Source organism: Vreelandella neptunia (genome assembly GCF_000712975.1).
Taxonomy (GTDB): Bacteria; Pseudomonadota; Gammaproteobacteria; order Pseudomonadales; family Halomonadaceae; genus Vreelandella; species Vreelandella qaidamensis.
The window spans coordinates 115,036-230,071 of the sequence record NZ_JHQL01000002.1 but is presented as its reverse complement, the minus strand read 5'-3'; the positions used below and the strand labels follow the sequence as shown (position 1 = coordinate 230,071).

Below are 115,036 nucleotides of genomic sequence, written 5' to 3'. Positions count from 1 at the left end.
GACGTTGGTATCGCTGTCAAAATTCATTTGCCACACCCGAGAAGCAATATAGGTGCGTGATAGCACTTCACCTTCTCGGTCGAGAAACAGCTCTAAAAGCGCAAATTCTTTGTTGGTGAGTGCAAGTCGTTCGCCTTGACGGGTAACGCGGCGGCGCAAAACATCCATCTCTAAATCGGCGACGCGAAAGTGCTCTCTTTCGCGAGGCGGGCTGCGGCGTAACAGTGTGCGCACGCGGGCTAGCAGTTCGACAAATGAGAAGGGCTTGACCAAGTAGTCGTCTGCACCTAATTCCAGCCCTTTAACGCGATACTCCACGGCATCGCGGGCGGTCAAAAATAGCACTGGTACTTGGCTGCGGCGGCGGATCAGTGGTAGCAACTGCCAGCCATCAAGGCCGGGCAGCATGACATCAAGAATGATCAGGTCGAATTCGTCCTCTTCAATGTAATGCTGCGCATCGTATCCATCGCGTGCTATCTCAACGGCATAACCTGATTCACCTAGCCCTCTGCTCAGGTAATCAGCGGTTTTTTGTTCGTCTTCTACTACCAGGATACGCATGCCGTGTCCCCGCGAAATCGACACAGAGTAGCCGGATCGGGCGCTTTTTCACATTACAAATCTGTAATGCTGCCGTCAGGTGTTTGACGAGGTCGAGCTGTCAGGATGATGCCATCACTTGATAAGGAGACTTTCATGACATCACGACGTGCTCGCCTGCCCCTGCTTGGTGCTGTCTTGTTGGCCGGTAGCGTGCTTGCCGATACCGGGCCGCTACAGCAGCAGACGCTGTCGCTAGATCTGGCTAATCGCTTAGTGAATGCCACCTTGGAAGCGTGCCATGCCGATGGCCGTACTGCCGTGGTCGCTGCGGTAGACCGTGGTGGCAATCTGGTGGCTTTGCAACGCGATGACAACATCGGCCCCCACAACACGGTGGCCGCCCAACGCAAAGCATTTACGTCTTTGTCGACCGGCAGTACCAGCCGCGCGTTATCTGAGCATTCTCGCCAAGACCCTGAGTCGGCCAACCTAAACACGTTGGATGAATTGCTGCTATTGGGTGGCGGTGTGCCGCTCAGAGTCGAGGGTGAGCTGATTGGTGCCCTTGGCGTTGCCGGAGCAGGTGGTTCTGCCATTGACGAAGGCTGTGCCCTGACGGCTATCGACAGCGTAATACCCCAGTAAATCCCATAAAGATCGCTCTTTACCTATCACCCTAAAAGGATGTTTTTTTATGAAACTATTGTCTGCCCTGTTTGCCGGTATGGTTCTTAGCAGCGTTGCTGCCACTGCACTGGCGGCTGATAACCCGCTAAGCGTTCATGTCCTCAATATCCAGAACGGCCAGCCATCCCCCGGCGTTGATGTTGAGCTTGAACGACATACCGATGGGGGCTGGGAGTCACTGGCAACAGCAACTACCGACGATGCAGGTCGTGTGTCAGCCCTTTATCCCACTGATGAGGCATTCTTGCCAGGTACTTACCGTGTGACGTTTGAAACCGGTGAATGGTTTGAAGCACACGACACCGCTACGTTCTTCCCCAATGTACCAGTGCCTTTCGAAGTAGAAGATGCTGACCAGCATTACCACATTCCACTGCTGCTTAGCCCTTACGGCTACTCAACGTACCGCGGTAACTAATTAAGCATCGATGAACCCCCCGGTTTATTCGTGAGCACATCTTTTTAGATGTTCCATTTATTTGTTGCTTAAGTAAAACGAGAGAGAATGAATCATGAAAGTACTTAACATCGTCGCTGCCATCGCTCTTGCACTGGTCTCTGGTGTTGCGTTAGCAGAGCGGGGTTCTGGTGAAGATAATCAGATCGCCTATCCTGAATCGACGTCTCAACAGCAAAGCGGTGCTGATGGGCATAACGCATTTGTTGATCTGTCAGCCAGAAATCGTTAAGCGTTAGCGTAGCTTGAATAACTGTCTGCGTTAGTTCATTAGCATAGCGGCCTCTTTTATAGTGGCCGCTATGCGGCCATTCAGTCACCGCCTTTTCTTTAGCTGTCTCCTCATTCCTTGCTCTCCTCGTCCCTCATCCCTCGCTATTCTCGGTTTTTTTGTCTTTCTGCGCGGCTTTGTTTTTTAGTTTATGTTTCTCTCTTTGCGTGTAAGCAACAAAAAATAACCATTTTGGCCATTTCTATATGGCGGTCGCGTTGTGCCGAAACAAAGCTCGGCAGTAAGCTCCAAACCCAGGCTTGTATGGCCTGCAGGCTAAAAACAATTACTAAAAAAACGTCAGGAGAAACGCAATGTTCAAGAAAACCGCTATTGCCGCATCTGTCATTATGATGTCGATCACGACGGCGCAAGCTGAAAGCACCTATCGCATTGGTATTACCCAAAACAACGTCGGTGTTGATAGTTACCAAACTACCTATGAGAGTGCCTTTGAAGCTGCTGCAGAGAGCGCTGGCAATGTAGATATTGTTGTGCTGGATGCTGGCGGCGATGTCGCGCGTCAGATTGGCCAGATGCAGGATCTTATTCAGCAGCGTGTCGACGCCATTATTATTTGGCCAACCAATGGACAGGCTGTTATCCCTGCCATTCGCCAAGCGCATAACGCAGGTATTCCGGTGGTCGTCACCAACTCTAAAATTGCTGAAGCGGGACTTGAGTTCATCGCTGCCTTCTCTGGCCCAGACAATGTCCAGCAAGGTATTTCCTCTGCTGAGATGATGTGTGATGCCTTGGGTGGAGAAGGACAAATCGTACAGATTGCCGGCCAACCCGGTTATACCACGGCCATGGAGCGTGCGGCCGGTTTTGAAGAGCGCCTCGCTGAAGCGTGTCCAGGTGTTGAGTTAATGGAGACCCAGCCAGGCAACTGGAACCGCGAGCGCGCCCAGCGGGTGATGGAAGATTTCTTGACCAAGTATGATCGTATTGATGGTGTTTATTCCGGCGATGACAATATGGGCGTTGGCGCTTTAAATGCTGCTAAAGGCGCCGATCGTGCAGATGACATTATCTTCATTGGCGCCACCAACTTTGCGGTTGGCTACGACGCTATTGAGCGTGGCGAGTATTACGGTTCTATTTATCAGTCTCCTGTTGATGATGCGGAAGCAGCTTTGCAAACAGCCCTAGATGTACTGGCTGGAGAAGAAGTGCCGAAAATGAACTTCTTCGAAACACCAAAAATCACCGCTGAAAACCTCGAAGCGTTTGACCGTCCGGTTTTCTAAAGGCAGAGCGTACTGCTGCCTGGTGTTATAGGTGTGTATCGCCTACTAACACCGGCACGGCGTGACCCTAAAGGCAGGTTTCCTGCGTCGGGGGGTACGGTTAGCGTGGCGGGATAGCCCCCGTGCTAACCGGTGCTTTCCGAGGTGATTTTATACAGGTGAATAGCATGGCTTCCGCAGAGCAATCAAAACCTAGGCTGCTGCCGGGAAAACTTAGCAAGGCTGGTGTGCTGAGTTTTCTATCGGCTCAGGGAATACTTATTTTTTTCCTGCTCAGTATGTTCGTTTTTTCGTTCTTCTCTGAGCAGTTTCTCTCCCAGTCCAACATCATGACCGTGGTGCGTCAGGCATCCATCATTGGCATCATCGCAGTCGGTGTCAGCGTGGTGATTATCGGTGGCAACCTGGATCTTTCCGTAGGCTCGATGCTGTCGTTTTCTACCGTTCTAGTAGTCGATTTACACGACAAAATAGGCCCCACTAATGCCATTTTGTTGATGTTCGCGCTGACCCTGATGATTGGTGCTGTGAACGGGTTTTTGATTGGCTTTCTGCGTCTCAATTCACTGATTGTGACCTTGGCGATGCTATCGGCCATTCAAGGCTTTGTGCTGATCTACAGCGGCGGTCAAAACGTCGATATCGCCGATCAGGAAGGCACCTGGTTTGCGTTCTTTGGACGCGGCTTTGTCGGTGGTATTGCGGTCCCTATTCTTATGTTTGGCCTGCTGGCTATCGTGATGCAGGTGGTGATGTCCTATACCGGATACGGCCGACGCATTTTTGCGGTGGGCGGTAACCCGATGGCCGCCGTTTACTCTGGTATTCGCAAGAACTGGTGCGTGTTTAGCACCTATCTGATTTCAGCTTTCTGTGTGGCCTGTGCCGCTCTAGTACTTGGCTCACGGGTAATGGGCTCGCAAAACAACGTAGGCCAGGGCTACGAGCTGCTGGTATTGGCGGGGATCATTCTGGGCGGCACCAGCCTGCTGGGCGGTGCGGGCAGTATTTGGAAAACCGTGATTGGCGTGCTGATCCTGGGCTTTATCCAGAATGGCCTGCTGTTGATGGGCTACCCCTATTACATCCAGTGGATTGTGACCTGGGTCATTATCATTCTGGCCGTATGGCTGGATCTCGCTAACAAGCGTAAGAGCTTGTTCACGACCCACTCATAACGCGGAGGAATGCAACATGACATCAATTAAAGGATTCTTCCGTGGCAGGACGAGTATCCAGCCTATCTGGGTGTTTGTTATCGCGCTCTTTATTTTCTTCAGCTTCATGTCGGAGTACTTCCTATCGTTTGGCAACATCACCAATATTCTGGTGCAGACCTCAACGATTGGCCTGATCGCCCTAGGCATGACCTTCGTGATGATCAACGGCAACATCGATTTGTCAGTGGGAGCGATACTAGGGCTAGCCGCTTCCCTAGCGGTGGGTTTGCAGGAAGTTAGCATGACGCTGGCAATTCTAGCGGCCTTGGGTTCAGGAATCTTGCTGGGTGCCCTGAATGGGTTTGTGGTGTGGAAAACCGGTGTTAACGCTTTCATCGTTACGCTCGGCGCCATGCTAGGCGTACGCGGCCTGATTTTCCTGTACACCGGTGAGCAGTCCTTCTTTGCTATGAACTTTGCGTTTGCAGACTTTGGTACCAGCACGATTGGGCCGGTACCGGTGTTGGCCATCATCTTTCTAGTTTGCGCGTTGATCATGCATCTGGTGCTAACCCGTACCGGCCATGGCCGTAATACCTTTGCCGTTGGCGGCAACCCTGAAGCCTCCATCGATGCGGGCATCCGCCTGGGCCGCCATATGATGATCAACTTTATTATTGTGGGCTTCTTTGCTGCCCTGGCAGGTGTATTGCTAGCCAGTCAGATGGGAGCGGCGACGCCGAATTTGGGGCGTGACTATGAGCTTTGGGTGATTACCGCGGTTGTGCTGGGTGGCACCAAACTGACCGGTGGCTACGGCAGCATTGTAGGCACCCTGGGCGGCGTGTTGGCAATCGGCATTCTGCGTAATGGCATGAACCTGATGCAGGTGCCAGCCTTCTACGTGCTGGTGATCCTCGGTGCGATCCTCATTTCAGTACTTATTATTGATAAGAAACTCAATGCGCCCTCGACCAAGGAGGTGCGGATATGAATCCCTCCCCAACCCAATCACGCCAGCCGGTTGACGCCGCGCCGATACTTGAACTCAAAGGTATTACCAAGCGATTCCCTGGTGTTGTGGCACTCAACAATGTCGATTTCGATGTCCGTCCCGGCGAGGTACACGCCTTGCTTGGGGAGAATGGCGCGGGTAAATCAACCCTGATGAAGGTGCTGGCCGGTAAGCATCAAGCCAATGAGGGCAAGATTATTCTGGGCGGCCAAGAGATGGCCTTTGAAAACCCCAAACATGCCAAGCGTGCAGGCGTAGTGCTGATCCACCAGGAGCAGTCGCTGGTACCGGAGATGACGGTCGCCGAAAACATTTTTCTGGGTAGCTTGCCAAGAAAACCGTTCAACCGCGTTGACTGGCGGAAGCTGCGCGAGGATACCAATAAGATTCTTGAGACGCTCAAGTGCGGTTTTCAGCACGATGACCTGGTGGGTTCGCTGTCGATTGCCAAGAAACAGATGGTGGAAATTGGTCGGGCACTGGCCTTCACCCCCCGAGTCGTGGTGTTTGATGAACCGACAGCGTCGCTCACCGACCACGAAAAGCCGGTGCTTTACGATGTGATCAATTCGCTGTGTGAGCAGGGCGTGGGGATTGTGTATATCTCCCACCGTATGGACGAGATCTTTCACCTTTCTCACCGCATTTCGGTGCTGCGAGACGGCGAATACACCGGCACCGTCAATACCGTAGATACCAACGAAGACGAGATCACCCGGATGATGATCGGCCGCAGTCTGGAGCTTGATCATGCCAGCAAGCCAACGGAGTTCGGCGACAACCTGCTGGAAGTGCGCAACCTCTCGGTGAAGCGGGTGTTCGAGAACGTCAGCTTTAACGTGCGCAAGGGCGAGATTGTTGGCATGTATGGCCTAGTAGGGGCAGGGCGCTCTGAAGTAGCAGAAACCATCTTTGGATTGCGCACGCCTTCCGCTGGGGAAGTGGTATTGGATGGTGACGTTGTCAACTTTCGCAGCGCCCACGATGCGGTTGCCAGTGGCGTTGCGTTAGTCCCTGAAGACCGCAAAGACCAAGGGCTGATTCTGGGCATGAACTGCCGAGACAACATGACCCTGGCAAGTCTTTCTAGCGTGTCGTCACTGGGCTTTATGACGAGTTCGAAAGAGCGTGAAGTCTATGACAAATATCATCAGGCAATGAAGATCAAGACGCCTAGCTGGCGACAGAAGGTGGGCAACCTCAGCGGTGGTAACCAGCAGAAGATTGTTATCGGCAAATGGCTGCATACCCATCCGAAGCTATTGATTCTTGATGAGCCCACCCGAGGCATTGATGTAGGTTCCAAGTCGGAAATTCACACCCTGGTGAAAGACTTGGCCAAGTCCGGCTATGCGGTGCTGGTGATCTCTTCCGAGATGCCGGAAGTGCTGGGGTTGAGTAACCGCATTATCGCTATGTACGACGGCCGTGTGACCGCTGAATTTGATGGCGATAACGTCAGTGAGGACGAACTGGTTCAGGCGATTACCGGCATGGGCAAGCAGGCACAGGCGAGCTAGCTCGCTGTGTTGCGACTGATGTGCACTGCAAAGAGCACATACAGACCACTTCAAACGTATAAGGAATGTTCCATGCAACCCTTTGTTTATAATGGCTTACCATCCCGAGTGGTGTTTGGCCGAGGAACCCTGTCACGTCTAAGTGAAGAGCTTGCTCATCTCGGCTGTTCACGTGCCTTGGTACTGGCCACGCCCCAGCAGCAGCAACAGGCCGAGGATGTCTTGCAGCAGTTGGGCAACAAGGGCGTCGGTGTCTATGCCCAGGCTGCGATGCACACCCCGGTGGATATCACGGATGATGCCATGCGGGTCGTCAAGGAACTGGACGTGGACTGCACCATCGCGATTGGCGGTGGCTCTACCATTGGCCTGGGCAAGGCGATTGCGCTGCGCACGGGGTTAGCCCAGATCGCTATTCCTACCACCTATGCCGGGTCGGAAATGACGCCGATCCTGGGTGAAACCCGTGACGGTGAGAAAACTACCCAGCGCACTCTGGACGTGCTGCCGGAAACGGTGATTTACGACGTTGACCTGACCCTGACGCTGCCAGCTGGCATGTCGGGCACCAGTGGTATTAACGCCATCGCCCATGCGGTGGAAGCGCTTTATGCCCGCGATGGCAACCCAGTGATTGCACTGATGGCCGAAGAAGGCATTGCTGCTCTGGCGCGAAGCCTGCCGGTTATCGCCAATGATCTGTCCAACGTCGACGCACGTGCCGATGCACTTTACGGCGCTTGGCTGTGTGGCGCTTGCCTGGGCTCGGTGGGCATGTCGCTGCACCACAAGCTGTGCCATACCCTGGGCGGCTCTTTCAATCTTCCCCATGCAGAAACGCACACCATCGTGTTGCCGTATGCGGTGGCCTACAACGCCCCGGCCGCGCCGCAGGCGATGATGCGTATCCAACGCGCCTTGGGGTGCGACGATGCGGCCACTGGTCTGTATGACCTGGGGCGTGCGGTTGGCGCTCCCAGCGCACTATCGGAACTAGGCTTCGGCATCAATGATGTGGACAAAGCCACGGCGATGGCCACCCGCAACCCTTACTGGAACCCGAGAGAGATCACCGTTGACGGGATTGCGCGCCTGCTGGGCAATGCCCAGGCAGGCTTGCGGCCACAATCTGAACGCGGGGAGGCGCTATGAAAACCCTGTTTATTAACGCCACCGTAATCACCATGGACCCAGCGCTGGGTGAGTTAAGCAAGGGCCAGGTGCTGGTTGAGGATGAGCGGATTGCGGCCGTGGGCCATGATCTGTCGGCAGGTGCGGATGCCGAGGTGATTGACTGTGGCGGCGGCATCCTGATTCCCGGGCTGGTGAATGCGCATATGCATACCTGGCAGACCGGCCTGCGCGGCGTGGCGGCCAACTGGACGCTGCTGGAGTATTTCCGCCACGTACACCGTGGCCTGGCAGCGCTGTTCACACCGGATGATATTTATATTGCCACCCGCATGGGTGCGATCAACCAGCTTAATTGCGGTACAACGACGCTGGGGGACTGGTGCCACAATAACCCGACGCCCGAACATACCGATGCCGCCGTGCGTGGGCTGAAAGAATCGGGGATTCGCGCCCTGTTCATGCACGGCTCGCCCAAGCCGGACCCCAAACCCGGTCAGCCGCACTTTAGTGAAATTCCCCATCCGCGCCATGAAATTGAGCGCTTGCTGGCAGGGGAGCTGTCTGCCCCTGCTGGCCTGGTCACTCTAGGGATGGCGATTCTGGGGCCGCATTACTCCACCCTGGAGGTCACCCTGCAGGACTTTGCCCTGGCCAAAGAATTCGGTCTGGTCGCGTCCATGCACCAGGGCGGTGGCGAAGCCGTGGCCCCCGGCGCCTGGGACGAAGTAGAAGCCCGTGGCCTGCTAGGCCCGGATATCAATATTGTCCATGGCCAGAGCCTGGATGATGGTCAGATGTCCCGGTTCTGTGCCAGCGGCGTGACCTTTTCAGTGGCCCCGGAAAACGAGATGACCCAGGGCCACGGCTTTCCGGTCACTGGCCTGGTACGCCAGCACGGCGGCGTAGTTTCACTGGGAGTGGATCTTGAATCGGTGCTTTCTGGCGATATGTTCAGCGTGGCCCGTGCGGCCCTGGGCATGCAGCGTTCCCTGGATAACGATGCCTCTCGCCGGGAGCAAGGCAAGATCCCCGATACCTCGACCATTACCACCCGGGAAGCGCTGGGCTGGATCACGCTGGATGGCGCGAAAGCCCTGGGGCTTGATGACCGCATTGGCAGCCTGACCCCAGGCAAGCAGGCGGATCTGGTACTGCTGGACAGCAATCAACTCAATATGCAGCCGGTCAACGACCCGATTTCCAGCGTTGTCATGCAGACAAGCTTAGCCAACGTCGACAGCGTCATGGTGGCCGGGCAGTTCAAGAAACGTGGCGGTCGCCTGTTGATGAACACTCAACAGGGCATTGCCGAGCTTGCCGCGTCAGGCCATCGCATTCACGCCGAACTGCTGGCGCGTGAAGTGCAATCCACACAGGAGGCACACTAATGTCCCATTCATCCTCCAAGGTCGCCTGGGTTGGCCTGGGCAAGTTGGGCTTGCCAATGGCCAACCGGATTATTCAGGCCGGGACTGCCGTTCAAGGCTTTGATCTTTCAGCACAGCGTCTGGCGCTCGCCGAAGACATAGGCATTACCCCGCATCAGTCGCTTGCCAGCGCCGTGGCGGAGTGTGGCCTGGTATTTGTCTCGATTCCCGATGACCGGGCACTGCTCAGCCTGTGTCTTGAACCGGGTGAGCTTATTCGTCACATGACGTCTGGCAGCATCCTGATCGAAACCAGCACGGTGAGTGTGGAAGCCTCAGCACGGGTAGCTGAAGCAGCCAAAGCCCAAGGCATTGCCTATCTGCGCAGCCCGGTGTCAGGCAACCCGGTGGCAGCAGAGGCTGGCACGCTGTCGGCGATGGTGTCTGGCCCACGCGATGCATTGGAAGCGGCGAAACCCGTGTTTGACGCTTTTACCAAGGCGCAGTATTGGCTAGGCGATGAAGAGCAGGCTCGGGTCGCCAAGCTGGCCATCAATCTGATGATTGCGGTGAGTGCCGGCATGCTGAGCGAAGCCCTGACCCTGGCACGTAAAGGCAACATTGAATGGGACGCCATGTTGGAGCTGATTTCTGACAGCGCAGTGGGCTCACCCATGGTGAAGTACAAGGTGCCGCCGCTTTCACAGCGCGATTTCACCTCGACGTTTTCCGCCGCCCAGATGGCCAAGGATCTTGACCTGATCCTGAACTGTGCCCATGGCTCAGGGGTGTCGACGCCACTGGCAGCGCAAATGCGTGAAGCCTATACCGCGCTGATCGCCACCGGACATGGCGATGATGACTATATCGCTACCGTACATCACACCGAACGCCTTTCCGGGCTGGGTGAGCCAACGCCTGCACAGCAGGGAGGGCAATAAGATGCGTAACCTGACCACCGACAATATTACCCAGGCAGTGATTGATGAATTTTCAAGCTGTGAGGACGAACGGCTTAAAACCTTGCTCAATGGTTTGGTAAAACATCTGCATGCGTATTTGCGCGAGGTGCAGCCCACTGAACAAGAGTGGACCCAGGCGATTGAGTTTCTGACCCGTACCGGGCAGATATGCGATGACGAGCGCCAGGAGTTCATCCTGCTGTCCGACACCCTCGGCGTGACCATGCTGGTGGATGCCATTAACCACCCAAGCAGTGACCCCAAGATCACCGAAAGCACCGTGCTGGGGCCTTTTTACGTCGCTGATCCTCCCCAGGCGAACCAGGGCGACGCCATCAACTGGGGCGTTGAAGGTGAGCCGTTATTTGTTGAGGGCCATGTTCACGATGATCAGGGCAAGCCGTTGGCGAATGTCACCATTGATGTCTGGCAGTCAGACAGTGAAGGCTTTTATGACGTCCAGAAGCCTGAGCTTGAAAGCGCCTCGTTACGCGCGCGCTTTCACACCGACGACCAGGGGCGTTATGCCTTCTGGACGGTTACGCCATCGCCTTACCCGATTCCGACCGACGGGCCGGTAGGCAAGATGCTCGAAATCACCGGACGCCATCCGTATCGCCCTGCCCACGTGCATTTCATGCTGATGGCGCCAGGGTACGAAACTCTGGTGACTCAGATTTTTGCTGAAGACGATCCTTATCTCGATTCGGATGCGGTCTTTGGTGTGAAAGATTCACTGGTCAAAGAGTTTGCGCAGCAGCCAGCGGGACAGGCACCCGATGGCCGGCAGATGGAAACCCCTTACCGCTACTTCCATTACGACTTCGGCTTAAAGACGGCCTGAGCGTCTCACCCTGAACGCCCGGCTCGTACTGAGCTGGTTAAACCGAAAGAGGAAATGACATGACAACGATTGATCAAAAAGCTATCGCCACGCTATTTACTGAAGCACGTACGCATAACGTTTGGCAGGACCGTGAGGTAAGTGAAGACACCCTGCGCGAACTGTATAACTTGATGCACTTTGGCCCTACGTCGATGAACTGTCAGCCGTCGCGGATTATTTTCCTGACTACTGACGAAGCTAAAGAACGCTTGAAGCCAGCGCTGCTGCCAGGTAACCAGGAGAAGACCATGAAAGCCCCAGTGGTGGCTGTGATTGGTTTTGATACCGAGTTTTATGAGCATTTGCCGCGCATGTTTGCCCACAACAAAGATGCTAAATCACTGTTCGAAGGCAAACCGGACTTCATTCACTCCACCGCCTTCCGCAACAGCTCGATTCAGGGCGGCTATCTGATCATGGCTGCTCGCGCACTCGGTCTGGATGCTGGCCCGATGTCCGGCTTCAACAACGCTGCCGTCGATGAAGAGTTCTTCCCTGATGGCAAGGTGAAAAGCAACTTCCTGTGCAACCTGGGCTATGGCGATCCAGAAGCGCTGTTCCCGCGTGGCGACCGCTTCGCCTTTGAGGAAGTCTGCCAGATTCTGTGAATCGGGATTCATTCCGATTAACGTGTGACAGAATCAAGTATCCGAAAAGGGGCCGTGACGATCATGGCCTCTTTTTTTATCCGCAGACTTTTTATCTACAGGCTTTTTTCTACAGACTGCGGCGCATAAAAGAGGCGTGTCATGACAATTGATTGGTTATTTGTTCTGCTGATGGTCGTCGCTGTGCTGCTGACCGGTATTTCCAAATCAGGTTTTGCCGGTGGCGTGGGCGTTGTGGCCGTGCCGTTGATCTCGCTCAAGGCAAGCCCAACATTTGCCGTGGCGGTGATGCTGCCGCTGCTGATCGTGATGGATATCTTTAGCCTAAAAGCGTGGTGGCGCCAGCGGGTTGATCGTTTATTGTGGCTGATGTTTCCACCTGCGATATTAGGTGTTGGAGTAGGTTATTTCACCTATGGCTGGTTTGATGAAGCACTGCTGAAACTACTGTTGGGTATTTTCTCGGTACTGTTTGGCTTGTGGGGGCTGTTTAAACCGTTACGTGGCAAGTTGATGCCTCGCTGGGTGGGGCGGCTGTGCGGCGGGATAGCAGGCTTCACCAGCTTTATTGCCCATGCGGGCGGCCCGCCGCTGAATTTTTACCTGTTGCAGTGCCAGCTGACCAAGCAGCAGTTTCTGGGCACTGCCGTGGTGTTTCTAGCGATTACCAACCTGGTCAAGCTGGTGCCTTACACACTGCTGGGCCTAGTGAATATTGATAATCTGACCATCGCTTTGTTGTTGATGCCGGTGGCGTGGTTAGGCGTGCGGTTGGGGCTGGTGATTCAGAAACGCATTGATGGCGAGCTGTTTTTCCGGGTCATTCTTTGCCTGCTGATTCTGTTAGGGATTCGACTTATCATGGATGGCATACATTAAATAATGCAAAACAGGCCTTTGTCGGCACAATAATTAAGTGAGGCCGTGATGAGAAATACGCCGATGGCTGGTCAAGCCGGGTTAGATGACGTCAATCCTGAAGGGCCTTACGACAAACTATCGCAAATGCCGGTATCGAAAATATCCAATACTGAGCTGGCCCGCTTTATTGATTTTATTGAAAAGCTGGAAGATGAAACCGAAAGCACCTTGACCATGTCGCCGGGCTATCGCGAAATGCGCATGCTGCTACATCTGATGCGTAATCACCTGGCAGGCAGGCTGACGACGCCCACCTCGCTGGCGGATGCTTCTGGGCTGTCGTATGGAACGGCCAAACGAGGCATCGAAAGTATTCGTCAGCGTGGGCTGATTATCTCACGGCCCAGAACCAAAACCGGCAAAACCGTTTCTCTGCACCCATCGCCTGAAATGATTGAAGAGTGGGAGCGCTATGCCGAGCGTATCAAGGGAATCCTCGGGCCGCTGTTCGGGATAGACCCTGCCTCTGAGTCAGCCAGCAAGATATTTTTAGGGGCGTCAGCGTCACAGCCGGTGATATCAACGCCAGCGGTACTTTCTGCGCGACTTGAATTGAAGGGCGGTCTGCGGGTGCTAGCCCATGCCGACCCCACATTCATGGCGATGCACAACCTGAAGCGCCAGCTGGAATCGATCTTTGGCCTAGAAATTCGCAACAAGGCGCGTTCGATCGATAACCTGCTGGAAGATATCCACGATAATGCGCGCCTGACAAAATCACGCTATGACATTGTCGCCTGCGATTTACCCTGGTTTGGTGATCTGGCGGCCAGTGGTATCCTGATGCCACTGGATTCCTTGATTCAGCGCGATGGCCATGACTTGTCTGACTTCCACCCTATGGCGATCCAGAGCTCAGGCTATGCGGGCAGCCAGTATGGGATACCGGTGCAGACTACGCCTGAACTGCTCTGCTACCGCCAGGATATTTTCGCTGCCGCCCAGTTAGCGCCACCCACCACCACGGAAGCGCTGGTCAAGGTGGCCAGGCAACTGCACGACCCTGCCAAGGGGCGCTATGGCATTGCCTGGAATGCGGCCAGAGGTACACCGCTGGGGCATACCTTCAGCTTTCTGATGGCCAAGTTCGGCCAGCCGATTATTGATCTGCCGAGATGCCTGGGGGGCTATGATTTTCAGCACGCCAAAGGCCAGCAGCTGCGGCCCATGTTTCAGTCGGATGCCGCTTACCGTGCCTGTGAGTACATGCTGGATCTGTTGAAATACTCCCCGCCGAATATCCTGACTATGTCCTGGTATGAGCGTGCGCAGTCCTACGCCTCGGGGGGAGCCAGCATGGCCTACTGCTACACCTTATTGGCACCGCTGATTGAGTTTGATAAAACGTCACCGGCTCATGGTAATACCGGCTATCTGTCGCATCCGGTGGGCAATCATGGGCGGGCCATCACACCGATTGGTGGCTATGCGCTGGTGATTCCTGCCAACCTGGCGCCGGAGCGAGTTGAAGCAGTCTGGACGGCGCTAAAGCATCTGACATCGCCTAATATGTCCAAGCTTTACATCATGAACGGTAGCCTGGTGACACCGCGCTTCAGCGTCAGCCAGGACCCGGAAGTCGCGGCGCTCTCACCGCTGATTGAGATTGTCGATGACATGGCAAAGAAGGATATTTTACAGGCCTGGCCGCGCCCACCCGTGCCGGGTATTACCGAGCTGATCAGCATTGCAGGTAATGAGATCTTCGAAGTGCTGGATGGCCGCCGCTCAATCAAGAAGGCGCTTTCCATAGCTCAGGAACGCGCCGATAAGGTGATGCGCGAAAAGGGGCATTACTAAGGCCGGCCACGGACACTCACGGATGACACGGACAAAAACCAGCATGGATTCCCGCTAAGGGCATGCGGGAATGACGGTTTGGCGGACCATTCCCGAATCAACCACTCCTCGTCATTCCCGAGCGGGGTTATCGGGAATCCACCTTGATCTTTCCCGCTGAAGTCTCAATACTAGGTCAACATGGATTCCCGCTAAAAGCATGCGGGAATGACGGTTTGGCGGACCATTCCCGAATCAACCACTCCTCGTCATTCCCGAGCGGGGTTATCGGGAATCCACCTTGATCTTTCCCGCTGAAGTCTGAGTACTAGGTCAACATGGATTCCCGCTAAGGGCATGCGGGAATGACAGTTTGGCGGGGCCGTCCCCGTCACTCCGCCGTGAGCCACCACTGCGTCATTCCCGAAGGAGTCCCTCGTCATTCCCGAGTGGGGTTATCGGGAATCCACCTTGACCTTTCCCGCTGAAGTCTCAGTACTAAAATCAACATGGATTCCCGCTAAGGGCATGCGGGAATGACGGTTTGGCGGGGCCATTCCCGTCATTCCCTAGTGAGCCACTACCTCGTCATTCCCGAATCAACCACCGGCCCTCGTCATTCCCGAGTGGGGTTATCGGGAATCCACCTTGACCTTTCCCGCTGAAATCTGAGTACTAAAACCAACATGGATTCCTGCTAAGGGCATGCGGGAATGACGGTTTGGCGGGGCCATTCCCTCATTCCCGAATGATAGTTACTGCATGATCATGCCGCCATCAATCATCAGTAGCTGGCCGGTCATGTAATCAGATTCAGCGCTGGCTAGGAAAGAGGCGGTGCCGACCACGTCTTCCGGGTAGGAGTAGCGCTTCATTAGAATCATCTTCTCAGCAAGCTCGTCCATCGACTGACCCTGTTTTTCAAACTTACCGATGCTGACCAAGTCTTTATCAAGCTGTTCCCACAGTTCGGTGCGCACCACACCAGGGCCATAGCCGTTAACGGTAATATTGTGGTCGACCAGCGCCTTGGCGCCGCCGTTAATCATTGCCAGTACCGCATGTTTGCTGCATGAGTAGGGCACCACGTCGTCAAACGCCTGACGAGACAGAATCGAGCCTACGTTAATAATTTTATAGGGGCCGTTTTCCTTGCCCTGATCAATCATCTGCTTGGCCGCTTCCTGCATACCGAGCAGACAGCCCAGCGCATTAACATCCATGATTTGGTGCCAGTTTTCTTCGGTAATATCCAGGAACATTAATGGCTTGTTGATACCCGCATTATTGACCATCACGTTCAGGCTACCAAAGGCGTCAACGGTGGCTTTAACTGCGGCTTGAACATCGGCCCGATCAGTAACGTTAAGTTTGACCGCAATGGCTTCACCGCCGTTAGCCTTGATACGTGCAGCCACTTCCTCGCACCCTTCAAGATTGATATCCGCCACACATACCTTTGCACCTTGGGCAGCATAGTGTTCGGCAACGGCAGCGCCCATGCCGCGAGCTGCGCCAGTAATCAGGCAGTGTTTACCTTTGAGTCGAGTGTTGTCCATGAGGTCACCTTAGAAATCTTGTTGTGTTGTGGGTATCTCCACGCCACCACGCTAAATAGTCGGTGTTGTTGGGCGTAGTGAGTCTGCGTTAACAAGGGCACCCGTCGTTTACTCGGCAGTGCAAATGACAGATTTTGTTTCCTTGTGTGGGCATATTCTCGGCAGGTCTCACGGGCAATGACAGGTTGCCCCAGCGCTAATATGACCAGATTGGATTTTTTTCATTGCTGGCTTGGACAGGCAACCACTGGGTGATAGGTAAGAACTACCCACTAAGCCAGGGCTCGGTTAGGCTTACGTTGCAGAAGGAGATTGAAAGCGAGATTGCAAAACTGAATGAGCAGGTGGGTGGCTACATAAAGGAGCTTGGTTATGGTGCCTGAAAAAGACAAGGAATCGCAGGCGGATCTCAGCCCCCGGCTGGTGTCTGAGATCCGCGAGCTGGTTGCCACTGCCCGCCAGCAGGTGGTGCAGGCGGTCAACAGCACCATGGTGCAGACCTACTGGCAGATAGGCCGCCTGATTGTGGAAGACGAGCAGCAAGGCGACTCCCGCGCTGCCTATGGCAAACAGCAGCTTCAGCGACTCTCCGGCGAACTGACCCGTGAGTTTGGCAAGGGCTTTGATGTTAGAAACCTGCGCAATATGCGTGCGTTTTATCTGGCGTTTCCAAATCGGAACGCACTGCGTACCGATTTGAGCTGGACGCATTATCGTATTCTGCTGCGGATTGATAACCTTCAGGCCAGAGAGTGGTACATGGCAGAAGCGGCAAGCCAGCATTGGAGCAGTCGAGCATTGGAGCGCCAGATCAGTACGCTGTATTACGAGCGGCTGCTGAGCAGTCAGGATCGTACAGCGGTCGAGCAGGAGGCCGAGACGCTTACGCGCCCGTTAGCCCAACAGGACGCCCGACACTACCTGCGTGACCCTTATATTCTGGACTTTCTCGACCTGCCTGCCGAGCGCTATCTGGAAGCGGATCTTGAACGCGGTCTGATTGATAACCTACAAGCTTTTTTGCTCGAACTAGGCAAAGGCTTTGCCTTTGTCGCCCGCCAGCAGCGCCTCACCACTGAAGACCAGGACTTTTATATCGACCTGGTGTTCTATAACTTCAAACTCAAATGCTTTCTTCTGGTGGATCTCAAGCTAGGCAAGCTTACCCATCAGGATGTGGGGCAGATGGATAGCTATATCCGCATCTACGATCAGCATTACAAAGAGCAAGACGACAATCCCACCATTGGTCTTATCTTGTGCAGCCAGAAAAGCGAAGCGGTGGTGAAATACTCGGTACTAACCGACAGCGCACAGATGTTTGCCGCTAAATACCATCCTTATCTACCGACGGAAGAAGAACTGCGCCGTGAACTGGAGCGTGAGCGGGATCTGGTACAGCAGCAGATTGCACAGGCGAAGGCCTCTGGAATGGAGCTCACACACTCACCGACTGGCGGATGAGCTGTGCTTTTTCCATCAATAGCGGTCGATACGTTTCCAGCAGTGTCGACAACTCCACACGGGCTGCATTGGTACTGATGTTAATCGCGCCAATCAGCTTTTCGTGGGTATCAAATACCGGTACTGCTATTGAGCGCAGGCCGGAATCCAGTTCCTGATCGGTGATCGCGTAGCCCTGTTCTCGTGCTTGTTGTATCGCTGCTTTCAGTGCTGCGGGATCGGTAATGGTTTTGTCGGTATGGCGCGTTAAGGTGAGCTGGCTCAGGTAGTTATCCAACTCACTATCCGACAACTGGGCAAGTAGCACTCTGCCCATGGAGGTATAAGCCGCCGGTAGGCGAGTGCCTACTGAAAGGGTGATTGCCATTAAACGGTGTGGGGCGGCTGAGCGGGCCAAGTAGATAACGTCGTCACCGTCGAGTACCCCCAGCGATGAGGATTCGCCGCACTGGCGGGTAATCTCCTCCAGATACTGCTGTATGACCCCCCGGTAATTATTAGACGCTAAATACGAGTACCCCAGCTGCAGTACCTTAGGGGTTAGCTCGAAGTAGCGCTGCTGCTTACGCACATAGCCAAGGGCGTGGAGCGTCAGTAAAAACCGCCGAGCTTTGGCTCGATTCATCCCTGTGCGCTCGGCGACTTCGCTGAGCGTCATTCGCGTGTGCGTCTCATCAAACGCCATCACGACCTCCAGCCCGCTGGCCAGCGCCGCAACAAAATCACGATCCGTTGGTTTTAAAACATCTTCTGGTAAGGCATTGCTCATCAGGGTCTCTGCTGCGTCGATGGGGAAATGAGGCGTGAAAATAACACTTTGTTCGAATGGCGAACAATAAGTGACAACGCTCGTTAATAAAACCCAGCGACAAATCGGAGTTGACTTGTGGGCGCTTGAGGATTAATTTGTTCGCAAAGAGAATATATGTTCGTTATGCGAATAAAGGCCTTTAAAAAGGCAATTATCAACGAAGAGGCACCTATCATGGCCGAGTTTCTCAGCTTGCATGACGCGGTAGCACGCTACGTCGACGACGGCGCTACCGTTGCCATGGAAGGCTTTACCCACCTGATTCCGTTTGCCGCGGGTCACGAAGTTATTCGCCAGAAAAAGCGCGACCTAACGCTGATCCGCATGACCCCCGATATCATTTATGACCAGTTGATCGGCGCGGGCTGCGCTAAGAAAGTGATTTTTTCCTGGGGTGGTAACCCAGGGGTTGGCTCACTTCACCGCCTGCGTGATGCGGTTGAGAAAGGCTGGCCGCAAAAAATTGAAATTTTAGAGCACAGCCATGCGGCGATGGCCTGCGCGTTTGAAGCCGGGGCCGCTGGCCTGCCCCTGGCTGTGCTGCGTGGCTATGTGGGTAGCGAGCTGCCGAGCGTGAACGATCAAATCAAATTTATTGAGTGCCCGTTTACCGGCGAACGCCTAGCGGCAGTGCCCTCGGTGCGGCCAGATGTGTCGATCATTCACGCCCAGCGGGCAGATCGTCAGGGTAATGTGCTGGTGGAAGGTATTGTGGGCGTACAGAAAGAGGCGGTGCTGGCTGCTAAGCACAGCGTTGTCACCGTGGAAGAGATTGTCGATGACCTGAACGCCCACCCCAATGCCTGCGTGATTCCTGGCTGGGCGATTAGTGCCGTTGCCGTGGCAGAAAAGGGCGCGCTGCCTTCGTATACCCATGGCTACTACGGTCGCAGTAACCGCTTCTATAAAGAGTGGGATGCCATTGCGCGTGACCGCGATACGTTCACCCAGTGGCTCGACGACAACGTATACCGCGTTGACAACAACCCTGCGGGAGGCCAAGCCTGATGAGTTACACCTCTTCTGAAATGATGACCGTGACGGCAGCCCGTGCGTTGGAAAATGGCATGACCTGCTTTGTGGGTATTGGACTACCTTCTGAAGCCGCTAACCTGGCGCGCTTAACGCATGCGCCTGAGGTAGTGCTGATTTATGAGTCTGGCACCCTGCAAACCAAGCCTGACATTCTGCCGCTCTCGATTGGTGACGGCGAGCTGTGTGAGTCAGCGCTAACCACGGTGGCCGTGCCGGAAATGTTCCGCTATTGGCTGCAGGGTGGGAAAGTCAATGTGGGCTTTTTAGGCACCGCGCAAATTGATCGTTTTGCCAACCTCAACACTACGCTGATTGGCGATTACAAAGCGCCCAAGGTTCGCCTGCCAGGCGGTGGCGGTGCGCCTGAAATTGCCACTAATGCCGGTGAAGTCTTTATTACTCTCAAGCACTCCAAGCGTGCTTTTGTGAAAGATGTCGACTTCGTCACCACACTCGGGTTTGGCCGTGACGGCAAGGGGCGCGACAACGTTCCTAATATTGGTAAAGGCCCCACACGGGTCATTACCGACCTGTGCGTGATGAAGCCCGACCCAGATACCAAAGAGCTGGTGGTGGTGTCGCTGCATCCTGGCGTCACTCGTGAACAAGTGATCGATGCGACCGGCTGGGATATTCGCTTTGCTGAACAGCTGGAAAGCACGCCGGAACCGAACGCCAACGAGCTTGACATATTGCGCGAACTGAAAGCACGCACCGAGCGGGCCCACGCGGGCGAATAAGGAGCTTTGTATGAGTGATGTCTATTTATGCCACCCGCGCCGCACCGCCATTGGCCGCTTCGGTGGCACCTTGGCCAGCATGCGGCCCGATGATGTGGCCGCGACGATCTTTAAAGCGGTGTTGGCACAAGCGCCGGATCTCGATCCTGCTGCCATTGATGAAGTATTTATGGGCTGTGCCAATCAGGCGGGGGAGGATAATCGCAACGTGGCACGCATGTCGTCGCTGCTGGCGGGCATCCCGACCTCCGTACCTGGCACGACCATAAACCGCCTGTGTGGCTCAGGCATGGATGCCGTTGGTACGGCGTTTCGCGCCATTAAAGCGGGCGAAATGGAGCTGGCCTTGGCCGGTGGCGTCGAGTCTATGTCTCGGGCTCCTTACGTGATGGGCAAGGCCGACAGCGCTTTCGCGCGCGGCCAAAAAATTGAAGACACCACCATTGGCTGGCGCTTTATAAACCCGCTAATGAAAAAATCCTACGGCGTTGATTCAATGCCAGAAACGGCGGAAAACGTCGCCGAGCAATTCAGTATCTCGCGGAAAGACCAGGATATTTTCGCGCTGCGTTCCCAGCAGAAAGCGGCGAGTGCCCAGCAAGCGGGCCGTTTCGCCCAAGAGATCACCGCCATTGACATTCCCCGCCGCAAGCAGGCACCGCTGATCTTCGATCAGGATGAGCACCTGCGCGAAACTACCTTGGCAAAATTGGCGGCTTTACCGACGCCCTTTCGTGATGGCGGCAGCGTGACCGCAGGCAATGCCTCCGGCGTTAACGACGGCGCATCGGCGATGCTGGTGGCAAGCCAAGCGGCGGTAAAACAGCACGGCCTGACGCCGATGGCAAAAATTATCGGTATGGCCACAGCAGGGGTTGAACCGCGGATTATGGGTTACGGCCCAGTGCCCGCCGTACAGAAGTTGCTCAAGCGTACGGGAATCACGATAGACGAGATCGATGTGTTCGAGTTTAACGAGGCGTTTGCCGCTCAGGCACTTGCTTGCATGCGCGATCTTGGGCTTAACGACGATGACCCGCGGGTGAATCCAAACGGCGGTGCCATTGCATTGGGCCACCCTTTGGGAATGTCGGGCGCTCGGCTACTAATGACCGCCGCCCACGAGCTTCAAAATACAGGTAAACGCTATGCGCTGTGCACCATGTGTGTGGGTGTTGGGCAAGGTATTGCCACGTTGATTGAGCGCGTTTAACGGAGGCCGTATGGCATTTCAAATGATGAATGATCGCAGCGTCGCCTATCGGCTGCTTGGCGATGAAATGAAGCCACTGGTGGTATTGGCACATCCGTTAGGCATGAGCCAAGCCGTGTGGGACGACATTATCCCCGCACTGCTGCCGCGCTACCGTGTTTTAACCTGGGATTTACCCGGCCATGGGGCCAGCCAGGCGGTCAGCGGTAAGCAACTTTCGCCCGCTGATCTCGCCGCTGAGGCGCTGGCGTTGGTGGCATTGGCAGGCGCTGAGCAGTTCCACTTTGTTGGCACGTCTATTGGTGGCGTGGTGGGTCAACAGCTAATCGCTGAACACAGCGATCGTTTGTTGACCATCACGCTGACCAATACTGGCGCAGTGATTGGCAACACAGATTTGTGGAACACCCGCGCGGATAGGGTTCGTCATGAGGGCCTGGCGGCGATGGCTCAAGAAATTGTGCCGCGTTGGTTTGCCCCCGCGGCGTTTGAGGCAAGCCCGGCGCTGAAAGCAGGATGGTGCGTACAAATGGGCCGTGGCGACGATGAGTCCTACGCACAGCTGTGTGAAATGCTGGGCCGCGATACCTTCTGCGGAAAGCTGACCGGCAAAAAAACCGGCAAGAGCGTGAAGGTGCAGTTACTTGGCGGCAGCGAAGATATGGCCACGCCGCCATCAACGCTGGAAGCACTATCGGCCGAACTCGATGGTGCAGCGCTAACCCTTCTTGAGGGCGTCGGTCACGTGCCCTCAGTCGAGGCACCGGCGCTGCTGGCGGAAAAGCTGCTGGCACTGTTTGCTACGCCCGATCACGCTGTTTCTCACTAACCTTTCCGGTTTAACGAGCGGCGTCAGCGCTCAGCTACCGATTCAGCAAGGAGGGGCTCATGTCTAACCCCTGTATTATCTGCGTCGCCATCACCGGCAGCTTACCTCGTAAAGAGGATAACCCGGCAGTGCCGATCACCGTTGCAGAGCAGATTGAAAGCACTCAGGCAGCCTTCGAGGCTGGCGCAAGCATTGCCCACTGCCATGTGCGTAACGATGATCAAACACCCTCCTCAGACCCTGAGAAATTTGGCCGCCTGATGGAAGGGCTTAAACAGCATTGCCCTGGCATGATTATTCAGCTTTCCACTGGTGGGCGCTCTGGCGCAGGAGAAGCCCGTGGTGGCATGCTGCCATTGGCACCGGATATGGCCAGTCTCTCAGTGGGGTCGAATAACTTCCCTACACGTGTCTATGAAAACCCACCACAGCTGGTGCAGTGGCTCGCTGACGAGATGCGCACCTACGCAGTTAAGCCGGAAATCGAGGCGTTCGATTTATCCCATATTCATCAGGCGGTGGCACTTGCAGAGCAAGGCAGCATTACGTCTCCGCTCTATGTTCAGTTTGTAATGGGGGTTAAAAACTCCATGCCAGCGGACAAGCCTACGTTTGATTTTTATATTGAAACGCTCAAACGCTTAGCACCGGATGCCCAGTGGTGTGGGGCAGGTATCGGCGCTAATCAATACGTCGTTAATGAGTGGGCGATTGCTGCCGGTGGGCACACTCGCACAGGCCTTGAAGACAATGTGCGTCTTGATCGCGATACGCTAGCCCCCTCTAATGCAGCGTTGGTCGAACGGACTGTCGCGTTGTGTGAAAAGTATCAGCGCCCAGTGGCCACTTGGCAGCAGGCGCGCGATATTCTTGGATTGAAACAATCGTATTAAAAAATCGTCTTAGCTGCTTGTCTCAAGCGTCCATCGCGGTAGTGGCATTGCCACTACCGCGACGACGTTTAGGAAAATAGCTCTAGGACAACTAGCTCTAGGACAAATAAGCCAGCGCGCCGGTTGTCATCGCTTCAATGCCGGTGCGTAGCGTTACGTCATTGCCAGGAAAGTAGTAGGGGGAGTGTGGCATCTCAAGATGGCGCATTTTCTGTGAGACATTTTCGCCTGGCGTGTTGGCCCAGCGCTCCGCAGGCGTGGCACCGATAAACCAATACACATAGGGAATGTCATCGCCGCTAAAGCCGCCTGCTTGTGCGTTGCCGAACAGCGGGAAATCTTCACTGCCATTAAGGCGTGGCATAGCGTAAAGATTAGCAACACCAAAATGCTCAGCGTGGGCGTGGCGCACATGCTCAACGGCCATCGGGTCGTTGTGCAGAGCGATGGTCTCGTTGAGCACTTGGAAGGTTGGCGGTTTAGGCGTGCGGCCTGCCTCACACTCAGCGCGGATAATACGCTCAATAGACGCCACTACCTGACGGTGCAGTGCGTTATCAAAGCTTCTAATATTGATCTCAAGCTCAGCAATGTGCGGGATGATATTGGCCTGAGTGCCTGCATGGAGCTTACCAACGGTGACCACCACGGTTTCTTCCGGTGGCACTTCTCGGGAGACAATACTCTGTAGGCGAGTAACGACATGGGCTGCAATCACCACAGGGTCTACCGTTTGGGCGGGCATGGAACCATGTCCGCCTGCGCCGTGAATAGTAACCGCTAAGTTGGTACACGCCGCCATGGCGCTACCAGAGATATGGCCAACGGTGCCCGCAAGGGCGGGCATATTGTGCTGGCCTAGAATGATATCTGGCCGGGGGAAGCGCGTATAAAGCCCATCTTCAAGCATCGCTTTAGCGCCGCCAAAAATTTCCTCGGCAGGCTGGCAAATCAGCATCAACGTACCTGACCAGTGCTCCTTCAGACCTGCCATTACAGCGGCTGTGCCGACAATGCAGCTGCTGTGTAGATCGTGTCCGCAGGCATGCATTAGCGGCACTTCTGCGCCATTTTCCGTAACGGCGGTGACCTGGCTGGCAAACGCCAGCCCGGTTTCTTCTTTGATTGGAAGCGCGTCCATATCACCGCGCAGCATGACCGTTGGGCCTTCGCCATTCCTGAGCAGTGCCACCACGCCAGTACCGCCAACATTACGAGTCACGTGATAGCCAAGGCTTTCCAAAGATTGCGCGAGTTGCGCACTGGTGTTGTGCTCCTGGAAAGGCAGTTCTGGGTGTTGGTGCAGCTGTCGATAAAGCGTTTTAACATCCTCTATGGTTGCTGCTAGCTGGGTATGGATAGCGCTTTTGAACGTAAAACAGTCAAGCTGAATGGTCATGCTGTTCTCCAGGCACTTAATGGGCATTAGTTGAGGTTGTTGAAGCACTAGGCTGGGCGGCAATTACCGGTGGTACGGCTGGTTTAATGAGCCACTGGCATACCCCAACAACGGCGATATTAAGCAACATTGCCCAAACGCCCGCGTGCCAATTGAGGGGGGAGCTCCAAACAAAATCCATCAGCAGGTAAGCAATACTGCCCACTAGCGCGCCTGCCATGACACTGTTGCGACGTAGCTGTGGTAAAAACAGCGCGCCAAGCACCATAGGGAAAAGCTGCACGATAAGGCCATAGGCACCCAACAAGAGCAGTACTAACGATGAAGGGTTGGCAAGTGCGCATAGGTAAGCAATGAGCGATAGACCAAGAACGCTCCAACGAGTAGCGCTGACCATCGCTTTTTCGCTAGCCCCTTTCATGACGGTCGGGCCGACTACATCACGCACTAACACTACTGCGGCGGTATGCGCTAAGTTGGAACCGGTCGACATGGCTGCAGCCAGCGCGCCAGAAAGCATTAGGCCGATCACCCAAGGTGAGAAGTTGGCTACATCCATCACCATACGCAGCAGTACCGTATCTGAACGCTCTAAAGGTGAGTCGGCGAAGGCCAGAATGCCTGCAAAGCCGATAAATAGCAGAGGTACCAGCAGATAGGCGTAAAGCGGGTAGAAAACGCTGACCTTGCGCAGCGTTCTGCCACTATCAGCAGAGTAGAACTTCATAAACAGGTGTGGCCACATGGCACCGCCAAACGCGCTGACCAATACAGCGGTGCTGAAGTAGCCCCAGTTCATGCCGGTAGCGCCTGGCATCGTCAGATATTCAGGCATGGTCAGCTGGATTTGGCTGAACATTTCGCCTACGCCGCCGTAAATGCGTTCAGAGATGCTAAGCCCCAAGAACCAGGCAATCGCGATCATCATGATGCCCTGGATCAGGTTGGTCCAACCAATACCATTTAGCCCGCTGCAAAAAACATAGGTAGCGACGACCACAAAGGCGAGGAGTGCGCCTAGCCAGAATGGGATCAGCCCGTCGGTTGCTGCCTGAAACAGCAGTCCGGCACCGGCAATCTGAATCGTCAGGTAGGGCACCAAGGCCAATACACCAATCACCCCGGCCAGCAAGCCAAGCGATTTGCTTTTGTAGTGATCGGCAATCATATCGCCCTGGGTGAGATAGCCGCGCTCGCGGCCTAGTTTGGCCACACGTGGCCCCATGGCCCAAATGGTGATGGGCACTAGCGACAGGTAGGCAAGAATATAGAAGCCGGGAGCACCATGCTTGTAAGCCCAGCCCGGTGCGCCAAGAAACGCAAAGGCAGAAAAAATTTCCGCTCCCAAAATAAAGAACAGTATGACCACGCCTACATGACGGCCACCGGCCACATAACCTTCCAAACTAGAGTTTTGTTGGCCTCGGGCACGTAGCCCAACCCAAAGTACCAGGGCAAGATAGGTGAGGGTAATGCCAACCACAATTAGTGAATCATTCATGGCGGCTACCCCCGTGGCGAATCACGAAGGCAATCCACATGCCGATAAACAGCACCAGCATCCATAAAATGTACCAGAAGAACAGAAAGGGCAGGCCGAGCACGGTAGGTTCGATACGGTTGGCGATTAATGCGCCAGGCCAAATCATTGCTAGGGTGCACAGAGTAAAGTGCAGTCCAATAAGAAGGTGGTAGGTTTTGTTCATGGGATATCCTGCTCGTCATACGAGTCTTGTTATGGATTGTCCGTTCACTATGAAATAAGAATACCAATACCAGAAATATAGATTTTAGATACTGGCTATATCATATTGATATGGCTTTTAAGAAGCTATTGGGAAAAGGTTAAGACACGCGGGTCTTGCCTAATTATTCAAAGGGTTAACTGAGGTCTTAGTGCGCCGATGGAGTTTCGTCAGCTGGAGTACTTTATCGCGGTAGTAGAAACGGGTTCGATATCGGCGGCTAGTCGACGTGTGCATATCGCCCAACCGGCGTTAACTCGGCAGATGCGCCTGCTAGAAGAGAGTGTTGGCACACAACTGTTAGATCGCCATGCCCGTGGTATTCACTTAACCGTAGCGGGGAAGGCGCTGTATAGCGAAGCCACGCGGTTACTTGATGAGCGCTCAGATATTAAAGCGCGGCTCTTGGCCCTGGGGAGTGGGCAAACCGGCAAGCTGAGTCTTGGGGTGACCGTTACGCACCTATGGCTGCCGGAAGTTGCCAAGTTAATGGGCGGCTATCGGGAACGTTACCCAAAGGTAGCGCTAGATGTCTTTCCGCTGCTTTCTGGGCCGCAGCTAGATAGGCTGCAGCAGGGCAGCCTCGACGTCGGTATTCTTTATCTTGATGATGACATGCCGTCGGGTATTGATGCGCAGCTGTTGCAGCACGATCATTTGGTTCTGGCGGTGCCCGCCTCATCATCATGGGCAGAGTCGCCGCCCGTAAGCTTAGCCGCGCTTTGTGACGCTGAGTTTGTATGGGGATACCGCAGCATTTCACCGGTTTATTTCGACCGTGTGGTCGCACACTTTGCACGCTTAAACTTTGAGCCTCTCGTAGTGCAATATGGGGCTGATAACCTGACTATTCTTAGTATGGTGGCCGCTGGGCTAGGGTTAGCGATTGTGCCCGCTGCCAGTCGTTGCCACCCGATGTCGGGTATCGTTTTTATTGAGTTAGAGGAACTATCATCCTGTGACATGCCGCTATGGCTTGCATGGCGTTCGGGAGAAGAGCCTCCCGTACTCAAGAATTTTATCGATTTAGCAACAACGCTGTTTATATAAACATTTCTTATATAAAAATTGCCTATATAAACGTTGCCTATATAAACAATTGGCGGGCCTTTTGGCCCGCCAACTGTTTGCGTTCAGTGAATAATGAACCCCTCTACTTACTTCGAATTCCTAATCGGTAATTCAGAGGCAGTGAACGTCGTGGCATCTGTTTGATGCTGTGCTGACGAGTCAGGGTAAGCGATTTGATTGTCTTCACCAGAGCCGCGTTCGGCAAGTGCTGCACCAGAGAATAGAATTAGGGCGGCGGCTGCTACTGTATTGATTAACTTCATAACTTTTAACCTCACGTTAAATAAAACGTCTCTAAATTTGCGATGACTATTCATCGCTGTTGGACGACGAGAGAGATTGTAAGCAGGCTAACATAATAATAAAATTGATTAAAAGTACATAGACCATTCTACTATTTAGAACGGTTGAGAGGAGAGAGTAGCAAGGGAAAGAAGGTGAACTAGAGAAATGGAGAAGCGGAGAAGTAGAAAATGGGTAACTCCCAACGTTTTCGAAGACTGCCCACCATTATGCTTTTGTCGCAAAACAACCGGCTGACAGCAGACAACAGAAGAGACAGGTTCCAGCGTACTGATGACAGCAGCCGGCGTGACTGGCGTTAGTCATAGGATTGTCAGAGGCCAAACACCGACAACGGTGCAGTGCAACGCTGCGCCGTTTTTTATTTTGGCAGGGTTAGCTCGGCGGCACGGTGATAACTCATTGAAAAACGTCTATCTCTGTGGCGCTTTATCACACGCATAGGGCGAGACAGACAGCGTTGAGCAGCACAAAAAGGCGCATTTAGCCGTCTGGTAGCAATACCTTCTCGGTATGGCAAGGCACTCAAACAATATTGGTTTTAACAACTGGCGGCCACCAAACTGCCCCTAGTTAAACAACGCCAGACGCTGGAGCTGCCATGTCAACTGTCATCGAACATATTGAGACGCTGCTAGTCGATTTGCCGACGATTCGTCCGCATAAGCTCTCAATGACCACTATGGCCTGCCAAACCATGGTGATTGTGCGCATGCGCCACTCCGATGGTATCGAAGGAATTGGTGAAGGCACCACCATTGGTGGCCTGGCCTACGGCCCGGAAAGCCCTGAAAGCATTAAGCGCAATATCGATATCTATTTGGCGCCGCTTCTTGTCGGCCAGTCATCTAGCAATATCCACCAGCTGCGCTCCCGCCTGAACCGCCATGCACGCGGCAACATGATTGCTAAGTCAGCGTTGGAAACGGCACTCCTGGATGCACAAGGCAAACGTTTGGGCTTAAGCGTTGCTGAATTGCTTGGCGGCGCTCGGCAGGAACATTTGCCTGTGCTGTGGACATTAGCCAGCGGCGATACCGCCAAGGATATCGATGAAGCGCAGCTGCGTTTAGAGCAGCGACGTCACTGCGATTTTAAATTAAAAATTGGTGCTAATTCACTCGACCAAGACGTAGGTCACGTCGCAGCTATTAAACAAGCATTAGGTGATCGCGCCAGTGTACGCGTTGACGTAAACCAAGCGTGGGACGAATCCACCGCAGTGCGTGGCATTCAAGCGCTACAGGATGCCGGTATCGAGTTAATTGAGCAGCCCATACCTGCCCGTGAACATGCAGGGCTTATTCGCCTAGCGAACCGTTTTAACGTGCCGATGCTGGCAGATGAAGCCGTGCAGGATGCCCGCGACGGACTCGATCTTGTGAGCGGCGGGTTCAGCGGTGCCTTCGCGTTAAAAATTGCCAAGTCTGGTGGAATCCATGGTGTGTTGGAACTGGCGCATGTGGCGCAAGCCGCGGGCGTTGGCTTATACGGCGGCACCTTGCTGGAGGGCACCATTGGAACGGCCGCTTCACTACATGCCTGGGCAACGCTACCAGAAATGACTTGGGGCACTGAAATGTTCGGACCGCTGCTGCTGAAAGACGACATTGTCGTTAAGTCACTTAACTACACCGAGTTTGGGGTGACGTTGCCCCAAGGGCCAGGGTTGGGCATCACCTTGGATGAAGAGAAATTGGCTTACTACTCACGTCAGTAACCCGATTAAAGCCACGCAACTATCCGTCGCAACTACATGCCGCATAAGTAAAAATTTGCCAGTCGATGTTGGCATCTGCGCGCGGCTGAAGAGGAGAAATTTATGCTGTTCCAGGTAGAGATGACCGTCAAGCTGCCGACCGATATGCCAGCAGAGCAGGCAGCGGATATTAAGGCCACTGAAAAGGCGTATGCCCAAAACCTACAGCGCCAAGGCAAATGGCGCCACCTGTGGCGGGTAGCGGGTAGCTACTCAAATATCAGTATTTTTGATGTTGAAGACAACGCCGAGCTGCAAGAACTGATCAGCAATTTGCCGCTGTTTCCTTATATGGAAATTAGCGTCAAGCCGCTGTGTCGTCACCCCTCTTCAGTACGTGAAGACGACCGCTGATTACCCAAGTAATACGCCAGTTCTTATTAATAAAACAATAGCCTATAACAAACTGAGGATGTCACCATGACCGTGAAGATTTTTGACACACCAGACGTACAGAACTTTTTAAAGACCATTGCTGGTTTCGACCAAACGGGTGGCAATGATCGCGCCAAACAGATTGTTCATCGCTTGGTGTCCGATCTGTTCAAGCTGATTGACGATTTTAACGTCACTGAAGAAGAGTACTGGGCTGCTGTTAATCTGCTTAACGCTTTGGGCAACCAAACACAGTTCGGTTTGCTATCGCCTGGGCTAGGATTTGACCACTTCCTTGATATGCGCCAAGACGCCATCGACGCTGAAGCCAAGCGAACTGGAGGTACACCGCGCACTATCGAAGGGCCGCTTTACGTGGCTGGCGCCCCAGAAGAAGAAGGCTTTGCGCGCATGGACGACGGCCAGGATAACGACGGCGAGACCATGTGGTTAACCGGCCAGGTACGTGATGTGGACGGGCAGCCAGTCAAGGGGGCTAAGGTCGAAATCTGGCACGCCAATTCCAAAGGCGGCTACTCCTTCTTTGATGAGGCGCAGAGCGAGTACAACCTGCGCCGTACCATCTATACCGATGCGCAAGGCCGCTACACTGCGCGCAGCATTATCCCTTCTGGTTATGGCGTTCCTGAAGGTGCCCCAACGGATGTCGTGTTGAAGTCACTCGGTCGTCATGGCGAGCGCCCTGCCCATATCCATTACTTTGTCTCTGCACCGGGCCATCAGCACCTGACAACCCAGATTAATCTCGCTGGTGACCCCTACACCTTTGATGATTTCGCTTTTGCCACGCGTGAAGAGCTAGTCGTTCCAGCGAACAAGATCGACGATAAAAACACCATCGCCCAGCGCGAGCTAGACGGCCCGTTCTCAGAAGTTGTGTTCGATATTGAGCTCAACAAGACTGACGCCGCTGAGCTGCAAACACGCCACGCCCGCCCACGCGCTAAAGAAAACGAGGCTGATCAAGCCAGCCAGTTGGCCGGTACTGCCAAGGTATAACCCCCCATCCTGATGAACGCGGGCCAGCCCCTAGGCCCGCTGCGATAAGACCGATAACTACCAGGAGAGAGATCATGACCACGAAGCTTGATCAGCTCGAAGCCCGCGTGCGCGGTGCCGTACAAGACGAACCAGAGAACGGTGTTTTTCGCTGCCATCGCAGTATGTTTACTGACCCTGAGTTCTTTGAACTCGAGCTAAAGCATATCTTTGAAGGCAACTGGCTGTTTTTGGCCCACGAAAGCCAAATCGCTGAGCCGGGCGACTACATGACCGTCACTATGGGCCGCCAGCCGGTGATTATCACCCGTGACAAACAGGGCGAGCTACATGGACTGATTAATGCCTGTGCTCACCGTGGCGCGACGCTGTGTCGCCGCAAGCGCGGCAACAAAGGCACCTTTACCTGCCCGTTCCACGGCTGGACGTTTAAGAACGACGGCAAGTTACTGAAAGCCAAAAACGAGAAGGTCGGTGCCTACCCCGACTCTTTTAAAGAAGATGGCTCCCATGACCTGAAACGCCTGCCTCGCTTTGAAAACTACAAAGGCTTCCTGTTCGGCAGTTTGAGTGCGGATGTTCAGCCTCTTGAGCAACATCTGGGCGAAACCACCAAGATTATCGATAATATCGTTGATCAAGCACCGGAAGGCTTGGAAATTCTGCGTGGCACATCCTCTTACACCTATTCAGGAAACTGGAAACTCCAGGCTGAAAACGGTGCCGATGGCTACCACGTAAGCTCAGTGCACTGGAACTATGCCTCCACCATGGAGCGTCGTAACTACGATGCAGGCGGCACCAAAGCGGTGGACGCTGATGGCTGGTCGAAGAGTAAAGGCGGTTTCTACTCTTACGAAAATGGCCACATGATGCTGTGGACACGTCTGCTTAACCCTGAAGTGCGCCCGGTCTATCAGCAAAAAGAGTGGATTCAGGAGCAGCTGGGCGACGCCCGTGCAGATTCCATCGTTAACCAAACGCGTAACCTGTGTCTCTACCCTAACGTCTACCTGATGGATCAGTTCTCCACGCAAATTCGCGTGTTGCGCCCCATCGACGTTAACAAAACCGAAGTCACCATCTACTGCTTCGCTCCTAAAGGCGAGTCGGCTGAAAACCGCGCCGTGCGTATCCGCCAGTATGAAGACTTCTTTAACGTCTCTGGTATGGGCACCCCAGATGATCTTGAAGAGTTCCGCGCTTGCCAAGAAGGCTACAACGGTGCGTTAGCGGAATGGAATGACCTCTCTCGCGGCGCGAAACAGTGGGTTGAAGGGGCTGACGAAAATGCCCAGGCAATCGATATGAAACCACTGCTGAGTGGCGCTTCCCCCGAAGATGAAGGCCTCTACGTGTTGCACCACAAACACTGGGTCGACGAAATGTTGCGCGCAATTGATAAAGAGCGCAGTCAGTTCATTGCCACCGCATCCGCCTAAGTGTTTAGACACCTAGGCGCCGAGTGACCAGGGGAGAAACCACTATGAGCATTACCTATCACGACCTTCAAGCCTTCCTGTACCGCGAAGCCCGTTTACTGGACGACCGCGAATGGGACGAATGGTTGGCCTGCTACCACAAAGACGCTGAGTTTTGGATGCCCGCTTGGGATGACGACGACCAGTTGACCCGTGACCCGCACAGTGAAATTTCACTGATCTACTACGCCAATCGTGAAGGGCTGGAAGACCGGGTTTATCGGATTAAGACCGAGCGCAGCGGTGCAAGCACACCTGAGCCACGCACCACCCACCAAATTAGCAACCTCGAAATACTTTCCCAAGAGGGCGATAAGGTGGAGCTGCGCTTTAACTGGCACACGCTTAGCCACCGCTACAAAGTCACCGACAGCTTTTTCGGGGCAGCGTTTTACACCCTGGATGTGTCGGGTGAAACACCGCTCATCACAAGAAAAGTCGTACAGCTGAACAACGACTATATCCAGCAGGTCATCGACGTTTACCACATTTGACCTGATGTGGGAGGAGATTCAACCATGAGCTATACCATTGCCCTCAACTTTGAAGACGGCGTGACCCGTTTTATCGGTTGTAAAGAAGGGGAAACCGTTCTTGATGCTGCGTATCGGCAAAAAGTTAACCTGCCGATGGACTGCTCTGACGGGGTATGTGGCACCTGCAAGGGATATTGCGAACAGGGCCAATTTGACATGGGTGACGAGTACCTAGAAGAGGCACTTTCGGACGAGGAGGTGGCTGAAGGACAGGTGCTAACATGCCAAATGGTGCCCTCATCAGACTGCGTTATCCAAGTGCCGGTGGCCTCGACACTGTGTAAAACCCAGGTAGGCAGCGTTGAGGGCACGGTCGCAGCAGTCGAGTCGCTCTCTGAAGATAGCATTGAGCTTGTCGTTGATCTGGATAACGCCGACGGTCTGACCTTCCTACCCGGACAATATATCCATATTGATGTGCCAGGCACTGAGGTGCATCGCTCTTACTCGTTTAGCTCACTGCCTGGCGATAAACGAGCCACTTTCCTTATCCGTAATATCCCTAACGGGGTGATGAGCGGTTACTTAACCGAACGGGCAAAGGTGGGTGATCGGCTTAAGCTGACCGGCCCGCTGGGTAGTTTCTACCTGCGCGAGGTGACCCGGCCGGTGCTGATGTTGGCAGGCGGTACTGGGTTAGCACCGTTCTTATCGATGCTGGCGCAGTTGGTACAAAAAGAGTGCGACGCACCGATCCATATGGTCTACGGCGTCAATAAAGATGATCACCTAGTGAAAACCGATGCGTTAGATGCCTTTAAGGAAGCGCTAGCGAACTTTAGCTACTCAACGGTCGTCGTTGACGACGCCAGCGAGCATCCGCGGAAGGGATATGTCACCCATCACATGGATGCGGGCGTTCTGCACGATGGTGATATTGATGTCTACCTTTGCGGCCCGCCCCCCATGGTGGATGCGGTACTTAACCATTTTGATACCGAAGGTATTACGCCGCAGAGCTTCCACTACGAGAAGTTCACCCCGAATCAAGTGGGAGAGCGCGCATGAGTAGCCAATGTCTTAACCGTTTACGCTTTCAAGATCGCGTCATGGTGATCACTGGCGCAGCCCAAGGGATCGGGCGGCGTCTTGCTGAGCGCGCTGCGGCGGAAGGCGCGCGTTTGGTTCTGGTAGACCGGGCTGACCTCATTCACGAAGTTGTCGACCAGCTAAGCGGGCAGGGGCGTCAGGTCGTTGGTGTGCAAACGGACCTAGAGACATGGGCTGGTGCTGAGCAAACAATGCAGGTGGCATATAAGCAGTTTGGGCGCATCGATATTTTAATCAATAACGTGGGCGGTGCGATTAATTTTAAACCGTTCACTGAATTTACGGACGAGCAAATAGCCGCCGAGATCAATCGCTCGTTAATGCCTACGCTATGGTGCTGTCGGGCGGCGCTTCCCATGATGGTGGCACAGGGTAGCGGCGTGATTGTTAACGTCTCCTCCGCTGCCACCCGTGGTATTCACCGCATTCCTTATTCGGCGGCGAAAGGTGGGGTTAACGCAATGACCGCTTCGCTGGCATTTGAGTACGCCGAGCATGGTATTCGCGTCGTTGCGACAGCCCCTGGCGGCACTGAAGCGCCACCACGGCGTATTTCACGGGGCACACCAGAGCTGACCAGCGAGACAGAAAAAGCTTGGTTTCAAGCGCACATTGATCAAACCAAGCAGAGTTGCCTAATGGGTCGTTATGGCACGTTGGATGAAATGGTCGCCCCCATTTTATTCCTTGCGTCTGACGATGCTAGCTACATCACTGGCAGCGTATTACCCGTTGCAGGTGGTGATCTCGGATAACCCATCTATCGCTATAGTCACTTCAACGCTAATCATAACAATACCCTGGAGTACACCGTGAAACATATAGAGAAAGGCGTTAGCCTCAGGCACGCGCCCCGTGATTTCCTGCGCGACCTAAATGTTGATAATGCCAGTACCGGTTTGGTCGCCGGTATTTTAGGCCTTAGCGTTGGCGTCGTTCATATCAGTGCGGGCACTGCTGCTGGACTAGACTCTTCGTTTATTATGATCTGGGTGATCAGTTACCTGATGATCAACGGGCTATTTGGTTTGGTGATGCCCGCTTATTATCGGCTGCCCATTCCAATGGCTAACTCTATTCCAGGGGCGCTAATGTTCGCCGCCGTTATTCCCGTGGTGGGGTTAGAAGCGGCGTTAGGAGCCAGCCTAATTGCGGGGGCGATTGCGCTGGTGGCGGGCCTAACGGGTGTGATGGGGATTGTGATGCGCTTAATCCCTATGCCAATCGTGATGGGTATGGTGGCAGGTATGCTACTGAGCTTTGGACTCAATATGGTACGCCCGCTGGAGAGCGCGATAGTGCCAGCCTCGATTATGATTCTGGCATTTTTCATTTCCGCACGGCTATTTCGTAAAATTCCCCCTCTGATCGTGGCTATGCTCGCAGGTATTCTTTACCTGATAGCGACAGGCGTTGACCTATCCGGTATCGAAGCGACGATCCGTTTTCCGGAGTTTATTGTTCCCCACTTCACCCTAAGTGCTTTTCTCACTTATGGCCTGCCGTTGGCGATTATTCTAGTCGGTATGGAAACCCCTGCGGGCGTGGGCTTGGTGAAAGGAATGGGCTACAAAGAGGTGCCTGCCAACGGCATTACTGCCGTGGGTGGCTTTGGCACCATGGTATCGGCGTTTTTTAACCTGCACAGTACCTGCATTGCCGCACCAATGACTGGAATCTGCTCGTCCCCCGAGGCAGGTACCCATGATAAGCGCTGGGTCGCGGCAGTGGTGGCGGCGGCTATCTTTGTGGTAGCAGCGCCCTTTTACGGCTATGTCGTCAGCCTGCTGGAAGCGACACCGCGCTATTTTATCGCGATTATTGCTGGGCTTGCGCTGATGCGCGTCATTACCTCCTCAATGTCGATTGCCTTTGCTGGTAAAAAGCATGAAATAGGCGCGCTGTTCGCCTTTCTGATTGCGGCTTCTGGCCTGCAAATTCTGGGCATTGGTGCCACGTTCTGGGCGCTGGTGTTAGGTGTCATTGTTTCAGCGATTTTTGAAACAAAAGACTTTGAATTTATCTTCGCTCGCAACGTGTTGGAAAAGACAGGCTAAAACTCGGTCACTTCTTATTTGTTATTCTTTTTTAGCCCTTTTACTCGATATTCTCCTTGTCCCGTTATTGCTTTCGCAAAGCGGGATTTTTTTACACATTGGGTTTGCAGGGCGAGATTCAATCTATCTCATTTATTTAATGAGGGTTATTTAATGAGGTTTAGTCCGTTAGGGGTAACGCCCTGAGCGGCGATTGTCCACAAGCACCTTTAGAATCGCGTTTGCCTCTTCCATAATCGGCGATGGTTTGTCGCCCCGTCGACGGCTACATACCACAGGCGTCGTGATGCTCTTATCGGCAAGCGTTACGTAGGAAACACCTTCACGTTGAACCCGTTTAACTTGTTCAGGCACCAGGGTAATACCAATCCCCGAAGCCACAAGGCTCAGCGCCGTTTGCAGCTCGTTGGCTTCTTGCACCACATCGATTTTTAGCCGCTGACGACGGAAGATACCCAGCACCACATCTGCCATGCTAGGGCGTGGTTTAGCAGGAAAAATAATCAGTGGATAGCGGGCGAGCTCTTCACAGGTAGGCGATGTGCCCTCTAATGGGTGACCGGTTGGCAGAGCCGCTATTAATGGTTCGTTAAACAGAATCTCTTGCTCAACATCTGGGTCGTCAATGCGCAGTCTTCCAAAGCCAATATCAATACGCCCTGCTTTAAGCGCTTGAATTTGTTGAATGGTGGTCATCTCTGCCAGCGATAGCTCGATATTTTCCCGTTTTCTTAGGTCACGGACTAGCATCGGCAGTTGGCCATAAAAGACAGAAGGAACAAAGCCCACACCGAAGAGTGTTCTTTGGCTGCGCGCCATACGCCGAGTGGCGTCTATAGTAACTTCAACTTTTTCTAATATTTGCAGTGCATGTTGCTGGAAAAAAGTACCGGCGGGCGTTAGGCGTAAGCCCCGAGAGCTGCGTTCAAACAGCACAGTGCCAACTTCTTGTTCCAACTGTTTAATTTGGCGAGATAAAGGAGGTTGCGACATATGCAGGCGTTCAGCGGCACAGGTGAGGTTCAGCTCTTCAGCAACGACGCAAAAGTAGCGTAAGTGGCGCAGTTCCATGATACCTCCTGGGTATGGGCAATAACTTAATCAATAGTCGTTTTGTTGTGGTTTGACGACCAGAATGAGCCTTAGTACCGAAACAGTGGTGGGCAAAATGGGGTGTTGCTATCTCTAGTTGAGCGATATCGGCACGCTGAAAGCAGGGGGCGTTAATGCGGTCTATTAGCCAAATATATTACCACATGATGCGTGGCTTCCCGACAGGCATTGGCTGACCGCTGCTGTTTTAAAACCTGTATCTATTTATAAAAAATAAAGGAGTGTGAGGTCATGTTTGATTCAATTCTAGTGCCGGTCGATGGCTCTGAACATGCCAAGCAAGCGGTTGACGTTGCTTGTCATTTGCTGAAAAAAGAAGGGTTGTCAAAAGTATATTTGCTGCATGTGCCTGAAGTACTCAGCTACACAACTACGATGGTCTGGGGATTAGGCGTGGTGAACCCTGAATCGACCTTAGCAGAGCGTGAACAAGCAGGTGAAACACTGTTAGAAAAAGCCTCTGTCTTTGCCACTCAAGCAGGTGCGTGCCAGGTTGAACGGCTGTTGGTTAGCGGTGATCCCGCCAGAGTAATTTTAGACGTAGCCAAGGCCAATAGCGTTGATGCGATCGTAATGGGCAGTCGAGGGCTTAGTGACCTAGGGAGTGTCATGATCGGCAGTGTTTCACACAAAGTTAGCCATGCCGCCAAGTGCTCAGTGATTACCGTAAGAAATTAACCGTTTGCTTGGCGCCTAAGCGCCACGCATTAACAAGAACGGCTCTGGCGACCCCCAGACTAAACGACATTGGCCTTCGGGGTGTCGCTTGTTTAGGATCAAGGATGATCCTTCATCAACTAGCGAGCTGTTCTTATGAAGCCTGAAACGATTGCCCTTCATCATGGTTATGCACCTGATTCACAAAACGCTGTTGCCGTGCCGATCCACCAGACCACGTCATTCTCATTTGATAACGCCCAGCACGCAGCGGATCTGTTTGATCTAAAAGTGGAAGGGAATATTTATTCGCGCATTATGAACCCAACCTGCGCGGTGCTGGAGCAGCGGGTGGCCGCATTGGAAGGCGGTATTGCAGGCTTGGCAGTGGCCTCTGGGATGGCTGCGATTACCTATGCGATCCAAACCATTGCTGAAGCGGGCGATAATATTGTCTCGATTAGTGAGCTGTATGGCGGCACGTACAACTTGTTTGCCCACACCTTGCCACGCCAAGGCATTCAAGTCAGGTTTGCCGATAAAGATGATATCGACGGCCTTGAAGCGCTGATTGACGAGCGTACCAAAGCAGTATTTTGCGAGAGTATCGGTAACCCATCTGGTGGCGTGGTAGACCTGCAAAAGTTGGCTGACGCAGCCCACCGTCATGGGGTGCCGGTGATTGTGGATAACACCACCGCAACGCCGTTTCTATGTCGCCCCATCGAACACGGAGCAGATATTGTCGTTCACTCGGCCACCAAATATATAGGCGGCCATGGCACCACAGTGGGCGGTGTGATTGTTGATTCAGGCACATTCCCCTGGGCGGAAAATGCCAGCCGTTTCCCGCTACTAAACGAGCCGGATATCTCCTATCACGGCGTTAGTTATACTCGCGATGTGGGCGACGCCGCCTTTATTGCCCGTGCTCGCGTGGTACCGCTACGCAACATGGGCGCGGCGCTTTCGGCTCAAGCGGCCTGGAACCTGCTGCAGGGGCTGGAAACGCTGTCGCTGCGGATTGAACGCATTTGTGCCAACGCGTTAGCCGTTGCCAAGCACTTGGAAAGCCATCCGCTGGTGAATTGGGTGCACTACGCGGGCTTGGAAAACCACCCTGACCATGCATTAGCCAAGCGCTATATGAACGGCCATGCCTCGGGGATTCTTAGCTTTGGCATTGAAGGCGGCCAGGCCGCAGGTGAGCGCTTCTACGATGCTCTGGCGCTGATTCTGCGTTTGGTTAATATCGGCGACGCCAAGAGCTGCTCTTCGATTCCAGCATCTACCACCCACCGCCAATTAAACGAGCAGGAGTTAAAGGCTGCTGGCGTCACGCCGGATATGGTGCGCTTGTCGATTGGCATTGAGCATATCGATGATTTGCTGGCAGACATTGACCAAGCGCTAGCGGCTTCTCAAGGGTAAAGCACCGCTGATGCGGATGTCGTCCGCGTTTCTTAACACTAGGTGCCTAAGTTTTTAAGTGTCTGAGAGAGGTCTGAATAATTACCGATATTCGTCAAATCTCGGGTGAATCGATAAAAAATCGCAGATTTAGGCACTATTTTCCCACTTTTTGTGCATTAACCGCTCATTGAGCGGTTAATGACCGCAGTCGTCCTATTCCTATAGATTTTCACTGATTAACAGGTCGCTTAACGCTGCCAACAAAAGCAAGCGCTGAGTGTTATTGGCTAGTACACGATCGTGAACCTTTCCATAACGAAAAAAACTTACTTGATGTATCAAAAGGGGAGCTCTGTCTTTAAGAGATTTCCTTGCGGCGGTTGTGCTCTCCCCATTTTTGAATTCAGGTAGCCAGCATCACCGAAGATGCGTTGCCCCTTTCCGCAAGGCTGCTTGTCGTCAACACCTATGTGCATTCTATAGCTTTGATGTTGAATTATGCAGTGCAGTAGCTCCGATTAATGGGCTTTCTGCCATATCTTATTAAATAGCCTGACAGCGACTAAAGAGCTTTAGGCGTTCCACTCAAAAAGGACCTATACGAAGGTCTAATTTGCTTATGAAAGCGGTTTCATGATGATGGGCCCACGTCCATTTCCGAATTCATAACAGGAATATTCATGCAGCGAATCGATCTTCCCTCGTCCTCTCGCTTACTCAGTCCAGACTTTACGTTCGGCGTTGCTACGGCGTCTTTTCAGATTGAAGGTGCCACTCAGGCAGATGGTCGTCTGCCGTCCATCTGGGACCAATTCTGCGCGAGGCAGGGTCATGTCAAGAATGGTGATACCGGCCTACCCGCCTGCGATCACTACAACCGTTGGCAGAAAGACGTGGAGATGATTCGAGACTTGGGAGTTGATGCGTACCGTCTTTCAATTGCATGGCCTAGAGTGATGACCCAGGACGGACAGCCCAACACCAAGGGCCTCGATTTTTATAAGCAACTACTGGATCGTCTGCAAGAATTTGATATTCGCTCATTTGTCACTCTCTATCACTGGGATCTACCTCAGCATCTGCAGGATCGAGGCGGATGGCTGAACCGTGATACGGCATACCGTTTTCAGGATTATGCCAGCCTGGTAAGCCGTGAACTGGGGGATCGCGTGGATACCTATGCCACCCTAAATGAGCCTTGGGTTAGTGCCATTCTCGGGCACGAAGTGGGCATCCACGCTCCAGGCATGACCAATGCCCGACTGGCACGGCAAGCAGGCCACCATATGTTACTGGCTCACGGACTGGGTATGCAGACTCTGCGTCAAGAGGCTCCTGAGGCGAATGCCGGTCTTGTACTCAACATGGGACCAAACACCCCTCATAGTCGACGCTATGATGACCGCGCAGCCGCCCTTATTGGCGAAGCCAGTATGAATCACTGGTTTCTGGAACCCGTTCTCGAAGGCAGGTACCCACAACTCTATACTCGGCTCCGTCCTGAACTGACCCCACAAATCCTGCCGGGGGATATGGAGATTATTTCTCAGGATGTCGACTTCATCGGCATCAATTACTACACACGCGGCATTGTTTCTTTCGATCGTGAGAAGTGGGTCAAGGATCATGCTGCGAAGGATGCCGAGGTCACCGACTTTGGCTGGGAAGTGTACCCGCAGGGCCTGACCGATCTCCTTGTCGATCTCAATTCCCAGTACATACTCCCGCCTTTGATGATCACCGAGAACGGCATGGCCGGGGATGACCATCTGGAACAGGACAGGGTTCATGATGAACAGCGCTGCCGATACCTCCAGAGCCACCTGCAGGCAGTGCATGAGGCTATTGAACAAGGTGTCGATGTGCGTGGCTACTTTGCCTGGAGCCTAATGGATAACTTCGAGTGGGCAGAAGGCTACAGCAAGCGCTTCGGCATGGTCTATATCGACTACGAAACCCAGCAGCGCACGCTCAAGGACAGCGCCAGGTTATTTGCCGATTTTCTGAAGCAACGGCCAGCATCACGCTGAGTATCACTAACTTTCACATAGTATCAGCACGCAAACACAACGATAACAAAAGAAGGTATACGTCATGAAAACATTTCACATGCTCGCACTGGCCGTCGCCGTGGCTTCGGCTTCAGCTTCTGTTTATGCGGAGAAAACACCGTTAAAGGGAGGGACACTCACCGTACCCGTTATCACCACGGCATTTACCAAGAGCTTTAACCCCTATGTGGACAAGCTCAATATCGTCGGTGGCATGATGTTTGAACCCCTGGCCTTCACCAATGTCAGGCAGGGTGAAACCAGCTACCGGCTGGCGGAAAGCTTCGAGTACGACGAGGACTACAAGAGCATCACCTATACTCTGCGGGAAGGCCTCGAATGGTCCGACGGCGAACCGTTGACTGCAGATGATGTGGTCTATACCTTCGAGCTGGCCCGAGAAGTGGCTATCTACGACATTGCCGGTGTGATTGCCAGCGGCCTGGTGACCCAAGTCACTAAGGTGTCGGATCGAGCCGTCCGCTTCGACCTGGCCCAGAAAGACAGCACTGCCCACTGGGATATCAACCGCTACATGCCGCTGCCCAGACATGTCTGGTCAGAGGCCGAAGATCTCACCACCTTCGGCAACCCAGAGGGCATTGGCTCTGGCCCGGTCACCGAACTGAGCTATGTCCGCGCCCAGCAGATGGAAGTCTGCCGCAATCCTCATTACTTCTTGGAAGACCGCCCCTATCTGGACTGTGTCAAATACAGGGCCTTCAGTGACAACTCACAAATTCAGCCTGCCCTGATGAGTGGCGAACTTGACTGGGGTTCCAACTTCATCGCTGATGTCGACAAAACCTATGTCGAGACAAATCCGGACAATCATCACTACTGGTATCCGCCCAACGACGCCATCCACCTGTATTTCAACACCAAGCGGGCCCCCTTCGATAATGTGAAATTCCGTCAAGCTGTGTCTGTGGCACTCGACCGGGAGTCCATTGTGGAATTTGCCGCCTACGGCTACCCCACCCCTAACTTCTCTCCCGGCGGTATTGGTGACTACTTCAGCGACTACATGAGTGAGTCGGTCATGGACGACTATGGTTGGCTGACCCAATATGACCCGGACAGGGCCCGCGAACTTCTGGATGAAGCGGGTTACGTGGACGCCGATGGCGATGGACTGCGGGATCTGCCAGACGGCTCGCCCCTCTCCTTCGATATTCAGGTGGTGAATGGCTGGACCGACTGGGTACAGGCGGTGATGATGATCACCGAGTACCTGCAGGAACTGGACATCGATGCCAGCGTCAATGCCGTGGAGTGGGGCGTTTACGACAAGTCTCTCAAGGAAGGCGAGTACGACGCAGCGATCAACTGGTCCCTGCTGTCCACCCACCCGATCCAGACCTTCAAGGAGTACTACCACACCAGCCGTGCCGGCCAGATCTGGCATGCCGGGCATGGGGTGCATTCGGAGGAAGTCGACGAGCTGATTGAGGGCTTCGGAGCCCTGACCGAAGAAAGTGCCAAACAGGAAACCCTGGATGAGCTGCAGCGTTTTACCGCTGAAAAGCTGCCCTTCACTCCCCTGTTCTCGAACGCCACCTGGTTCCAGTACAACACCAGCCGCTTCAAAGGATGGCCAAGTGCCGAAGATCCCTATGTGCACCCGGTATTCTACACGGTGGGCAATAACACTCTGATCTTCAACAATCTTCACCTGAAGTAAGCCCTACGGAGCCGGACCTGGTAAACAGGCTTCGGCTCCCTATACCCCGAGGTCATGCCCATGCGGTATATAACCAGCCGATTAATGTTCTACTTCGTCGCATTCATGGTGGCGATTTCTTTCAATTTCCTGCTACCACGAGTAATGCCCGGCGACCCGGTTGACGCGCTTTTCGCAGGCGCCGCTGGCCAGCTCGACCCGTCGCAGATGGATGCCATCCGTGCCATGTACGGTTTCTCCGAAGGCTCTCTGTGGTCACAGTATGTGCAGTATGTGATGAGCGTTTTCACCGGCGACCTGGGCCCGTCCATCCTGATGTACCCATCAGAGGTCACCACCGTGCTAGGGTTCACTTTCCCCTGGACTCTCTTTCTGATTGGTCTGGGTGTTACCACCGCCATTCTTCTGGGGCTGGTGCTCGGCACCATTGTAGCCTACAAGCGTGGCAACTGGTTTACTTCTGTCTTTCCGCCTCTGACAGCGGTGATTTCCTCAATGCCCGCCGTGGTTGTGGCTCTGCTGGTTTTCTATATCTTCGGTATGCAGCTGCAGTGGTTTCCCATGAGTTATGCCGCCGACCCGGCTCTGGAGCCGAGCTGGAACGCCGAATACCTGTCCAGCGTTGCCCGTCACGCCGTTTTGCCGCTGCTGGTCATTGTTCTGGTGGGCCTATCCCAATGGGTAATGACCATGCGCAATGCCATGATCAATGTGCTGGGTGAAGACATCATCACCATGGCTGAGGCCAAGGGGCTCAGCCAGTCACGAATCATGCTGCGCTATGCCTCCCGCAACGCGGTATTGCCAGTCGTCACATCCGTGGCCATGGGCTTGGGTTTTGCAGTGGCCGGGCAAATCTTTATCGAGATCGTATTCAACTATCCCGGTGTCGGCAATACATTGCTTAAGGCCATCAATGCCCGTGACTACCCGCTGGTGCAGGCGCTGCTGCTGCTGATTGTGGCTTTCGTGCTGATTGGCAACTTCATCGCGGACTTGACCTACCTGTGGCTGGACCCACGTCTGAGAAAATAATAACAGGGCTGACCAATGACTGATCAACTATCGATTCAAAGCGCCAACCGACGGTCCATGGCCGCCCCCGGCAAACGTAAGCGGCTGCGCAATTTTCTGGCATTCTTTCATGGCAATATGTCGGCGAAAATCGGCTTTGGCGTGATGGCTATCGTGATGGTGGCCTGCCTTATGGCCCCCTGGGTGGCGCCTTATGACCCGCAAGAGCGGGTGGCCCGGCCCCATGTTGAACCCAGTGCCGAACACATCTTCGGCACTACCCGCCAGGGGCGGGACATCTTCAGCCAGATACTGTATGGAGGCCAGGCATCGCTAGCCGTGGCCTTTACTGCCGGGGCCATCTCCACAGTCATCTCCATTCTGGTGGGGATTTCAGCTGGCTATTTCGGAGGCCGCATAGACCAGTGGCTCAACTTCGTCATGAACGTGGTACTGGTTTTTCCTCAACTTCCGCTATTAATTGTACTGGCGGCCTTTCTGGGGCAAGTGGGGCCGATTGTGATCGCCATTCTGATCGGCGTGACCAGTTGGCCCTGGGGAGCCAGGGTTCTGCGTTCCCAGACCATGGCCCTGCGCCAGAAGGAATTTGTCCTGTCGGCGGAATGCATGGGTGAAAGCCGTATTCGCATCATTCTGGTGGAAATTCTGCCCAACCTGATTTCCATTGTTGCCGGCAGTTTTGTGGGCGTGGTGATGTATGCCCTGATTAACGAGGCTGGCCTTGAATTCCTGGGCCTGGGCGATCCCACCAGCGTTACCTGGGGCACCATGCTCTACTGGGCCCAATCGTCCGCGGCGCTGTACACCGGCGGTTGGTGGGAAATGATCGTGCCGGCTCTCACCATTGCCCTGGTGGGCGGTGCCCTGGCCCTGATCAACATATCCATCGATCAGGTCAGCAACCCCAAACTCAAGACCGGTGCCCACATTAAGCGTTGGCGTCGGCTTAACCGAGACATTCAGGCCAAGCGTCTTCGAGGAGTTTCCTAATGGCGACCCATGCTTTCCAACCCGCCAAAGACGAAGACACCAGTGAGCTGCTGGAAATTCGCAACCTCTGTGTCGATTATGTCTCGCCCAAAGGCATGATCCGCGCCGTCAATGATATCAGCCTCAACATCCGCCCTGGCGAAACCCTGGGGCTGGCCGGTGAGTCAGGCTGTGGCAAGTCCACCCTGGCATTTTCCATTGCCCGTCTGCACAAGGCTCCGGCGTTGATCTCGGAAGGACAGATCATTTACCGCGGCCGGGATGTACTATCCATGAACAAGCGCATCCTGCGTCAGTTCCGCTGGAACGAGGTGAGCGTGGTCTTCCAGAGTGCCATGAACTCCCTGAACCCGGTGATCACCATTGGTGAGCAGATCATTGACGTGATTCTGGCCCATTGCCGGGTCAGCAAGAAAGAGGCCTGGAGCCAGGGCGAAGAACTGCTGAAAACCGTGGGCCTGCATGCCGCCCGGATGCACAGCTTCCCCCACCAGCTCAGCGGCGGCATGCGCCAGCGGGTGGTGATTGCGATTGCCCTGGCACTACGGCCGAAGCTGATCATCATGGACGAACCCACCACGGCGCTCGACGTGGTGGTGGAGCGGGAAATCATGGACGAGCTGTACCAGCTAAAGGACAAGTTCGGGTTCTCAATCCTGTTTATCAGCCATGACCTGAGTCTGATGGGCGAGATTGCCGACCGCATCGGCATCATGTATGCCGGACAGCTGGTGGAACTGGGCACCGCCGACGAAGTCTTCCATAATCCGCAGCATCCCTATACTCAAGGACTAATCAACTCCTTCCCCACCATTCACGGCCCCCGGGAAAGGCTATATGGGATCCCGGGCAACCCCCTCAACCTGCTTGAAGCGCCAGACGGGTGCTACTTCCAGGAACGCTGCCAACACTGCTTTTCTCCCTGTAAAGATCAGAGTCCGCAGATGCTGGAAGTCAGGCCCGGTCACCAGGCAGCCTGCCATGCGCTAGATACGAGGATGACAGGATGACCATGACTGCAGACAACACTAGCCCCATCGTTTCGGCCCGCAACCTGACCCAGGATTTCAACATGGGCGGGGCGCTGTTCAAAAAAAGCATCCTACGGGCGCTGAACGCCGTGTCTTTCGATCTATTTCCTGGCCAGGCCTTGGCCATTGTCGGTGAGTCAGGCAGCGGCAAAAGCACCAGCGCCCGGATTCTGGCCCAGATCTACCAACCTACCTCCGGCGAAGTCACTTTCAATGGCAAGCCGATGGCCGAAATGGTGGCCGAAAGCGGCAAGCGCGGCTTCGCCAGCCATGTGCAGATGATCTTCCAGGACCCCTTCGGCAGCCTGAATCCGGTACATCGGGTGTTCTACCAGATTGCGCGCCCGCTGCAGCTGCACAACAAGACCGCTGACCCGGAAAAACTCCGAGCCCGTGTCATCGAGCTTCTGGAAACCGTGGGCCTAACGCCTGCTGAGGAAACCGCCGACAAATTTCCCTATGAACTCAGTGGCGGCCAGCGCCAGCGGGTGGCCATTGCCCGCGCCCTGGCGGTGGATCCCCAGGTCATTCTGGCCGATGAACCCATCTCAATGTTGGATGTGTCCATCCGGCTAGGTATTCTCAACCTGATGATTGATCTGAAGGAAAAGCATGGCATTGCCTTCATGTACATCACCCACGACATTGCCACTGCCCGCTATTTTGCCGAGCGCACCGCTGTGATGTACGTGGGCCATATGGTGGAATGGGGTAACAGCGATTCGGTGACCCAGACGCCCCAGCACCCCTACACTCAGTTGCTGCTTGCCGCAGCTCCCCAGCCTGGATCTCAGAAAAACCGAGACATGAGACAATACCAGCACAAAGCTGATATCCCCATGTGGCAACCTGATAGCAAGGGCTGTCCATTTGCTGAGCGTTGCCCGCACGCAAGTCCTGTCTGCAAAACGCAACTTCCTGGCGTCACGCAGATAGCGGAGGATCACTTTGTGCGGTGCTATCTGTATGAATCGGATAACGCTTCCTGAAGACATTCTCTAGTCAAGCTGTGGAAGTACGCCTGCAAGGGGGGCATGAAAGCCATGGGATTTCGCTATATACTATGTTCCCCTTGATCTGGAGGACGCTGAATGATGTGTCGATTGCGCCTCTAGGCCATGCTGGGAAAACACAAGATACATAACTGCGTGAGCGCGTGTTATCCGAGTTTTCCTGGCTTTGACGTTCGCCACACATCAGGAGCAAGCATGCCCACGATCAAAGAGGTCGCTAGCCTGGCTAGGGTCTCTCCTGCCACTGTCTCGCGCGTTATGAATGGCGAAGTTCCCGTAGCGGAGCAGACCCGTCAGCGGGTAGAAGACGCTATGCGCCACCTCGGGTATCGCCCCAACTCTTTCGCACGCTCTTTAGCATCGAATCGTTCTGATTGTATCGGTCTTGTCATCTCGCATCTGGCAGGCCCTTTTATGGGCACCTTGATGACCACCCTCGAGGAACAGCTGCGCCTCAATCATAAGTCACTGCTGGTGGCTTCCGGTCATGACGAGCTGACACGTGAAAAGGAGTCGATTGATTTTCTCATGTCGAGACGCTGCGATGGCTTGCTGATCCAGTCCGACCGCTTGAGTGACGACGCACTCATTAAACTCGCCCAAGAGATCCCGCTAGTGGTTATTAACCGCCGCATAGCGGGGCTGGAAGAACAATGCAGTCACGTTGATAACTGCCAAGGTAGTTACCTTGCAACACGTCATTTGATTAACAACGGACACCGTCATATCGCTTACATCACAGGGCCACTGTGGAAACAGGACGCTGCACAACGGCTGGAAGGCTATCGTTTGGCCATGGAAGAAGCTGGCTTGGTGATTGATGAGGCTGCCATTATCGAAGGGAACTGGCTGGAGTCCAGTGGGCGAAACGCCGTTCTCACCCTGCGGGAGAGTGGTGTTCGCTTTACTGCTCTGGCTGTCGGCAATGACGATATGGCCATCGGTGCCATGCTGCAGATGCAGGAATGGGGATGGCGTATACCTAAGGACGTCTCGTTGGTGGGCTTCGATGATGAAGTCTATGCGCATTTTGTGACTCCAGGGCTCACCTCAGTTCACGTTCCGGTAGATGCCATGGCTCAGTCAGCCAGTGCTCAGCTCCTAGCACTTCTTGATGGCAAGCCTTTAGAAGGCCAGCGCTGCTTCATGACACACTTGGTGGAACGGAAAACAGTGGCACCTCCTCCCTGACCGTCAACCGCAAATCTTAACGCGTCACCAAAAATTAGCGCGGACCAATACATTTCACACTGGAGATAAAAAGAGCCTGTTTGAAAACAGGCTCAAAAGTAGCTAGTAAGGAGTACCTTTCAGGAAATGATTACCACCACATATCAGCCTGGATGCCTACGAGAATATCGCTTTCGGCACGCTGATCACCGTCCAGATACGTCGCGAGGAAACGAATCTCCGGTATTGGTCCAAAGCCGGTATCGACTTTCAGCTTAGGCCCTACTGTCAACTTGTAATCGTAGCTGCTTGATGTTGTGTCTGAGGCATCTTTTTCATGGTTATACTGGTAGCCGACTTCCGTTATAAAATCCAAGTTATCGCTGATAGGGAAGGTAGGACGCACCATCGCCGATGCCCAGCTATCTGTACTGCCATTTTCCTTGTCATTATATTGCCCTTGCAGAGAATGGAATACGCTCACACCATTATCAAAGAAGTATCCTCCCCAAACCAGCGCACGCATGGATATGTCACCACTTTCCACGGCTTTCACACATGATGTTCCACAATCGGTGCCAGTGATCTTGTTCGCAATGACATTACTACCGGGTGCGTAAGTGTTGTAGGTTGTCAACGTGCCCCCTAACAGCTGCCCAGATCCTAACCCCTTACCTACCTGACCGATGTACTTGGTAAAGCCCTTCTCAGACAAGCCATAGACACTCTCCGAATGAACAATAGCACTTAGGTCATATCCACTGGTAGCGTACTCATTGGAAACACCATTTTCTTCAATAATGTTATCGGGCAAATGCTTGCCCATGGCGTGCAGTTCAACACCGCCCAGGTCAATACCAACATGTACTGCGTTCATAACATTGTTGCCGTCTCCCCAGAATCCTGTATCCCCTGAGTCATCACTGGCAATGTAGGCAAAATCCCATTTGTTTCCACCTAACTCTATCCCTTCAACCCCGACACCTGTACCGGACATATCGGTGTAGAAAAAGTCCGTCATAAAGATGTAGTTATCCTTACCATAGAAACGCTTACCGCCCCATACGGTGCCGGTTTCTGTGTAACCGTCGAACTCGACATAAGTCTCAACCATACCAATTTCGCTATTTGTCGCATCGGCATTGGCGCCCAACTGATTAGTGGCATATTGCGAATTATCTGCACCTGCTCGGGTTTTGATACGAACTTGCTGCCCCTTCTCGTTTTCGAAATTCTTCTGTAGCGCCAGCTCGAAGTGATTGTCAGATTCAATACCCAGTCGTCCCAGTCGCTCTTTTGAACCAGGAAACTTTGAACGTTTGAAATCATCATTCGCATCGAGCAGCACACCCGCTCGAAAGTAACCGTGGAATTCAAACCCTTCGGACTTCTCTGCGTAAGTCGGCATGGAGATCATCCCTGTCGATACTGCCATAAAGGCGAGGGTCATTTTTGTTAGTTTCATTGTAACTCCACCATAAAGAAGACATAAGTAAAATGAAATCGGTTTCATTTAGAGGCAGACGTATATCAAGCTGCAGCCCTACTGATGATCTATGAAACCGGTTTCATAGATAAATTAGACATTAGTCTTCTGTATATGCCATCAGTTATGTACTTATAGTAAATAAGTGTTTCTCAATATGTATGAAACAAGTGTGTGGCGATCGTCGCTTCAGTAGAAGTGGTGTCATCGGTGGTTTTGACTCAGCCCACGTGCGCGTGGGCTGAGTCACATTGGAATGCTCAATCGGTACGCCGATCACTGATTAAATAGCTCAAAGGGTGTAAGACTATCAAGGCAACCATAAAGGTTGCGATTGCGGCGCCTGTCAACGCCACCCAGTCAACCACTGTCGCGACGTAATCCAGCGTAGAGTGAGTAAACCAGGGCACCCAAACAAAGGCTGTTAGCCCAACCAGTCCGGCCAATAGTAGAGCAAGCACGCTACGGTGATGGGTGATTTGGTAGCCACGCAGATAAGCGAAAAGGTGTAGGCCAACGATAATCACAGCGGCTGCTAACATTAGCCAAATGAAGGGGGCGAGCGCGTACATTAAAATCGTAATGATGCCGGTAAGGGTCATAATGGTGCTCCTTAAGCTTGGCCTTCAAGAACGGCGTAATAAGCGGGTTGAAGCATGCGATCTTTCATTACCCAGGTAACCCAAGACTCGTCAGTAGGATCAATAAACGGGAAAGACGGCATAAAGGCGAAGTTGTCTTCATAACCAAACTCCACCAGCATAGCCTTGCCAATGCCGGTAATCATGGGGCATGAGGTGTAGCCGGTATGACGGGCGGGTAGCGGGTTTCCTTGCATGACAGCAATCAGGTTGGCTTCTACTACAGGCGCTTGGGCCTTAACGCTAGCAGCCGTTTTATTAATCGGTGCGCCGATGACATCGCCAATACCGAACACTTCGGGGTAGCGGTTGTGCTGCATGGTGTAGATGTCGACATCTAACCATTCGCCTCTGAATGGGCCGTCTTGAGCGATAAGCGCACTCTGCTTGACGAAGTCGTGAGCACTCATCGGCGGCACTACGTGAATAAAATCATAGTCCGCAATCACCGTGGGTTGGTTATCGCGTCTGAACTCAGCTTCGCGAAGCTGGTGATGCGAGGTGAATTCGCTGTCAGGGCCAACAAAGGTGAACTCAGCCTGCTTGGCCTGAGGATCAATGGCGGAAAGGCGATAGTGATGCCGCCTATTGACACCTTGCTCGTCAAAGCGCTGTTTAACGAATTCATTAACCCAAGGCTGAGAAAACAGGGCGTCGCCAGGTGCCATAAAGTCTACCTCAAAGGCATCGCGCCGCCCCGAAGCTTCCAAGCGACTTAATGTCGTAAAGGTCATTTTAAGCGGTGCGCCAGCACACTTAACCGGCGTGGGGGCCGCGGTAAAAATGCCTTTGCCTTGGCCGCTATCTAACCATGTCTGAATAGCCTGATTGGTGCGCGTAGCACCCTCAATGCTGGCGTAGACACTGCCAATCCCATGTTGACCTACTAACGATGGCGACATGCCTTCGATCAGGTGATAGTTGAGTTGAATGCCCGTAGCCACCACTAGGTAGTCGTAGTCTAGTGTTGCACCATTGGCAAGGCCGACTCGTTTATTATCGGCATCAATGCTGGCCGCGTATTCGCGCACCCACTTCACTCCTCGCGGCACAAACTGAGCATTAGGGCGCATGGTTTTATCAGGCTGCCAAACGCCCGAGGCAACCAGTGTCCAGCCTGGTTGATAATGGTGTGTGCTGCGCGGTTCAACCAGTGTAATGGTTCCTCCTTCGAGCCGTGTGGCTAGTCGATTAGCCATTGCCATGCCCGCCGCGCCGCCGCCAAGAATGACGATGTGAGCCTGGGTTTGTAGGGTATTAGCAGAGACTGCGCTAAAAGGAAGAAGGCTGCTGATCCCTAGTCCAGTGCCTACTTTCAGTAGCTCTCGACGGTTCAGCAATAGTGGCTTATGCATGGTTAACTCCTGAAGAGAAGTCTAATATATATTTTTTAGTTATATTGTTATTCTATATATTATGCGCTGCGCAGAAAATCGCCATTATCACTTTGGTCATTAACACTTCGTCGCAAGGCGTAACCAAAATGTTACTCCTTGCTGGGGTAGTTACGTTTTGCTCAGTAGTGGGCGGGTACTTGCAGGGGCTAAAAGGCTATTTAGACGCGGCCAGCGTATATAAAAACTCTAGCCCCAGGGTGGCTGCAGCGAGTGACGTGATATCGCCATGGTCGTAAGCGGGGTTTACTTCAACCACATCCATGCCAATTAACTCCATGCCGACCATGCCGCGGATCACTTTTAGCATCAGGTCGGTAGACATGCCGCCACATACCGGTGTCCCGGTTCCTGGCGCGTAGGCAGGGTCTAAGCCATCAATGTCCAGGCTGATATAAGCCGGATGATAGCCAACACGGGCACGGATGCGTTTCAGGACAGCGGCAGGGCCGTGTTCATTTACCCAGTCGGCATCTAGCACTTCATAAGGGTGGTTATGGCGGTCGTAGCTGGTGCGAATACCAATTTGTAGCGAGTGCTCCGGCACTACCAACCCCTCTTTTAAGGCATGGTGGAAAATAGTGCCATGGTCAAAACGCGTGCCTTGCTCGTAGGTGTCGGTATGGGCATCAAAATGGATCAGTGCCAGTGGGCCATGCACCCGAGCATGAGCGCGTAGCAGGGGTAGGCTGATATAGTGGTCACCACCCAGTGTCAGCATTTTTTTACCGGCCTTTAGCCAACGCAAAGCGTGGGTTTCAAGGTTATCGACTAGGCTTTCCGGCTCGCCGTAGGCGTAGTCCAGGTTGCCCGCGTCGCATACCCCTAGCCGATCTTCCAAGGCGAAGTCCCAGGGCCAGCGTTTGCCCTCCCAGATAAGGTTAGCAGTGCTTTGACGAATGGCGTTTGGCCCCATGCGGGTGCCTGATCGTCCAGAGCACGCCAGATCAAAGGGCACGCCGCTCACCACTACCTCAGCATCGGTCGTTTTAGGATCGGTGGCCTTCGGCACGCCCATAAAGGTAGAAATAACATCACCAAACAGGCTTGGCATGATCTGAGATGGGGTCACCTAGCGTGTACTCCTATGGTGTGCAGTAACAATAAATCGGGGGTATTAGGCGAGAAGAAGCGCGACGATAAGGAATTTTTAGCGATGAATAAAATGAATGTTTAGAATGAAACTATTCGTTAAATAAATAGTGAGGCGCTATGCGTTCGCTTCGTCATTTTGATTTAAATCTTCTGTTGGTATTTGAAGCGCTAATGCGTGAACGCCATGTCACTCGGGCGGCGGAAAAACTGCATTTAAGCCAGCCAGCGCTTAGCCATGCGTTAAAAAGGTTGCGGGATGCGCTGGAAGATCCATTATTAATACGGACAAACACGGGGCTGCAGCCAACGCCTCGTGCGCTGGCGCTATTGCCCGTGGTGCAGCAGGCGCTGGCCATGTTGCAAGAAGGACTCGCCCCGCCGACCAACTTTTTACCAGCCACCAGTGCGCGGCATTTCACCCTGGCCACCACGGATTATTTTGAAGAGGTCATGTACCCGACTTTTCTTAGCCAATTGCTGACTTACGCGCCGGATATCAGCTTTTCCATTGAGCTGATTACTCCCAACGTACTGAGTGAGGGTCTGGAGCAGCGACAAGTGGATATGGTGGTCGGGCTGGATAGCCAAAGCGCGCTGCCCAGTGGGGTCATCCAGCATGCTTGGATGGATGAGGCATTGGTTTGTTTAGCGGCAACGGATAATAACCAGGTAGGCGATGCACTGGAGCTTCACCAGTTTGCCCGTGAACCGCATGTAGCACTGACGGATATCACCGGTTTAAGGCCAAGTAATATCGATAGTTGCTTAGTGCAGCACGGCTTAACACGGCGGGTGATTTCAAAGAACTTAAATTATATTGCGGCAGCGCGGGTCGTTGCGCTCACTAATGCGATCATGACGCTGCCACGCCAAATGGCTAAGCGATTTGTCACGATGCTGCCAGTGCGTATTGTCGTGCCACCTAAAGAGTTACCTGCACTTAATATGACGCTGATTCAACACGGGCTGTATGCCAACGACCCCGCCCTCGTTTGGTTGACTCAATCGCTGATCGAATTCGCTAGCACCTTTAAGCAGAAAGGCGTCGAATAATAGCCTAACTCCGCTTGGTGGTGGGAAGTTGCTTCAAGCAAGGTGGATGACCCAGTAGAGATGACTCGGTAGTGATGACTCAGTAGTGATGACTTAGCAGGGATGACTTAGCAGGGATGACTTAGTAGAGTGTCATAAAGGAAATAGTAAGCGGGATTTAGCTAAACCATAGGCAACCATAATAATGACAGCGACGTATAAATTTTTGATTGCCGACGATCATCCCCTGGTACGCGATGCGATAGCACGGGTGATCCGCGAAGCTTACCCAGATGCTGAGGTTATCGAGGTAGAAGACTTTGATACGGCCCTCGCACATGCTCAGCAAGATGCGGATATTGATTTAATACTGCTAGATTTAAATATGCCTGGCATGAATGGGTTAACGGGGCTTTTGCAGCTGCGTAATGAGCAACCGACGATTCCGGTAGTGATTGTCTCTGCGGAAGAGGATAAGCAGATTATTCTGCAGGCGGTTTCCTGCGGTGCGGCGGGGTTTATTACCAAATCATTGCCCCGTGACCAGATGCGCCACGCCATTGCCCAGGTGCTGGAAGGCAATATCTTTCTACCTGCTGATGCCATGCGTGCGCCGGACAGTATTCGTAAACGTCGCCATCAGGATCAAGGCTTTACCGCAGAACAACTGCGCCTGTTGACCCGCAAGCAGCTACAAGTGTTAGAGCACATGACCCGCGGTGAATCTAACAAGATGATTGCTTATCATCTCAATATTGCAGAAACCACGGTGAAAGCCCACGTGTCGGCGATTTTACGCAAGCTGGGGGTAACCAGTCGTGTACAAGCGATTTTATCCGCCAACGATATCGATTTTTCCCAGTTCCTCAATCGCTGACTCGTTAAATTGATAGTGACCAGCGCTATCCAGCCAGTGGGTTTGCCAGCGGCCAACGCTGTTTATCTGGGTAAGTAAGTCGCCAAGCGCCTGTGAATGGAGGCTTTGCTGCCCAAGCCGATGCAGTGGCTGATTGGTACCTGCCAAGAGGCTTTGCCACTGGAGAATCAGCGCAGCCAGTGGCGTTTCAGGCGGTGTTAGCGTTGGCAGGTACGTCTGCAGAACGCCATTCGACGTTTTCCAGAGGGCATCGGTGATGGCTATTAGTCTTTCCTCTATCTGTTTCATCCCTGCCGAGCCAGCATCTTTGCTGGTTTGTACGACATAGCCAAGTGAGCAAGGCGCGCCGTCGCCCCTGCGAACTGCCGCCACATAGCCCAAGTGATGGTCGTAGCGTGCCTGCTGAAAAAAAGCCGCGCTTTGATGCTGCTCCGCAAGTGCCAATAGCAATCGCTGGCTGGGAGTGCCCGGTAGGCTCAGTGTCCGCATGATGGCGGTGCTGGATGGTAAGTCGGCGAGAGAAGCCTGCACCGTGTGTTTTTCAATGCGGCTCGCCAAATTCGCTAGTGCGTTGCAAACGACAGCGACCTCTGTGCCATGGGAAACCCATAGTGCAGGCGTGGCTGGCAGCGGCGCTAAGCGCTGAACCAATTGCTGAGCCAGCAGCCCTTCATGAGCGTTGGGGGCGGCTAATGTGGCTTTTTTTAATAGCGCCACCATAGCGTGATTGGCTTGACTACCCATCACTATTACCCAACTACCATGGGGCGAGCTCTCTTGCTTGAAGACAATGCCCTGAAGCGCCAGACGCTGAGCGGTGAGCGGGCTGGGGACAATCATTGCCCCCGGCACAAAGCAGGCCGCCCAGGCGTTATCGGCGAGTGCACCGAAATCCTCATCAACAGCGTACTGACCGCACCAACACTGCACGGTGTGTAAAGGCGTTGGGGAAGCATCAACAGCGCGAGGTGAAGCCGGTGTAGGCGCGTTACCGATTAGCCAACGGGCGTTGCCAGCGGCGAACGGGCTTGTGGCAGGTTGATGTTCAGAGGGCGGCGTAGCGAAACGACGAGCAAGCGCTTGGCGGCGGGCGTGGGTAAACCAAGCAGGGGCTAACTGCACCGTATCAGCGGGTGGCTGCCAAATAGTGTCGTGATCGTTAGGTGTTGTCCCGTGCAGGGTTGTGAAGAAGGTTGCTAAGCGCTCACTTAGAGCAGCCGCAAGGGCTTTCACCTGTTCCTGTGTTGCAGTGCCACTTAACAGTAAGCTAAAGGCGTCTGTCGCCCCGCTGGGGGCCAGAGTTGCGCGGTAGTCGGTAATCGAATCAGGAAATTGTTCTACAAAATAGCCTTGCTGTACCGAATCAGCTAAGCCGCTAAGGGCGATAAGCTGATGACGTGCAATGGCCGATGGCAACGGCCACAGTAGCTCAACGGTATTGCCCGTACTGGCTACCTTCGCGCTGAGCTGGCGGCTCCAACGGGGCGCAATGGCAAGCGAAGGAGCGTTGGGTGGTGATGGACTAAACCGCGCTGCCATGTGTTGGGCAAGGCGCGTCATATCTACCATCTCCCAGGCGCTGATAATGGCGATGCTAACGCGGCCGCCATGGTAATAGGCGCGATGAAGCGTGGTGAGCGCTTCAAGTAGCAGCGCCGTGTCACTGCCTAGGGTTTGCGCGTTGCCATGGCGGCAGCCTGCACCAACATGCTGTGGGTCAGCAAGTGCCGCGAGGGCATCCAGACGTTGCATTTGGGCGCTGTTCTGACGGGCGTTCCACTCGGCATCGATCGCCGCCACTTCAGCGCGAATAGTCGATAAGGGCAGCGGTGGCCTAGCGAGCTGACGGGCAACGGTGAGCGCCGCTGCTTCTAGTTTGTTTGCTGGTATCGAGAAGTGCACATCAGTGATGTAGTCATCAGTATGGGCATTCAGGCTGCCCTGGTGCTGGGCAAACCAAGTGAGCAGGCTGATGTTAGAAGAGGCTTCCAGCGGCGCTGTGGTCAGCACGTGCTCTAACAGGTGGGCCAGCCCAGGCAGAGCGGGTGGCTCATCCAAATAGCCTGCCGCAATGGCGATACTGACATGAGCGCGGGTTAACTGGGGCGCGTAGGCTAGCACTCCCTGCACCCCGTTAGGCAGGGAGATACAGGCTTGTTGGAAACTGAGCTTAGCCATTGAGCAGGCTACGCAGCAGCGCGCGCAGTTTGCCGGGGCGTACCGGCTTGTTTAACTGCGGAACGCCTGCATGACGCAGCCGCCTCTGCCAGTGGTCAGAGCGGTCGGCACTGAGAATAGCCGCTGGCAAGTGCGGGTCGTGCCAGTGCTGACGAAGTTGGCGAATAGCCTCTAGGCCAGTGACGTTATCATCTAGATGCAGGTCAACTAACAGCATATCCGGTGCCTCCTGGCAGGCTTTAGCGGTATCGACATCCAGGGCAGTATCGCAACTGATTTTCCATTCACTTAACAGCAGCGCCATGCCTTGCAAAATTGTTGGCTCGTTATCTAGGATCAGCACGCGCAGCCCTTCAAACTCATCGTCAGCGGAGAGCGGCGCGCTGGGGGCTGGGGCTTGGCTAAAGGAAATGCCACTGGCACGGGGCACCGTAATAGCAAAGCAGGAGCCTTGGCCGGGTGCAGAGCGCACCGAGAGTGGGTGCTCAAGGCGTTGGCTAATTCGCTCCACAATGGCAAGCCCTAAGCCCACACCCTGGCGATCACGGGCGCGGGTGGCGTTGAGTTGATGAAACTCGCGAAAAATAAGCTGGTAGTCACTTTCGGGAATACCAATACCGCTATCAACCACCTGCACGGCCAGGCTATCGTCACTATGGCGGCGGACACCCAGGCAGATCCCGCCACGCTGGGTATAGCGGCAGGCGTTAGCCAGAAAGTTGCGCACAATGCGGCTGAGTAGATAAGGGTCGCTGGTCACCGCTTGATGAGAAGGCACATAGCGCAACGTTAGCCCTTTACGTTGCGCCACCGGGGTAAATTCATCAGCCAAGTTGCTGAGGATATCGTCGAGCTTAAAGTGGCGTAGCTGAGGTTGCACCTGACCGTGGTCCAGGCGGGAGATATCAAGCAGATCGGAAAGTATTGCTTCGGCACCTTCCAGTGAGTTTTGCACACTCTCAACCAAAGCCAGATTCTCGCTATCGGTCAGCCGCTCCTGTAGCGAGGCCACCAGTAAGCGCGCAGCATTCATGGGTTGCAGCAGGTCATGGCTAGCGGCGGCTAGATAGCGGTCTTTACTTTGATTAGCAAACTCTGCCGCATCACGGGCGCTTCTAAGCTCCTCGTTGAGCCGCTCAAGCGCTTGAGTGCGTTCAACGACGCGTGCCTCTAGATGGGCGTTGAGGGTTTCTAAATGCTGTCGCGCTCGCTCGCGCTCGGTAATATCCGCTACAAACCCTTCGATCAGGTCTTCGTCCCCGACAAGCTCGGCGGGCTTACGTATTAGTGTAATTGCTACGGGCACCTGATGACCGGAGGCACCTTGCAGCCAGGTGGTTTGACCCGTTACGTGTCCTTGCGTGAGTAGCAGGTCGCGCAGCTGTTGCCCTGTAGACGTGTTAACAAATAGCGCATCAAAGCGCGCGCAGCGTTCGAGCGTATGCGCCACGCTACTATCATCGAGCATAGCGGCAAGCGCTGGGTTGGCGGCGCGCAGCTTGCCGGAAAGCGACGCCTGGAAAATTCCGTGTAGCGCGTTTTCAAATAGCCACTTGTAGCGGTTGCGTTCAACCTCCAGCTCTTCTAAACGCACGGAAAGCTCGCGGTAGTAGCTTTTACGCGCCGACTGCTGGCCTAGCCCGAGCAGGTCGCTGACCGAAAAGCCCGAAGGGTCGCTGGCTTTTTTCATAGTGCCTCTTCGTAGACCACTGCCACGTCACGTGAGTTGGAGCGACGAGGGTTAGTCAGAATGCAGGGATCGCCCAGCGCATGGTTGGTGAGAAAGGGCACATCGCTGCGTGAGACGCCCATTACGCCAAGGGTCCCGCCCAGTCCAACCGCATGCTTTAAATCGACTAAGTACGTAAATAGCGCCTGTTTAACCTGTTGCTGTGTTAGCCCTCGGCAGTCGATGCCAACGGCGTCGGCAACTCGTTTAAAACGATCCGGAGCGGCTTCGTAGTTATAAGCCACCACATGCTCTAACAGCATGGCGTTACACAGGCCGTGGGGTAAATCTAAGAAGCCCCCCAAGCTATGGGACATCGCGTGTACTGCGCCTAAAATCGCATTAGAAAACGCCAGCCCTGCTTGCATGCTGCCCAGCATTACTTGGGCACGCAGCTCGCCATCGGTTGGGTTAGCCACCAGTGCTTCAAGATGGCTGCTGATTAAGCGCATGGCCTCTAAGGCGTGGGCATCAGTGAGAGGGCCGCTGCCGGTTGAAACAAACGCTTCGATAGCATGCACCAGCGCGTCGATTCCAGTACACGCGGTGAGATAGGGCGACATGGTCATGGTGACCTCAGGATCGATCAGCGATACATCCGGCACCACGGCCTTGCTGATGATTGAGAATTTCATGCGTCGCTGCTGGTCGGAAATAATCGCAAACTGGGAAATATCCGCCGAGGTGCCCGCCGTTGAGGGAATAAAGATCAGCGGCGGAATGGGCACGCGAATCGTATCAACTCCCTCAAAATCAAGAATGTGGCCGCCGTGGGCGGTGACAATGCCAATGCCTTTGGCGCAGTCCATGGGGCTGCCGCCGCCTACCGCCACAATCGCTTTGCAGCCGGTTTCACGGTAAATCTCGGCACCGGCCATAATCTCATCGACCCGTGGATTGGGTGATACGGCGGTAAAGCGCTCAACGGCAATGTTGGCTTCCAGCAACTTGGCTTCAATATCGGCGACCCAACCCGCCAGCAGCACGCCGGGGTCGGAGACCAGTAGCACCTTTTCTGCGCCGAAGGTGGTGACATAGTTGCCTGCAGCGTGGCGCGCCCCGTCGCCAAAAATAATTTCAGGAGCGACAAACTTACGTAGTTGCGTGAGCGGTGAGGTCATGGGGCGGTCTCGTTTATAGTTATTAACCATTATCTTAAGCACCTTAGGGGGTTGTTGCGCTACGACCTTGGTGCTGTCGCGGGGTATAAGGCACGCTGTTGATGTACGTGCGATTAGAAATGCTGTTGAAAACGTAATTAAAAATGCTGATAAAAGGCCAGCTCGCGGGCCAGCATGGTTTGGCGAGCGCTAGGATGGCGAATGCCGTGGCGTTCGTTATCAAACAGCAGCGTTTGCGCTTCGCCACCATGCTGCTCAATATGTCGCGCCATGGCGTGTGTCTGCTCCGGTACTACTACGGCGTCTTTACCACCCTGAATAAACAGCGCCTGAATAGGTCTTGTGCACAGGCTAATCTTATAGGCAGGGCTGCGCTGAGCTAGCAGGGCGTCATCGCCGATTAGCCAGCCCAGATAGCCGGACTCAAAGCGGTGGGTTTGTGCCGCTAGGGTGAGCGCATTGGTGACCCCGTACAGGCTGGTGGCCGCAGCAAATAGCGGTGTGGCCGCTAGGGCATTGAGGGCAGTAAAGCCGCCCGCGCTTTGGCCGCGAATAAAGCAGCGCGCTGTGTCAATCGCAAAGCGTGCGCAAACGGCGTTTACCAGTGCAATCACATCCTCGGTATCGCTGACGCCCCACTGGCCGGCTAAACATTCACGGTAGCGGCGACCAAAATTGCCGCTTCCACGGGGGTTGATATCTAAAACGTGAAAGCCCTGCTGCTGCCAATAGGCCACCAGCGGATCGTAGATGGGGTAGGTGGCGGCGGTTGGTCCGCCGTGAACGCGCACAATCAGCGGTACAGCGGGGCTAGCTGAGGCTGAGTAGAAAAAGCCGTGAACCGTTTCGCCTTTATTACCAACCGGCGCTTCAAGCCACTGGGCGGTGGCAGGTGCTTTTGCGATTACGCTACCCGTTGAGTTTGCGCTATCCACTGAGTGTGCGTTACCCACTGAGTTTGCGTTACCCACGATGTTACCCACTAAGTATCTGCGTGAGCCATTTTCGTTGAACCGTATAAGCTGGGCGCCGCTGGTGGCGCTTTGCACGATGGCGTAATCGCCGTGTTGTGCCAGCGTGATGCTTGCCACGCGGCCGGGGTCGGGTAGCAGTGCTTCCACCTGCTTGCCGGTACGGCGGTATAGCTGCGCTGCACCCTGGTGCAGTTGGCAGTAAACCTGCCGATTGTATCGCCAAGCGTGCTGGCGCTCACCGAGCTGCCATGGCGTGGTGACGTGATCAACAGGGGCGCTGCTTAGGCACATGGGGGAGGCCAGATTAACCTGCCAGGGTTGCCACCAGCCATCATGATCGCTCATGCAGATCAACGCGTTGTGCGGGCCAAACTGTGGCTGACTAATCGCTGCGCCGAAGTCCCAGCTTTCAAAGGCTTGAAGCGTACCGTCGGCTGCGATGTTTGCGAAGTGCAACTGACTACGCTGCCACGGCATATAAGGCAGTGACCAGCTCACCCACGCTAGATAGTTACCATCATCGCTTATTATCGGCGCGCCGTAGAAGTCGGCACCTTCTGCCAATACCTGCCGATCGCTATCAGTGACGGCGACCAGCCGCTGACCGTGGGCATCTTCCTCAACCGCTAATACACGCTGGCGCTTAGGGTCGGCGCACAGCCCACCGTAGGCGGTTTGCGGGCGCTGTTGCCAGCAGTAGCTTGTACCGTGGCAGCCGAGCTGCATGATGGCTTGGTCGTGCTGACGCACCCATACGACGCCCCCTAGCAGTGGCGTGTAGCTGCCACCACCGTACTGGTTCACGCGGCTACTCACAGCCTCTTCTATAACACAGTGCGGCGGCTCATTGCTGTTAGCTCGCCACTGCCAAAGCTGCATGTCGCCCGTTTGCGGGCAGCGAGACAGCCAGTAAACCGTCTGGGCGTCGCTGTGCAGTTCGCTCAGGGTGTCGCAGGGCTCGGCAGCCTCTGCCAGGGTAAGCAGCATAGGCATGCTCCTTATTGTGGGGCGCCCCACAGCAATCGTGCTTCATAGCGTGGGTAAAGTTGCATCACGCTGCGGGTAAACTCGTATTCGGCGAGTGCGATGGTGCTAAACGTGTCAGGTAGTTCAACAGCCAAGGCGTGATTGGCACCCAACCCTTCGCTAGCCACGTCACTGAGGCGCTGGTCTAGCCATTCAAGGTAATCAATGGTTTGGTCAATGATTGTTGCGGACGGTGCGCTGGGGCCATGGCCGGGCACGGCAATGGTGGCGTTGAGCGTGCGCAGGTCGTGTAGTTCTTCTTGCCACTGTTGAAGGCCTGGGGTGTGAGCGGTAGCGGCAGCGCGTTGGTAGAAGCCCATGTCGCCCATAAACAGCACGCCGGTGGTGTGATCCATAATCACCAAGTCTCCACCGCTATGGCCGCTCATGGCATATAGGGTGAGTGGATAGCTGCCCAGCGTTATATCACCGGCCTCAATCACCTCGGGTAGGGCAACAGACGAGCGTTCCAAGCTGCGCCCGGTCAGCCGCTCGACGTTGTCGATCAGCGCGTCTGTGTCGCGAGTCATCAGGTCGCGGGTCGTGGCCAGAGTGAGGTGCTGCGCCTTGTCAAAGGCGGTATTGCCAAAAAAGTGGTCGGGGTGGTGGTGGGTATTCAACACCCAGCGGACGGGGTTGGAGGTGTGCTGAGCAATCAGCGTTTTGAGTGACTCGCCAAAGTGTGGGCTGCTGCCGCTGTCGATGAGAATGACGCCGTTGGGCGTAGCAATAAACGCCTGGTTGCCAATATGGCCACAGTTGCTGGTAGAAAGCTCTTCTTTTACGCCTTCCACTATCCAGGTGTTTTCCGCGACCAGCTGCGCCACTAGCGGACGTTCGCAGAACATTACCGGTTCGCTAGCCAACAGCGGTGGGGCTAGCAGTGCCGCTAGGCTAGTTAAGAAGGGCGCTTTCATGGCTGCAGGCCAATGGAAAAACGATTGCCGTTGTTATCCCGCGCACCAATCACATAGCCGCCCGGCGAGGGGCGCATATGCAGCCCTAAGGTGGGATTAGCGCTTACCGAGGCGTCGATATCCAGGGCGGCCACTTGCTCGCCCTGCTGATCCAACAGTTCAAACGACTGCACATAAAAGGCTGGTTGGCTGGGAATCAAGCCGCTGTCCATAGGATGGGAAAGACGCACCCGCAGTCGCTGTTCGCCCTCATTAGCAAACAACCGCCCCTGCAGCTCGCCGAAGGTGTTTTCCCAGTCGGTGTCTGCGCTGGCAATGCCGGGGGTGGTGCAGCCGCCGCCTTCCGCTTCAATATAGGTGCCGCCCACATGCCAAGTGTCTCCCTGCTTCACCGCGACGCGCACCGCGGAGGCTTGTTCCAAGCGGATATTTAACGATAGCTTGGCTAAGCCGTGGCTCATCGGGGAGTAGCGGAACAGGCGGGGAATCGGGTTGAGATCCACCCAGGCAATAATGTCAGTGATTGGCTCGCCGCTGGCTTCTAAGGCGCTGGCGTCTAGCTCAATGGGTACTTGTCCTGAGTCTTCAGCGAACCCTGGTGCGTTCACGATGACTCGCTCGTCAAACACCACGGGGGCGTCGCCTAGAAAGCGCTCGCGGTAGACAGGCCACATAAAGGAGTTCAGCGGGTCCTTTTCAGCCGTATTCTCGGTAGCCAGCGCGCTGGGCGGCAACATAACGACTAACCAACTAAGCGCAGCAAGAAACGCGGCAAACCGTTGTAACGTGATTAGGGGGGATAGGGTTGCCATGGTGCCTCCCAGCGTGAGGGTTATTGTCCGGTAGTTTCCATACTGACCGTCTCCAGCCACGTACGAATGGCCCACAATCCTTCTTGGCTAACGTAGTCAGACATACGCGGCATTAGCACACGGCCGTTGCGCTCGGCACCATTGGTGACCAGCTCTTTGAACCACTCATCGCCCCATGCGCCGTTCTCCAACTCGCGCAGGTCCGGGGCGATGCCGCCGGATTTTGCCTCTAGCCCATGGCAAGCGGCGCAGTTGCTGTTGTAAGCGCGGGCACCAATATCGATGGCTAGCTCTTGCTGGGGGTGGTCACGGTAGGGGTTCTCTTCCCGCCAATCGTCGCCCAAGCGTTCGAGGTCTTTAATGTCAACGGCTTGAGGAGTCACGCTGCCGTGAGACCAAGCCAGTGGTGACGCCAGTAGCGCCGCAAGGGCGATAGCGCCCACTTGACTGCTGAGGCGTAAGTGCGTTTTTGCTAAGACGGTTTTTTTAAGGGCGGTTTTTGTAATGGTTTTTGTAATGGTCATGGGAAATGCTCCTCAGGGGATCAAATTATCGTCACTGGAGTGAGCATAGGCAGGCAGGCTTTCCGAACCTATAGCACCTTAGGCATCGCTGGGCTCCTCCTTTGGAAGTAGTGCTAAATCAGGATGAGAACGCGACTGGAGGGGTAGGTTGGTTTGTTATCCGAGCTTCTAAGCTGAGCTTAGTCTTGCTGGCACCACGCAAGCAGCAGCTTGGCCGCTTTGCAGCCATTGCATTGTGATCATTACTCGGATGGAAAACCCATGACATACGCTATCAATAACAACACGTCAGTCCGCAAAATTTCGTGGCCCTTTCGCCTGCGTACACTCACCGCCGCCGTTGCTTACGCCTCTGCCTTAGGCGTTGGGGGTGTTGCGATGACAGCCCACGCCAGCGAGGTGACCTGGGACGATATTCTCAACGACCATAACAACACTGAAACGGTGTTGATGTATGGTATGGGCGTGAAAGCACAGCGCTATAGCCCGCTTAATCAAATTAACGCAGATAATGTCGAGATGCTGACCCCTGCGTGGTCTCACTCGTTTGGCGATGAAATGCAGCGTGGCCAAGAGTCTCAGGCCCTGATCCATGAAGGCGTTATTTATGTCACCGGCTCCTACTCACGTATTTTTGCCATAGATGCGCGTACCGGCCAGCGGTTGTGGTCTTACAATCATCGCCTGCCCAGCGATATTCGCCCCTGCTGTGACGTGGTGAACCGCGGTGCGGCCATCTATGGTGATAAAGTATTCTTCGGTACGTTGGATGCTGGCATCGTGGCGCTGAATAAAGATACCGGTGACGTGGTGTGGCGCGAACGCTTTGGTGACCACCGTGCGGGCTACACCATGACCGGTGCGCCAACGATTGTAGAAGATAGCGAAACAGGTCGCGTGTTGCTGATTCATGGCTCTTCGGGGGATGAGTTTGGCATTGTGGGTAAGCTGTATGCCCGCGATCCGGAAACCGGCGAAGAGATTTGGATGCGGCCCTTTGTTGAAGGCCACATGGGACGTTTGAACGGTGAAGAGAGCACTCCGACAGGTGATGCCAACGCGCCTTCCTGGCCCGATGACCCCGATAGCGAAACCGGCAAAGTACAAGCCTGGAGCCAAGGTGGTGGCGCACCATGGCAGAGCGCCAGTTTCGACCCTGACACCAATACTATCATCATTGGCGCCGGTAACCCCGCTCCCTGGAACGGTTGGGCACGTACTTCAGAAGATGGTGACCCGTCTGACTACGACAGCCTCTATACTTCGGGTCAGCTGGGTATTGACCCTTCGACCGGCGAAGTGAAGTGGTTCTATCAGCACACGCCCAACGACACCTGGGACTTCTCGGGTAATAACGAAATCGTCTTGTTCGAGTACGAAGATGAGAATGGCCAAACGGTGAATGCAGGTGCTCACGCTGACCGTAATGGCTTCTTCTATGTCACTGATCGGACCAACGGCGAGCTTATCAACGCCTTCCCGTTTGTCGATAACATTACCTGGGCCACCCACATTGACCTGGAAACCGGCCGTCCCGTTGAGGCTGAAGGCCAGCGACCACCGCGTTTGGAAGAGGGACAAACACGCTCTGAACCAGTCGAAGTTTCACCGCCATTCTTGGGTGGTAAAAACTGGAACCCGATGGCTTATAGCGAAGATACAGGGCTGTTCTATGTGCCGGGTAACCACTGGAAAGAAGATTACTGGACTGAGGAAGTTGAGTACGTGGAAGGCGCGGCCTACTTAGGTATGGGCTTCCGCATTAAGCGTATGTACGACGACCACGTCGGTATTCTGCGCGCTGTTGATCCGGTGACTGGCGAGTACGCTTGGGAGCATAAAGAACCCATGCCGCTATGGGCAGGCGTGCTAGCGACCCACGGTGATTTGGTGTTTACCGGCACAGGTGATGGCTACTTCAAAGCCTTCCACGCTGAAACCGGTGAAGAGCTTTGGAAGTTCCAGGTAGGCACCGGCATCATTTCACCACCGGTAACTTGGGAAATGGATGGTGAACAGTACATTGGTGTTACCGCCGGTTATGGCGGCGCGGTTCCTCTCTGGGGTGGTGATATGGCTGAACTGACGCGGCCGATTGCTCAGGGTGGTTCGTTCTGGGTCTTCAAGCTGCCATCTTTCGTTCAAGATCTGGCTAATCGTTAAGTTATTGACACCTCTTGGGCGGCCTTTGCCGCCCTTTTTTGAATAACATTAACGGTAATGGAGAGAACAATAATGATAACGCGTAATGCTCTACCTATATTAAGCCGCCAAGCAACGGCGATTTTTCTCTGTCTGAGCGCGATAGGCAGTGTTGTTGCCGACGATTATGTTGAAGAGTATCAACCGCCAGTACATAACGGCTGTGAGCTGGTCCCAGGTGCTCAGTGCGCCAATATGGATTTATCGGGCGGCGACTTTTCTAACCTTGACCTACAGGGCGCTAACTTTGCGGGCAGTAACCTAGAAGGCGCTGATTTCCGCCACAGCAACCTACGCAGCGTTGATTTTGAAGGCGCATCGTTGCGCTATGCCAACCTCAATCGCGCGCGTATGCCTAGCACTCATTTACGCGGTGCTGATCTTTCCCATGCCAGTTTGGTCGGGTTGGATAGCTGGAGTATCTATGCCCAGGGCGCAACGTTTGACCATGCTGATTTGACTGGCGCTAACCTGGAGTTTGCCCGGCTTTCTGGAGCTAGCATGCAGGGAGCGACGCTGATGGGCAGCAACCTGGAAATGGCCTGGATGAATAAGGTCAACCTGATTGGAGCGGATTTGCGCGATGCTAATCTGCAAGAAGCCAAAATGAACATCGCGCGCCTCAATGATGCGGATATGACCGGTGCACGCATCCACTACGGAAACTTCCAAATGGCCCAAATGGAGGGCTGTACCGCCTGCCCGTTTGATTGGGAGTAAGGTCACCATGTTGACGCAATCTCCGGCGCACTCTGTGCGCCGCTATATGCTCTGTGTGGCGTGGGCAGCGGGTGTATTCAGTGGAGCGGCACACGCTGAAGCGCCCTCAGCGGCATTTAACCAAGAAGGCTACCGCTTGCCGCCTTTCAAAGCGCCCGTAACCGCACCGCTACCAGGGGTGACCACGTTAGATGACCATGCTTTTCAAGCGCTGCTGGAATCGCCGCCAGTGATTCTGGTGGATGTCTATGCGCTGCCTTGGCATAACGGCCTTTTTCTGCAGGATAGTGCGCATTTAACGATCCCAGGGAGTATTTGGCTGCCTAATGTGGGCGCGGCTAGTTTGGAAGAGGAGTGGCATGATTATTTTAAGACAACGCTAGATGCACAGCGTGAGCGCGCTGAAGCCGCGCCGCTGGTGTTTTTCTGCCGTGCTGACTGCTGGCTTTCCTGGAACGCTGCACGGCGCGCCGAGGCAATGGGCTATGAAGAGCTCTATTGGTACCCAAAGGGGGTGGATGGCTGGCAAGCGAGCGGACATTCGTTAGCAGCCGTTTGCCCGCAGCTGCCCGCTCATGCTGAGCGAGCCACCTGCGAGCCTTAATAGGTTTGTAACTATTAACCAGGTTTGTTACGGATAGTTACGGATAAATAGATTTACTGCCGATAAATCAGCTCGAGTGGTTGGCGGGGCGAAGGCGCTGCCAAGCCGCTCTGACTCAAGCCACTCTGACTTTCAGCCTGACCCTGCAACTGCTTTGTTTGCAACTGCTTTGACTGGCGAGCATTGCGGGGTATCAGGGTCGCTTGATCAGAAGTGATTGTGGCATTTTCTGTGATCAGGCTCTCTAACAACCCATGCTGAGGAGAGTGCTGGCACACGGGGTCAGTGGCGTTCATATCGCCGGTTAACAAATAAGCTTGGCAGCGGCAGCCGCCATGGTCTTTATCGCGATCGTCGCACTGTTGGCAAAGCGTCGGCATCCACTGGGTGCCGCGAAAACGGTTGAAGGCATCGCTTTGGTACCAAATGTCCTGCAGTGATGTCTCTTTGACGTTGGGAAACGCCATCGGCAGCTCCCTGGCGCTATGGCAGGGCAATACGGCGCCATCTGGAGCAACGGTCATAAAAATACTGCCCCAACCACCCATGCACGCTTTAGGCGCTTGCTCAAAGTAGTCCGGCACCACAAACAGCAATGACATATCGCGGCCACGCGCCGCGAGTGTTTCACGCCAGCGGTTGGTTTCCGCTTCGGCACGTATCAGCTGTTCACGGGTGGGCATCAGCGCTTGACGGTTCAAAAACGCCCAGCCGTAATATTGGCAGTTGGCCAGTTCAACCGCATCTGCGCCTAGCTCATCGCAAAGCGCAATCAGGTCGCCAATTTGATCGATATTGTGCCGATGCAGCACCACGTTCAACACCATGGGGTAGCCTGCCGATTTGACGGCTTTGGCCATCGCCAGCTTGTTGGCGTGAGCCTTGGCAGAGCCTGCCAGTGCCTGGGCCAGTTCGGGGTCGGCGGCTTGCAGGCTAATCTGGATATGATCCAGACCTGCTTCTGCCAGGGCGTCTACCCGCTGGGCAGTCAGCCCCACTCCGGAGGTCAGCAGGTTGGTATAAAAGCCAAGCGTGCGTGCTTCGCTTACTAGCGCTTCCAGGTCTTGGCGAATCAGCGGCTCGCCGCCGGAAAACCCCAGCTGAGCCGCCCCCATGGCCCTGGCTTGGCGCAGTACGCTAAACCACGCGTCGGTATCCAACTCGTTTTGGTAGCGGGTAAAGGCCAGCGGGTTAGAGCAGTAAGCGCACTGCAGCGGGCAGCGGTAGGTGAGTTCCGCCAGCAGCCATAGTGGCGGTGAGGTCGCTTCAGCGGCTGGGTTGGCTGAATGTTGATTGAGCAAGTTTTTATTAGCCACAATGCACCTCCTTCATGGCTAGCCAGCCGTTGCTGCGGGCTTCATCGATAAACTGCACGACGTCGTCTGCTAAGGTCTCTGCGCCTGGGTAGCGTTGCTGTAGGGTGGCGATAATGTCGCCGATAGTTTGCTGGCCGTCGACCTGTTCAAGAATCGCGCCGGCAGTCGCGCTGAGCTTGACCATGCCCTCGGGGTAGAGAATAACGTGGCAGCCCTGAATGGCTTCCCACTGTAAGCGCCAGCCGCGTCGCAGCTGGTAAATATCGTGATGTGACATGGCGAGTTGCTGTGACATGGTGAATTCCCCAACGCTGGTCGATCATGGCCTAGTAATGTGAGTGCTCAAGCCCACGGTGATATACCGCTTCGCGGGTGACGGTGTGATAAGGCGGGCGGTCTAACTGATAGGCCATAGTCATGGCATCCAGCATGCTCCACAGTACATCGAGCTTAAATTGCAGAATGTCCAGCGCGCGCTGCTGCAGCGCCACGGTCGTACATACGCCTAAGGCGATTTCCAGGCCATGCTCAACGTCTCGGCGGGCCTCGCTGAGCCGCTTGCGGAAATAGCGATAGCCCTGCTCGTTTATCCATGGGTAGTGCTGGGGCCAGGTATCCAAGCGGTTTTGGTGGGCAAGTGGCGCAAACAGTTCAGTCAGCGATGAGATCGCTGCCTCCTGCCAGGGCGCGCGGGCGACAAAGTGGCGGTAGGCATCAACTGCAAAGCGCACGCCGGGTAACACACGCTCCTGGGAAAGCAGCGTATGACGCGGTAACCCTACGGCTTCACCGAGCGCCAACCAGGCTTCAATCCCGCCTTCATCTTCAGCATGGCCGTCGTGGTCAAGCAGGCGTTGCACCCATCGCCTGCGGGTAGCGGCATCGGGGCAGTTGGCCAGCAGCGCGGCATCTTTTTGGGGAATCATCAGCTGGTAGTAAAAGCGGTTAGCCACCCAGCCCTGCAGCTGCTCTCGGGTAAGTTCGCCATTGGCCATCGCCTGCTGAAAGGGGTGGTTAAGGTGGTAGTACTGCCCTTTACTCATTAGCGTTTCACGGAACGCCTCCCGGCTGAGCGGGGTGGTAGAAGCGCAGGGCGTTATCGCTGTCAGCGCCATGATCTATCTCCTGATTGTTATTGTTAGTGCTGCTGATGTCAGTGCTCTATAAAGAAAAAGGTCGGCTACAGGGTAAGTTTCATACCGTCGCAAGCGGTTTCGATGCCTGCGGCCTGCACCGTTTTCGCTGCATCGCTTGCGCTGTCCAATATCGGATTAGTGTTGTTGATATGAATCAAAATGCGCCGCGTGCTGCTGGGTAGTTCGCTCAACAGCTCACACATACCGCCGTTGCCATTGAGCGCGAGATGACCCATTTGTTGGCCTGTAGAGGTGCCAACGCCGAGTGTCTGCATTTCATTGTCTTCCCACAGGGTGCCATCGACCATCACCACATCAGCGGCGTTTAAGAAGCGCATCGCCAGCGGTGTTGGGTTGCCAAGCCCAGGGGCATAGCAAAGCGACTTGCCGCTGCGGCGGTCGACTATATACAGCCCTAAATTATCGCCACAGGAGGGTGCGCCGCGCCGTGGTGAGTAGGGCGGGGCATTGCTGTGTAGTGCAAAGGCGGTGAGTGCGATATCGGGCAGAAAGGGAATCGAAAATTCGGTAACTTCCTGCTGATTTTCCAAACCAATCGGCTGCCAATGAAGTCCGCCCCAGTGCTCCAGCATCGGGAAGAGCGGAAAGCCGGTAGATAAATCGCGATGCACATTGGGCGTGCACCATACCTCCAGCGGGCAGCCCTCTCTTAGGGAAAGTAGCCCCGTGACGTGGTCGATCTGGGCATCCACCAGCAGCACGCCGCGAACACCGCTGCCACGCAGCTCGCTTGGCCATAGTTCTGGGTTAGCATTGAACTGGGCACGAATGTCAGGGGACGCATTGCACAGCAACCACTGCTTGCCATCCACGCTTAACGCAATCGATGATTGGGTGCGCGGTTGATGGTCAGTACTACCCTGGCGTGCGTGATAACAGTTAGGGCAGTTGCAATTCCACTGGGGAAAGCCGCCGCCTGCGGCAGCCCCAAGAACTAAAACCTGCATAGGCTGGCCTCCTACGTTGGTGCTGCGGTGAAAGCCCCTGCCTAGTGAAAACATGGTGAAGACAGGGGCCGCGGCTCAGTCGCTAGAGATTAGCGGGTAGAGATATACAGCGTTACTTCAAAGCCAAGGCGCATATCTTGATAGGTCGGTTTGGTCCACATAAGAGACTCTCCTGCGTTGTTAAGCATGTTGTTGTGAGTGTTAATGCGAGTGTTAATGCGAGTGTTGATATGGGAGTTGGTGGCAGTTCATCGTGTTTGCCCTACCCACTTCTTCAGTTAATCACTGGTAGGGCAAACTGCCTGCGGTACTTTGGGAGTAGTTTTCTCGCCCTTTTGGTGGGGATTGCTGCTAATTCAAGTGCATGTTGTAGTTAAACAACGCAGTTGAATCCAAGGTTGAATAGTAACTGGCGGTCGCTGCGTTAGATCCTAGACTGCTATCTGGCGTAATCACTTGCGCTAGCAGTAAGGTTCAGCGCTCAATGGCCAGGGGTGAAAACATAAGCGTTTTGGTACTGGCGCTGGAAATGGGCTAATTAAGGGAGAAAGCGTGTGAAAATAGGCGCACCGAAAGAGACAGCTCAGGGAGAAGCGCGTGTAGCGTTGACTCCTGAGAGCGCAAAACAGCTTCAAAAGCTAGGCCATGAGTGCCTAGTAGAAGCCGGCGCGGGGGCTGCTGCGGGCTTTAATGACGACACGTATCGCGACGCAGGCGTCAGCGTTGTGGAAAGTGCGGAAGCACTGTGGCGTGATGCGGACGTGGTGATTAAAGTCCGTGAACCTTCGGAAAAAGAGGCTCACTACTTACGCGAAGGCCAAACGCTGATTGCGTTTTTCTGGCCAGCACAGAACGAAGCGCTGCTGGAAACCTGTAAAGCGCAGGGCGCAACGGTCATCGCGATGGACATGGTGCCGCGTATTTCACGGGCGCAGAAGATGGACGCGCTCTCCTCCATGGCCAATATCGCGGGCTACCGGGCGGTCATTGAGGCGGGTAACAACTTTGGTCGCTTCTTTACGGGTCAGGTCACCGCTGCCGGTAAAGTGCCGCCAGCTAAAGTGCTGGTGATCGGCGCAGGTGTCGCGGGCTTGGCGGCGATTGGTACCGCCACTAGTTTGGGTGCCGTGGTGCGTGCGTTCGATGTGCGCCCGGAAGTCTCCGAGCAGATTGAATCCATGGGCGCTGAATTCCTATTCCTCGATTTTGAGGACAGCCAGGACGGCTCGGAAAGCGGTGGCTATGCCTCGCCTTCAAGCCCCGAGTTTCGTGAAAAGCAGCTCGAATGTTTCCGCGAACAAGCGCCGGACGTCGACATTGTGATCACCACCGCGCTGATTCCTGGTCGGCCCGCGCCAAAGCTGTGGCTGGAAGATATGGTCGCCGCCATGAAGCCTGGCTCGGTGATCATTGATCTAGCCGCTGAAAAAGGCGGTAACTGCGACTTAACTAAGCCAGACGAGCGCGTAGTCTCTGATAACGGCGTTGTGGTAGTGGGCTACACCGACTTCCCCTCACGCATGGCTACCCAGGCGTCGCTACTTTACGCCACCAACATCCGCCATATGCTGACCGACCTTACGCCGGAGAAAGACGGCGTCATCCATCACAACATGGAAGACGATGTCATTCGCGGCGCGACGGTCACCCACCAGGGCGACATCACCTTCCCGCCACCGCCGCCTAAAGTAAAAGCGATTGCTGCGGCGAAGCCGAAGAAAAAAGAGAAAGAACCAACGCCTGAAGAGAAGAAAGCCGCTGAGCTGGCCACCTTTAAAGCACAAACCAAGCGTCAAGTTGGTTTGCTTACCGTGGGGGGAGCGCTCATGCTGCTGTTGGGACAAATAGCCCCCGCCTCCTTTATGCAGCACTTCATTGTGTTTGTATTGGCGTGCTTTATTGGCTTCCAGGTAATTTGGAAGGTCAGTCACTCGCTGCATACGCCGCTCATGGCGGTGACCAATGCCATCTCAGGCATCATTATCTTAGGGGCAATTTTGCAAATCGGCTCAGGCAGTGGCGTCGTTATCGTGCTGGCGGCCATTTCGGTACTGATTGCATCGATTAATATCGTGGGTGGCTTCCTGGTGACACGCCGGATGCTTGCCATGTTCCAAAAATCCTAAGCGGCGGAGAAACGATATGTTAGGACAAGGGTTCGTATCTGCCGCGGCAATTGCGGCAAGTGTGCTATTTATTTTATCGCTAGGTGGCCTGAGCAATCAGGAAAAAGCCAAGCGCGCCGTATGGTACGGCATCGTGGGCATGGCCGTAGCCGTGTTCTTTACCTCCTTCGGGCCTGGTATTGGTGGCTACTGGTGGCTGATTCCGGCCATGCTGATCGGGGCTGGGATTGGTGTCTATGTGGCAGGCAAGGTCGAAATGACCGAAATGCCTCAGTTGGTAGCGGCACTACATAGCTTTGTGGGCTTGGCCGCGGTTTTTGTTGCCTGGAGTGCAGACTTAGAGCGTCGCCGAGTGCTGGCAGCACAAGCAGCCGATGGCGTGATGCAAGAGTTTTCTGCGTTTGCTGCCTTGGTGGCTACAAAAGCCCCTGACGAGCTGACCTTTTTACAGATTGAGGTGGTGTTTGCGATTTTCATTGGTGCGGTGACCTTTACCGGCTCGGTAATTGCATTTGGTAAGCTGGCAGGTAAAGTCGATGGCAAACCACGCCAACTGCCGGGTGGGCATATGCTCAACGCTGGTGCGGCGGCGCTTTCATTGCTACTCGCGATTCTTTACCTCAACGGCGCAGGTTTCTGGACACTGATCGTGTTGGCCGCGTTGTCGTTCTTTATTGGCTATCACCTGATTATGGGCATTGGCGGTGCCGATATGCCGGTGGTGGTGTCGATGCTGAACAGCTATTCCGGCTGGGCCGCAGCGGCGATTGGTTTCACGCTTTCCAACGACTTGTTGATTGTCACCGGTGCCCTGGTGGGGTCTTCAGGGGCGATCCTGTCTTACATTATGTGTAAGGCGATGAACCGCAACTTTATCAATGTCATCCTGGGTGGTTTTGGTGGTGCTCAAGGGCCAGCCGCTGAAATTGAAGGCGAACAGGTCGCGATTGATGCAGGCGGTGTCGCGAGCGCCTTAAACGATGCGGATAGCGTGATTATCGTGCCGGGTTACGGCATGGCAGTAGCGCAAGCACAGAGCGCGGTCAGTGACTTAGTGCGTAAGCTGCGCGCAGCCGGTAAAACCGTACGCTTTGGTATTCACCCGGTAGCAGGGCGTCTGCCTGGGCACATGAACGTGCTGCTTGCTGAAGCTAAAGTGCCCTACGATATCGTGCTGGAAATGGATGAGATCAACGACGACTTCCCAAGCACTGACGTGGTGATCGTGATCGGCTCCAACGACATCGTCAACCCAGCGGCCGAGGAAGACCCCAATAGCCCTATCGCCGGTATGCCGGTGTTGAAGGTGTGGGAAGCCAAGCAGGTGTTTGTTAGCAAACGCGGCCAGGGCACGGGCTATTCTGGCATTGAGAACCCGCTGTTCTTCAAAGAGAACACGCGTATGTTCTACGGCGATGCAAGAGATAGCTTGAACACGTTGTTGCCGTTAATCGATTAACTTTAGACAGCGATAGTCTTGTTGTCATAAGGGGCAGAGCGCAAAGCGCTCTGCCCCTTTTTATTAACTAGCTTAATTGATGTTTTCTTCGCCACTCAGTTGCCGCCAAGAGCGGCGGCCTAGATGATCATTGCTAAAGCCAATGGCGATGGAACCATCGCCGTTGGGTGAGGCGTCTGGATCAGCGGGATTGCCCACAAATAGCCGCTCGATATTGCCGTCGTTCACGCTAACTAAGCGCTCGCCAGTCCCTGCTTGTAAACCGGTAATAGCCTCGCCGTTAATAGTGGCATCGCTGTCTTCTTTGCCATCCCCGTTGAAATCAAAGGTAGTTGTACCACCGCTACCTCCTGTGTCCGCTAGAAGCGACATAAAGAAACCACTGCGCCCGCCGCCACAAGGGTCAGACTCGTCGGGCAGTAGCGTCGAAAATCGCACCCGCCGGGGCAAACTGCTTGAAATAGAAGGCCTAGCAATAACACGTTCGCCGGGAGGAAGTTCCAAACGCCAGCCACGCTGGCTACTGGTGGGGGCCTCGTTAGAACTGGCGCGTAAGTTAAAACCATCCCGTGTAGCGTTTCCGGTAATGCGCTGTAAGGCTAAGCTGGACGACGTAAAGGGAAGGCTACGGTCAACGCGGTCCTCTAAACCAATGAGCTGCTGCTTTGAACTGTCGCCAATATCGCTACTGCGGAAGTAGCTGCCGGTGCCGAATAGCACCATCAGCGTATCCGGCGAGTCGCTGCTTAGCGTCACGGCAGGCGCTGAGGTAATTGGCTGGTCGGCTTGGCCAGCATATAGCCGGTTGACGCTGCCCGTGTTGGTGAGCGGAAAGCGCCACATATTACCTGCTAAATCACCCGCGTAAGCGAACTGTGCACCTGAAAAGCGTGGCCAGGCGGTGACCGTTGGGGTTGCTAAGCCATTCGGTGCCTGTTGAGTGCCCGAATTGGTTTTTAAATGAGCGATAAGCTTACCGTCAGTAAGGCGCACTACAAATAGCGACGCCTGATAACCGGTACTGTTGTAGCCATTACCAAAAATGGCGACCCAGGTGCCATCAGTAAGCTGCGTAATAGTGGGTTCGCTAACCCCGGTGCCTAGTTCTGGGTGGCGAAATTCCCACAGCACGTCGGATGCGCCCATATTGCCGGGGTCGCTAACATCCAGTGCAAACACTGTGCGGCCACCTGCCCCCATAGTACCTACGGCGACGGCTTCTGGGCCGCTCTGAATATTCACCTCTCGTACTGCAGGCGTGCCATCCATAAAGTAACGGTGGTTATAGTCTTCACGGGTTAGCGCGCGCAGAGCGGGCGAATCGCCCTGGGTAAGTTCAGCGGGTAGGTAAGCAAACAGCTCACTGCCGTTAGAGGCGTTAAAACCATGCAACATACCGTCGTTGGCAGCTACTAGCAGTAGCGACGGGCGTGTTTCATTACCCTGCAACACGACTGGATTGGCGTTGATAACATCGCCCAAGAGTGAATTAGCACGAGGACGAAGACCCTGAACATTCAGCCCCTGTAACCAGCTGATTTCGGCACTGGTGAGACCACTATTTTCAGGAATTAACAGAGCGCCAATGCGCTCTCCTTCGTCTAAGCGTTTAGACGTTAATAGGCGACGGTTACCTACCTGCTGAGCAAGTGTGGTTTGTGCATTCCAGCGTTCGCTACGGCTACCGTCTGGCTGAATCACTGATGCCGCTAGGCGGCCAGACCAGTCGTCGCTTCGAAACCCAGCGGTAAACAGTAAATTACCGCCTTCAAGCCCAAACTCATCGCTGTTAACCGCCGCAGAGGTGTTGGACTGAGAAGCGGCAATAATATTACCTAGTACCTGCTGCATTACCTGGTTAAGCGACGCTTCGTCGTTAGCAAAATAGGCGCGTTCGGTGCCGCCTGCGCGGGCTAAATCGCCAAGCGGGTCGTCAGAAACGTTGGGCAGATTGGCAATATCGGGCGGTAGGTTAAAGCCAACCACGTAGGTTTTAACGGGGCTGGAGAGCTCTCTATTAGTATCATCGTAAAGGCGCTTAATGGCGGCCTCGGCGCTGCTGAGTGCCCTGCTAACGTTGTTGCCCAGCGAGTTGCCAAAGCGGTCTACTGAAGGTAAGCCGTCGGTCAGCCAAATATTAGCGTTAACCAAGCACTGTTGGGCATCGGGGTTATTGATATTGGGAATGGTAATGCCGGCTTGGTAGCCTTGGTTATTCTTAAAATCGCCGCCCCAGCTAGCGTTGTTCAAAAAGTAATCCCGCACGGTATACATGGTGCCTTCAATAGGCGTTAGGCCTGTCGCGAGTAGTGGCCAGCTGGGATCAGTCATCGGATTATCGCTGTTGCCAATCCAATCGTGCCTTTGTGGTGTAAGTTTAGTTGTGATCGCATTCCAATGATCTGTATTGATGGTGCCATCCTCATTTAAACCACCAATCGGTACGTGTAAATAGCCTAAGCCTGGTGAAGAAGTGGTTCGCCACTCAAGCTGGTTCAGCTGCAGAGAAAGAATATTTTGTCCCCAATTGGGAATGCCGCGTTGGCGCAAACTATCAACCAAGGGGATTCTGGCATTGCCGTCGTAATCAGCGTATTGCAGACCACCAGATCTTGAAATAATACGTAAATAGCGGTCTACGAACTGCTCGCCTGCAGAGTTGGTGCCTGAGTTTCGCCAATACTCGGTGCGGTCATCGGAGCTGTCTGGAAGCTGGAGGCTGGAGCGGTTGATAATGTAATAACCGGGAATACCTACATTAAAAAATGCATAGATGTCGGAATTCGGTAGGCGAGTTCGATAGCGTTTGGTTGATGCATCCCACTCTCCGTCGAAGCTAGGGTCGTACCAGTTTGGCGTGGCGTTTGTAGAGTAGCGAACATCCAGGGCACGCTCTGTGAGACGCCATACTACTGAGCGATTGTTAAAAGCGTCATTGCGATTGCGAGAGGCTGAGTTTTGCTGATATGCCATTAGACCGAGGTTAATATCGTTCCGGTAGCGCTCGACTAAGTCGCGACCTACGCGCTTCATAATGCTGGATTTGCTAAGTGGCGAGCGAGCTCCCGCAGGGCAAAGAACCGCATTGAATGTATTGGTCTGGCATGCTGCAAGGTTTGCTCGATCGCCAGCGTTTGTGCCAATTGCCACCCGGCCATCTAAGCCTTCCTGGCCGCTTTCTGAGTTATCCAAGATCAGCAGTACGTTAGGTGGCACACGGCTAACCACGTTTAACGGCGCTGGTGAGATCCCTGTTTGCTCTTCGGGGATTTCATAATCTTCATCAATGGGGCCGTCATCGCCTCCGCCAATGGGAGGTTCAGGCTCTGGTTCCGTAGGTGGCTCTGGATCTGGATCTGGTTCTGGGTCAGGCTCTCCAGGGGTTGGAGGTGGTTCTTCAGGCGGCGGTTCAGGTGGAAAAATGCCAGCACCTAATGAAGCTGGTGTGGTATAGCCAAGCGTTAACACGAGCGCCAACGCAGCGGTCGACAAGCGGTAGAGCGCAATTTTGATAGGCCGAGCTGTTATGGAGCTAACTGTTATGGGGCTTGTTTTCATGGCGCTTCCACTTGCTGCTGGCGAACGTAAAGTGCCTCTAAGGCAACATTAGTGTCTGCTCCAATACCAAATCCTTGCGCTTCAATACGGTAGAGCACTTCAACCAGTTCCACGCCTGCATTGTTGGTGTGTGAGCCTAGTGGTGTCATTAGCTGCACGCGATAGCGTGGATTGCGCGACAGTTCGTCTATACCCAGTTGATGAGTGCGCCAGCCATTAGTGAGTGCAATGCCGTTTTGAAGCTGACTCTCTGCGCTACCCAGGGCGGCTTCTGCCGCTTGGAAGGCAACCGTGTAATCTCGTTGGTTAGCTGCCATGCGGTCTTGGGTAATGGCCCCTTGCATAGAAGAAAGACTGAGAACCGTGATGATGACAAGAAAGATAAGGCTTAGCACAAGCGCCATACCACGCTGCTGGGAAACGCCTGAACGTTGCATATTAGCGGTTCCTCAACGAAATGGTGGTGGTGAAGGCTTGATAAAGCCGACCGTCATCGGCGGTGAAGGCGTTATCGTCGCGAAAATTCCCCGTGGCAATGGATGTCGGCGTGCGTCGCAGGTTAGCTTGATCGCTCTGTATAATTAAACTGATGCGCAGCGCGCGTACATCTTCCCATTGAGCGTCACTGAGCTGCTCGGGAGGAAGGTATTCGTCATCCATTAAGAAAGCGGTGCGCATGGCAACAACGTTGCTGGCAACTATTTCGTTGCGTGGTGTCCTCTGGCTCAGGTTTAAACGCATTAACGAAGGGGGAACATCGTTATCTGGGTCTTGGCCGATATAGTAAAGCGCGCTGTTAAGGGCGCTCAGCGAAACGTTTTGACCCACGCTGTAGAAAATACTGTCAGCGTCGTTATTGCCTAGCCATCCTGCCCCCGTCGCTTTTTGAAGCACGCTGTCGCTGTTTGAGGCGTTATAAAACACATCACAAGTTTGTAAACCTTGGAGAAGGACCAGCTGATTGCGGTACAGGCTGTCTACGTTTCGGTTAAGAGTAAAAGGGGAGTTACTACTTACGGTTAGCGAGTTGTCAGCAAAGCCAGTGCGAGTGATAAGCCCACCACGAAACACGATGCTGTGCTGGCTTTCAATAGGGTTGAGAAGTTGCGATGCAAAGTTGCTGGTGCTTGTGTCACTCCATGCCTGAATCGCGTTATGGGCATTTCCAGTATCGTCAATATTGCGTAGATGATTGGTCATCTGTGAAGGTGCACAGCCGCCGCTGAAGTCTGCTTGGCGCAGTTCTTGAGCTACCGTATCCAGTGCGAATCGGCCAGCATCCTGCATATTCGCCAGTGCGGTTTGAAACCGGTAGCTTTGCTGAGACGAGATAAAAAGCTGGGTGGCCCCGGCCATGACGAGTAAGCCAATCACCATCGCAACGAGTAGTTCTACTAAGGTAAACCCCGATTGAAGTGCAGAAGCGTGATGAACCTTAGGCGTTTCGTCCATCTTACAGCTCCGATACAAGCTGAATTTGACGCGTATTGCCAGGGGCAGAGGCGTCTGTCCAGCGTACGGTGACATTGACACGACGATTGTTGATGGCAACCCCTCCTTCACCGTCAGGCAGCGCGCTAGCAAGATCCTCGACCCACTCGGATTGGTCGTTGGCGGCTAGTCCGTTGCCAAGTACCGTACTGCCGACACCTAGTGCATAAGCAGCGGTCTGATCAGGATTGGCGCGTATGCGGTCGAGCATGTCTTGGGCCATATTGGTTGCCTGGGTTTCAAAGTAAGCGGCACGGTTGTGCATCAGCGACTGTGTTTGTAATCCCACTACCCCTAATAACCCGATGGACAGTACGAGTAGCGCGATCAGTGACTCCAGCAGAGAAACACCGCATTGTGGTTTAGGCATAAGCAGGGCTCGATGTTAGGTCAATCACAAGCTTGACGACGCGATAACACGCGAGAGATACCGCTTGGCTCTACCCGAATACAGCGGCCTAGTTCCTCTAGTGCTATTGATACGTCCTGTGAAACAAAGTCTGCTGTAGCAAGACGACCTTGGCTGTTGAAGGTGAACGATTCAGGTGCACCGTTAACTGATATATCGGGCTGGGTCTGTGACCATGTACGCAGTTGGGTTGTATTATCAGTCACCTCCCAGCCCGCACTCCAGCCGTCGGCTACTGGCTGTAAGCGAATAGATTGATTGCGTCTGACGGCTTCACTGCGCGCGTAACTTAAAGCAATTTTGTAGTCGTTGGCCGTTGTTATGACACGATTTTCCTGAATGATACGTGCGAAATTAGGGATGGCGATGGTGGCTAGTGTGGCAAACAGTGCCAGTGCAATGAGCAGCTCTAATAGCGTAAAGCCGCGGCCGGAGTGTTTTGCCGTCACCATGAAGTGCTTCTCGGTTGATATCTGTTGCTTTAACGCCTGAGTAAATCCTGTGTATTTAACAAAATATCACAATTCAATTCATCGCCAATTAAAAAATAATCGTCATAAAAGAGCGCTATTTAGTCAGCCGGTATGTACGAAAGAGGTCATTAACTGGTACTGATAAATACGTATGGCTATGCTCTTAAGTAGTTACCTTAAAACAAATAGCTAAAAGCTATAAGGTTGGTCGTAAAATGCAAATTGTAGCTATCGTCAATGTGCTTTAAAACAGTATTACGTTGATGACGCATTCTTGACTGTACGCAGTGTAATAATTTGCAGTGCAGTAATACTAAGAAGAGTGCCAACCGTCTATTTCCTTGGCTGGTCCAAGGCAAGAGCAAGAAGGGGAGAGAAATATGAGTGGCAAATGTCCTGTAATGCATGGTGGAAACACCTCTACTGGCACCTCCAACAAAGATTGGTGGCCAGAGGCGCTTAATCTAGACATCCTGCATCAGCATGATCGCAAAACTAACCCGATGGACCCAGATTTTGACTATCGGGAAGAGGTCAAGAAACTCGATTTTGACGCCCTAAAGCAAGATGTTCATGCCTTGATGACCGACAGCCAAGCCTGGTGGCCAGCCGACTGGGGCCATTACGGTGGCTTAATGATTCGCATGGCATGGCACTCTGCGGGCACCTACCGCATTGCTGATGGCCGTGGTGGCGGTGGTACCGGTAGCCAGCGTTTTGCGCCACTGAACTCCTGGCCGGATAACGTCAGCCTTGATAAAGCGCGCCGTTTGCTGTGGCCAATCAAGAAAAAGTACGGTAATAAAATTAGTTGGGCAGACTTGATGATCTTGGCAGGCACCGTGGCTTACGAGTCCATGGGGCTGCCTGCCTACGGTTTCTCGTTTGGCCGTGAAGATATTTGGCACCCAGAGAAAGACATTTATTGGGGCGCTGAAAAAGAGTGGTTGGCGCCCTCTGACGAGCGCTATGGTGACGTTACCAAGCCGGACACCATGGAAAACCCGCTTGCAGCGGTTCAAATGGGGCTTATTTACGTTAACCCGGAAGGGGTGAACGGTCAGCCTGATCCGCTTATGACGGCAGAGCATGTGCGTCTTACTTTCGCCCGTATGGCGATGAACGACGAAGAAACTGCCGCGCTAACTGCGGGCGGCCACACCGTGGGTAAATGCCATGGTAATGGTGATGCCGGTGCGCTAAGTGCCGAGCCGGAAGCCTCTGATGTCGAAAATCAGGGTTTTGGCTGGAACAACCCGCACATGGACGGTAAAGCGAGCAATGCCGTGACTTCCGGTATTGAAGGCGCTTGGACCACCAACCCAACCAAGTTCGATATGGGTTACTTTGACCTGCTGTTCGGCTACGAGTGGGAGTTGAAGAAAAGTCCTGCCGGTGCCCATCAGTGGGAGCCTATCGATATTAAAGAAGAAGATAAGCCGGTTGATGCAACCGACCCCTCTATTCGTCACAACCCCATCATGACCGATGCGGACATGGCGATGAAGATGGACCCGTCGTACCGTGCCATTTGCGAAAAGTTCATGGCCGATCCTGAGTACTTTAAGCAGACCTTCGCGAAAGCGTGGTTCAAGCTGACTCACCGTGATATGGGACCGAAAGCGCGCTATATCGGCCCGGAAGCACCGGCGGAAGATCTGATTTGGCAAGACCCGGTGCCTGCTGGCAGCACCGATTACTGTGAAGAAGTGGTTAAACAGAAAATCGCTGAGAGTGGCCTAAGCATCAGCGACATGGTCAGCACCGCGTGGGATAGCGCGCGCACTTACCGTGGTTCTGATATGCGCGGTGGCGCCAACGGTGCCCGCATTCGCCTAGCACCACAGAAAGAGTGGCAGGGTAACGAGCCTGAGCGTCTTGCTGATGTGCTTAAGGTGTATGAGCAGATATCTGCTGATACCGGTGCCAGCATTGCCGATGTGATTGTGTTGGCAGGCAGCGTGGCTATCGAAAAAGCGGCTAAAGCCGCGGGCTATGAGGTACGCGTACCGTTCCTCAAAGGCCGAGGTGATGCCACTGACGAAATGACCGATGTAGATTCTTTTGAACCCTTGGAGCCGCTTGCCGACGGTTTCCGTAACTGGCAGAAGAAAGACTACATCGTCAAACCTGAAGAGATGTTGCTGGATCGCGCCCAGCTGATGGGCCTGACTGCACCGGAAATGACCGTGCTGCTGGGTGGCATGCGGGTGCTGGGCACCAACTATGGCGGCACCAAGCACGGCGTGTTTACCAACCGTGAAGGCCAGTTGACCAACGATTTCTTCGTTAACCTGACCGATATGGGCAATAGCTGGAAGCCGGTGGGTAACAACGCCTACGAAATCTGCGACCGTGCCACGGGCGCCGTGAAGTGGACCGCTTCGCGTGTTGACCTAGTGTTTGGCTCTAACTCACTGCTGCGCTCTTACGCAGAAGTGTATGCTCAGGACGATAATGGCGAGAAGTTTGTTAAAGACTTCGTCGCTGCCTGGACAAAAGTGATGAACGCAGACCGCTTCGACGTGGCATAAATGTTGAAGTAACCATTACTCTAAGCAACGCCTTGCTTGTTCTAACCCGCATCGAAAAGATGCGGGTTTTTTTTGGTTCGATATAACACGTAAGTTTAACTGCAGTGTCACTTACCGTTCATAAACATTGCTGATTCTTATCTCCTGGATTTGTCGGCGTTAAGCCACAGTGGTTTTTTTAAAGGGAGAGTTCTTATGGCGCAGCAGCGTTTTGTTCCAGGTAAGGTTTCAGTAGTTCTCGCAGAAGGTGACGAACCCCTTAGCAACGTCTCTAACAATGCTTATTTTGGCGATGTGCTCGAAAAGCGGTTAACTCGGCGGGGCGTGCTGAAGGGTGGCCTGGCTACGGTGATTGCCGGGTTGATGGCAACCAAACTGCCCTTTAATAATGCCTTTGCAGCACAGGATGGTGTTTCATCGCCTAGCCTTGGGTTTAAGCCAGTACCGGTCAGCGCGGCAGATAAAGTGGTAGTGCCTGACGGTTATCGTGTACAGAGCTTTATTCCGTGGGGAACGCCGATTAGTGGCGATATGCCTGCTTTTACTCACAATGGCAGCGGCGACGATCAAGCCCAGCAGGTAGGAAGCCATCACGATGGCATGCACTTCTTCCCACTAAACGGCAGTTCCACCGATGGCCTGTTGGTGCTTAACCATGAGTACGTTGAACCGCGCTTTTTACATGCCGCGGCTGCTGGGTTGTCATTAGATCGTAATGGTTTCCCTCAGCATGCGGATGGCAGCCGCGATGCTGACCAAGTCATCAAGGAAATGAATGCCCATGGCATCACGCTGGTACGTGTTCGCCAGGCTGAGAGCGGTGAGTGGGGCGTTGTGCAGGATGCGCTAAACCGCCGTGTGACTGCACAAACGCCGATGCGTCTTTCAGGGCCAGTAGCTGAGACTGACCAAGTAAAAACACACTACAGCCCTGACGGCACCATGACGCGCGGTACGATTAATAACTGTGCTCATGGCGTTACCCCGTGGAACACCTATTTGGCTGCGGAAGAGAATTGGGCGGGCTACTTCGCCAATACCGATGCTGATATTGACCGCAGGCAAACCCGTTATGGGATAGAAACGCGTGAGACAGGGCGCTACCAATGGCATCGTGCTGATCGCGAAGATGATATGTTTGCCCGTTTTGATGCGAGCAGCAAAGGGGCAAGTGCAACTGACGATTACCGCAACGAGCCGCATACTTTTGGCTGGATGGTCGAAATTGACCCCATGTCGCCGGACGCTGCTCCTGTCAAGCGCACCCACCTTGGGCGCTTTGCCCACGAAGGCGTTATTTTCGCGCCTGCGGTGGAAGGGCAGCCAGTGGTTGCTTACTCAGGGGATGACGCTCGCTTTGAGTACATCTATAAATTTGTTTCTCGTCAGCCGTACCAAGCTGCAACCGCGGATGGCTCACTGTTGGATGAAGGTACCTTATACGTTGCCAAATTTAATGAAGATGGCAGCGGTGAGTGGCTAGCGCTTGCGCCTGGTCAGAACGGTTTGACGCCCGACAATGGTTTTGCAGATCTGGCGGATATCTTAGTCAATACGCGCAGCGCTGCGGATGTTGTCGGTGCCACAAAAATGGACCGCCCTGAATGGGGAGCAGTCGACCCTGTCACTGGGCAGGTATATTTTACCCTGACCAACAACACCCGCCGTGAAGAGGGCGATGAAGACGCTGCCAACCCGCGCGCCAACAATAACTTCGGGCATATTATTCGCTGGCAAGAAGAGGGCAGCCATGCTGGTGAACGCTTCCAGTGGGATCTGTTTGTACTTGGGGGAGACCAAGAAAGCAGTCGTGATCTCGCAGGTAACACCTTAAATGACGACAATATGTTCTGTTGCCCTGACGGTTTATGGATCGACCCTGACCGCCGGGTATGGATACAAACGGACGTCAGCGAGTCGGTAATGAATACCGGTATCTTTGAAGCCTTTGGCAATAACCAGATGTTGGTCGCTAACCCAGAAACAGGCGAAATAAAACGCTTTTTGACTGGGCCAATAGGCCAGGAGATCACCGGCGTAGTGACAACACCTGACCAGCGCACCATGTTTGTTAACGTCCAGCATCCAGGAGCCACGACCCCTGCGGATGACTTTGCCGCTGGCAACTTTATTAGTCACTGGCCTGAGGGGGGAAGCGCTATTCCACGCTCTGCGACGCTGGTGATTACCCGTGAAGATGGCGGTATTGTTGGCGCTTAAGAGTGAGTAACGCCACTGTTAATAAAGGCATCCCGTTGGATGCCTTTTCTATTTTAGGCAGCCTGTTTTATTGCCATACACACATCTGATTCCGATAAGCGACTTGCGCTTGGCTGGCACTGATCGGGCGCAAACGCACCTCTGTTCCTGGTAAGCATTGAGCAAGCAGGGCACAGGCCATGGGTGTAAGTGCACCTAAGCGTGGGTAGCCGCCGATGGTTTGGCGATCATTCATCAAAATAATCGGCTGGCCGTCGGGTGGGATTTGCACGGCGCCAAGTGGAATGCCTTCGGAAATAATGCCGCTCAGTGAGCTGCGCAGCGGTGCTCCAGTGAGACGAATACCCATTCGATCAGCGCGGTTATCTACCGTCCAAGGCTGGTTAAACGCGTTGTACAGACTACGTCCGGCGAAATATGAAGCCTGCGAGCCAAGCACCATGCTGAGTTGGCAGTTTTTTTCCGGCATGGCGGGTTTTGTTCCTTCAGGCATCTCACGCTTGGCGGTAACGCCGCCGTGCCAGATGAGCTGGTCACCGGTTTGCAGCGGTTTGCCATCATCTCTGAGCCCGCCAATTTGCTCGCGGGCAGTGCAAGCGCGGCTGCCCAGTACTTCTGGCACGTCTAACCCTCCCGGAAACGCGAGGTAGGCTCGCAGACCACGGCGGGGCTGGCAGAAAATGAGCGTTTGTCCAGAGCGCAGCAGAAAGCTTGTATTGGTGGCAAGTGGCTGGCCATCGACGGTAGCGCCAAGGTCGGCTCCAGACAGTGCTAGGCGCACCTCTGCATTAGCAACCAAGCTGAGATTACCACCCATCACAATTTCCAGCGCCGCGCAGTCTGGCGCGTTACCGAGTAGCCAGTTTGCCCAGCGAAACGATATCCAGTCGGCGGCACCGCCCTGGGTGACACCCAAATGGCCCACGCCGAATCGTCCGGTATCTTGAATGAGCGCTAGCGGCCCGGCTTGCTTAACGGTCAGCATTGCTTGGCTCATGACCGCTCCTCCATCGGCGTTGTATCGCCTCCTGCTGTTGCGAATTCTTGTTTACTGATTGCTTTGAAGCGCACTTTGTCGCCAGGGCGTAGTAGAGGCTCGCCCCGCTTAGCGTATTCAAACAGCGGTACGGCGGTGCGGCCTAAAATATTCCACCCCCCTGGAGAAAGGAGTGGGTAGATAGCGGTTTGTCGATCGGCAATGCCCACACTGCCTGCCGCGACTTTGCGTCGCGGTGTTTTCAAGCGTGGTGTAGCGATGCCTTCGTCTACCAAGCCCATAAAACCGTAGCCGGGGGCGAAGCCCAACGCGAATACGCAGTAATCATGGTCGCAGTGACGTTCAATTAAAGCCTCAATGCTGATGCCAGCGCGCTTTGCCACCAGCGGCAGCTCAGGGCCAACGCTTTCGTCGTACCACACAGGTATCTCATGCAGTTGGCCGTTCTGCGACTCAGCGGGCGTTAAGTCGCGTAGGGCATTGCGAATTAGCGTCGTGACGTGGGCAAATGTGAGTTGCTGGCTGTCATAGTGCACTAGCAGCGTGGTATAGGAGGGAATTAGGTCAATGAGTGCCCCACCCAGCGCCTTGCGTAGGGTTTGATCGGCAGCGATGATCCACGCCATATTGGATTCATCGATAGTATCAAACAAGCGTACCGTTATGGCGTCCATCGCCGCCGTTTCTAAACGCAGTTTCACGCCGACTCCAGCGCTGTAAAGGCATCGCGGATAGCCCGCACGGCAGCGACTGATTCCGGGTTGTCGCCATGCACGCACAAAGTGTCGCAGGGCAGCTGCAGTGTGCTGCCATCGCGGGCAGTCAGCGCCTCGCCTTTGGCAAGTGCTACGGCCTGCGCAACGATAGTGGCTTGATGGTGATGAACCGCACCTTCCAGGCGACGAGAGGCGAGATGGCCGGTTGCTTCATAAGCGCGGTCAGCAAAGGTTTCAAACCACAGGGTAATGCCCATTTTTTTTGCTAACTGACGATGAGGCTCGGGGTCGGCGGTAGCCATTACCATCAGCGGGAGGCTGGCATCATAAGCACGAACTGCACGCATAACGCCTTCCAGTAGTTCAAGGTTGGCCGCCATATCGTTATACATTGCCCCATGGGGTTTAATGTAGCTAAGTGCTGTGCCTTCTGCTTGGCAAATAGCGGCTAGCGCACCCACTTGATAGAGCACCATATCTTCCACTTCGGCAGGCGAGCAAGCTATGGAACGACGACCAAACCCCATTAAATCCGGGTAGCCTGGGTGGGCCCCAATACGAACACCATGCTGGTGAGCTAGGGCTACGGTGCGACGCATGACATGGGGGTCCGAGGCGTGATAGCCACAGGCAATGTTGGCACAGTCAACGTGAGGCATTACTTCAGCATCTAAGCCAATTGACCAATTACCAAAGCTTTCGCCCATGTCGCAGTTCAACAGTGGGATTGCCATAATGTCTCCTAGCCGTTTTTTTTGAATTTATTAGCTTAACGTAGTGGTTAGCTGCCTATTATTCATAGCAGCAGTAACAAAATTCTGATTTTAATAATAGAGCGCTAATATTAAATAAGCCGTTGTAAAGTACCGATTATAAATGTCGGCCGACACCATCAGTTGTAACTAATTAGCTTGGTTAGCAGCATGGTTGCTTAAAACCAATATATGAACCTATCTTGTTAAGTTCCAATCGTTTTTACTGATACTGAGTATCGGAGCTTCCTATCATGCTGTTATTTATTGGAAAAATAGTTGACCCTGAGCTTGGTTACGATTATCAAATAAATAAAGCGACTTGATAAAAGATTATAAAAAAGCGCTCACGCCAGCTTTAGAAAATATCTGCAGCAGAAATAATAATCGGCGGTTAGTGAGACGTTTGAAGGAGTGAAACATGCAAATGCCGACCACGGAACAGTTTGTTAGCGTTCAGTGTGCCGCCATAGGTAACACCACCATGCTGGCCTTAAGATTGCATCACAAAGTAATGCGCTCGTTTCACTCAGTGATACATTGCGCTAGAGAGCGCCATAGCGCGCGACGCTACCTGCGTTGTGTGGCAACCTCTGCCGATATTACTGCAACCGTTGGTTAGGCAAATGTATGCTTGATTTCAAAGAGCTAGACGCTTTTGTATGGGCGGTAAAACTGGGCTCTTTTCGCAAGGCTGCCGTACGCCTGCATATTACCCAGCCCTCTATTTCTGAGCGTATCTCACGTTTAGAGAGCACCGTTGGGGAGCTGTTGCTTGAGCGCTCTGCGCGTCCAATTCAGCCGACTATGCGTGGCCGTGAATTCTTTCTGCATGCTGAGCGCATACTGCATCAGCGTGACGAGGCGCTAAAGCTGTTTGATAACGCTGAAACGTTTTCCGCTCCCTTACGGCTTGGCACTATCGAAACCATTGCCCATAGTTGGTTTCCTGATTTTATTCAGCGCCTTACCGAGCGTTATCCCAAGCTAATTATTGAGCTCACTGTCGACTATTCGCCGGCCCTCAATAATCGGTTGATAGGTAATGAACTCGATATTTTACTGGCCATGAATGGCTACCTAGCCTCAGAGCAAATTGAGTGCGATAGGTTAAGCCCTTATGAAATGGGCATGTTTGTTTCACCTCGCCATGCCGCGTTGCTAAGCGAACGCCCAGACGCTTGGTGTCACGCGTTGCCGTTTATCTCCTTTGGTCGGCAGGCCCGCCCTTATGAAGAACTGGTACGTTATCTTGCTGATATGGGCGTCCAGCAGCCGCGCATCCACAGTGTCAGCACGCTAATGACTATTGCGCGGATGACTATGGAAGGGCTGGGGATTGGCGCGTTACCTGTTGCCACCGTGCTGGATGAGTGGCGCCGAGGTGATCTATACCGTTTAGCGCTCCCCGCCCCTTTGCCGCCGATGAACTATGATGTGATCTGGCGCAGTGCAAACCACCCGCGCTTTTGTCGCAGCGTGGGCCGGATCGCCCAAGAGTGTGCCGCTAACTATGCTAGAGAACGGCGCGCTGACATGGCAAATACATGTTTTACCGGGCGTTGGGTTCAACCTGGCGCGACCCTTGCCACCCCCGAAGTAACACCTCGATTAACCTGAACTCCCATTAATATGAATAAGAGGACGCCCCCATGCATAAACATATAACAACGCCATTACTGCTAGTGACCGCTTGCAGCCTTGCTGCTGCGGCGACCGTTCAGGCGGCTGAGTGGACCATGGCAACGCCTTATGGTGATGCAAGTTTCCATACCCAAAACAACAAACAGTTTGCAGAGGATGTGGCCGAAGCCACTAATGGTGATTTAACCATTACGGTGCATAGCGGTGGTTCTCTGGTTTCTCATGGTGAAATTAAACCGTCGGTGCGCCGCGGCACGATTGATGCTGGCGAAGTTTTCCTCTCCATTCTTTCAAACGATGATCCTATTTTCGAAGTCGATACGTTGCCGGGGGTAGCCGGTAGCTATGAAGATGCCTATGCCTTGTGGGAAGCCACTAAGCCGATGATTACTGAGCTATTTGCCTATGAAGGAATGGTTCCTCTCTATGCTGTCGCTTGGCCCGCCCAGGGAATTTACACTTCTGAGCCGTTAACGGACCCTGATCAGTTTGATGGCTTGCGGGTGCGTGCGCCGAATATTAATACTCAGCGTTTCGTTGATAATTTAGGTGGCAGCCCGACGGAAACTGAGGAGTCTGATATTCCTACTGCATTTAGCACCGGTCGTGTGGATGCCATGATTACGTCCAGTTCTACCGGCAACTCAATGGCTGCCTGGGACTACGTGACCGACTACACCGATGCTAACTTGTGGCTGCCTAAGAACATTGTGTTTATGAGCCAGCGCAGCTTTGACCGTTTAGATGAAGCTACCCAAGATGCCCTAATGGAAGCCGCAGCGCGTGCTGAAGAGCGTGGCTGGCAAATGAGCCGCGAGAATAATGAGGCTAGCCTAGAAACACTGAAAGAAAATGGTATTTCGGTTTCTGAGCCTAATGAAGCGGTTTCTGCTGCACTGCAAGCGGCTGGTGATGAGCTATTTGCCGACTGGGAATCTCGTGCTGACGACGATGCAAAGCAAGCCTTAGAGAGCTATCGCGAACAGCGCGATAACTGAGCCTTAATATCTGGTCTTAGTATCTGGTCTTAATGACTGGTTTTAATGACTGGTTTTAATAACTAATGCTGGCTTTAAGGGCGGCTAATTGTGTCGCCCTTTCCACCCACGCGCTCAATGAGACTGCGAACATGATGTTTAAATTCGACAAACTCTACCGCCTCGGTGCCTGGGGTGCGGCCGCGTGTATGGTGGCTATTTGTGCACTTATCGCACTGCAGGTCACGTTTCGCTTAGTAGATGCGCTGCTGGTTTTGGTTGGCCTTAGCCGACTTGGCGTGAGCATCACCGGCGTGTCTGAGATGGCTTCATATCTGTTAGTAGGCGCCACATTTCTTGGGCTGGCCTACACCTTTGTTCATCATGCCCATATTAGGGTGACGCTACTTATCTCGCGTCTACCTGCTGCAGTCCGCGTCTGGTTTGAGGTGTTTGGATTGCTTGTTGCGGTAGTGATCAGCCTTTTGCTGGCCTACGGCTTAATTGGATTAGCCAGGGAAAGCCTTCAATACAACGACGTGTCGTCAGGCTTTTTATCTATTCCCTTGTGGATACCTCAATCAGTATTGATTGTTGGGGTAGGGCTGTTGGCATTGGCGCTGATGGAGGCACTGTGGATAGCGCTGCGCATTGCCATTCGCGACCCTGCGAGCTTCCGTGAAGTGACCGCCATCGACGACAACGAAGCGCATTAAGACGCTACTCGGGAGATACCCTCGTGCTATTACTCAGTTTGGTTACTATTTTTACCCTCGTGGTGCTGTTAGGCAGTGGCGTCTGGATTGCCTTTGCTCTAATTGGCACTGCCTGGGTTGCCCTTCAGTTTTTTAGTCCTTTTGACCCCGGCCCTATTCTTGCCTCGGATTTTTGGGGAGCGAGCTATGGCTGGGATTTAACGGCGTTGCCGATGTTTATCTGGATGGGTGAGATTCTGTTTCGCTCAGGCCTGGCTGACAACATGTTTCGTGGCTTGTCACCTTGGTTAAACCGCCTACCGGGTCGCCTGTTGCATACCAATATCATTGGTAGTGGCATGTTTGCCGCTGTTTGTGGCTCTTCGGCAGCGACCTGTGCCACGGTGGGGAAAATGACCCTGCCGGAACTCGAGCGGCGCGGCTATGACAGCAATATGGCCATTGGCACTTTGGCTAGCGCATCGACGCTGGGACTACTCATTCCGCCTTCCATTGTGTTGATTGTATATGGTGTAGTGACTGAGCAGTCCATTACTCGGTTATTTATGGCAGGTATTGGACCAGGGCTGATGATCTTAGCCATGTTCATGACCTATCTCGTGTTGTGGGCTCTGTTGAAAGGTAATCGAAACGGGTTAACCGGTGCTGATGAGTCGGGTATGAGCTTCGTTGAGAAGCTGCGCAATACCTGGTCGCTGGTGCCAATTCTGCTGCTTATTGGCGGTATTATCGTATCGATTTATGGAGGCCTTGCATCACCAACAGAAGCTGCAGCGGTGGGCGTTGTGCTGTCGATGGTTATTGCGCATTTTAATGGCCACTTTAATCGCGACATCTTTACCAGCTCGTTATTTGCCGCCGTGCGTACTGCATGCATGATCGCCTTTATTATTGCCGGTGCGTCGTTTCTCACCTCAGCAATGGGTTTTACTCAGGTACCGATGCAATTGGCACGGGCGATTGGTGAGATGGGGTTATCGCCTACAATGCTGTTAGTAGCTTTAACGCTATTGCTACTGATTATGGGCTGTTTTCTGGATGGTATTTCGCTGATTTTATTAGTGACTGCGATTATCATGCCGGTCATTAGCGCTGCTGGTTTCGATTTGATTTGGTTCGGTATCTATCTTGTGATTGTGGTGGAAATGTCGCAAATCACCCCGCCTGTTGGATTTAATCTATTTGTAATTCAGGGGCTTACAGGAAAAGATATTGTCACTATCACGAAAGCTACGTTGCCGTTCTTTTTACTGATGCTGCTAGCAATTGCCTTTATGCACCTCTTTCCAGAGATTGCGTTATATCTACCAGAGGCAATGAACAGATAATAAAAGAATAACGGTTACTATTGGCATGGCTAATCTTGACCATAAACAGAGATGCCCCGACGGCCAGAGCGTTTGATGAAGTACATGCTTTGGTCGGCGGCATCTATTAGATCGCGTTCATTGCGGAAATTGCCATCACTTAAACACGCAATGCCCATGGAAGCTGTTATATATAGCGCTTCCTGATCTACGGTTAGCATAGGTTGCTCTTTTAAATGCAGTTCAATCCGTTCAGCTAACTGTTTAGCGGCTTGAGATGTTTCATCAGGCAAGATAATTAAAAATTCTTCGCCGCCGTAGCGCCCAGCTAAATCACCTTTTCGAATTAACGACGCCAGCGTTTTACCAAACCGCTCTAAAATCAAGTCACCGGCCTGATGACCATAGCGGTCGTTCAGCACTTTAAAATGGTCTAAATCAATGAATATGACCGACATAGTGCGGCGTTGCTCGTTACAAAGAGCAAAGCGCTCTTCGAGCTGTTTTTCTAACCAAGCACGGTTAGCAAGCTGGGTAAGTGAGTCAATACGGCTGCGTTTTTCTAATGCAGCGTTGTGCAACTGTAATGTATTCAACTGCTGCTGTTGATCATCTAACCGTGCGGTAAGTGCTAGTGAGTGTTGATAAAGCAAATGTTTGGCTTCTGCTAGCAGTGCATGGCTGTCGATAGACGACGGTGCCGTAAGGTTAAGAATGTCCGTTAATAGGTCTATCTCTTCGGGTAGTCGGTGCAAGAGTGCTTCAATTGCATGTGTTGGCACTGTCTCCGCGATGGCTATCTGTTTTAGTAATAGCGCTAACGACACACTTGGTTCAGGGCTAAGCCAAGCATCAGCGATAGCGCCTGATAAACGTAAGCAAAGAGTCTCCATGTCATCGGTTACAAAGCCATCATGGCTTTGGTAAATAGCCCGCACGATGGGAGAAGGTAGGCCCCACTTCGCGGCTAACCAGGCGCCAATTCGCGTATGATCACTGCCAAAGCAGTGGCGCTCTGCGTTGATTAACTGTGCATGGGACGCTTGGTAATCAGCGTATAGTGTATCTGCTTCGTCAGGATAGGTGGTAATGATTGCCAATATGCCGATGTCTTGTAGTAGGGCAAGTGTGAACGCGCTGCCCACTTTCGTAGGGCAGAGTTGGTTAGCCAGTTTACCTGCCACTACCGCTGCAACAATGGCACGCCGCCATGTTTGAATAACCACGGTTTCTGTCGGCGGCCAGGGCAGTAGTGTGAAGCTCAGTACGGTAGCAAGTGTGGCATCCAGGCCCAGGCGTTGCGTCGCTTCTAAGCTGGTTTGTGCTGGGGGAGCCGAGCGTAGGTAATAGACACTATTAGCGACCGCGATTAGACGTGCTGTTAACCCAGGATCACGTTCAATGACACGCGCATACTCGCCCAGAGGGGCGTGGGGAGAGCGAGCGACTTCGAGTACCTGCAACGCAACGGCAGGTAACGAAGGTAAACTCGCCGTTTGCAGCAGTGCTTCCGTAAGAAAGGCGGGAAGCTCATTGGTGAGCGAAGCATAAAGCGTTTCATCTTCGGCTGAAGGGCCCGTCATGTTATCTCCAAACGTGCTGTCCAACACAGCGATCAGCCACAAGGGCATATTCTATGAGTACAAGCATGGAATCAGCATGCGCTGGTATTGCCATATGTAGGCATTGTAAATCAGTAAAATAGCTGTTTATGCTGTAGTTCGCTGTAATTTATTAAAACAGCGCTTTGCGGACAGCTGTTTCTAGAATGACAAAAGTGAGTGCGCCAATGCACACCAGGAACGAAGCGGCAGAGATCTTTCGCCAGTTGGCAGAAGGGCTGGGACGAAGCGGTACGCCTGATTTTTACGCAACGCTTGTCGAGCAACTTGCCGGTTTGCTTGGTGTTGATCATGCTTTAATCGCTGTTGTCGATACGCCTCATAGGGCCACAACGTTGGCCGTTTGGTCAAATGGCTGTTATCAGGACAATTTTTCTTATCCACTTGCTGGAACGCCGTGTGAAAACGTTTTAGGACGTGAGCCCTGTTTTTATGCCTGTGATGTCCAAGCGCACTTTCCTAATGATATGTTGCTTGGGCAGCTTAGTGCTGAAAGTTATATGGGGTTGCCTCTGTTTTCTGCAGATGGCCCGGTTATTGGTATTTTAGCGGTATTAAGTAATCAACCGATGCAGCCGGATGGCCTTGAAAATGAAATCTTACGCATTGTGGCTGCTCAAGCAGGCGCAGAGCTGAGCCGTTGCCAAGCCGAAGAAGCACTTCGCCACAGCGAAGGTGTCGCTCGCGAAAGTGAAAGGCGTTTAAATACGCTGCTTAACCATCTTCCGGGGATGGCCTATCGGTGCCTCAATGATCGTCATTGGACGATGCAGTTGGTGAGTCAAGGAGCCGAGGCGCTGACGGGCTATCACCCGGATGATTTACAAGATAATAGGCTCTTAAGTTTTGCCTCCCTGATACACGAGGCTGATCAAAATCGTCTATATCTAGCCGTACAGCAGGCAATTCAGCAGCGTCAGCCTTATCGCGTTGTCTACAGACTGCGCCATCGGGATGGCAGCCATCGCTGGATGTGGGAGCAAGGGCAGGCTGTCATGGGGAATGCAGGACAGGTTGCCTATCTTGAAGGCTTTATCTCTGATGTAACCGATCAACAAGAATCACAGCGCGTGCAAGAGGCGGTTGTGCAAGTCGCCTCCACTGTAACGTCACGAGTGGGGGATGATTACTTTCATCAATTGATTACAACGTTGGTCACTTTATTAGAAGCTGATGCTGGGTTTATCGCCTTGCTAGATCAACCTGTACCCCAGTACACGGGCTCAACAGCCGCCCGTAAAAGCACGTTGCTGCCAGCGATGACAACTCACACAGTGAGCTTAGTGGCAAGTGGTAAATTAGTTGATAATCAAACATTTATGTTGTGTGGGACGCCGGCTGAGAAGGTTGTTTTTGAAGGGGAAAGTGTTGCACAAAGCGGCCAGTCTTTTATGTTGCCAGGAACTTCGCTGGGTACCCAAGCCTGGATCGGCAGACGTTTAGATAATGCCAAGGGGGATGCTATTGGCGTGATGATGGTGTTTTATCAATCACCACTCACCACCAACGCCTTTGCAACGTCTGTGCTACAAATTCTTTCAACAGGTGCTGCTGCTGAATTAGAGCGTCGCCGCGACCATCGGCATATGCACCGCCTCGCTTATACCGATGGCACCACCGGTTTACCCAACCGCGCGCGCTTCATTGAGCTATTGGCTAGCATGGGAAAAGAAGCTACCCGGCAAAATCACTCTCTCTCGTTACTGCTAATAGATATTCGGCGCTTTAAAGAGGTAAACGATTTACATGGTCATCAAGTAGGCGACCAGTTATTGGCGACCGTAGCCAAGCGGTTGCAGCAAGCCAATTTTCCCAAGTGTGCTGTTGCGCGACTGTCTGGTGATGAGTTTACGATACTCTTGCCCAGTGTAGAGGATGTTCATCTCCAAGAAATAATGCTGCAGCTATGTGAGATTATTAAACGTCCCATTCAGCTTGAGCATCGCGTTTTTAACCTTGATGTCAGTGTTGGTGTTGCCAGTTATCCTAACGATGTATCGGACGCTGGTGAGCTGTTTAACGCAGCCAGCATTGCCCTGCATCATGCAAAACGACGTGACAATAGCGTTTGCCCCTATACACAGACGATGCGGCATGCCTTAGAGCGTCGACAATGGATGACCGAGCGATTGCATCAAGCTATTCTTGGGCATCGTTTGGAGCTCTACTTCCAACCCCAGTTTAGTCTGGCAGACAAAACCCTAACCGGGGCTGAAGCGCTTTGTCGCTGGTATGACCCTGAGTGGGGATGGGTAAGCCCTGGCGAATTTATCCCTTTGGCAGAAGAGCGTGGCCTAATCCGAATGCTGGGCGATTGGGTGTTGGAGGAAGCGGCAAGCCAGCTAGGCGTTTGGCAAGCCAAACACACGCCATTGCCGGGTAAATTATCCATCAATATTTCTGCCCAACAGTTTGCCGATCCTCAATTAACCGCGCATGTGGCTAAGTTGACCACCGGTGTACCGCCTGGTGCGATTGCATTAGAGCTAACCGAAAGCGATTTTATGCGCGATCCCGATCAAGCGGTCACGATTACTCATTCGATGCGGCGGGCAGGCTACGCGCTGTTTATTGATGACTTTGGCACGGGCTACTCATCACTCTCTTATTTACGTCGTTTCGCTGCAGATGCGTTAAAGATAGATATTTCGTTTGTGCGTGACATGCTGGATAACCATCATGATCGTGCGATCGTGCAAACAATTATCGCCATGGCCGACACGCTAGATATGAAAACCCTCGCAGAAGGTGTTGAAAGCCCGGCTCAAGCCGATTTGCTAGCAAAAATGGGCTGCAGCGAAGCACAGGGCTATTGGTTTGGTCATCCCCTACCTGCCGATGAATTTGCGGCAACGTGGTTAATGCCATAATTTTCACTGTCAGGCACCATGATCAGCAGTTTTTATCGGCAACTCCGATTTTCAGTCAGGGCGTCATCGTCTTGTCATCGTCGTTGGCATACGCTACGCGCCGCCGAACTCGTGAAAAAACGAACTCGTGAAAAAAGGAGTGCCTCATGCGCCTTGCCCTGTTTGACCTTGACGACACCCTCCTGGATGGAGACTGCAGTGACCGCTGGAATTTATGGATGATCGAGCAGGGCTGGATCAGCGACGCCGAAACCTTTATAGCCCGTGCCGAGCAGATGCAGCAGGCTTATCACGCCGGTAAGTTAAAGTTAGAGGAGTACTTAGCAATGACCTTGGCTCCCCTGCGGGGGCGCCGGGTGGTGGATGTGCAAAAAGAAGTTGAGCGCTTTGTCGCTACTCATTTGCAACCACGTATTTTTGATCAAGCGTGGCGCTGCTTGGAAGCACACCGTCAGTCAGGCGACACCCTGGTGCTCATTTCTGCGTCATCGCATCACTTGGTCGCACCGATTGCGACGATGTTAGGGATTGAACATGTGTTGGCGGTAGAGCTGAGTGTTGAACATGCGGCAAGTGGGGCGAACTACACCGGACATAGCAAAGGCGTGCTCTCTTACCGCGGTGGAAAGGTGCTGCGTTTTCAACAGTGGTTAACCGAGCAAAACATTACCCCCAGTCATACCATGTTCTACTCAGATTCTCGCAATGATATCCCGCTACTGCAGTATGTCGACTGCCCAGTGGCGGTTAACCCTGACCCCGTGCTGGCGGAGGTCGCTAGTGTGGAAGGGTGGCGGCGTTTAGACTGGCGAATGGCAGCGTCGTCAGGCGCTTCATCGGCCAACGATCTATCAGGAAAATCGGCGCATGCCTGATGCTTACTATTTACAGTTAACAGAGCAACTTCGTTATTTAATCACTCAGCATGCCACGCAGTGGGAAGGCAAGTTACCCGCAGAACGAGCGTTGGCAGAGCGCTTCTCTACGACCCGCGTTACGTTGCGCCAAGCGTTGGCACAACTGGAGGGAGAAGGGCTTATTCACCGCAGCAACCGGCGCGGCTGGTTTATTTCACCGGCTAGGCTGGTGTATGACCCCACCCGGGATGCAGGTTTTAACGACTATGTGCGCGCTCAGGGGCGGCAACCACGTACAGCGGTTCTGATGCTTGAAACCCGCCCACACCTGGCGGCTGCCCGTGCCCTGGAACTGGCTGATGACCAGCCGTTCCACCATATTCGCCGTCGCCGTTACGTGGATGATCGCGCTGTACTGGTGGAGTCGCTTTGGGTAGTGCCAGAGTGTGCGCCCGAGCTATTAGATATCTACAGCGGACAGTCGCTATGGGGGCTGTTAAGAGAGCGTTGGGGGCATCACTTGGCCAATCGCTCAATACGCATGGTGTCTGAAGCGTTGTCGCCCTTAGATGCTGAAGAGTTACTTGTTGCCCCAGGCACTGCAGGGCTGAACATTTGTCGCGCTATTTTCGACGATCAGCAGCGCCCGATTGAGTTTGATGAGGAGCACTGGCTGCATGACTCTCTGTGTATCAGCGTTGACCTTTCTGGTCAGCAATAGCGCGTGGCGATGATGGCGGCTATGTGATAACGCCCGTAAAGGGTCACAATACAACTTCAAAAATCGGTCAAACAAGCGTCATCGCACTGTCATTTAATGTCGGCAAACTCCTGGTCTATACCAAAACGCTGGGAGCCTACCATGTCGACACTTCACCGCTTTTTCCAACCTAATCAGATGGCAACTGCTTTGCTTGCGACAGCTGCCGTTGCCTTCTCTTCTATGGCTAGTGCCACTGAGTTAACGGTGTACACCGCCGTTGAGTCAGATGACCTGCAAAAATACGCCGAACGCTTCAATGCCGCCCACCCCGATATCACCATTAACTGGGTGCGAGACTCTACGGGCGTGATTACTGCGCGTCTGCTGGCGGAAAAAGATAATCCCCAGGCAGACGTTATCTGGGGCTTAGCCGCTACCAGTCTGCTGGTGCTTGAAGAAGAGGGCATGCTTGAACGCTACGCCCCCGCTGGCGTTGAAAATCTCGATCCCAAATTTATTGATGCGGCATACCGTAACGGTGAAGACCCCGCGTGGGTAGGCATGGACGCCTGGGTAGCAGCCATTTGCTACAACACCATTGAAGGCGAGCGACAGGGTGTGCCCATGCCGACCTCCTGGGAAGACCTGACCCAGCCTGAGTTTGAAGGGCATGTGATCATGCCTAACCCCAACTCCTCCGGCACCGGCTATCTGGACGTGGTCAGCTGGATGCAGCTGTGGGGTGAAGAGCAAGGTTGGGACTACATGGACCGTCTGCATAACAACATTTCCCGTTACACCCACTCTGGCTCTGCTCCTTGCAGCCTGGCGGCCACCGGGGAAGCAGTGGTTGGCGTGTCATTTGCCTTCCGCGGGGCACGTTTGAAATCCCAAGGTGCACCGATTGAAGTGGTCTTCCCTGAAGAGGGTCTTGGCTGGGATATGGAGGCTGCCGCTATCGTTGCGGGTACCGCCAAACAGGAAGCTGCACAAACGCTGATGGATTGGGCCGTTTCCCGTGAGGCTAACGAACTCTATAACGAAGGCTACGCCGTAGTGGCCTACCCAGGTGTGGCACAGCCGATTGAAAACTACCCCGCTGACATTGCGGATCGCATGATTGATGCCGATTTCCAGTGGGCCGCGGTTAACCGTGAGCGCGTGCTGGCAGAGTGGCAGCGCCGCTACGACGGTAAAACCGAACAGTAAGCACGAATCAGTTGCCCCGGCCAAGGCCGGGGCTTGGAGATGTTATGCAGACCACACTGACATCGCCGCTGACGGCTCACTCGGCGGCGAAACCCCATTTACCCTCTGCGCACCTAAGCATAGATGGCGTCACTAAGCGCTTCGGTAGCTTTACCGCGCTGGACAGCATTGCGCTACAGATTCAGGAAGGCGAGTTTGTCTGCTTTTTAGGGCCTTCTGGCTGTGGCAAAACAACGCTATTGCGCACCATTGCAGGCTTAACTCAGCAAACATCAGGTAGCCTAATTCAGCGTGGCAAGAATATTTCCACGCTGCCCCCGCAGGCGCGGGATTTTGGCATTGTGTTCCAATCTTATGCGCTGTTTCCCAATCTGTCGGTGTTCGATAACGTTGCCTACGGGTTGCGCAACCGCCGCAGTGATCGGGCGACTATTCATGCCCGCGTGGCGGAGTTACTGGCACTCGTTGATCTTAGCGGTAGCGAACATAAATACCCTGCCGCGCTTTCTGGCGGGCAGCAGCAGCGGGTTGCGTTGGCACGAGCGCTGGCGACTGAGCCTGGCCTGTTACTGCTGGATGAACCGCTCTCAGCGCTGGATGCGAGAGTACGCGGCCATTTGCGACATCAGATCAAAGCCCTACAGGCGCGTCTTGGCGTGACCACCATTATGGTGACCCACGATCAAGAAGAGGCGCTCACCATGGCTGATCGTATCGTGGTGATGAACCACGGAGTGATCGAACAAGTGGGCACGCCTGCCGAGATCTACCACCAGCCTGCTAGCGCTTTTGTGGCGTCATTTATCGGCACGATGAATTTTCTAGAGGTGACCGCACAGGCGAATAACCACGCGTTGCTAGGCACTATTTCATGCCCTTGCTTGCCGCATGCCTACGCGAAAGACCAAGCAGCTCAATTGGCCATTCGCCCCGAAGCAGTCGCGCTTAGTGTCAGCATCTCTGAGCTGAGCGGTGATGTCATGGGCATTGAATTTTTAGGTGCATTTCAGCGGGTATCGCTGCGACTTAACGGTACCGAGCAACGGTTGCTGGCTGATGTTCCCAGCCGCGATAGCGCCACACTAGGGTTGCGACTAGGGCAAACCCTGGGGATTCACTTGCCTGCCGATGCTGCCCGTCTATACCCGGCAGGGAGCAACCAGTCATGAAGGCGAGTACATCTTTAGCGACTGCATCAACGCCTTCGCTGGAAGCATTAATACGCCTGATTGTGCTGCTAGCGGGCGTGGCGCTGTTAGTGTTCGGCCTGCTGTTTCCGCTATTTGCGATGTTGGTGAAAAGCCTGCAAGACCGCAGCGGCGACTTTATTGGGCTAGCTAACTTCGTACAGTATTTTCAAACGCCAGCATTGGTCAATTCGATTGCCAATTCATTGCGCGTTGCGTTCACCACGACGGTGGTCGTCGCTGGGCTCGCTTTTTTATGCGCCTACGGCATTACCCGTACCTGTATGCCAGGCAAACGGCTCTTTCGAATGTTGGCGATTTTGCCCATTTTGGCACCTTCGTTGCTACCCGCCATTAGCTTGGTGTATCTGTTTGGTAACCAGGGTTTTTTGAGCGACGTGCTGGCTGGTCATTCGATTTATGGACCGATTGGCATTGTAATGGGCATGAGTTTTTGGATTTTTCCCCATGCGCTAATGCTGCTTACCACTGCACTGACCAATAGCGATGCACGCCTCTATGAAGCAGCAGAAGCACTGGGCACGCCGAAGTGGCGTACGTTTTTGACGATTACCCTGCCAGGGGTGCGTTACGGGCTGATTTCATGCCTGTTCGTCGTCTTTACGCTAGCCATTACCGACTTTGGTGTGCCGAAAATTATTGGCGGCCAATTTAGCGTACTTGCCACCGATGTGTATCGCCAAGTGGTGGGGCAGCAGAACTTCCAAATGGGCGCGGTGGTTAGCGTTATTTTGCTAATGCCTGCGGTGCTATCGTTCATCGTTGACCGCTGGATACAAAAACGCCAAGTGGCTCAGCTTTCGGCTCGGGCAGTGCCATGGCAACCAACGCCTAACCCGTTGCGAGACTGGACGTTTGCGCTGCTGTGTTATTCGGTTGCGGGCGTTATTCTGCTGGTTATTGGTACCGCAGTGTATGCGTCGCTCATACAATTTTGGCCCTATAACCTGTCGTTCACGCTGCAGCATTACACCTTTCAAGGTTTAGCGGGCGGTGGCTGGGGGGCGTGGTTCAACTCCCTCAAGCTGGCATTTAGCGTCGCGTTAGTGGGGACACTGGTTATTTTCTTTAATGCATGGCTGATAGAAAAGAGTGAAGGCTATCGCCCATTGCGCCAAGGTTTGCATTTTATGGCCATGCTACCCATGGCGGTGCCGGGCATGGTGCTGGGCCTGGCTTATATCTTCTTTTTCAACCAGGCAGGAAACCCCTTTAATTGGCTGTACGGGACCATGGCGATCCTGGTGCTCAACACGCTAGTGCACTTCTATACGGTGTGTCACCTCACCTCTGTCACCGCGCTGAAACAGCTAGATCCAGAGTTTGAGGCCGTGGGGGCTTCGTTAAAAGTACCGTTCTGGACCACGTTTAGCCGCGTGACGTTGCCGGTATCGCTGCCTGCCGTGTTGGATATTTCTGTCTACCTATTCGTCAATGCGATGACGACAGTGTCTGCGGTAGTGTTCCTCTATAACAGCGATACGCGGCTTGCTTCGGTAGCGGTACTGCATTTGGATGAGGCGGGCTATTTTGCTAGCGCCGCGGCCATGGCTGTGCTGATTTTCCTGACCTCGCTGGTGGTTAAACTGCTTCACGCTGCGCTTACCCACGTTCTCTTAACCAACGCTCAGCGTTGGCGTCAGGCGGGCTAAAAAGCCCGCTATGCCAGCCGCTAATGTGTGCTTATAATCTGGTATAGACCAAAATGATGAGTAATCTAAAAGTGCCTTACCTTTTAACCCCAGGACCACTAACCACCTCCCATGCGACCAAAGCAGCCATGTTGCGTGACTGGGGCTCCTGGGATGACGATTTTAACCGTGTGACTGCAGACGTGCGTGCGCAACTGCTTACCATGGCCGAGGCGGCAAGTGACACGTATGCCTGCGTGCCGATGCAGGGCAGCGGCACTTTCGCCGTTGAAAGTGCACTGGCCTGCGCAACTGACCCTAGTGGCAAAGTGTTGGTGTTAATGAACGGTGCTTACGGCAAACGGGCTGCTCAACTGCTCGCTATGATGGGCCGCCGTTATGTGACGTTGGACAAAGGTGACTACTTACCGCCGCAACCCGACGAAGTGGCGACACTGCTACAGCAAGATGCTGACATTACCGCAGTGTTTCTAGTTCATTGCGAAACCAGCTCAGGGATTTTGAACCCGCTCGACGCCATCGCTGAGGTGGTGCGCGCTCACGGAAAAACGCTGATTGTAGACGCCATGAGTTCGTTTGGGGGCATACCGATCAGTCTGACAAAAACGCCTATTGATGTGCTGATCTCTTCTGCCAATAAGTGCATCGAAGGCGTACCGGGCTTTGGGTTTGTGATCATTCGCCAGACGCTACTTGCTGCTGGTAAGGGACGCGCCCACTCGCTGAGCCTGGATTTATACGCTCAGTGGGACTACATGGAGCGCACTGGCCAGTGGCGCTTTACCCCACCCACTCATACGGTGGTGGCCTTCCAAGCGGCGCTTGACCAGCACCGGGAAGAGGGTGGTGTGCCGGGGCGCTGCGCACGTTATACCCACAATCGTGATGTACTGGTAAAAGGCATGCGGGCGTTAGGCTTCAGCACACTTTTAGAAGATCAATGGCTATCGCCGATTATCACCACTTTTTTGAGTCCTACCGACCCTGCGTTTGAATTTAAGACCTTCTACGCAGCGCTGAAGTCGCGTGGCTTTTTGATCTACCCGGGCAAGTTAACTGACGTCGAAAGTTTTCGCATCGGTTGCATTGGCCAATTGGATGCGGCGGTGATTGAACAGTTACTCAGCGTTATTCAAGACACCCTGACGAAGATGGGTGTTTCTCTCTTTTCTGAATCAAGGAGTGCCTGATGCATTATCAATCTCCCCAATGCCTGCAGGCGGTGATTTGTGACTGGGCGGGCACGCTGGTCGATTTTGGCTCCTTTGCACCGACCCAGATATTTGTTGAAGCTTTTGCCGAAATGGGTGTGGCGATCAGCCTAGAAGAAGCACGCGGCCCGATGGGCATGGGCAAATGGGATCATATCCGCACGCTGTGCAATCAGCTTGAGATAGCCGAGCGCTTTCTCCAGGCGGTGGGCCACCTGCCGACTGATGCCGATGTAACGGCGCTTTATGAACGGTTTATGCCGTTGCAGATTGCCAAAATTGCCGACCACTCGGCGGTGATTCCTGGCGCACTTGATACGCTCACCTGGTTACGAGGGCAAGGTCTGAAAATAGGTTCCTGCTCCGGCTATCCAGCGGTGGTGATGGAAAAGGTAGTGGCGCTAGCCGTTGATAACGGACTGCAGGTAGATCATGTGGTGGCCACTGATGAGGTGCCCAGTGGCCGACCACACCCTGCCCAGGCGCTGGCCAATGTGATTGCCTTAGGCATCAGCGATGTCGCTGCCTGCATTAAAGTAGATGACACCACACCCGGCATTCTAGAAGGGCGCAGTGCTGGAATGTGGACGGTCGCACTCACCTGTTCGGGTAATGCTTTGGGGCTTCATTATGACCAGTATCAAGCGCTGAGCGATAGCGAACGCCGTGCAGCCCATGAGCGAGTGGCCGCTCAATTTGCCCCCTCAAAACCGCACTACAGCATTGCCACCATCGCCGAGCTGCCAAGCGTTGTGGATGCCATTAATGCTCGTTTACAGCGGGGAGAGCGGCCTTGAGTCCAGCCGCACTAGCGTTAGTGCTGTTTTCGGTATGTATGCATGCTGGATGGAATGTATTGGGTAAGCGTCATGCACCGTCACTGGCATTTTTTGCCTTGGCTTACGGGTCAGGCGGTGCGTTGCTGCTGCCGCTGGTGTGGCTTGGGCCATCATTAGCGGCGCTACCCAACACATTTTGGGGATGGTTGGTGCTTTCCGGGTTGTGCCAAATGCTCTATATGGGCGGCTTAGCCTGGGCTTATGCGCGTGGGGAAGTCAGCGTTCTGTATCCCATCGCACGGGCGCTGCCGGTGGTGCTTGTGCCGCTAGTGTCTATTGCGCTGCTCGGCAATCGCGCGTTGGATGTGCGGGATGGCATCGGCATGGCCTTGGTGGTGGTAGGCGCACTCTGCCTGCCACTAAGCCACCCAGAGGCGCGCAGGCTATCGACCTATTTAACACCGGCCATGGGGTTTGCACTGTTGGCAGCTGCAGGCACGGTGGGCTATTCGCTGGTAGATAAACAGGCGCTGGCGTTGATGCAGATAGCAGGCCATAGCAGTTTAACCGCAGGCGCGGTGTTTATGGTGCTACAAGCAGTGATGACGTTGACCTGGGCGATTCCGCTGCTGGCGCTGCTACCCGCAGAACGTCGCCGGCTGCCCTTACTCCGCCAGCAGGGGCTAGTGATGCTGGTGGTCACAGGACTGATGATGACCTGCACTTATGGTTTGGTACTCATGGCAATGGCGCTGACTGACGAAGTGAGTTATGTCGTGGCGTTACGCCAGCTCTCTATTCCAGTCGGTGTATTAATGGGCGTGTTGTGGCTAAAAGAACCCGCTTCTAGGGCAAAAGCCTTGGGCACACTGATCATGCTGAGCGGACTTTTACTGGTGGCACTTTAAGCATGCACTAGGCTACCGCTTGCCAAACCAAGTTAATTCCCACCACGAACATGGCCAGGATTACCAGGCGATAAAATAGCGCTTCGTTGACGCGGCTTTGCAGCCACAGCCCATTGCGCACGCCGATCCATGCTACCGGCACTAACAGCAGCGACGCCCAGGCGCTGGTTACATTGACTTCGCCAAGCCACATATACGGGCCTAACTTAATGACATTCACTACCGCGTAAATAACCGTGCAGGTGGCAATAAAGGTCTCTTTAGAGAGTTTGCGTGGCATCAAGTAAATGTTTAGCGGTGGTGCGCCTGCATGGGCAATAAAGCTGGTAAACCCACAAACGCTGGCGGCAGGCAGCGCCCAGCGGGTTGAAATCGGCTTCTTCGCGACAGGCTTCAGCAACATATAAGCTGCAAACGCGACGGAAATAATACCGAGTACTAAACGTACGCCCTCTTCGCTGAGGCTACCAAATAGCAGCGTGCCTACCGTGACACCAATAAATAGCCCCGGCACAAAGCGCCAGACTTCAGCATTGGACTGTTTTCCCCACCATGCCTTCACCGCAAACACATCCATGACGAGCAATAGTGGCAGTAACAAGCCTGCTGCTTGGGTAGGGCTAATCGCCAGCGCCATCAACGGTACCGAAAGGGTGCCAAAACCACCTGCAAAGCCGCCTTTTGAAACGCCGGTCAGGTAAACAGAAAATACGATCAACACCCACGCGATGACGGAGTAATCGGGGAGCATGGAAAATCCTTGGCAAACAGTCGTTAAAATAGCCTAACGTGAAAAACCCCGCATTCGCGGGGCTGCAGAGTTTTGCACAGGTAAGCAGGGCGAGATAAATGTTAGCAGGCAAATAGAACGATGTCCCACCTGCTTAAGTGATGAGTAGTGTTGCTCACAAAATAATTACTGTCGCGAGCCCTAAGAACGATAGAAAACCGACCACATCAGTAACCGTGGTTAAAATGACGGCACCTGATAATGCGGGATCTATCTGAAATCTTTTTAACACTAAGGGAATCAGCACGCCCGATAAGTTAGCCAGACTCATATTTACAAAGATGGCCAACGTAATCACCAGCGTAATCAGCGGGTCGTTGAACCACAGATAAGAAATACCACCGACGACTAGCGCCCACACCAAGCCGTTGCTCATCCCCACCCACAGCTCTTTGTTATAGAGCCACTGTTTGTTGTTACCGGCCAGTTGGCCGAGCGCTAAGCCGCGTATCACCACAGTGAGGGTTTGGCTGCCTGCAATCCCGCCCATACTCGCGACTACCGGCATCAGGATGGCCAGCGCTACAATTTGATCCAGCACCTCTTCAAACTGTCCAATTACAAAGGCCGCTAAAAAGGCAGTGAGCAAGTTAATGCCCAGCCAAATACCACGACTCTTTGCGCTGCGGAGTATCGGAGTGAAGACTTCTTCTTCATCGCTGACGCCCGACATGTGCTTTAACGTCATATCAGCATCATCTTGGGTGATTTCTAATACATCAGCGGCGTTCAACTGGCCCACTAACAAACCGTCACTATCGCAAACCGGAACAAAAGGCAGCTCTTTAGAACGGAGTAGAGCGGCAGCCTCGCTCACCTTCATCTGGTCATTTAGCGTGAAGGGAACATCCATATACTCATCAACGACGCTCTCCTGAGGTTGTTTGATGAGATCAATGAGCGTCAGCGTGCCCAGCAGCCGCTTATCCTTATCGGTAATCATGATCTGTTGTGACTCATCATCCAGTAGGTGATGAATGCGGATATAGCGCTGTACTGCCTCCAGTGATACGCCCTGTTTTACATTGACCGTCTCTGGGTCCATGTAACGACCGACTACGTCATCTTCATAAGAATGCAGGTTCTCAACCTGGGCGCGGATCTCCTGATCTAAGCTGGCATAGACAGTCGTTTTGATCTCTTCATCGGCGACGTCGAGAACTTCAGCCACTTCCTGGGCATCTAGGCCTTTAACGATTTGTTCTACATCGCTGGCAGAAAGATCTTCAATATAGTCGGCACGAATATCTTCATCGACTTCGGCGAGCACTTCCCCGAGCAGTGTTTCAGGAATGAACTCCCACAATCGGTCGCGAGTTTTGGTTGGGAAAGACTCAAGCGTGCGCGCAGTCGCTAAGATATCAAGCTCAGTAAACAGCTCACTCAGGGCGGCAGTATCTTCTTCATCTAATAGCTTTTGAAGATAAAGTAGCTGCTCTTCAAGATTTGTGTATTTTTCCTCATCGCGCATAGAGTCCATCCTTTCGAGAATTAATTTTTAACACAACCACTTGAAAGCACTTGATGGCTCACTATGAATCTTATCGACAGGCGTAGTTAAAAGCCATGATGGTGTGTAAAGCCAGCATGACCATCATGGAAAAGTGACGCGATAGTTGATGATGTAAATAGTTGATGGTGTAAACAGTTGATGATGTAAACAGTCGGTAAGCTAAATAGTTGGTGGCTTAATTAGTGTCGCGTTTCGAACGCGACGCGAACGCCATAAGCCATGCGCTGTTGTGCAGAAACTGGCGGGGTGTCGTTGCCGATCATTTCATCGACGGCGTCTGCCCAGGTGAGTACACCGTGAGTAAAGCCAAGCGGTGCAAGTGCACGGCTGACCCACTGCGTGCCGCTAAAACGCTTGGTTTCACCCTGAGCATCGACCAGCAAACTAACTGAATCATGGTGATGCAACCGCACGATATACCAGCCCATATCGAGCCCCAGTAACTCTACCTCTGGAAGTGGAAAGGAGGTATTTGTGCGTTGTGAGAGTTCTTCAAGTGTAAGGCGCGGGGGAAGCGTTGACGACATAGCATCACCTCATTGGCTGATAATCTCCTATCCTCAAGTCTAAATTTTGTGATGTTTTTGTACAGCTTTTTGTATCGTTTTTTGAGTCATTTTTTTGTAGTGATCGTTTGTTCCTCTTATGACGTTGGATCAGGTATGGCTAACGCGCTAGCGCGAGCCAAGTGGCAATACCTGATCGATGTGATGCTGGGTGGCTCAATGCAGTAATATCGGCATGATAGATAGCCGCTATGCGTTGAGGATCAAGCACCTCGGCTGGCGTGCCGTGGGCAATGCGTTGACCTTGGTGCAACAGCCATACCCGGTCGGCATAAGTGCCTGCGAGATTGAGGTCGTGAAGCACGCAGACAATGGCTATATGGTGCCGTTCTGCCCAAGTGCGCAGCTGGCGCATTAAGCGCTGCTGCTGGCCGATGTCGAGTGCACTAGTGGGCTCATCCAGCAGTAAAAGACCACCATCTTTGGCGGTAGGTGAGCGTCGTGAGAGTAGCTGGCAGGCACCTCGCGCAATCATTACCCGCTGGCGTTCGCCGCCTGAAAGTGAGAGCACGCTGCGTTTGGCTAAATGTATCAGGTCTAAGTCATGCAGCAGTTCCGCAATCAGTGCGTTACTAGGGTTGCTGCCTAAGCTCACCAGCTCAAAGGTTTGCCAATCAAAGCCGGGCAACTCTTGCTGGGCGACCAGCGCCCGGCGATTGGCAAGCTCGCTGATTGGCCAATCACTTAGACGTTTGCCATCCAGGTGTAGCTCGCCTTCTTCACAGGGGCGAAACCCTGACAGCATGCTAAGTAGTGTGCTTTTGCCCGCGCCATTGGGGCCGACAATAGCGAGTAGCTCGCCAGGGTGAAGGGTGTCGTCCAGCGGTGCGATAGAGGGCGTGGTGGTGAAGCCCGCTTGATGTAGGGTTAGCATGCCCGATTCCGACGCATTAGAAGGTAAAGGAAATAGGGGCCGCCCAGTAGGCTAGTTAACAGCCCGACGGGAATTTCGGCCGGGGCGCCGAGGGTGCGTGCCAGGGTGTCGGCGACCGCTAGCAGTAGTGCACCGCCTAACATAGAGGCGGGTAGCAGCAGGCGATGACCAGGCCCGAGCCAAAGTCGCAGGCAGTGGGGGACGAGCAACCCAAGAAAGCCAATCACGCCGGTCAGCGCGACGCACAGCCCTACGCCCAGCGAGGTAGCAACGACCACGCGGCGTTTGAGCCGGGTGGCATCCAAGCCTGCCGCATGGGCGGTAGATTCGCCTAGCTGAAGTAGGTCAAGCTCACGAGTGCTGCGTATTAACAGCCATAGGGCAACAGCAATAAGGACAAGGGCTATGGCGGTGGTGCGCCACAGAGCGTTGGTAAGCGTGCCCATTCCCCATAAACTGAGCTGACGAAGCTGTTCATCGCTGGCAATAAACGCCAGTACGCCGCCCCCAGCGCCTGCTAAGGTGTTGATTGCCAAACCTGCTAGTAGCAGTGACATAACGGCGGCACTGCCACCCCCTTGGCGCTTGGCAATGCCAAACACCACTAAGCAAACGCTAAGCGCACCGAGAAAGCCCGCTGCAAACTGGCCGTAAAGGCTACCAGCAGCGCTGCCCTGAAATAGTACAATCCAAAGCGCTACAAATAGCCCCGCGCCGCTGGCGAGCCCAAGCAGAGTAGGGTCGGCCAATGGGTTTCTAAATAGCCCCTGCATGGCGGCACCACTGCCCGCCAGCATTGCTCCCACGGCAACCCCCAAGAGCAGGCGCGGTAGGCGTAGCTGCCACCACACTTGAACACTGAGCTCATCTGCGCTGCCATTGATGAGTGCCCAGGGTGACACGCCTAACGCGCCTGAAGCAGAACCCCAGCCAATGGCGATCAATAACGCCAGTGTAAGGCCACTTAACACGCGTGCTGTTCGACTAAGCGGTAATAAGGGGCGATAACGATCATGGGAAGCGCTGGTGATCATCGGCTGACCTGCTCTGTGCCAAGCAGTGCTTCAATATTTTGGCGCAGGGTAAATAGCTGGTCAGGCGTGCGAGGGCCAAAACCAAGCAGCGCCTGATCATCAATCACAATAAGCCGCTGTTCGCGTCCTGCGGGTGTTAAGCGCATACCCGGTAGCTGCCATAACGCGTTTTCACCGCCCAGCGCGTCTAACCCCCGCTGGGACATAATTACCAGCGTGGGTGCTTCTTTGGCCAGGGCCTCTGCCGCAACGCTTTGATACCCCGCCATATTGCCAAAAGCATTGTCGATTCCAACGGCCTCCAAGGCGGTATGGGCGGCGGTGTCGTTGCCAGCGACTCGCGGTGTTAGGCCGCTATGGTGAAGAATAAACATCGCTCGCGTGCCAGGCAGCGGGGGAAGGGCTGCCAATCGCTCAAGGGTGGCGGTGAGTGAGGTTGCCAACTCGTCACCCCTTTGTTGGCGTTGCGTGTGCTGAGCCACTGTGCGGACTTTTTCGGCAATCGAGGAAAGATCAGCAGATGCCTCAATAACATCAACCGTTACACCCACAGCCTCTAGTTGTTCCAGCACTTCTTTCGGGCCGGAATGTCCCGCTGCCAATACACGATCCGGCACCACTGAAAGTACGCTTTCTGCCGACAACTGGCGCAGGTAGCCTACCGAAGGCAGTGCGGCCATTTCTGGCGGGTGGAGCACCGTATCGTCGCGGGCAACGACCTCGATATCCGCACCAAGCGCGGCGATAGTTTCAGCGATATCGCCGCCCAAAATGACCCAGCGTTCATTAGCTAGCGCCCCGCCAATGGTTAACCAGCCAACCAATAGCGCGGCAAGTGACTGGCGTGCGACGCGTGTGGTGCTCATGCCACGGCCTCTTGGCTGCCGAGTTCAGTTAGCAACTGTCGCCACTCGGGCCGCTCCACGCGACCTTCCTGGCGCTCTGCGTAAATTTGCAGCACTAAAGAGCCCTCGGCATCAAAGGCTTCTACGCTGGTAACGCCACCGTCGCGGTTAGGCTTGCTGACCTGCCACACTTGCTCAATGGCGGTGTCATTAAGATGCAGGGTGAACTGCTCGCCAAATAGGTTTAGCCAGCCGCGGGCGCGCTGGGGCACGGGCACTATTCCAGTGCGAATCTGCACGCAACCGGGGCTTGCCACAAACAACATCAGTGGCAGTGCGCGCTGACTTGCGTTAGTTAACAAATTTTCCAGGGCATCGACGGGAAGTGCGTGCGTATAGCGGCCTTCCATTAGTTGGTTGGCTTCGAGACGCTCAAGGTGGTGGCGCTGAAGGAGGGCGAAGAATTGATGCACATCGCACATCGCCGCCCATTCGCTGGCTAGCGTTGGCGCTTCCGGGAGGGCGCGCTTTAAGCGAGGAACGCACTGGGTAAACGCGGGAGTATCCATGGTGCCCAGTGCGGCTAGCGCTCCCCAGTGGCGAGGTAGCGGATTTTCCAGCGCAAAGCTCTTATGAATGGCGCAACCATGTTGGTTGAAAACTTGTAGGCTCCAGCGCCACTGGGCTGTTTCGTTACCCATGGGCACCGGGTCACGGATCAGGCAGGCCCAGTGCCAATGGGAAAACAGCAGCCGTAAATCTAAGCCACCTGGGTCAAGCAGCAAGCCGGTTTGCGGTCCGCCGTTGAGGTCAGGGTAATCGCCGGTTTGTTCAAGCACGGCTAAACGAGAACGAGTGAGTGCTTTGACTCGGCCTAACAGAGGGAAGCGAGCTGCAACATCTTTTGGAGCGAGTGGCAGCGTCCATACGTCACGGCCTAAGCGCGCGGCTTGAAGTTCACCTTCGCTGATCGATAAGCGTTCGGCAATTTCAATTGCGGGCAGGCGAGGCTGTGCTGCTCGTGCTGCGTCAAAGGCTTCTAGAATTGCGATCTGCTGAGACTCGATCATACGTCACCTCTAGACTTAACAGGGCAGCGGGTTACCACTGCCAATTGAGAGTGGCGAACAGGCTGCGTCCGTCGCCCAGGCTGCCATCAGGCCGATACCATACTTTGTCGCCAAGGTTGGCGAGGCGCAGCGCGGTATCAATAGCAGGGGTGATTTGCCAGGCAAGGTGTATATCGTGCAGCCCATAGCCTGGGAGGCGTTCGTCGTCGCCTTGCTTGTCGAAAGCTTGAGCAAAGCGGCCTTGCCAACCGACCCGTATAGCGCTGTTATAAAGCGCGACATCACTGCCCAGCGTCATTTCCAGGGGTGTTTGGCTACCCAGAGCCTCACCGCTGTCGCGGTCTTTGCCAGATACCTCTGACAGGCCTACAAAGCTGGTCAGCATCGGGAACTCGCTAGGTTGCCAAGTAAGACGTGCGTCATAGCCCCATAGCTGGGCACGCTGCACGTTTACGGCTTGGGTAGTGCCCGCCATGATATCGACCTGAGTGTCGATGAAGTCATCTGCACGGGTGTCGAAGTAGCTGGCACGCACCTGCCAGTCACCTTGGTGCCATACCACGCCGCTTTCCCAGGTACGGCTGGTTTCAGGCGATAGGTTGGGGTTGGGAATCCAGTAGTTGTCGGGCGTACAGAAAAACGGTCCTGCACAGAACCCAGCAAAGTGGCGCTCGTTAGCGTAAAGCTCGGAAAGGCTGGGCGCGCGGAAGGCTTCGGCGTAGCCGGAGAACAGCATCAAGGAGTCGTCGGGTCGCCAGGCAAGACGAAAGCGTGGCGACACTTGGTCGTGCACGCTGTCGGCATTGTTTTGACCGCTGGCGTCATAGCGGTCGTAGCGAGCGCCAATGCCGACGTCAAACTGCCCCGCGCCGCCCTCAGTCAAGTAGCTACCTGCCGTGAGGGTGGTGTCAAGATAGGCTGATTGGGTATCGATATCAGCGTGAGGGAAACCATTCGCTTCACCGTCAGGCCGCTGGCGGGTCTGCTCCAGCTCTGCACCAAACACCAGCGTTTGTGAAAGCCAGCCATGGTCGATGCTGTGATAGCCGTCGCTCTGCAGGCCGACCCGCTCAAGAGTACGGCTAGCCTGTGGCTCGTCGATATCCTGTTGGCTAAAGGTAAGCTGTGAGGTGATTTCAGTGGCACCACTCGGTTGCCAGCGGTGGCCAAGTTGTACGTTATTGCTCTCAACGTCACGATCGCGTAATGGGTTGCTAGCGCTGGTTGATAGCTGCTGCGGGTTAGCGGGTTGGGTGGCGCGCTCGTCATAGTGCTGCCAGCTAATAAACACCCGCTGTTCTTCATTTGGCGTCCAGCCGCCTTTGAGCAGCAGGCTATTGAGGCTGGCATCTTCTACTGCTTCATCACCGCCCGCGCGACGAATATCGCCGGACTCGCTACGGCCGACAGAAAATAGCCCATCCACTTGCCCATTAGCCGTTTCACGGCGGCCAAATGCCGTTAGGCTGCCGCGTAGCTCGTCGTTAGCCGTCGACCCGCCTAGGGAAAGACGTGCACCGCTATCTTCATCTGGGGCTAATAGGTCGCTGGCCTCTACACTGGTAAAGCTAACAACACCGCCCATGGCGTTGCTACCGTATAGGCTGGAAAGCGAGCCACGGGCAATCTGCACCTCTTGAATCAGCGCTGGGTCTAGAAAAAAGTTGCCTACATGACCGGTGGTAATATCTTGGCGAATGCCATCTAAGCGAACTAGGACACCATTTTTCCCGAAGCCACGCATGCTCAGCGTTTGGCCATTCCTGCGTCCTTGGCCAGCAACATGCAGGCCAGGTTGGCGACTCAGCACGTCTTCAACGCGACTTGCGGTGGCAAGCGTTGCATCTTGGCGGTCGATGATGTCGATAATCAGCGGTGCGCGGGAAAGATCCGTCGGTGCTCGGGTGCCTGTTACCGTGACGGGATCTAAGTACGTGTCATTGGCGTAGGCGGGCAGAAGAGGAAGTAAGGTAAGGCAAAGGCCTATCGTATGAATTGGTTTCATGGGCCAGACAGTTCCAACAGAAAGTGATGGATAATGTTGCTGGCTGGGTGCGATGGGCTACCTGGCTGGCTAAAAGCGGTAGTAGTAGGTAAGCGGTTATTTTTAAAAGGTTTACGCTGTTAGGATCAGCTTGCCGCTTTTCGTGCGGCGCAGCACATAGCGTCGCTGTTCATGGTGAATAACCAACTGACCGTCTTGATCAAGCAGCGCCTGACTTGTCACCTCGCGAGATGCGCTAGGCGAGCCTTCTAGCGGAACATCTTTTTTCCTAGGCTGCATGAGAGGCTATGTCCTGTGTTAATGATAACTATTAGCGTTAATTTATCAGGTTTGGCTATCGCTCACAACCGTCTCTCACAACCGTCTCTCACAACCACCTCTCACAACCACCTCTCACAAGCATCGTGCAGTTGGTATGTTGAGGCTGTTGCTTTGAGGCATGTCGAAAGCCATCGAGTAACGAAGTGAAGTAAAACGCCACTATTACAATGAGTGACGAAAGATGGCTAAACGAGCGACTTTCGCGCAAACCGCTGGGTATGAGCTACGCTTAGCGACGCTGGTGTCGTTTTTTATTTATCTCAGTGCTTTTTTGGCTGTGGCTGTGGGTAAACGGCTCGTTTCTGGGATGAGACAGCCCCACGCTAACATTCATTGGAAGAAACGATTATGTTGGAAACAGGGAAGAACGTGCTGCTTGCAATTAGCGAACCAAGTAGCCAAGCGACTGCCGTGTTAAGCCGACAACCCAATGGCGACGGTATCCGCATTTTGGATGTGAGTGACGAGTACGCTCAGTTTTGGGGAGGAAGTCGTCACCAATGGCTTGGCTCAGCTCCAAAAATTGTTCATCACGAAGCCAAAAATCAGCGGCTTCTTAGCCGACTGCATAATGCATTAGATAGTGGCGAATTAAGCGTAGGCTGTTCGATATCAGGTCTTGACGATGGCAAACGCACGCCCAATGTGGCGGGGGGCAGTGTTATTGAATGGCGCATCACCGCCATGAATGTGCCTGGTTATACTGATAATGTCTTAATACTTGTTCAGCGTGATATTTCTAAGCGTGTTGAGAAAGAAGCCGAGCTAAAACGCTTAGCAACGACGGATATGTTAACCGGACTAA

The 115,036-nt window shown here is 53.9% G+C and carries 104 protein-coding genes (2 of these 104 running past the window's edge); 62 read left to right on the top strand and 42 right to left on the bottom strand.

What is annotated here, in order from left to right:
- Window positions 1-564: the 5' portion of a heavy metal response regulator transcription factor gene (locus CR46_RS0105720; RefSeq protein ID WP_030070809.1), read on the bottom strand. It extends 108 nt beyond the left edge of the window; only the first 564 of its 672 coding nucleotides appear in the window; it begins with the start codon at window positions 562-564; its stop codon lies beyond the left edge, outside the window.
- A 135-nt stretch (window positions 565-699) separates the two neighbouring features.
- Here CR46_RS0105720 and CR46_RS0105715 point away from each other — a divergent pair, with 135 nt between their 5' ends.
- The 14 genes from CR46_RS0105715 to CR46_RS0105650 all read left to right on the top strand — a co-directional run bounded on the left by CR46_RS0105715 (window position 700) and on the right by CR46_RS0105650 (window position 14,587).
- Window positions 700-1,191, top strand: coding sequence for a GlcG/HbpS family heme-binding protein (locus CR46_RS0105715; protein ID WP_030070807.1), 492 nt, complete (start codon window positions 700-702; stop codon window positions 1,189-1,191).
- A 49-nt stretch (window positions 1,192-1,240) separates the two neighbouring features.
- Window positions 1,241-1,651, top strand: a complete 411-nt coding sequence (gene uraH, locus CR46_RS0105710) for a hydroxyisourate hydrolase (RefSeq protein WP_030070805.1) — start codon at window positions 1,241-1,243, stop codon at window positions 1,649-1,651.
- Between the two features lie 94 nt (window positions 1,652-1,745).
- Window positions 1,746-1,922, top strand: a complete 177-nt coding sequence (locus CR46_RS18410) for a hypothetical protein (protein WP_198023698.1) — start codon at window positions 1,746-1,748, stop codon at window positions 1,920-1,922.
- Window positions 1,923-2,275: 353 nt separating this feature from the next.
- Complete coding sequence (locus tag CR46_RS0105700) at window positions 2,276-3,214, top strand: sugar ABC transporter substrate-binding protein (RefSeq protein WP_030070803.1); 939 nt, start codon at window positions 2,276-2,278, stop codon at window positions 3,212-3,214.
- 167 nt (window positions 3,215-3,381) lie between these two features.
- Window positions 3,382-4,392: an ABC transporter permease gene (locus CR46_RS0105695; RefSeq protein ID WP_030070801.1), complete on the top strand. Its 1,011-nt coding sequence runs from the start codon at window positions 3,382-3,384 to the stop codon at window positions 4,390-4,392.
- Window positions 4,393-4,408: 16 nt separating this feature from the next.
- Complete coding sequence (locus CR46_RS0105690; protein WP_030070799.1) at window positions 4,409-5,368, top strand: ABC transporter permease; 960 nt, start codon at window positions 4,409-4,411, stop codon at window positions 5,366-5,368.
- Window positions 5,365-6,909, top strand: coding sequence for a sugar ABC transporter ATP-binding protein (locus tag CR46_RS0105685; RefSeq protein ID WP_030070798.1), 1,545 nt, complete (start codon window positions 5,365-5,367; stop codon window positions 6,907-6,909). Before CR46_RS0105690 ends, CR46_RS0105685 begins: the two co-directional genes overlap by 4 nt.
- Window positions 6,910-6,981: 72 nt before the next feature.
- On the top strand, window positions 6,982-8,061 hold the full coding sequence (locus CR46_RS0105680; RefSeq protein WP_030070795.1) for a maleylacetate reductase: 1,080 nt from the start codon (window positions 6,982-6,984) through the stop codon (window positions 8,059-8,061).
- On the top strand, window positions 8,058-9,431 hold the full coding sequence (locus tag CR46_RS0105675; protein WP_030070793.1) for an amidohydrolase family protein: 1,374 nt from the start codon (window positions 8,058-8,060) through the stop codon (window positions 9,429-9,431). Before CR46_RS0105680 ends, CR46_RS0105675 begins: the two co-directional genes overlap by 4 nt.
- Window positions 9,431-10,351: an NAD(P)-dependent oxidoreductase gene (locus CR46_RS0105670; protein ID WP_030070791.1), complete on the top strand. Its 921-nt coding sequence runs from the start codon at window positions 9,431-9,433 to the stop codon at window positions 10,349-10,351. The genes CR46_RS0105675 and CR46_RS0105670 overlap by 1 nt, the downstream gene beginning before the upstream one ends.
- A 1-nt stretch (window position 10,352) precedes the next feature.
- Window positions 10,353-11,216, top strand: coding sequence for an intradiol ring-cleavage dioxygenase (locus tag CR46_RS0105665; RefSeq protein ID WP_030070789.1), 864 nt, complete (start codon window positions 10,353-10,355; stop codon window positions 11,214-11,216).
- 59 nt (window positions 11,217-11,275) lie between these two features.
- Window positions 11,276-11,866 (top strand): malonic semialdehyde reductase, encoded by a 591-nt coding sequence (locus CR46_RS0105660; RefSeq protein ID WP_030070787.1) that lies wholly within the window; start codon window positions 11,276-11,278, stop codon window positions 11,864-11,866.
- 141 nt (window positions 11,867-12,007) lie between these two features.
- The gene (locus CR46_RS0105655) at window positions 12,008-12,745 is read left to right on the top strand and encodes a sulfite exporter TauE/SafE family protein (RefSeq protein ID WP_030070786.1); all 738 of its coding nucleotides are present in this window, start codon (window positions 12,008-12,010) and stop codon (window positions 12,743-12,745) included.
- Window positions 12,746-12,793: 48 nt separating this feature from the next.
- Window positions 12,794-14,587, top strand: a complete 1,794-nt coding sequence (locus tag CR46_RS0105650) for an ABC transporter substrate-binding protein (RefSeq protein ID WP_232222346.1) — start codon at window positions 12,794-12,796, stop codon at window positions 14,585-14,587.
- Between the two features lie 734 nt (window positions 14,588-15,321).
- On the opposite strand, the gene CR46_RS0105645 is transcribed toward CR46_RS0105650, so the two are convergent.
- Complete coding sequence (locus CR46_RS0105645) at window positions 15,322-16,125, bottom strand: SDR family NAD(P)-dependent oxidoreductase (protein ID WP_030070782.1); 804 nt, start codon at window positions 16,123-16,125, stop codon at window positions 15,322-15,324.
- Window positions 16,126-16,497: 372 nt separating this feature from the next.
- Here CR46_RS0105645 and CR46_RS0105635 point away from each other — a divergent pair, with 372 nt between their 5' ends.
- Window positions 16,498-17,589: a PDDEXK nuclease domain-containing protein gene (locus CR46_RS0105635; protein ID WP_051690119.1), complete on the top strand. Its 1,092-nt coding sequence runs from the start codon at window positions 16,498-16,500 to the stop codon at window positions 17,587-17,589.
- On the opposite strand, the gene CR46_RS0105630 is transcribed toward CR46_RS0105635, so the two are convergent.
- Window positions 17,564-18,358, bottom strand: a complete 795-nt coding sequence (locus tag CR46_RS0105630; protein ID WP_030070778.1) for an IclR family transcriptional regulator domain-containing protein — start codon at window positions 18,356-18,358, stop codon at window positions 17,564-17,566. The genes CR46_RS0105635 and CR46_RS0105630 overlap by 26 nt on opposite strands.
- Window positions 18,359-18,574: 216 nt before the next feature.
- On the opposite strand from CR46_RS0105630, the gene CR46_RS0105625 reads away from it, so the two are divergent.
- From CR46_RS0105625 to CR46_RS0105605, 5 genes are read left to right on the top strand one after another with little or no spacing between them, the layout of a single operon-like run.
- Window positions 18,575-19,408 carry a CoA transferase subunit A gene (locus CR46_RS0105625; protein ID WP_030070776.1) on the top strand — a complete coding sequence of 278 codons (834 nt, stop codon included), beginning with the start codon at window positions 18,575-18,577 and terminating at the stop codon, window positions 19,406-19,408.
- The gene (locus CR46_RS0105620; RefSeq protein ID WP_030070775.1) at window positions 19,408-20,175 is read left to right on the top strand and encodes a CoA-transferase subunit beta; all 768 of its coding nucleotides are present in this window, start codon (window positions 19,408-19,410) and stop codon (window positions 20,173-20,175) included. Before CR46_RS0105625 ends, CR46_RS0105620 begins: the two co-directional genes overlap by 1 nt.
- 10 nt (window positions 20,176-20,185) lie before the next feature.
- Window positions 20,186-21,388 carry a 3-oxoadipyl-CoA thiolase gene (gene pcaF, locus CR46_RS0105615; RefSeq protein WP_030070773.1) on the top strand — a complete coding sequence of 401 codons (1,203 nt, stop codon included), beginning with the start codon at window positions 20,186-20,188 and terminating at the stop codon, window positions 21,386-21,388.
- 10 nt (window positions 21,389-21,398) lie between these two features.
- The gene (locus CR46_RS0105610; protein WP_030070770.1) at window positions 21,399-22,217 is read left to right on the top strand and encodes an alpha/beta fold hydrolase; all 819 of its coding nucleotides are present in this window, start codon (window positions 21,399-21,401) and stop codon (window positions 22,215-22,217) included.
- A gap of 59 nt (window positions 22,218-22,276) precedes the next feature.
- The gene (locus tag CR46_RS0105605; RefSeq protein WP_030070767.1) at window positions 22,277-23,110 is read left to right on the top strand and encodes a 3-oxoadipate:acetyl-CoA acetyltransferase; all 834 of its coding nucleotides are present in this window, start codon (window positions 22,277-22,279) and stop codon (window positions 23,108-23,110) included.
- A gap of 97 nt (window positions 23,111-23,207) precedes the next feature.
- Here the strand turns inward: CR46_RS0105605 and CR46_RS0105600 are convergent, their stop codons facing one another.
- From CR46_RS0105600 to CR46_RS0105590, 3 genes are read right to left on the bottom strand one after another with little or no spacing between them, the layout of a single operon-like run.
- A complete protein-coding gene (locus CR46_RS0105600; protein ID WP_030070765.1) occupies window positions 23,208-24,509 on the bottom strand; it encodes an amidohydrolase in 1,302 nt (433 codons plus the stop codon).
- Window positions 24,510-24,525: 16 nt separating this feature from the next.
- Window positions 24,526-26,010 carry a sodium:solute symporter family protein gene (locus CR46_RS0105595; RefSeq protein WP_030070763.1) on the bottom strand — a complete coding sequence of 495 codons (1,485 nt, stop codon included), beginning with the start codon at window positions 26,008-26,010 and terminating at the stop codon, window positions 24,526-24,528.
- Window positions 26,003-26,215 (bottom strand): hypothetical protein, encoded by a 213-nt coding sequence (locus tag CR46_RS0105590; RefSeq protein ID WP_030070761.1) that lies wholly within the window; start codon window positions 26,213-26,215, stop codon window positions 26,003-26,005. Before CR46_RS0105590 ends, CR46_RS0105595 begins: the two co-directional genes overlap by 8 nt.
- 198 nt (window positions 26,216-26,413) lie before the next feature.
- Between CR46_RS0105590 and CR46_RS0105585 the strand changes: the two genes are divergently transcribed.
- Entirely contained in the window at window positions 26,414-27,304 is an 891-nt protein-coding gene (locus tag CR46_RS0105585; protein ID WP_030070759.1) for a LysR family transcriptional regulator, read from the top strand.
- A 107-nt stretch (window positions 27,305-27,411) separates the two neighbouring features.
- Here CR46_RS0105585 and CR46_RS18405 read toward each other — a convergent pair whose 3' ends face one another.
- The gene (locus CR46_RS18405; protein WP_198023697.1) at window positions 27,412-27,588 is read right to left on the bottom strand and encodes a hypothetical protein; all 177 of its coding nucleotides are present in this window, start codon (window positions 27,586-27,588) and stop codon (window positions 27,412-27,414) included.
- A gap of 641 nt (window positions 27,589-28,229) precedes the next feature.
- Between CR46_RS18405 and CR46_RS0105575 the strand changes: the two genes are divergently transcribed.
- The 8 genes from CR46_RS0105575 (at window position 28,230) to CR46_RS0105540 (ending at window position 35,906) form a co-directional block, all read left to right on the top strand.
- On the top strand, window positions 28,230-29,348 hold the full coding sequence (locus CR46_RS0105575; protein WP_030070757.1) for a muconate/chloromuconate family cycloisomerase: 1,119 nt from the start codon (window positions 28,230-28,232) through the stop codon (window positions 29,346-29,348).
- A gap of 102 nt (window positions 29,349-29,450) precedes the next feature.
- Window positions 29,451-29,741 (top strand): muconolactone Delta-isomerase, encoded by a 291-nt coding sequence (gene catC / locus CR46_RS0105570; protein WP_030070755.1) that lies wholly within the window; start codon window positions 29,451-29,453, stop codon window positions 29,739-29,741.
- Window positions 29,742-29,807: 66 nt separating this feature from the next.
- Window positions 29,808-30,782 (top strand): catechol 1,2-dioxygenase, encoded by a 975-nt coding sequence (catA, locus tag CR46_RS0105565; protein WP_030070753.1) that lies wholly within the window; start codon window positions 29,808-29,810, stop codon window positions 30,780-30,782.
- Between the two features lie 74 nt (window positions 30,783-30,856).
- The gene (locus CR46_RS0105560; protein WP_030070751.1) at window positions 30,857-32,224 is read left to right on the top strand and encodes a Rieske 2Fe-2S domain-containing protein; all 1,368 of its coding nucleotides are present in this window, start codon (window positions 30,857-30,859) and stop codon (window positions 32,222-32,224) included.
- A gap of 44 nt (window positions 32,225-32,268) precedes the next feature.
- The gene (gene benB, locus CR46_RS0105555) at window positions 32,269-32,757 is read left to right on the top strand and encodes a benzoate 1,2-dioxygenase small subunit (RefSeq protein WP_030070748.1); all 489 of its coding nucleotides are present in this window, start codon (window positions 32,269-32,271) and stop codon (window positions 32,755-32,757) included.
- 24 nt (window positions 32,758-32,781) lie between these two features.
- Entirely contained in the window at window positions 32,782-33,807 is a 1,026-nt protein-coding gene (gene benC / locus CR46_RS0105550; protein ID WP_030070746.1) for a benzoate 1,2-dioxygenase electron transfer component BenC, read from the top strand.
- Entirely contained in the window at window positions 33,804-34,604 is an 801-nt protein-coding gene (benD, locus tag CR46_RS0105545; protein WP_030070744.1) for a benzoate diol dehydrogenase BenD, read from the top strand. The genes benC and benD overlap by 4 nt, the downstream gene beginning before the upstream one ends.
- 57 nt (window positions 34,605-34,661) lie before the next feature.
- A complete protein-coding gene (locus CR46_RS0105540; protein WP_030070742.1) occupies window positions 34,662-35,906 on the top strand; it encodes a benzoate/H(+) symporter BenE family transporter in 1,245 nt (414 codons plus the stop codon).
- Window positions 35,907-36,074: 168 nt separating this feature from the next.
- Here the strand turns inward: CR46_RS0105540 and CR46_RS0105535 are convergent, their stop codons facing one another.
- Window positions 36,075-36,977, bottom strand: coding sequence for a LysR family transcriptional regulator (locus CR46_RS0105535; RefSeq protein WP_030070739.1), 903 nt, complete (start codon window positions 36,975-36,977; stop codon window positions 36,075-36,077).
- A 273-nt stretch (window positions 36,978-37,250) separates the two neighbouring features.
- On the opposite strand from CR46_RS0105535, the gene CR46_RS0105530 reads away from it, so the two are divergent.
- From CR46_RS0105530 to CR46_RS0105490, 9 genes are all read left to right on the top strand, one after another.
- Window positions 37,251-37,697: a universal stress protein gene (locus tag CR46_RS0105530; protein ID WP_030070737.1), complete on the top strand. Its 447-nt coding sequence runs from the start codon at window positions 37,251-37,253 to the stop codon at window positions 37,695-37,697.
- 135 nt (window positions 37,698-37,832) lie between these two features.
- Window positions 37,833-39,107, top strand: coding sequence for an O-acetylhomoserine aminocarboxypropyltransferase/cysteine synthase family protein (locus tag CR46_RS0105525; RefSeq protein WP_030070735.1), 1,275 nt, complete (start codon window positions 37,833-37,835; stop codon window positions 39,105-39,107).
- Window positions 39,108-39,769: 662 nt separating this feature from the next.
- A complete protein-coding gene (locus tag CR46_RS0105520) occupies window positions 39,770-41,119 on the top strand; it encodes a GH1 family beta-glucosidase (RefSeq protein ID WP_030070733.1) in 1,350 nt (449 codons plus the stop codon).
- A 64-nt stretch (window positions 41,120-41,183) separates the two neighbouring features.
- Window positions 41,184-42,824 (top strand): ABC transporter substrate-binding protein, encoded by a 1,641-nt coding sequence (locus tag CR46_RS0105515; RefSeq protein WP_084180379.1) that lies wholly within the window; start codon window positions 41,184-41,186, stop codon window positions 42,822-42,824.
- An 84-nt stretch (window positions 42,825-42,908) separates the two neighbouring features.
- Window positions 42,909-43,859 (top strand): ABC transporter permease, encoded by a 951-nt coding sequence (locus tag CR46_RS0105510; protein WP_232222345.1) that lies wholly within the window; start codon window positions 42,909-42,911, stop codon window positions 43,857-43,859.
- Between the two features lie 15 nt (window positions 43,860-43,874).
- Window positions 43,875-44,849 carry an ABC transporter permease gene (locus CR46_RS0105505; protein ID WP_035536348.1) on the top strand — a complete coding sequence of 325 codons (975 nt, stop codon included), beginning with the start codon at window positions 43,875-43,877 and terminating at the stop codon, window positions 44,847-44,849.
- Entirely contained in the window at window positions 44,849-45,859 is a 1,011-nt protein-coding gene (locus CR46_RS0105500; protein ID WP_051690118.1) for an ABC transporter ATP-binding protein, read from the top strand. The genes CR46_RS0105505 and CR46_RS0105500 overlap by 1 nt, the downstream gene beginning before the upstream one ends.
- A complete protein-coding gene (locus CR46_RS0105495) occupies window positions 45,856-46,869 on the top strand; it encodes an ABC transporter ATP-binding protein (protein WP_232222344.1) in 1,014 nt (337 codons plus the stop codon). Before CR46_RS0105500 ends, CR46_RS0105495 begins: the two co-directional genes overlap by 4 nt.
- Window positions 46,870-47,088: 219 nt before the next feature.
- Window positions 47,089-48,084, top strand: coding sequence for a LacI family DNA-binding transcriptional regulator (locus CR46_RS0105490; RefSeq protein WP_030070721.1), 996 nt, complete (start codon window positions 47,089-47,091; stop codon window positions 48,082-48,084).
- 130 nt (window positions 48,085-48,214) lie between these two features.
- On the opposite strand, the gene CR46_RS0105485 is transcribed toward CR46_RS0105490, so the two are convergent.
- The 4 genes from CR46_RS0105485 to speB form a co-directional block, all read right to left on the bottom strand.
- Entirely contained in the window at window positions 48,215-49,528 is a 1,314-nt protein-coding gene (locus CR46_RS0105485) for a carbohydrate porin (RefSeq protein ID WP_030070720.1), read from the bottom strand.
- Window positions 49,529-49,809: 281 nt separating this feature from the next.
- Window positions 49,810-50,151 (bottom strand): DUF5368 family protein, encoded by a 342-nt coding sequence (locus CR46_RS0105480; RefSeq protein WP_030070719.1) that lies wholly within the window; start codon window positions 50,149-50,151, stop codon window positions 49,810-49,812.
- 11 nt (window positions 50,152-50,162) lie between these two features.
- Window positions 50,163-51,545, bottom strand: a complete 1,383-nt coding sequence (locus CR46_RS0105475; RefSeq protein WP_030070718.1) for an NAD(P)/FAD-dependent oxidoreductase — start codon at window positions 51,543-51,545, stop codon at window positions 50,163-50,165.
- Between the two features lie 196 nt (window positions 51,546-51,741).
- Window positions 51,742-52,638: an agmatinase gene (speB, locus tag CR46_RS0105470; RefSeq protein ID WP_030070716.1), complete on the bottom strand. Its 897-nt coding sequence runs from the start codon at window positions 52,636-52,638 to the stop codon at window positions 51,742-51,744.
- A gap of 158 nt (window positions 52,639-52,796) precedes the next feature.
- Between speB and CR46_RS0105465 the strand changes: the two genes are divergently transcribed.
- On the top strand, window positions 52,797-53,732 hold the full coding sequence (locus tag CR46_RS0105465; RefSeq protein ID WP_030070714.1) for a LysR family transcriptional regulator: 936 nt from the start codon (window positions 52,797-52,799) through the stop codon (window positions 53,730-53,732).
- A gap of 184 nt (window positions 53,733-53,916) precedes the next feature.
- Window positions 53,917-54,588, top strand: coding sequence for a response regulator (locus tag CR46_RS0105460; protein WP_030070712.1), 672 nt, complete (start codon window positions 53,917-53,919; stop codon window positions 54,586-54,588).
- On the opposite strand, the gene CR46_RS0105455 is transcribed toward CR46_RS0105460, so the two are convergent.
- From CR46_RS0105455 to pedF, 7 genes are all read right to left on the bottom strand, one after another.
- Window positions 54,544-56,766: an insulinase family protein gene (locus CR46_RS0105455; RefSeq protein WP_051690117.1), complete on the bottom strand. Its 2,223-nt coding sequence runs from the start codon at window positions 56,764-56,766 to the stop codon at window positions 54,544-54,546. The genes CR46_RS0105460 and CR46_RS0105455 overlap by 45 nt on opposite strands.
- Window positions 56,759-58,456 carry a PAS domain-containing hybrid sensor histidine kinase/response regulator gene (locus CR46_RS0105450; RefSeq protein ID WP_030070707.1) on the bottom strand — a complete coding sequence of 566 codons (1,698 nt, stop codon included), beginning with the start codon at window positions 58,454-58,456 and terminating at the stop codon, window positions 56,759-56,761. Before CR46_RS0105450 ends, CR46_RS0105455 begins: the two co-directional genes overlap by 8 nt.
- A complete protein-coding gene (gene ercA, locus CR46_RS0105445; protein ID WP_030070705.1) occupies window positions 58,453-59,616 on the bottom strand; it encodes an alcohol dehydrogenase-like regulatory protein ErcA in 1,164 nt (387 codons plus the stop codon). Before ercA ends, CR46_RS0105450 begins: the two co-directional genes overlap by 4 nt.
- A gap of 137 nt (window positions 59,617-59,753) precedes the next feature.
- Window positions 59,754-61,577, bottom strand: coding sequence for an alpha/beta hydrolase family protein (locus CR46_RS0105440; protein WP_030070703.1), 1,824 nt, complete (start codon window positions 61,575-61,577; stop codon window positions 59,754-59,756).
- Window positions 61,578-61,588: 11 nt separating this feature from the next.
- Window positions 61,589-62,533, bottom strand: coding sequence for a quinoprotein relay system zinc metallohydrolase 1 (locus CR46_RS0105435; protein WP_030070701.1), 945 nt, complete (start codon window positions 62,531-62,533; stop codon window positions 61,589-61,591).
- Entirely contained in the window at window positions 62,530-63,345 is an 816-nt protein-coding gene (locus CR46_RS0105430; RefSeq protein ID WP_030070700.1) for a quinoprotein dehydrogenase-associated SoxYZ-like carrier, read from the bottom strand. The genes CR46_RS0105435 and CR46_RS0105430 overlap by 4 nt, the downstream gene beginning before the upstream one ends.
- A gap of 20 nt (window positions 63,346-63,365) precedes the next feature.
- A complete protein-coding gene (gene pedF, locus CR46_RS0105425; RefSeq protein WP_232222343.1) occupies window positions 63,366-63,869 on the bottom strand; it encodes a cytochrome c-550 PedF in 504 nt (167 codons plus the stop codon).
- A gap of 378 nt (window positions 63,870-64,247) precedes the next feature.
- On the opposite strand from pedF, the gene CR46_RS0105415 reads away from it, so the two are divergent.
- From CR46_RS0105415 to CR46_RS0105405, 3 genes are all read left to right on the top strand, one after another.
- Complete coding sequence (locus tag CR46_RS0105415; RefSeq protein WP_232222356.1) at window positions 64,248-66,032, top strand: PQQ-dependent methanol/ethanol family dehydrogenase; 1,785 nt, start codon at window positions 64,248-64,250, stop codon at window positions 66,030-66,032.
- A 72-nt stretch (window positions 66,033-66,104) separates the two neighbouring features.
- Window positions 66,105-66,791 (top strand): pentapeptide repeat-containing protein, encoded by a 687-nt coding sequence (locus CR46_RS0105410; protein WP_030070695.1) that lies wholly within the window; start codon window positions 66,105-66,107, stop codon window positions 66,789-66,791.
- Between the two features lie 7 nt (window positions 66,792-66,798).
- A complete protein-coding gene (locus CR46_RS0105405; RefSeq protein WP_030070693.1) occupies window positions 66,799-67,395 on the top strand; it encodes a rhodanese-like domain-containing protein in 597 nt (198 codons plus the stop codon).
- A 53-nt stretch (window positions 67,396-67,448) separates the two neighbouring features.
- Here the strand turns inward: CR46_RS0105405 and pqqE are convergent, their stop codons facing one another.
- The 5 genes from pqqE to pqqA form a co-directional block, all read right to left on the bottom strand.
- Window positions 67,449-68,711 carry a pyrroloquinoline quinone biosynthesis protein PqqE gene (gene pqqE, locus CR46_RS0105400; protein WP_030070690.1) on the bottom strand — a complete coding sequence of 421 codons (1,263 nt, stop codon included), beginning with the start codon at window positions 68,709-68,711 and terminating at the stop codon, window positions 67,449-67,451.
- Window positions 68,704-69,006 carry a pyrroloquinoline quinone biosynthesis peptide chaperone PqqD gene (gene pqqD / locus CR46_RS0105395; protein ID WP_198023696.1) on the bottom strand — a complete coding sequence of 101 codons (303 nt, stop codon included), beginning with the start codon at window positions 69,004-69,006 and terminating at the stop codon, window positions 68,704-68,706. Before pqqD ends, pqqE begins: the two co-directional genes overlap by 8 nt.
- Before the next feature lie 31 nt (window positions 69,007-69,037).
- Entirely contained in the window at window positions 69,038-69,826 is a 789-nt protein-coding gene (pqqC, locus tag CR46_RS0105390; protein WP_030070686.1) for a pyrroloquinoline-quinone synthase PqqC, read from the bottom strand.
- A 65-nt stretch (window positions 69,827-69,891) separates the two neighbouring features.
- The gene (gene pqqB, locus CR46_RS0105385; RefSeq protein WP_030070684.1) at window positions 69,892-70,815 is read right to left on the bottom strand and encodes a pyrroloquinoline quinone biosynthesis protein PqqB; all 924 of its coding nucleotides are present in this window, start codon (window positions 70,813-70,815) and stop codon (window positions 69,892-69,894) included.
- An 89-nt stretch (window positions 70,816-70,904) separates the two neighbouring features.
- Window positions 70,905-70,976, bottom strand: a complete 72-nt coding sequence (gene pqqA / locus CR46_RS18090; RefSeq protein ID WP_009722990.1) for a pyrroloquinoline quinone precursor peptide PqqA — start codon at window positions 70,974-70,976, stop codon at window positions 70,905-70,907.
- A gap of 393 nt (window positions 70,977-71,369) precedes the next feature.
- Between pqqA and CR46_RS0105380 the strand changes: the two genes are divergently transcribed.
- Window positions 71,370-72,941 carry a Re/Si-specific NAD(P)(+) transhydrogenase subunit alpha gene (locus tag CR46_RS0105380; RefSeq protein ID WP_030070682.1) on the top strand — a complete coding sequence of 524 codons (1,572 nt, stop codon included), beginning with the start codon at window positions 71,370-71,372 and terminating at the stop codon, window positions 72,939-72,941.
- A 16-nt stretch (window positions 72,942-72,957) separates the two neighbouring features.
- The gene (locus CR46_RS0105375) at window positions 72,958-74,400 is read left to right on the top strand and encodes an NAD(P)(+) transhydrogenase (Re/Si-specific) subunit beta (RefSeq protein ID WP_030070677.1); all 1,443 of its coding nucleotides are present in this window, start codon (window positions 72,958-72,960) and stop codon (window positions 74,398-74,400) included.
- 72 nt (window positions 74,401-74,472) lie between these two features.
- Here the strand turns inward: CR46_RS0105375 and CR46_RS0105370 are convergent, their stop codons facing one another.
- Genes CR46_RS0105370 through CR46_RS0105350 form a run of 5 tightly spaced genes read right to left on the bottom strand, consistent with a single transcriptional unit; the run spans window position 74,473 to window position 80,310 of the window.
- Window positions 74,473-77,958, bottom strand: coding sequence for a pilus assembly protein (locus tag CR46_RS0105370; protein WP_232222342.1), 3,486 nt, complete (start codon window positions 77,956-77,958; stop codon window positions 74,473-74,475).
- Window positions 77,955-78,395 carry a pilus assembly PilX family protein gene (locus CR46_RS0105365; protein WP_030070673.1) on the bottom strand — a complete coding sequence of 147 codons (441 nt, stop codon included), beginning with the start codon at window positions 78,393-78,395 and terminating at the stop codon, window positions 77,955-77,957. The genes CR46_RS0105370 and CR46_RS0105365 overlap by 4 nt, the downstream gene beginning before the upstream one ends.
- Window position 78,396: 1 nt before the next feature.
- Window positions 78,397-79,410 (bottom strand): PilW family protein, encoded by a 1,014-nt coding sequence (locus CR46_RS0105360; RefSeq protein WP_030070672.1) that lies wholly within the window; start codon window positions 79,408-79,410, stop codon window positions 78,397-78,399.
- Window position 79,411: 1 nt separating this feature from the next.
- On the bottom strand, window positions 79,412-79,819 hold the full coding sequence (gene pilV, locus CR46_RS0105355) for a type IV pilus modification protein PilV (RefSeq protein WP_030070670.1): 408 nt from the start codon (window positions 79,817-79,819) through the stop codon (window positions 79,412-79,414).
- A 20-nt stretch (window positions 79,820-79,839) separates the two neighbouring features.
- Window positions 79,840-80,310 (bottom strand): GspH/FimT family pseudopilin, encoded by a 471-nt coding sequence (locus tag CR46_RS0105350; RefSeq protein WP_030070668.1) that lies wholly within the window; start codon window positions 80,308-80,310, stop codon window positions 79,840-79,842.
- A gap of 401 nt (window positions 80,311-80,711) precedes the next feature.
- Here CR46_RS0105350 and katG point away from each other — a divergent pair, with 401 nt between their 5' ends.
- Together katG and CR46_RS0105340 are read left to right on the top strand one after the other, a co-directional pair.
- The gene (gene katG, locus CR46_RS0105345; protein WP_030070666.1) at window positions 80,712-82,865 is read left to right on the top strand and encodes a catalase/peroxidase HPI; all 2,154 of its coding nucleotides are present in this window, start codon (window positions 80,712-80,714) and stop codon (window positions 82,863-82,865) included.
- 195 nt (window positions 82,866-83,060) lie between these two features.
- Complete coding sequence (locus CR46_RS0105340; RefSeq protein ID WP_030070663.1) at window positions 83,061-85,085, top strand: PhoX family protein; 2,025 nt, start codon at window positions 83,061-83,063, stop codon at window positions 85,083-85,085.
- Between the two features lie 67 nt (window positions 85,086-85,152).
- Here the strand turns inward: CR46_RS0105340 and CR46_RS0105335 are convergent, their stop codons facing one another.
- The 3 genes from CR46_RS0105335 to CR46_RS0105325 are packed head-to-tail and all read right to left on the bottom strand — an operon-like array spanning window position 85,153 to window position 87,532.
- Window positions 85,153-86,082, bottom strand: a complete 930-nt coding sequence (locus CR46_RS0105335) for a 5-oxoprolinase subunit C family protein (RefSeq protein WP_030070660.1) — start codon at window positions 86,080-86,082, stop codon at window positions 85,153-85,155.
- Window positions 86,079-86,783 (bottom strand): 5-oxoprolinase subunit PxpB, encoded by a 705-nt coding sequence (gene pxpB / locus CR46_RS0105330; RefSeq protein WP_030070658.1) that lies wholly within the window; start codon window positions 86,781-86,783, stop codon window positions 86,079-86,081. The genes CR46_RS0105335 and pxpB overlap by 4 nt, the downstream gene beginning before the upstream one ends.
- Window positions 86,780-87,532 carry a 5-oxoprolinase subunit PxpA gene (locus tag CR46_RS0105325; RefSeq protein ID WP_030070656.1) on the bottom strand — a complete coding sequence of 251 codons (753 nt, stop codon included), beginning with the start codon at window positions 87,530-87,532 and terminating at the stop codon, window positions 86,780-86,782. The genes pxpB and CR46_RS0105325 overlap by 4 nt, the downstream gene beginning before the upstream one ends.
- A 439-nt stretch (window positions 87,533-87,971) precedes the next feature.
- Between CR46_RS0105325 and CR46_RS0105320 the strand changes: the two genes are divergently transcribed.
- The 5 genes from CR46_RS0105320 (at window position 87,972) to CR46_RS0105300 (ending at window position 92,215) form a co-directional block, all read left to right on the top strand.
- Entirely contained in the window at window positions 87,972-88,172 is a 201-nt protein-coding gene (locus CR46_RS0105320; RefSeq protein ID WP_030070654.1) for a hypothetical protein, read from the top strand.
- A gap of 8 nt (window positions 88,173-88,180) precedes the next feature.
- Complete coding sequence (locus CR46_RS0105315) at window positions 88,181-89,170, top strand: LysR family transcriptional regulator (protein WP_030070652.1); 990 nt, start codon at window positions 88,181-88,183, stop codon at window positions 89,168-89,170.
- Window positions 89,171-89,202: 32 nt separating this feature from the next.
- The gene (locus tag CR46_RS0105310; protein ID WP_030070651.1) at window positions 89,203-90,192 is read left to right on the top strand and encodes a TRAP transporter substrate-binding protein; all 990 of its coding nucleotides are present in this window, start codon (window positions 89,203-89,205) and stop codon (window positions 90,190-90,192) included.
- A 131-nt stretch (window positions 90,193-90,323) separates the two neighbouring features.
- Window positions 90,324-90,887, top strand: coding sequence for a TRAP transporter small permease (locus tag CR46_RS0105305; protein ID WP_030070650.1), 564 nt, complete (start codon window positions 90,324-90,326; stop codon window positions 90,885-90,887).
- A gap of 23 nt (window positions 90,888-90,910) precedes the next feature.
- On the top strand, window positions 90,911-92,215 hold the full coding sequence (locus tag CR46_RS0105300; protein ID WP_030070649.1) for a TRAP transporter large permease: 1,305 nt from the start codon (window positions 90,911-90,913) through the stop codon (window positions 92,213-92,215).
- Window positions 92,216-92,244: 29 nt separating this feature from the next.
- On the opposite strand, the gene CR46_RS0105295 is transcribed toward CR46_RS0105300, so the two are convergent.
- Window positions 92,245-93,777: a GGDEF domain-containing protein gene (locus CR46_RS0105295; protein WP_030070647.1), complete on the bottom strand. Its 1,533-nt coding sequence runs from the start codon at window positions 93,775-93,777 to the stop codon at window positions 92,245-92,247.
- Between the two features lie 206 nt (window positions 93,778-93,983).
- Between CR46_RS0105295 and CR46_RS0105290 the strand changes: the two genes are divergently transcribed.
- The 9 genes from CR46_RS0105290 to CR46_RS0105250 all read left to right on the top strand — a co-directional run bounded on the left by CR46_RS0105290 (window position 93,984) and on the right by CR46_RS0105250 (window position 105,213).
- Complete coding sequence (locus CR46_RS0105290; RefSeq protein WP_030070644.1) at window positions 93,984-96,686, top strand: EAL domain-containing protein; 2,703 nt, start codon at window positions 93,984-93,986, stop codon at window positions 96,684-96,686.
- A gap of 146 nt (window positions 96,687-96,832) precedes the next feature.
- Window positions 96,833-97,561, top strand: a complete 729-nt coding sequence (locus CR46_RS0105285; RefSeq protein WP_030070642.1) for an HAD family hydrolase — start codon at window positions 96,833-96,835, stop codon at window positions 97,559-97,561.
- Window positions 97,554-98,264, top strand: coding sequence for a UTRA domain-containing protein (locus CR46_RS0105280; RefSeq protein ID WP_030070640.1), 711 nt, complete (start codon window positions 97,554-97,556; stop codon window positions 98,262-98,264). Before CR46_RS0105285 ends, CR46_RS0105280 begins: the two co-directional genes overlap by 8 nt.
- 141 nt (window positions 98,265-98,405) lie before the next feature.
- Window positions 98,406-99,455: a putative 2-aminoethylphosphonate ABC transporter substrate-binding protein gene (locus tag CR46_RS0105275; protein WP_051690116.1), complete on the top strand. Its 1,050-nt coding sequence runs from the start codon at window positions 98,406-98,408 to the stop codon at window positions 99,453-99,455.
- A gap of 44 nt (window positions 99,456-99,499) precedes the next feature.
- Entirely contained in the window at window positions 99,500-100,624 is a 1,125-nt protein-coding gene (locus tag CR46_RS0105270) for a putative 2-aminoethylphosphonate ABC transporter ATP-binding protein (RefSeq protein ID WP_051690115.1), read from the top strand.
- Entirely contained in the window at window positions 100,621-102,315 is a 1,695-nt protein-coding gene (locus tag CR46_RS0105265) for a putative 2-aminoethylphosphonate ABC transporter permease subunit (protein ID WP_030070634.1), read from the top strand. Before CR46_RS0105270 ends, CR46_RS0105265 begins: the two co-directional genes overlap by 4 nt.
- Before the next feature lie 53 nt (window positions 102,316-102,368).
- A complete protein-coding gene (locus tag CR46_RS0105260) occupies window positions 102,369-103,505 on the top strand; it encodes a 2-aminoethylphosphonate--pyruvate transaminase (protein ID WP_030070632.1) in 1,137 nt (378 codons plus the stop codon).
- Window positions 103,505-104,323 carry a phosphonoacetaldehyde hydrolase gene (gene phnX, locus CR46_RS0105255; RefSeq protein WP_030070630.1) on the top strand — a complete coding sequence of 273 codons (819 nt, stop codon included), beginning with the start codon at window positions 103,505-103,507 and terminating at the stop codon, window positions 104,321-104,323. The genes CR46_RS0105260 and phnX overlap by 1 nt, the downstream gene beginning before the upstream one ends.
- Window positions 104,320-105,213 (top strand): EamA family transporter, encoded by an 894-nt coding sequence (locus CR46_RS0105250; RefSeq protein WP_030070628.1) that lies wholly within the window; start codon window positions 104,320-104,322, stop codon window positions 105,211-105,213. The genes phnX and CR46_RS0105250 overlap by 4 nt, the downstream gene beginning before the upstream one ends.
- Before the next feature lie 7 nt (window positions 105,214-105,220).
- Here CR46_RS0105250 and CR46_RS0105245 read toward each other — a convergent pair whose 3' ends face one another.
- From CR46_RS0105245 to hemP, 9 genes are all read right to left on the bottom strand, one after another.
- Complete coding sequence (locus CR46_RS0105245; RefSeq protein WP_030070626.1) at window positions 105,221-105,964, bottom strand: sulfite exporter TauE/SafE family protein; 744 nt, start codon at window positions 105,962-105,964, stop codon at window positions 105,221-105,223.
- Between the two features lie 154 nt (window positions 105,965-106,118).
- Entirely contained in the window at window positions 106,119-107,474 is a 1,356-nt protein-coding gene (gene mgtE, locus CR46_RS0105240; protein WP_030070624.1) for a magnesium transporter, read from the bottom strand.
- 221 nt (window positions 107,475-107,695) lie between these two features.
- The gene (locus CR46_RS0105235) at window positions 107,696-108,043 is read right to left on the bottom strand and encodes a DUF6482 family protein (RefSeq protein WP_030070622.1); all 348 of its coding nucleotides are present in this window, start codon (window positions 108,041-108,043) and stop codon (window positions 107,696-107,698) included.
- A gap of 139 nt (window positions 108,044-108,182) precedes the next feature.
- Complete coding sequence (locus CR46_RS0105230) at window positions 108,183-108,956, bottom strand: ATP-binding cassette domain-containing protein (protein ID WP_030070620.1); 774 nt, start codon at window positions 108,954-108,956, stop codon at window positions 108,183-108,185.
- Window positions 108,950-109,990, bottom strand: coding sequence for a FecCD family ABC transporter permease (locus CR46_RS0105225; RefSeq protein WP_051690114.1), 1,041 nt, complete (start codon window positions 109,988-109,990; stop codon window positions 108,950-108,952). The genes CR46_RS0105230 and CR46_RS0105225 overlap by 7 nt, the downstream gene beginning before the upstream one ends.
- Window positions 109,987-110,856, bottom strand: coding sequence for a heme/hemin ABC transporter substrate-binding protein (locus CR46_RS0105220; RefSeq protein WP_030070615.1), 870 nt, complete (start codon window positions 110,854-110,856; stop codon window positions 109,987-109,989). The genes CR46_RS0105225 and CR46_RS0105220 overlap by 4 nt, the downstream gene beginning before the upstream one ends.
- Window positions 110,853-111,905, bottom strand: coding sequence for a ChuX/HutX family heme-like substrate-binding protein (locus CR46_RS0105215; RefSeq protein WP_030070613.1), 1,053 nt, complete (start codon window positions 111,903-111,905; stop codon window positions 110,853-110,855). The genes CR46_RS0105220 and CR46_RS0105215 overlap by 4 nt, the downstream gene beginning before the upstream one ends.
- Window positions 111,906-111,936: 31 nt before the next feature.
- On the bottom strand, window positions 111,937-113,910 hold the full coding sequence (locus tag CR46_RS0105210) for a TonB-dependent receptor domain-containing protein (RefSeq protein ID WP_030070611.1): 1,974 nt from the start codon (window positions 113,908-113,910) through the stop codon (window positions 111,937-111,939).
- 111 nt (window positions 113,911-114,021) lie between these two features.
- Window positions 114,022-114,189: a hemin uptake protein HemP gene (hemP, locus tag CR46_RS18085; protein WP_084180376.1), complete on the bottom strand. Its 168-nt coding sequence runs from the start codon at window positions 114,187-114,189 to the stop codon at window positions 114,022-114,024.
- Window positions 114,190-114,579: 390 nt separating this feature from the next.
- On the opposite strand from hemP, the gene CR46_RS0105195 reads away from it, so the two are divergent.
- Window positions 114,580-115,036 carry the 5' portion of a sensor domain-containing diguanylate cyclase gene (locus tag CR46_RS0105195; protein WP_030070609.1) on the top strand. 446 nt of this gene lie beyond the right edge of the window, so only the first 457 of its 903 coding nucleotides appear in the window; the start codon lies at window positions 114,580-114,582; the stop codon falls past the right edge of the window.

Bases quoted from the DNA above. Each gene is read 5' to 3' on its own strand.
- CR46_RS0105715 (WP_030070807.1), top strand. From the start codon at position 700: ATGACATCACGACGTGCTCGCCTGCCCCTGCTTGGTGCTGTCTTGTTG.
- uraH (WP_030070805.1), top strand. From the start codon at position 1,241: ATGAAACTATTGTCTGCCCTGTTTGCCGGTATGGTTCTTAGCAGCGTT.
- CR46_RS18410 (WP_198023698.1), top strand. From the start codon at position 1,746: ATGAAAGTACTTAACATCGTCGCTGCCATCGCTCTTGCACTGGTCTCT.
- CR46_RS0105700 (WP_030070803.1), top strand. From the start codon at position 2,276: ATGTTCAAGAAAACCGCTATTGCCGCATCTGTCATTATGATGTCGATC.
- CR46_RS0105695 (WP_030070801.1), top strand. From the start codon at position 3,382: ATGGCTTCCGCAGAGCAATCAAAACCTAGGCTGCTGCCGGGAAAACTT.
- CR46_RS0105690 (WP_030070799.1), top strand. From the start codon at position 4,409: ATGACATCAATTAAAGGATTCTTCCGTGGCAGGACGAGTATCCAGCCT.
- CR46_RS0105685 (WP_030070798.1), top strand. From the start codon at position 5,365: ATGAATCCCTCCCCAACCCAATCACGCCAGCCGGTTGACGCCGCGCCG.
- CR46_RS0105680 (WP_030070795.1), top strand. From the start codon at position 6,982: ATGCAACCCTTTGTTTATAATGGCTTACCATCCCGAGTGGTGTTTGGC.
- CR46_RS0105675 (WP_030070793.1), top strand. From the start codon at position 8,058: ATGAAAACCCTGTTTATTAACGCCACCGTAATCACCATGGACCCAGCG.
- CR46_RS0105670 (WP_030070791.1), top strand. From the start codon at position 9,431: ATGTCCCATTCATCCTCCAAGGTCGCCTGGGTTGGCCTGGGCAAGTTG.
- CR46_RS0105665 (WP_030070789.1), top strand. From the start codon at position 10,353: ATGCGTAACCTGACCACCGACAATATTACCCAGGCAGTGATTGATGAA.
- CR46_RS0105660 (WP_030070787.1), top strand. From the start codon at position 11,276: ATGACAACGATTGATCAAAAAGCTATCGCCACGCTATTTACTGAAGCA.
- CR46_RS0105655 (WP_030070786.1), top strand. From the start codon at position 12,008: ATGACAATTGATTGGTTATTTGTTCTGCTGATGGTCGTCGCTGTGCTG.
- CR46_RS0105650 (WP_232222346.1), top strand. From the start codon at position 12,794: ATGAGAAATACGCCGATGGCTGGTCAAGCCGGGTTAGATGACGTCAAT.
- CR46_RS0105645 (WP_030070782.1), bottom strand. From the start codon at position 16,125: ATGGACAACACTCGACTCAAAGGTAAACACTGCCTGATTACTGGCGCA.
- CR46_RS0105635 (WP_051690119.1), top strand. From the start codon at position 16,498: ATGGTGCCTGAAAAAGACAAGGAATCGCAGGCGGATCTCAGCCCCCGG.
- CR46_RS0105630 (WP_030070778.1), bottom strand. From the start codon at position 18,358: ATGAGCAATGCCTTACCAGAAGATGTTTTAAAACCAACGGATCGTGAT.
- CR46_RS0105625 (WP_030070776.1), top strand. From the start codon at position 18,575: ATGGCCGAGTTTCTCAGCTTGCATGACGCGGTAGCACGCTACGTCGAC.
- CR46_RS0105620 (WP_030070775.1), top strand. From the start codon at position 19,408: ATGAGTTACACCTCTTCTGAAATGATGACCGTGACGGCAGCCCGTGCG.
- pcaF (WP_030070773.1), top strand. From the start codon at position 20,186: ATGAGTGATGTCTATTTATGCCACCCGCGCCGCACCGCCATTGGCCGC.
- CR46_RS0105610 (WP_030070770.1), top strand. From the start codon at position 21,399: ATGGCATTTCAAATGATGAATGATCGCAGCGTCGCCTATCGGCTGCTT.
- CR46_RS0105605 (WP_030070767.1), top strand. From the start codon at position 22,277: ATGTCTAACCCCTGTATTATCTGCGTCGCCATCACCGGCAGCTTACCT.
- CR46_RS0105600 (WP_030070765.1), bottom strand. From the start codon at position 24,509: ATGACCATTCAGCTTGACTGTTTTACGTTCAAAAGCGCTATCCATACC.
- CR46_RS0105595 (WP_030070763.1), bottom strand. From the start codon at position 26,010: ATGAATGATTCACTAATTGTGGTTGGCATTACCCTCACCTATCTTGCC.
- CR46_RS0105590 (WP_030070761.1), bottom strand. From the start codon at position 26,215: ATGAACAAAACCTACCACCTTCTTATTGGACTGCACTTTACTCTGTGC.
- CR46_RS0105585 (WP_030070759.1), top strand. From the start codon at position 26,414: ATGGAGTTTCGTCAGCTGGAGTACTTTATCGCGGTAGTAGAAACGGGT.
- CR46_RS18405 (WP_198023697.1), bottom strand. From the start codon at position 27,588: ATGAAGTTAATCAATACAGTAGCAGCCGCCGCCCTAATTCTATTCTCT.
- CR46_RS0105575 (WP_030070757.1), top strand. From the start codon at position 28,230: ATGTCAACTGTCATCGAACATATTGAGACGCTGCTAGTCGATTTGCCG.
- catC (WP_030070755.1), top strand. From the start codon at position 29,451: ATGCTGTTCCAGGTAGAGATGACCGTCAAGCTGCCGACCGATATGCCA.
- catA (WP_030070753.1), top strand. From the start codon at position 29,808: ATGACCGTGAAGATTTTTGACACACCAGACGTACAGAACTTTTTAAAG.
- CR46_RS0105560 (WP_030070751.1), top strand. From the start codon at position 30,857: ATGACCACGAAGCTTGATCAGCTCGAAGCCCGCGTGCGCGGTGCCGTA.
- benB (WP_030070748.1), top strand. From the start codon at position 32,269: ATGAGCATTACCTATCACGACCTTCAAGCCTTCCTGTACCGCGAAGCC.
- benC (WP_030070746.1), top strand. From the start codon at position 32,782: ATGAGCTATACCATTGCCCTCAACTTTGAAGACGGCGTGACCCGTTTT.
- benD (WP_030070744.1), top strand. From the start codon at position 33,804: ATGAGTAGCCAATGTCTTAACCGTTTACGCTTTCAAGATCGCGTCATG.
- CR46_RS0105535 (WP_030070739.1), bottom strand. From the start codon at position 36,977: ATGGAACTGCGCCACTTACGCTACTTTTGCGTCGTTGCTGAAGAGCTG.
- CR46_RS0105530 (WP_030070737.1), top strand. From the start codon at position 37,251: ATGTTTGATTCAATTCTAGTGCCGGTCGATGGCTCTGAACATGCCAAG.
- CR46_RS0105525 (WP_030070735.1), top strand. From the start codon at position 37,833: ATGAAGCCTGAAACGATTGCCCTTCATCATGGTTATGCACCTGATTCA.
- CR46_RS0105520 (WP_030070733.1), top strand. From the start codon at position 39,770: ATGCAGCGAATCGATCTTCCCTCGTCCTCTCGCTTACTCAGTCCAGAC.
- CR46_RS0105515 (WP_084180379.1), top strand. From the start codon at position 41,184: ATGAAAACATTTCACATGCTCGCACTGGCCGTCGCCGTGGCTTCGGCT.
- CR46_RS0105510 (WP_232222345.1), top strand. From the start codon at position 42,909: ATGTTCTACTTCGTCGCATTCATGGTGGCGATTTCTTTCAATTTCCTG.
- CR46_RS0105505 (WP_035536348.1), top strand. From the start codon at position 43,875: ATGACTGATCAACTATCGATTCAAAGCGCCAACCGACGGTCCATGGCC.
- CR46_RS0105500 (WP_051690118.1), top strand. From the start codon at position 44,849: ATGGCGACCCATGCTTTCCAACCCGCCAAAGACGAAGACACCAGTGAG.
- CR46_RS0105495 (WP_232222344.1), top strand. From the start codon at position 45,856: ATGACCATGACTGCAGACAACACTAGCCCCATCGTTTCGGCCCGCAAC.
- CR46_RS0105490 (WP_030070721.1), top strand. From the start codon at position 47,089: ATGCCCACGATCAAAGAGGTCGCTAGCCTGGCTAGGGTCTCTCCTGCC.
- CR46_RS0105485 (WP_030070720.1), bottom strand. From the start codon at position 49,528: ATGAAACTAACAAAAATGACCCTCGCCTTTATGGCAGTATCGACAGGG.
- CR46_RS0105480 (WP_030070719.1), bottom strand. From the start codon at position 50,151: ATGACCCTTACCGGCATCATTACGATTTTAATGTACGCGCTCGCCCCC.
- CR46_RS0105475 (WP_030070718.1), bottom strand. From the start codon at position 51,545: ATGCATAAGCCACTATTGCTGAACCGTCGAGAGCTACTGAAAGTAGGC.
- speB (WP_030070716.1), bottom strand. From the start codon at position 52,638: ATGCCAAGCCTGTTTGGTGATGTTATTTCTACCTTTATGGGCGTGCCG.
- CR46_RS0105465 (WP_030070714.1), top strand. From the start codon at position 52,797: ATGCGTTCGCTTCGTCATTTTGATTTAAATCTTCTGTTGGTATTTGAA.
- CR46_RS0105460 (WP_030070712.1), top strand. From the start codon at position 53,917: ATGACAGCGACGTATAAATTTTTGATTGCCGACGATCATCCCCTGGTA.
- CR46_RS0105455 (WP_051690117.1), bottom strand. From the start codon at position 56,766: ATGGCTAAGCTCAGTTTCCAACAAGCCTGTATCTCCCTGCCTAACGGG.
- CR46_RS0105450 (WP_030070707.1), bottom strand. From the start codon at position 58,456: ATGAAAAAAGCCAGCGACCCTTCGGGCTTTTCGGTCAGCGACCTGCTC.
- ercA (WP_030070705.1), bottom strand. From the start codon at position 59,616: ATGACCTCACCGCTCACGCAACTACGTAAGTTTGTCGCTCCTGAAATT.
- CR46_RS0105440 (WP_030070703.1), bottom strand. From the start codon at position 61,577: ATGCTGCTTACCCTGGCAGAGGCTGCCGAGCCCTGCGACACCCTGAGC.
- CR46_RS0105435 (WP_030070701.1), bottom strand. From the start codon at position 62,533: ATGAAAGCGCCCTTCTTAACTAGCCTAGCGGCACTGCTAGCCCCACCG.
- CR46_RS0105430 (WP_030070700.1), bottom strand. From the start codon at position 63,345: ATGGCAACCCTATCCCCCCTAATCACGTTACAACGGTTTGCCGCGTTT.
- pedF (WP_232222343.1), bottom strand. From the start codon at position 63,869: ATGACCATTACAAAAACCATTACAAAAACCGCCCTTAAAAAAACCGTC.
- CR46_RS0105415 (WP_232222356.1), top strand. From the start codon at position 64,248: ATGACAGCCCACGCCAGCGAGGTGACCTGGGACGATATTCTCAACGAC.
- CR46_RS0105410 (WP_030070695.1), top strand. From the start codon at position 66,105: ATGATAACGCGTAATGCTCTACCTATATTAAGCCGCCAAGCAACGGCG.
- CR46_RS0105405 (WP_030070693.1), top strand. From the start codon at position 66,799: ATGTTGACGCAATCTCCGGCGCACTCTGTGCGCCGCTATATGCTCTGT.
- pqqD (WP_198023696.1), bottom strand. From the start codon at position 69,006: ATGTCACAGCAACTCGCCATGTCACATCACGATATTTACCAGCTGCGA.
- pqqC (WP_030070686.1), bottom strand. From the start codon at position 69,826: ATGGCGCTGACAGCGATAACGCCCTGCGCTTCTACCACCCCGCTCAGC.
- pqqB (WP_030070684.1), bottom strand. From the start codon at position 70,815: ATGCAGGTTTTAGTTCTTGGGGCTGCCGCAGGCGGCGGCTTTCCCCAG.
- CR46_RS0105375 (WP_030070677.1), top strand. From the start codon at position 72,958: ATGTTAGGACAAGGGTTCGTATCTGCCGCGGCAATTGCGGCAAGTGTG.
- CR46_RS0105370 (WP_232222342.1), bottom strand. From the start codon at position 77,958: ATGAAAACAAGCCCCATAACAGTTAGCTCCATAACAGCTCGGCCTATC.
- CR46_RS0105365 (WP_030070673.1), bottom strand. From the start codon at position 78,395: ATGCAACGTTCAGGCGTTTCCCAGCAGCGTGGTATGGCGCTTGTGCTA.
- CR46_RS0105360 (WP_030070672.1), bottom strand. From the start codon at position 79,410: ATGGACGAAACGCCTAAGGTTCATCACGCTTCTGCACTTCAATCGGGG.
- pilV (WP_030070670.1), bottom strand. From the start codon at position 79,819: ATGCCTAAACCACAATGCGGTGTTTCTCTGCTGGAGTCACTGATCGCG.
- CR46_RS0105350 (WP_030070668.1), bottom strand. From the start codon at position 80,310: ATGGTGACGGCAAAACACTCCGGCCGCGGCTTTACGCTATTAGAGCTG.
- katG (WP_030070666.1), top strand. From the start codon at position 80,712: ATGAGTGGCAAATGTCCTGTAATGCATGGTGGAAACACCTCTACTGGC.
- CR46_RS0105340 (WP_030070663.1), top strand. From the start codon at position 83,061: ATGGCGCAGCAGCGTTTTGTTCCAGGTAAGGTTTCAGTAGTTCTCGCA.
- CR46_RS0105335 (WP_030070660.1), bottom strand. From the start codon at position 86,082: ATGAGCCAAGCAATGCTGACCGTTAAGCAAGCCGGGCCGCTAGCGCTC.
- CR46_RS0105325 (WP_030070656.1), bottom strand. From the start codon at position 87,532: ATGGCAATCCCACTGTTGAACTGCGACATGGGCGAAAGCTTTGGTAAT.
- CR46_RS0105320 (WP_030070654.1), top strand. From the start codon at position 87,972: ATGCAAATGCCGACCACGGAACAGTTTGTTAGCGTTCAGTGTGCCGCC.
- CR46_RS0105315 (WP_030070652.1), top strand. From the start codon at position 88,181: ATGCTTGATTTCAAAGAGCTAGACGCTTTTGTATGGGCGGTAAAACTG.
- CR46_RS0105310 (WP_030070651.1), top strand. From the start codon at position 89,203: ATGCATAAACATATAACAACGCCATTACTGCTAGTGACCGCTTGCAGC.
- CR46_RS0105305 (WP_030070650.1), top strand. From the start codon at position 90,324: ATGATGTTTAAATTCGACAAACTCTACCGCCTCGGTGCCTGGGGTGCG.
- CR46_RS0105295 (WP_030070647.1), bottom strand. From the start codon at position 93,777: ATGACGGGCCCTTCAGCCGAAGATGAAACGCTTTATGCTTCGCTCACC.
- CR46_RS0105290 (WP_030070644.1), top strand. From the start codon at position 93,984: ATGCACACCAGGAACGAAGCGGCAGAGATCTTTCGCCAGTTGGCAGAA.
- CR46_RS0105285 (WP_030070642.1), top strand. From the start codon at position 96,833: ATGCGCCTTGCCCTGTTTGACCTTGACGACACCCTCCTGGATGGAGAC.
- CR46_RS0105280 (WP_030070640.1), top strand. From the start codon at position 97,554: ATGCCTGATGCTTACTATTTACAGTTAACAGAGCAACTTCGTTATTTA.
- CR46_RS0105275 (WP_051690116.1), top strand. From the start codon at position 98,406: ATGTCGACACTTCACCGCTTTTTCCAACCTAATCAGATGGCAACTGCT.
- CR46_RS0105270 (WP_051690115.1), top strand. From the start codon at position 99,500: ATGCAGACCACACTGACATCGCCGCTGACGGCTCACTCGGCGGCGAAA.
- CR46_RS0105265 (WP_030070634.1), top strand. From the start codon at position 100,621: ATGAAGGCGAGTACATCTTTAGCGACTGCATCAACGCCTTCGCTGGAA.
- CR46_RS0105260 (WP_030070632.1), top strand. From the start codon at position 102,369: ATGATGAGTAATCTAAAAGTGCCTTACCTTTTAACCCCAGGACCACTA.
- phnX (WP_030070630.1), top strand. From the start codon at position 103,505: ATGCATTATCAATCTCCCCAATGCCTGCAGGCGGTGATTTGTGACTGG.
- CR46_RS0105245 (WP_030070626.1), bottom strand. From the start codon at position 105,964: ATGCTCCCCGATTACTCCGTCATCGCGTGGGTGTTGATCGTATTTTCT.
- mgtE (WP_030070624.1), bottom strand. From the start codon at position 107,474: ATGCGCGATGAGGAAAAATACACAAATCTTGAAGAGCAGCTACTTTAT.
- CR46_RS0105235 (WP_030070622.1), bottom strand. From the start codon at position 108,043: ATGTCGTCAACGCTTCCCCCGCGCCTTACACTTGAAGAACTCTCACAA.
- CR46_RS0105230 (WP_030070620.1), bottom strand. From the start codon at position 108,956: ATGCTAACCCTACATCAAGCGGGCTTCACCACCACGCCCTCTATCGCA.
- CR46_RS0105225 (WP_051690114.1), bottom strand. From the start codon at position 109,990: ATGATCACCAGCGCTTCCCATGATCGTTATCGCCCCTTATTACCGCTT.
- CR46_RS0105220 (WP_030070615.1), bottom strand. From the start codon at position 110,856: ATGAGCACCACACGCGTCGCACGCCAGTCACTTGCCGCGCTATTGGTT.
- CR46_RS0105215 (WP_030070613.1), bottom strand. From the start codon at position 111,905: ATGATCGAGTCTCAGCAGATCGCAATTCTAGAAGCCTTTGACGCAGCA.
- CR46_RS0105210 (WP_030070611.1), bottom strand. From the start codon at position 113,910: ATGAAACCAATTCATACGATAGGCCTTTGCCTTACCTTACTTCCTCTT.
- hemP (WP_084180376.1), bottom strand. From the start codon at position 114,189: ATGCAGCCTAGGAAAAAAGATGTTCCGCTAGAAGGCTCGCCTAGCGCA.